The organism is Dyella acidisoli (assembly GCF_030160295.1).
GTDB lineage: Bacteria > Pseudomonadota > Gammaproteobacteria > Xanthomonadales > Rhodanobacteraceae > Dyella_B > Dyella_B acidisoli.
The window spans coordinates 57,633-171,947 of the sequence record NZ_BSOB01000061.1; the positions used below are offsets into that span (position 1 = coordinate 57,633).

At 60.2% G+C, this 114,315-nt stretch carries 110 protein-coding genes, 3 tRNA genes and 1 other RNA gene (1 of these 114 cut by a window edge); 74 read left to right on the forward strand and 40 right to left on the reverse strand.

Annotated features, from left to right (window positions below):
• Positions 1-64 precede the first annotated feature (64 nt).
• Positions 65-919: a ParB/RepB/Spo0J family partition protein gene (locus tag QQJ86_RS20985; RefSeq protein WP_284322933.1), complete on the reverse strand. Its 855-nt coding sequence runs from the start codon at positions 917-919 to the stop codon at positions 65-67.
• Positions 919-1,125 carry a hypothetical protein gene (locus QQJ86_RS20990; RefSeq protein WP_284322934.1) on the reverse strand — a complete coding sequence of 69 codons (207 nt, stop codon included), beginning with the start codon at positions 1,123-1,125 and terminating at the stop codon, positions 919-921. Before QQJ86_RS20990 ends, QQJ86_RS20985 begins: the two co-directional genes overlap by 1 nt.
• Positions 1,126-1,828: 703 nt before the next feature.
• Here QQJ86_RS20990 and QQJ86_RS20995 point away from each other — a divergent pair.
• The 4 genes from QQJ86_RS20995 (at position 1,829) to QQJ86_RS21010 (ending at position 7,217) form a co-directional block, all read left to right on the forward strand.
• Positions 1,829-4,336, forward strand: coding sequence for a DUF6531 domain-containing protein (locus QQJ86_RS20995; RefSeq protein WP_284322935.1), 2,508 nt, complete (start codon positions 1,829-1,831; stop codon positions 4,334-4,336).
• A 97-nt stretch (positions 4,337-4,433) separates the two neighbouring features.
• Entirely contained in the window at positions 4,434-6,512 is a 2,079-nt protein-coding gene (locus QQJ86_RS21000; RefSeq protein ID WP_284322936.1) for an RHS repeat-associated core domain-containing protein, read from the forward strand.
• A 17-nt stretch (positions 6,513-6,529) separates the two neighbouring features.
• Positions 6,530-6,850 (forward strand): DUF6968 family protein, encoded by a 321-nt coding sequence (locus QQJ86_RS21005; RefSeq protein ID WP_284322937.1) that lies wholly within the window; start codon positions 6,530-6,532, stop codon positions 6,848-6,850.
• 43 nt (positions 6,851-6,893) lie between these two features.
• Positions 6,894-7,217, forward strand: coding sequence for a hypothetical protein (locus QQJ86_RS21010; RefSeq protein WP_284322938.1), 324 nt, complete (start codon positions 6,894-6,896; stop codon positions 7,215-7,217).
• Positions 7,218-7,539: 322 nt separating this feature from the next.
• Here the strand turns inward: QQJ86_RS21010 and QQJ86_RS21015 are convergent, their stop codons facing one another.
• The 5 genes from QQJ86_RS21015 to QQJ86_RS21035 form a co-directional block, all read right to left on the reverse strand.
• Positions 7,540-7,971, reverse strand: coding sequence for a hypothetical protein (locus QQJ86_RS21015; protein ID WP_284322939.1), 432 nt, complete (start codon positions 7,969-7,971; stop codon positions 7,540-7,542).
• Between the two features lie 452 nt (positions 7,972-8,423).
• Positions 8,424-8,681 (reverse strand): hypothetical protein, encoded by a 258-nt coding sequence (locus QQJ86_RS21020; protein ID WP_284322940.1) that lies wholly within the window; start codon positions 8,679-8,681, stop codon positions 8,424-8,426.
• A gap of 98 nt (positions 8,682-8,779) precedes the next feature.
• Positions 8,780-10,009, reverse strand: coding sequence for a tyrosine-type recombinase/integrase (locus tag QQJ86_RS21025; protein ID WP_284322941.1), 1,230 nt, complete (start codon positions 10,007-10,009; stop codon positions 8,780-8,782).
• Between the two features lie 230 nt (positions 10,010-10,239).
• Positions 10,240-10,325: transfer RNA gene (locus tag QQJ86_RS21030), tRNA-Leu, on the reverse strand.
• A gap of 26 nt (positions 10,326-10,351) precedes the next feature.
• Positions 10,352-10,942: a cysteine dioxygenase family protein gene (locus tag QQJ86_RS21035; RefSeq protein ID WP_284322942.1), complete on the reverse strand. Its 591-nt coding sequence runs from the start codon at positions 10,940-10,942 to the stop codon at positions 10,352-10,354.
• A gap of 115 nt (positions 10,943-11,057) precedes the next feature.
• Between QQJ86_RS21035 and QQJ86_RS21040 the strand changes: the two genes are divergently transcribed.
• Positions 11,058-11,375, forward strand: a complete 318-nt coding sequence (locus QQJ86_RS21040; protein ID WP_284322943.1) for a hypothetical protein — start codon at positions 11,058-11,060, stop codon at positions 11,373-11,375.
• A 182-nt stretch (positions 11,376-11,557) separates the two neighbouring features.
• On the opposite strand, the gene metX is transcribed toward QQJ86_RS21040, so the two are convergent.
• From metX to QQJ86_RS21135, 19 genes are all read right to left on the reverse strand, one after another.
• Positions 11,558-12,658 carry a homoserine O-acetyltransferase MetX gene (gene metX, locus QQJ86_RS21045; RefSeq protein ID WP_284322944.1) on the reverse strand — a complete coding sequence of 367 codons (1,101 nt, stop codon included), beginning with the start codon at positions 12,656-12,658 and terminating at the stop codon, positions 11,558-11,560.
• Positions 12,659-12,793: 135 nt separating this feature from the next.
• Positions 12,794-13,852 carry a tetratricopeptide repeat protein gene (locus QQJ86_RS21050; protein WP_284322945.1) on the reverse strand — a complete coding sequence of 353 codons (1,059 nt, stop codon included), beginning with the start codon at positions 13,850-13,852 and terminating at the stop codon, positions 12,794-12,796.
• On the reverse strand, positions 13,849-14,289 hold the full coding sequence (locus QQJ86_RS21055) for a cytochrome c-type biogenesis protein (RefSeq protein ID WP_284323133.1): 441 nt from the start codon (positions 14,287-14,289) through the stop codon (positions 13,849-13,851). The genes QQJ86_RS21050 and QQJ86_RS21055 overlap by 4 nt, the downstream gene beginning before the upstream one ends.
• Before the next feature lie 209 nt (positions 14,290-14,498).
• Positions 14,499-15,041, reverse strand: a complete 543-nt coding sequence (locus tag QQJ86_RS21060; RefSeq protein ID WP_284322946.1) for a DsbE family thiol:disulfide interchange protein — start codon at positions 15,039-15,041, stop codon at positions 14,499-14,501.
• Positions 15,038-17,017, reverse strand: coding sequence for a heme lyase CcmF/NrfE family subunit (locus QQJ86_RS21065; protein WP_284322947.1), 1,980 nt, complete (start codon positions 17,015-17,017; stop codon positions 15,038-15,040). Before QQJ86_RS21065 ends, QQJ86_RS21060 begins: the two co-directional genes overlap by 4 nt.
• Entirely contained in the window at positions 17,014-17,484 is a 471-nt protein-coding gene (gene ccmE / locus QQJ86_RS21070; protein WP_284322948.1) for a cytochrome c maturation protein CcmE, read from the reverse strand. Before ccmE ends, QQJ86_RS21065 begins: the two co-directional genes overlap by 4 nt.
• A gap of 128 nt (positions 17,485-17,612) precedes the next feature.
• Complete coding sequence (gene ccmD / locus QQJ86_RS21075; protein ID WP_423372991.1) at positions 17,613-17,840, reverse strand: heme exporter protein CcmD; 228 nt, start codon at positions 17,838-17,840, stop codon at positions 17,613-17,615.
• An 11-nt stretch (positions 17,841-17,851) separates the two neighbouring features.
• A complete protein-coding gene (locus QQJ86_RS21080; protein ID WP_284322950.1) occupies positions 17,852-18,610 on the reverse strand; it encodes a heme ABC transporter permease in 759 nt (252 codons plus the stop codon).
• 2 nt (positions 18,611-18,612) lie between these two features.
• Positions 18,613-19,308 carry a heme exporter protein CcmB gene (gene ccmB, locus QQJ86_RS21085; protein ID WP_284322951.1) on the reverse strand — a complete coding sequence of 232 codons (696 nt, stop codon included), beginning with the start codon at positions 19,306-19,308 and terminating at the stop codon, positions 18,613-18,615.
• Positions 19,301-19,936, reverse strand: a complete 636-nt coding sequence (gene ccmA, locus QQJ86_RS21090) for a cytochrome c biogenesis heme-transporting ATPase CcmA (RefSeq protein WP_284323134.1) — start codon at positions 19,934-19,936, stop codon at positions 19,301-19,303. The genes ccmB and ccmA overlap by 8 nt, the downstream gene beginning before the upstream one ends.
• Before the next feature lie 21 nt (positions 19,937-19,957).
• Complete coding sequence (locus tag QQJ86_RS21095) at positions 19,958-20,392, reverse strand: DUF3293 domain-containing protein (RefSeq protein WP_284322952.1); 435 nt, start codon at positions 20,390-20,392, stop codon at positions 19,958-19,960.
• The gene (locus QQJ86_RS21100; protein ID WP_284322953.1) at positions 20,385-21,755 is read right to left on the reverse strand and encodes an FAD-dependent oxidoreductase; all 1,371 of its coding nucleotides are present in this window, start codon (positions 21,753-21,755) and stop codon (positions 20,385-20,387) included. Before QQJ86_RS21100 ends, QQJ86_RS21095 begins: the two co-directional genes overlap by 8 nt.
• A 228-nt stretch (positions 21,756-21,983) precedes the next feature.
• Entirely contained in the window at positions 21,984-22,745 is a 762-nt protein-coding gene (phbB, locus tag QQJ86_RS21105) for an acetoacetyl-CoA reductase (protein WP_284322954.1), read from the reverse strand.
• 73 nt (positions 22,746-22,818) lie between these two features.
• Positions 22,819-23,331, reverse strand: a complete 513-nt coding sequence (gene phaR, locus QQJ86_RS21110; RefSeq protein ID WP_284322955.1) for a polyhydroxyalkanoate synthesis repressor PhaR — start codon at positions 23,329-23,331, stop codon at positions 22,819-22,821.
• 77 nt (positions 23,332-23,408) lie between these two features.
• Positions 23,409-24,965: a DHA2 family efflux MFS transporter permease subunit gene (locus QQJ86_RS21115; RefSeq protein ID WP_284323135.1), complete on the reverse strand. Its 1,557-nt coding sequence runs from the start codon at positions 24,963-24,965 to the stop codon at positions 23,409-23,411.
• Positions 24,966-25,132: 167 nt separating this feature from the next.
• A complete protein-coding gene (locus QQJ86_RS21120) occupies positions 25,133-26,308 on the reverse strand; it encodes an HlyD/EmrA/EmrK family protein (RefSeq protein ID WP_284322956.1) in 1,176 nt (391 codons plus the stop codon).
• Between the two features lie 2 nt (positions 26,309-26,310).
• Positions 26,311-27,843: an efflux transporter outer membrane subunit gene (locus QQJ86_RS21125; protein WP_284322957.1), complete on the reverse strand. Its 1,533-nt coding sequence runs from the start codon at positions 27,841-27,843 to the stop codon at positions 26,311-26,313.
• The gene (locus tag QQJ86_RS21130) at positions 27,840-28,484 is read right to left on the reverse strand and encodes a MarR family winged helix-turn-helix transcriptional regulator (RefSeq protein ID WP_284322958.1); all 645 of its coding nucleotides are present in this window, start codon (positions 28,482-28,484) and stop codon (positions 27,840-27,842) included. Before QQJ86_RS21130 ends, QQJ86_RS21125 begins: the two co-directional genes overlap by 4 nt.
• Positions 28,485-28,535: 51 nt before the next feature.
• Complete coding sequence (locus QQJ86_RS21135; RefSeq protein ID WP_284323136.1) at positions 28,536-29,306, reverse strand: TatD family hydrolase; 771 nt, start codon at positions 29,304-29,306, stop codon at positions 28,536-28,538.
• Positions 29,307-29,448: 142 nt separating this feature from the next.
• Between QQJ86_RS21135 and QQJ86_RS21140 the strand changes: the two genes are divergently transcribed.
• A complete protein-coding gene (locus QQJ86_RS21140; RefSeq protein WP_284322959.1) occupies positions 29,449-29,919 on the forward strand; it encodes an outer membrane lipoprotein in 471 nt (156 codons plus the stop codon).
• A gap of 77 nt (positions 29,920-29,996) precedes the next feature.
• On the opposite strand, the gene QQJ86_RS21145 is transcribed toward QQJ86_RS21140, so the two are convergent.
• Together QQJ86_RS21145 and ygfZ are read right to left on the reverse strand one after the other, a co-directional pair.
• A complete protein-coding gene (locus QQJ86_RS21145) occupies positions 29,997-30,431 on the reverse strand; it encodes a cell wall hydrolase (RefSeq protein ID WP_284322960.1) in 435 nt (144 codons plus the stop codon).
• 443 nt (positions 30,432-30,874) lie between these two features.
• Entirely contained in the window at positions 30,875-31,678 is an 804-nt protein-coding gene (gene ygfZ / locus QQJ86_RS21150) for a CAF17-like 4Fe-4S cluster assembly/insertion protein YgfZ (protein ID WP_284322961.1), read from the reverse strand.
• A gap of 36 nt (positions 31,679-31,714) precedes the next feature.
• On the opposite strand from ygfZ, the gene QQJ86_RS21155 reads away from it, so the two are divergent.
• From QQJ86_RS21155 to QQJ86_RS21230, 16 genes are all read left to right on the forward strand, one after another.
• Positions 31,715-31,972 carry a DUF1674 domain-containing protein gene (locus QQJ86_RS21155; RefSeq protein WP_284322962.1) on the forward strand — a complete coding sequence of 86 codons (258 nt, stop codon included), beginning with the start codon at positions 31,715-31,717 and terminating at the stop codon, positions 31,970-31,972.
• 105 nt (positions 31,973-32,077) lie between these two features.
• A complete protein-coding gene (gene sdhC, locus QQJ86_RS21160) occupies positions 32,078-32,473 on the forward strand; it encodes a succinate dehydrogenase, cytochrome b556 subunit (RefSeq protein WP_284322963.1) in 396 nt (131 codons plus the stop codon).
• Positions 32,470-32,865: a succinate dehydrogenase, hydrophobic membrane anchor protein gene (gene sdhD, locus QQJ86_RS21165; RefSeq protein WP_284322964.1), complete on the forward strand. Its 396-nt coding sequence runs from the start codon at positions 32,470-32,472 to the stop codon at positions 32,863-32,865. Before sdhC ends, sdhD begins: the two co-directional genes overlap by 4 nt.
• Positions 32,866-32,870: 5 nt before the next feature.
• Entirely contained in the window at positions 32,871-34,658 is a 1,788-nt protein-coding gene (gene sdhA, locus QQJ86_RS21170; protein ID WP_284322965.1) for a succinate dehydrogenase flavoprotein subunit, read from the forward strand.
• A 21-nt stretch (positions 34,659-34,679) separates the two neighbouring features.
• Positions 34,680-35,462, forward strand: a complete 783-nt coding sequence (locus QQJ86_RS21175; RefSeq protein ID WP_284322966.1) for a succinate dehydrogenase iron-sulfur subunit — start codon at positions 34,680-34,682, stop codon at positions 35,460-35,462.
• Positions 35,463-35,628: 166 nt separating this feature from the next.
• The gene (locus QQJ86_RS21180; protein WP_284322967.1) at positions 35,629-35,877 is read left to right on the forward strand and encodes an FAD assembly factor SdhE; all 249 of its coding nucleotides are present in this window, start codon (positions 35,629-35,631) and stop codon (positions 35,875-35,877) included.
• Entirely contained in the window at positions 35,849-36,280 is a 432-nt protein-coding gene (locus QQJ86_RS21185) for a YgfX family protein (RefSeq protein WP_284322968.1), read from the forward strand. Before QQJ86_RS21180 ends, QQJ86_RS21185 begins: the two co-directional genes overlap by 29 nt.
• A gap of 182 nt (positions 36,281-36,462) precedes the next feature.
• Positions 36,463-37,707, forward strand: a complete 1,245-nt coding sequence (locus QQJ86_RS21190) for a lipoprotein-releasing ABC transporter permease subunit (RefSeq protein ID WP_284322969.1) — start codon at positions 36,463-36,465, stop codon at positions 37,705-37,707.
• 4 nt (positions 37,708-37,711) lie between these two features.
• Positions 37,712-38,407, forward strand: a complete 696-nt coding sequence (gene lolD, locus QQJ86_RS21195) for a lipoprotein-releasing ABC transporter ATP-binding protein LolD (RefSeq protein WP_284322970.1) — start codon at positions 37,712-37,714, stop codon at positions 38,405-38,407.
• 264 nt (positions 38,408-38,671) lie between these two features.
• On the forward strand, positions 38,672-41,002 hold the full coding sequence (locus QQJ86_RS21200; protein WP_284322971.1) for a DNA internalization-related competence protein ComEC/Rec2: 2,331 nt from the start codon (positions 38,672-38,674) through the stop codon (positions 41,000-41,002).
• A 252-nt stretch (positions 41,003-41,254) separates the two neighbouring features.
• Positions 41,255-41,917 (forward strand): MotA/TolQ/ExbB proton channel family protein, encoded by a 663-nt coding sequence (locus tag QQJ86_RS21205; protein ID WP_284323137.1) that lies wholly within the window; start codon positions 41,255-41,257, stop codon positions 41,915-41,917.
• A 3-nt stretch (positions 41,918-41,920) separates the two neighbouring features.
• Positions 41,921-42,352 (forward strand): ExbD/TolR family protein, encoded by a 432-nt coding sequence (locus QQJ86_RS21210; RefSeq protein ID WP_284322972.1) that lies wholly within the window; start codon positions 41,921-41,923, stop codon positions 42,350-42,352.
• Positions 42,349-44,139, forward strand: coding sequence for a lipid A export permease/ATP-binding protein MsbA (msbA, locus tag QQJ86_RS21215; RefSeq protein WP_284322973.1), 1,791 nt, complete (start codon positions 42,349-42,351; stop codon positions 44,137-44,139). The genes QQJ86_RS21210 and msbA overlap by 4 nt, the downstream gene beginning before the upstream one ends.
• A 2-nt stretch (positions 44,140-44,141) precedes the next feature.
• Positions 44,142-45,143 (forward strand): tetraacyldisaccharide 4'-kinase, encoded by a 1,002-nt coding sequence (lpxK, locus tag QQJ86_RS21220; RefSeq protein WP_284322974.1) that lies wholly within the window; start codon positions 44,142-44,144, stop codon positions 45,141-45,143.
• Between the two features lie 47 nt (positions 45,144-45,190).
• On the forward strand, positions 45,191-45,592 hold the full coding sequence (locus tag QQJ86_RS21225; protein ID WP_284322975.1) for a DUF6165 family protein: 402 nt from the start codon (positions 45,191-45,193) through the stop codon (positions 45,590-45,592).
• 153 nt (positions 45,593-45,745) lie between these two features.
• Complete coding sequence (locus tag QQJ86_RS21230) at positions 45,746-49,894, forward strand: hypothetical protein (protein ID WP_284322976.1); 4,149 nt, start codon at positions 45,746-45,748, stop codon at positions 49,892-49,894.
• Between the two features lie 56 nt (positions 49,895-49,950).
• Here QQJ86_RS21230 and QQJ86_RS21235 read toward each other — a convergent pair whose 3' ends face one another.
• Positions 49,951-50,988, reverse strand: a complete 1,038-nt coding sequence (locus tag QQJ86_RS21235; protein WP_284322977.1) for a glycosyltransferase family 9 protein — start codon at positions 50,986-50,988, stop codon at positions 49,951-49,953.
• Between the two features lie 41 nt (positions 50,989-51,029).
• Between QQJ86_RS21235 and QQJ86_RS21240 the strand changes: the two genes are divergently transcribed.
• From QQJ86_RS21240 to QQJ86_RS21275, 8 genes are all read left to right on the forward strand, one after another.
• A complete protein-coding gene (locus QQJ86_RS21240) occupies positions 51,030-51,755 on the forward strand; it encodes a 3-deoxy-D-manno-octulosonic acid kinase (RefSeq protein ID WP_284322978.1) in 726 nt (241 codons plus the stop codon).
• A complete protein-coding gene (locus QQJ86_RS21245) occupies positions 51,752-52,510 on the forward strand; it encodes an MBL fold metallo-hydrolase (RefSeq protein ID WP_284322979.1) in 759 nt (252 codons plus the stop codon). The genes QQJ86_RS21240 and QQJ86_RS21245 overlap by 4 nt, the downstream gene beginning before the upstream one ends.
• Before the next feature lie 244 nt (positions 52,511-52,754).
• Positions 52,755-52,847: transfer RNA gene (locus QQJ86_RS21250), tRNA-Ser, on the forward strand.
• Positions 52,848-53,126: 279 nt separating this feature from the next.
• Positions 53,127-53,223: signal recognition particle sRNA small type (ffs, locus tag QQJ86_RS21255), an RNA gene on the forward strand.
• 94 nt (positions 53,224-53,317) lie between these two features.
• On the forward strand, positions 53,318-54,994 hold the full coding sequence (gene dnaX / locus QQJ86_RS21260; protein ID WP_284322980.1) for a DNA polymerase III subunit gamma/tau: 1,677 nt from the start codon (positions 53,318-53,320) through the stop codon (positions 54,992-54,994).
• A 15-nt stretch (positions 54,995-55,009) separates the two neighbouring features.
• Positions 55,010-55,333 carry a YbaB/EbfC family nucleoid-associated protein gene (locus QQJ86_RS21265; RefSeq protein WP_284322981.1) on the forward strand — a complete coding sequence of 108 codons (324 nt, stop codon included), beginning with the start codon at positions 55,010-55,012 and terminating at the stop codon, positions 55,331-55,333.
• 41 nt (positions 55,334-55,374) lie between these two features.
• Entirely contained in the window at positions 55,375-55,974 is a 600-nt protein-coding gene (gene recR / locus QQJ86_RS21270) for a recombination mediator RecR (protein WP_284322982.1), read from the forward strand.
• A 15-nt stretch (positions 55,975-55,989) separates the two neighbouring features.
• Positions 55,990-56,334, forward strand: coding sequence for a histidine triad nucleotide-binding protein (locus tag QQJ86_RS21275; RefSeq protein WP_284322983.1), 345 nt, complete (start codon positions 55,990-55,992; stop codon positions 56,332-56,334).
• Between the two features lie 69 nt (positions 56,335-56,403).
• On the opposite strand, the gene QQJ86_RS21280 is transcribed toward QQJ86_RS21275, so the two are convergent.
• From QQJ86_RS21280 to QQJ86_RS21295, 4 genes are read right to left on the reverse strand one after another with little or no spacing between them, the layout of a single operon-like run.
• Positions 56,404-56,991 carry a Slp family lipoprotein gene (locus QQJ86_RS21280; protein ID WP_284322984.1) on the reverse strand — a complete coding sequence of 196 codons (588 nt, stop codon included), beginning with the start codon at positions 56,989-56,991 and terminating at the stop codon, positions 56,404-56,406.
• Positions 56,992-57,041: 50 nt separating this feature from the next.
• Positions 57,042-59,006, reverse strand: a complete 1,965-nt coding sequence (locus QQJ86_RS21285; RefSeq protein WP_284323138.1) for a transglutaminase TgpA family protein — start codon at positions 59,004-59,006, stop codon at positions 57,042-57,044.
• Positions 59,006-59,959 (reverse strand): DUF58 domain-containing protein, encoded by a 954-nt coding sequence (locus tag QQJ86_RS21290; protein ID WP_284322985.1) that lies wholly within the window; start codon positions 59,957-59,959, stop codon positions 59,006-59,008. The genes QQJ86_RS21285 and QQJ86_RS21290 overlap by 1 nt, the downstream gene beginning before the upstream one ends.
• Positions 59,960-59,966: 7 nt before the next feature.
• Positions 59,967-60,908: an AAA family ATPase gene (locus tag QQJ86_RS21295; RefSeq protein ID WP_284322986.1), complete on the reverse strand. Its 942-nt coding sequence runs from the start codon at positions 60,906-60,908 to the stop codon at positions 59,967-59,969.
• Here QQJ86_RS21295 and QQJ86_RS21300 point away from each other — a divergent pair.
• Positions 60,898-62,511 carry an ArnT family glycosyltransferase gene (locus QQJ86_RS21300; RefSeq protein ID WP_284322987.1) on the forward strand — a complete coding sequence of 538 codons (1,614 nt, stop codon included), beginning with the start codon at positions 60,898-60,900 and terminating at the stop codon, positions 62,509-62,511. The genes QQJ86_RS21295 and QQJ86_RS21300 overlap by 11 nt on opposite strands.
• Positions 62,512-62,524: 13 nt before the next feature.
• Here QQJ86_RS21300 and QQJ86_RS21305 read toward each other — a convergent pair whose 3' ends face one another.
• Together QQJ86_RS21305 and QQJ86_RS21310 are read right to left on the reverse strand one after the other, a co-directional pair.
• A complete protein-coding gene (locus QQJ86_RS21305) occupies positions 62,525-63,112 on the reverse strand; it encodes a Maf family protein (protein WP_284322988.1) in 588 nt (195 codons plus the stop codon).
• Positions 63,109-63,561 carry a hypothetical protein gene (locus tag QQJ86_RS21310; protein WP_284322989.1) on the reverse strand — a complete coding sequence of 151 codons (453 nt, stop codon included), beginning with the start codon at positions 63,559-63,561 and terminating at the stop codon, positions 63,109-63,111. Before QQJ86_RS21310 ends, QQJ86_RS21305 begins: the two co-directional genes overlap by 4 nt.
• A gap of 171 nt (positions 63,562-63,732) precedes the next feature.
• Between QQJ86_RS21310 and QQJ86_RS21315 the strand changes: the two genes are divergently transcribed.
• The 29 genes from QQJ86_RS21315 to QQJ86_RS21455 all read left to right on the forward strand — a co-directional run bounded on the left by QQJ86_RS21315 (position 63,733) and on the right by QQJ86_RS21455 (position 91,305).
• The gene (locus QQJ86_RS21315) at positions 63,733-64,212 is read left to right on the forward strand and encodes a YceD family protein (protein WP_284322990.1); all 480 of its coding nucleotides are present in this window, start codon (positions 63,733-63,735) and stop codon (positions 64,210-64,212) included.
• Between the two features lie 19 nt (positions 64,213-64,231).
• Positions 64,232-64,426, forward strand: coding sequence for a 50S ribosomal protein L32 (rpmF, locus tag QQJ86_RS21320; protein ID WP_284322991.1), 195 nt, complete (start codon positions 64,232-64,234; stop codon positions 64,424-64,426).
• A 354-nt stretch (positions 64,427-64,780) separates the two neighbouring features.
• Positions 64,781-65,758, forward strand: a complete 978-nt coding sequence (locus QQJ86_RS21325) for a beta-ketoacyl-ACP synthase III (protein ID WP_284322992.1) — start codon at positions 64,781-64,783, stop codon at positions 65,756-65,758.
• A gap of 181 nt (positions 65,759-65,939) precedes the next feature.
• Positions 65,940-66,887 carry an ACP S-malonyltransferase gene (gene fabD / locus QQJ86_RS21330; protein WP_284322993.1) on the forward strand — a complete coding sequence of 316 codons (948 nt, stop codon included), beginning with the start codon at positions 65,940-65,942 and terminating at the stop codon, positions 66,885-66,887.
• Positions 66,888-66,925: 38 nt separating this feature from the next.
• Positions 66,926-67,666, forward strand: coding sequence for a 3-oxoacyl-ACP reductase FabG (gene fabG, locus QQJ86_RS21335; RefSeq protein WP_284322994.1), 741 nt, complete (start codon positions 66,926-66,928; stop codon positions 67,664-67,666).
• Positions 67,667-67,958: 292 nt separating this feature from the next.
• Positions 67,959-68,198: an acyl carrier protein gene (gene acpP, locus QQJ86_RS21340; RefSeq protein ID WP_284322995.1), complete on the forward strand. Its 240-nt coding sequence runs from the start codon at positions 67,959-67,961 to the stop codon at positions 68,196-68,198.
• 197 nt (positions 68,199-68,395) lie between these two features.
• Positions 68,396-69,634, forward strand: a complete 1,239-nt coding sequence (gene fabF / locus QQJ86_RS21345) for a beta-ketoacyl-ACP synthase II (RefSeq protein ID WP_284322996.1) — start codon at positions 68,396-68,398, stop codon at positions 69,632-69,634.
• Between the two features lie 111 nt (positions 69,635-69,745).
• Entirely contained in the window at positions 69,746-71,095 is a 1,350-nt protein-coding gene (locus QQJ86_RS21350; protein ID WP_423372800.1) for an aminodeoxychorismate synthase component I, read from the forward strand.
• Positions 71,095-71,910: an aminodeoxychorismate lyase gene (pabC, locus tag QQJ86_RS21355; RefSeq protein ID WP_284322998.1), complete on the forward strand. Its 816-nt coding sequence runs from the start codon at positions 71,095-71,097 to the stop codon at positions 71,908-71,910. The genes QQJ86_RS21350 and pabC overlap by 1 nt, the downstream gene beginning before the upstream one ends.
• Positions 71,907-72,947 (forward strand): endolytic transglycosylase MltG, encoded by a 1,041-nt coding sequence (gene mltG, locus QQJ86_RS21360; protein ID WP_284322999.1) that lies wholly within the window; start codon positions 71,907-71,909, stop codon positions 72,945-72,947. The genes pabC and mltG overlap by 4 nt, the downstream gene beginning before the upstream one ends.
• Positions 72,944-73,576, forward strand: coding sequence for a dTMP kinase (gene tmk / locus QQJ86_RS21365; RefSeq protein WP_284323000.1), 633 nt, complete (start codon positions 72,944-72,946; stop codon positions 73,574-73,576). The genes mltG and tmk overlap by 4 nt, the downstream gene beginning before the upstream one ends.
• Positions 73,576-74,511: a DNA polymerase III subunit delta' gene (gene holB / locus QQJ86_RS21370; RefSeq protein ID WP_284323001.1), complete on the forward strand. Its 936-nt coding sequence runs from the start codon at positions 73,576-73,578 to the stop codon at positions 74,509-74,511. Before tmk ends, holB begins: the two co-directional genes overlap by 1 nt.
• A complete protein-coding gene (locus QQJ86_RS21375; protein WP_284323002.1) occupies positions 74,511-75,473 on the forward strand; it encodes a PIG-L deacetylase family protein in 963 nt (320 codons plus the stop codon). The genes holB and QQJ86_RS21375 overlap by 1 nt, the downstream gene beginning before the upstream one ends.
• Positions 75,474-75,558: 85 nt before the next feature.
• Positions 75,559-75,912 (forward strand): PilZ domain-containing protein, encoded by a 354-nt coding sequence (locus tag QQJ86_RS21380; RefSeq protein ID WP_284323003.1) that lies wholly within the window; start codon positions 75,559-75,561, stop codon positions 75,910-75,912.
• A gap of 327 nt (positions 75,913-76,239) precedes the next feature.
• Positions 76,240-76,596 carry an NADH-quinone oxidoreductase subunit A gene (locus QQJ86_RS21385; protein ID WP_284323004.1) on the forward strand — a complete coding sequence of 119 codons (357 nt, stop codon included), beginning with the start codon at positions 76,240-76,242 and terminating at the stop codon, positions 76,594-76,596.
• A complete protein-coding gene (locus QQJ86_RS21390; protein ID WP_284323005.1) occupies positions 76,587-77,144 on the forward strand; it encodes a NuoB/complex I 20 kDa subunit family protein in 558 nt (185 codons plus the stop codon). Before QQJ86_RS21385 ends, QQJ86_RS21390 begins: the two co-directional genes overlap by 10 nt.
• A 15-nt stretch (positions 77,145-77,159) precedes the next feature.
• Positions 77,160-77,888, forward strand: coding sequence for an NADH-quinone oxidoreductase subunit C (locus tag QQJ86_RS21395; protein ID WP_284323006.1), 729 nt, complete (start codon positions 77,160-77,162; stop codon positions 77,886-77,888).
• 2 nt (positions 77,889-77,890) lie between these two features.
• Complete coding sequence (locus tag QQJ86_RS21400) at positions 77,891-79,150, forward strand: NADH-quinone oxidoreductase subunit D (protein WP_284323007.1); 1,260 nt, start codon at positions 77,891-77,893, stop codon at positions 79,148-79,150.
• A gap of 19 nt (positions 79,151-79,169) precedes the next feature.
• Positions 79,170-79,697 (forward strand): NADH-quinone oxidoreductase subunit NuoE, encoded by a 528-nt coding sequence (gene nuoE, locus QQJ86_RS21405; RefSeq protein WP_284323008.1) that lies wholly within the window; start codon positions 79,170-79,172, stop codon positions 79,695-79,697.
• 10 nt (positions 79,698-79,707) lie between these two features.
• Positions 79,708-81,030, forward strand: coding sequence for an NADH-quinone oxidoreductase subunit NuoF (nuoF, locus tag QQJ86_RS21410; protein WP_284323009.1), 1,323 nt, complete (start codon positions 79,708-79,710; stop codon positions 81,028-81,030).
• The gene (gene nuoG / locus QQJ86_RS21415) at positions 81,027-83,354 is read left to right on the forward strand and encodes an NADH-quinone oxidoreductase subunit NuoG (RefSeq protein WP_284323010.1); all 2,328 of its coding nucleotides are present in this window, start codon (positions 81,027-81,029) and stop codon (positions 83,352-83,354) included. Before nuoF ends, nuoG begins: the two co-directional genes overlap by 4 nt.
• A gap of 3 nt (positions 83,355-83,357) precedes the next feature.
• Positions 83,358-84,383 carry an NADH-quinone oxidoreductase subunit NuoH gene (gene nuoH / locus QQJ86_RS21420; RefSeq protein WP_284323011.1) on the forward strand — a complete coding sequence of 342 codons (1,026 nt, stop codon included), beginning with the start codon at positions 83,358-83,360 and terminating at the stop codon, positions 84,381-84,383.
• 8 nt (positions 84,384-84,391) lie between these two features.
• Positions 84,392-84,883 carry an NADH-quinone oxidoreductase subunit NuoI gene (gene nuoI / locus QQJ86_RS21425; protein WP_284323012.1) on the forward strand — a complete coding sequence of 164 codons (492 nt, stop codon included), beginning with the start codon at positions 84,392-84,394 and terminating at the stop codon, positions 84,881-84,883.
• Between the two features lie 278 nt (positions 84,884-85,161).
• Positions 85,162-85,815, forward strand: coding sequence for an NADH-quinone oxidoreductase subunit J (locus tag QQJ86_RS21430; RefSeq protein ID WP_284323013.1), 654 nt, complete (start codon positions 85,162-85,164; stop codon positions 85,813-85,815).
• Positions 85,812-86,117, forward strand: coding sequence for an NADH-quinone oxidoreductase subunit NuoK (nuoK, locus tag QQJ86_RS21435; protein ID WP_284323014.1), 306 nt, complete (start codon positions 85,812-85,814; stop codon positions 86,115-86,117). The genes QQJ86_RS21430 and nuoK overlap by 4 nt, the downstream gene beginning before the upstream one ends.
• Positions 86,118-86,122: 5 nt before the next feature.
• Complete coding sequence (gene nuoL, locus QQJ86_RS21440; RefSeq protein ID WP_284323015.1) at positions 86,123-88,165, forward strand: NADH-quinone oxidoreductase subunit L; 2,043 nt, start codon at positions 86,123-86,125, stop codon at positions 88,163-88,165.
• 15 nt (positions 88,166-88,180) lie between these two features.
• Positions 88,181-89,689, forward strand: a complete 1,509-nt coding sequence (locus QQJ86_RS21445) for an NADH-quinone oxidoreductase subunit M (RefSeq protein ID WP_284323016.1) — start codon at positions 88,181-88,183, stop codon at positions 89,687-89,689.
• A gap of 12 nt (positions 89,690-89,701) precedes the next feature.
• The gene (nuoN, locus tag QQJ86_RS21450) at positions 89,702-91,141 is read left to right on the forward strand and encodes an NADH-quinone oxidoreductase subunit NuoN (protein WP_284323017.1); all 1,440 of its coding nucleotides are present in this window, start codon (positions 89,702-89,704) and stop codon (positions 91,139-91,141) included.
• A gap of 87 nt (positions 91,142-91,228) precedes the next feature.
• Positions 91,229-91,305 (forward strand) — tRNA-Met (locus QQJ86_RS21455).
• 59 nt (positions 91,306-91,364) lie between these two features.
• On the opposite strand, the gene QQJ86_RS21460 is transcribed toward QQJ86_RS21455, so the two are convergent.
• The gene (locus QQJ86_RS21460; RefSeq protein WP_284323018.1) at positions 91,365-94,016 is read right to left on the reverse strand and encodes an autotransporter outer membrane beta-barrel domain-containing protein; all 2,652 of its coding nucleotides are present in this window, start codon (positions 94,014-94,016) and stop codon (positions 91,365-91,367) included.
• A gap of 1,158 nt (positions 94,017-95,174) precedes the next feature.
• Here QQJ86_RS21460 and QQJ86_RS21465 point away from each other — a divergent pair.
• The 12 genes from QQJ86_RS21465 to gyrA all read left to right on the forward strand — a co-directional run bounded on the left by QQJ86_RS21465 (position 95,175) and on the right by gyrA (position 110,916).
• Positions 95,175-95,696 (forward strand): ribosome maturation factor RimP, encoded by a 522-nt coding sequence (locus QQJ86_RS21465; protein ID WP_284323139.1) that lies wholly within the window; start codon positions 95,175-95,177, stop codon positions 95,694-95,696.
• A 47-nt stretch (positions 95,697-95,743) separates the two neighbouring features.
• Positions 95,744-97,249, forward strand: coding sequence for a transcription termination factor NusA (gene nusA / locus QQJ86_RS21470; protein WP_284323019.1), 1,506 nt, complete (start codon positions 95,744-95,746; stop codon positions 97,247-97,249).
• A gap of 128 nt (positions 97,250-97,377) precedes the next feature.
• Positions 97,378-100,191, forward strand: a complete 2,814-nt coding sequence (infB, locus tag QQJ86_RS21475) for a translation initiation factor IF-2 (RefSeq protein ID WP_284323020.1) — start codon at positions 97,378-97,380, stop codon at positions 100,189-100,191.
• A gap of 164 nt (positions 100,192-100,355) precedes the next feature.
• On the forward strand, positions 100,356-100,727 hold the full coding sequence (gene rbfA / locus QQJ86_RS21480) for a 30S ribosome-binding factor RbfA (protein WP_284323021.1): 372 nt from the start codon (positions 100,356-100,358) through the stop codon (positions 100,725-100,727).
• Positions 100,728-100,796: 69 nt separating this feature from the next.
• Positions 100,797-101,729, forward strand: a complete 933-nt coding sequence (truB, locus tag QQJ86_RS21485) for a tRNA pseudouridine(55) synthase TruB (protein WP_284323022.1) — start codon at positions 100,797-100,799, stop codon at positions 101,727-101,729.
• Between the two features lie 151 nt (positions 101,730-101,880).
• Positions 101,881-102,150, forward strand: coding sequence for a 30S ribosomal protein S15 (gene rpsO / locus QQJ86_RS21490; RefSeq protein WP_192674877.1), 270 nt, complete (start codon positions 101,881-101,883; stop codon positions 102,148-102,150).
• 76 nt (positions 102,151-102,226) lie between these two features.
• Entirely contained in the window at positions 102,227-104,332 is a 2,106-nt protein-coding gene (gene pnp / locus QQJ86_RS21495; RefSeq protein WP_284323023.1) for a polyribonucleotide nucleotidyltransferase, read from the forward strand.
• Positions 104,333-104,443: 111 nt separating this feature from the next.
• A complete protein-coding gene (locus tag QQJ86_RS21500; RefSeq protein WP_284323024.1) occupies positions 104,444-105,496 on the forward strand; it encodes a poly(R)-hydroxyalkanoic acid synthase subunit PhaE in 1,053 nt (350 codons plus the stop codon).
• A gap of 9 nt (positions 105,497-105,505) precedes the next feature.
• The gene (gene phaC, locus QQJ86_RS21505) at positions 105,506-106,576 is read left to right on the forward strand and encodes a class III poly(R)-hydroxyalkanoic acid synthase subunit PhaC (RefSeq protein WP_284323025.1); all 1,071 of its coding nucleotides are present in this window, start codon (positions 105,506-105,508) and stop codon (positions 106,574-106,576) included.
• Between the two features lie 162 nt (positions 106,577-106,738).
• Positions 106,739-107,758 carry an S-methyl-5-thioribose-1-phosphate isomerase gene (mtnA, locus tag QQJ86_RS21510; protein ID WP_284323026.1) on the forward strand — a complete coding sequence of 340 codons (1,020 nt, stop codon included), beginning with the start codon at positions 106,739-106,741 and terminating at the stop codon, positions 107,756-107,758.
• The gene (locus tag QQJ86_RS21515; RefSeq protein ID WP_284323027.1) at positions 107,755-108,165 is read left to right on the forward strand and encodes a GtrA family protein; all 411 of its coding nucleotides are present in this window, start codon (positions 107,755-107,757) and stop codon (positions 108,163-108,165) included. Before mtnA ends, QQJ86_RS21515 begins: the two co-directional genes overlap by 4 nt.
• 138 nt (positions 108,166-108,303) lie before the next feature.
• Positions 108,304-110,916, forward strand: a complete 2,613-nt coding sequence (gene gyrA, locus QQJ86_RS21520; RefSeq protein ID WP_284323028.1) for a DNA gyrase subunit A — start codon at positions 108,304-108,306, stop codon at positions 110,914-110,916.
• Positions 110,917-111,003: 87 nt separating this feature from the next.
• On the opposite strand, the gene QQJ86_RS21525 is transcribed toward gyrA, so the two are convergent.
• Both QQJ86_RS21525 and QQJ86_RS21530 read right to left on the reverse strand, forming a co-directional pair.
• A complete protein-coding gene (locus tag QQJ86_RS21525) occupies positions 111,004-111,291 on the reverse strand; it encodes a hypothetical protein (RefSeq protein WP_284323029.1) in 288 nt (95 codons plus the stop codon).
• Between the two features lie 157 nt (positions 111,292-111,448).
• A complete protein-coding gene (locus QQJ86_RS21530) occupies positions 111,449-111,937 on the reverse strand; it encodes a peroxiredoxin (protein ID WP_284323030.1) in 489 nt (162 codons plus the stop codon).
• Between the two features lie 131 nt (positions 111,938-112,068).
• On the opposite strand from QQJ86_RS21530, the gene QQJ86_RS21535 reads away from it, so the two are divergent.
• Positions 112,069-112,521 (forward strand): Hsp20/alpha crystallin family protein, encoded by a 453-nt coding sequence (locus tag QQJ86_RS21535; protein ID WP_284323031.1) that lies wholly within the window; start codon positions 112,069-112,071, stop codon positions 112,519-112,521.
• Positions 112,522-112,628: 107 nt separating this feature from the next.
• The gene (locus tag QQJ86_RS21540) at positions 112,629-113,528 is read left to right on the forward strand and encodes a DnaJ C-terminal domain-containing protein (RefSeq protein WP_284323032.1); all 900 of its coding nucleotides are present in this window, start codon (positions 112,629-112,631) and stop codon (positions 113,526-113,528) included.
• Between the two features lie 87 nt (positions 113,529-113,615).
• Here the strand turns inward: QQJ86_RS21540 and pilH are convergent, their stop codons facing one another.
• Both pilH and QQJ86_RS21550 read right to left on the reverse strand, forming a co-directional pair.
• Positions 113,616-113,981 (reverse strand): twitching motility response regulator PilH, encoded by a 366-nt coding sequence (pilH, locus tag QQJ86_RS21545; protein WP_284323033.1) that lies wholly within the window; start codon positions 113,979-113,981, stop codon positions 113,616-113,618.
• Between the two features lie 72 nt (positions 113,982-114,053).
• Positions 114,054-114,315: the 3' portion of a YhdH/YhfP family quinone oxidoreductase gene (locus QQJ86_RS21550; RefSeq protein ID WP_284323034.1), read on the reverse strand. Its footprint extends 734 nt past the window's final position; the window shows 262 of its 996 coding nt (coding positions 735-996); its start codon lies beyond the right edge, outside the window; the stop codon is at positions 114,054-114,056.

Genomic DNA, 114,315 nt, shown 5'->3' on the forward strand with positions numbered 1-114,315 from the left:
CCTGTTCCAATGGAACACCTGAGACGAAACAGGAAGTGGCTACACAGAGCCGTTCCCTTGAGGATCAGAAGTCGTCGTTCTCGTAGGTCTCGGCGGTCTCTTCCACAAAGTCCCGCGTATCCTGATTGGCCGCTTCAAGCTTCCTTTCGACCTCCAAGATCGTCATGGCAAACCTAACGACCTCTTGGGACGACGCTTTATCCATCAGTGCGCCGATCTTTCTCGCCAACTTCTCGGCTTCGTGCTGTATGTGCTGTTCGGCTGTCATCTTCTCTCTCATATCCTGCCAGCCTGCGCCCGCGTCGCGGACATACCGCCAGCGTGGAAAGTTCGTGCCCGGATCGAGCGCGTCGGGATGCCAGTCCTTCGGGTTCACGTCAGGCAACTTGTGAAGCATGCGGTGGATGGTGCCAACGCTTACGCCGAAACGGCCGGAGACAGAGCGTCTGGATTCACCCTTCGGCAGCTTAGCTGTGCCAGGTTCGGTGATGGCTGCGAGGTACTGCCACGCTGCATCCCGTTGTTGCTCCGGGTGCATCTCTAGTGCTCTGCCGGAACAATTGACCAACTTGGAGATCAGCACGGCCCGTTGGTGGTCCATCGGCATCACTCGGACCGGAATGGTCTCGCGTTTTGCCCGCTGATATGCCACGAGCCGGTGGTGTCCATCGACGACCAACAATTGCCCATCGATATCTGCGGCGAGCAAGGGCTCCAGTTGGACATCTCTGGAAGCCTTCAGAGCTAGTAGTAGCCCTCCGATGCGTTCCTCGCTGCGGTTCTTTATCCGATCCTTCTCTCTATAAGGCACCATACGTGGATCGCGAGGCTGTAGGGCTTCATCGGTCTTCAACTCGGTCAATGGGACATGACGGACCTTGGCGACCTGAAGGCGCTGAAGGGCCTGCTCAATGGTCATCACACCTCTCGCAACTCGGGATGCGTATGGATCAGGTACTTCAACACCTCAGCGTTACTGGTATCGCGCCGAATGCGACTCTCCAGCTTCCGTTGGAAATGCTTGAGCAGGTCGAAGGTCGGCACATCGAAGGCAATGGTGCGGATGTTAAGCGGCTCGCACAGTGCGATAGCTGCTCCGAGATGCATAGGGTCGAAATCAATCATGCGTCTAAGGTCTCTCGTGGTGGTGGGTAGGGACGGATGTGCCCGAAGGACAGGCACGGCAAAGCGCCGGGAGGGTTTCAGCTTTCCTCTCGGTTCTTGGTCAGTCGTGAGTTGCTTTCAGCAGCCGGCTTGCTGGGGCTTTCTATCTAGGTTGGCGGTTATACCCCGTATCACTGGGCATCATTCGGAAGCACTGAGGGGCGGCAGGTCTCATTTCTCCTCTGCTTGTGGTTATACCCCTGGATGTCTTGCGGAACGACATGAAGCGCATGCCCCTCTTGGGGTACTGCAAGGGCCGAAGGTGGCCGCTTAGGACGACGCAAGGCACGTAGTCCATGATCTGACAGGTATGTAGGCATATTCCTACATGCGTTGTGGCGTCGATGCCTGTCACACATTTGCCCGAAGGTCATCACGGATCATTCACGCCCGACGCGGCTATGGTCCGACAATTGACAATGCACGGGTTACAGGGGACTACAGGGGCTTCATTTCGACGCGTCGCGCTGGTGCTTTGCACTGGCTTCCTGTGGGTTATGTTCGCTGCCTCCGCTGCGGTGGGGCGTCCGGTCGAATTGGCTCGGCAGACCCTCGACAACTACAGCGGCGCGAACTGCAGGCTCAGTCAATGACGTTTTCTTCGAGAGTTTCAAGTCAAACGGAATAAGTCGAATCGGTGCAGGTGTATTGCCAGGAGCAACAAATGAAATGGTCTATACGTAAGTGGCTGGTCGTTCTTGCTGGCCTGCTGCTGATAGGGATGTCGTTGGGGGTTTTCGCCAACCATGCGCCCATTTCCTATTTTTCCAGCAGCAATTACCTGCAGGACACGACGAAGGATCGCTATCCGACTGCGATGGCGGCCTTGCAGTCGGGGTGGTACGTAACAAATTACTGCCCGAATGGTGGGTATTACGACGTGCTGCTCGGTGCCGAGCCCGATCCCAATTCACCAGGCAATGGATATGCGGTTGGTGCGCTATGGACGCCGTATTCGAAGCGCCTTGGCTGTGATGGGCATCTGATCGCGAGCGCTCAGTACAATATGGATTCCTACATGGAGCAATGGACAGCTTGCTCTGCGACTACGGTCCAAAGTCGATATCCAGGTTTTCCGTGCACTTCGCCCACTGGAGTCGATCCTGACAAAAGTCGCGGCCGAGTCGTTTCACCCAATTGTGCTTGTGGTGACCCCATCGATCCCGCCACAGGCAACGCGTACCTCATCAAGACCGAATATCGCGGTGTTGGTCCATTTCCCTTGGAAGTCGCCTGGACTTACAACAGCTCCGGCGTCAGCGCCACGACCTCTCCCACAGAACAGATTCTAGGTGCCAACCGGACGCTCAACTACCTTCGTAGCGTGCGCGTCTATAGCCAGTCAGCCAATAACCTTGTGTCGGCATACCTAACCCGCGATGACGGCAAGACGTACATAGCTGACTTCGCCAATGGCGTCTGGACGCTGGATGCTGATGTTGATGGTGCGCTGACCTCAACGCAGGACGACAACGGCAACTTCACAGGCTTCAGCTATCTCAACAACCTCGGTCAGACGGAGGCGTATAGCAGCTCGGGTGATCTGGTGTCGATTACGGATCGAAACGGATTTCAGCAAACGCTGACGCGCAACAGCAAGAATCAAATCACCAGCGCGCAGGACAGTTTGGGGCGTACGTTGGCCTTCGCGTATGACAGTGCGGGCCGCCTGTCGCAGGTCACCCAGCCGGACGGTGGCTTGATCACGTTCGCTTACGACAGCAATAACAACCTCCAAAAGGTCACTTATCCCGACAATAAGTCCATTCAGTACAACTACGGCGAGTCCGCTTATACCTCCGGCGCGACGCTTCCGCACGCACTCACCAGCATTGTGGATGAGAACGGGGTGACCTACGACACCACCACGTATAACAACAATGGGTTGGCGACCGCTAATGCGTTGGTTGGAAACGTTGCTAACTATGCGCTCAGCTACCAGCTATCGCAGTCCGCCGTAACGACGGCAACCATCACCGATCCGCTTGGTGCGACGTCGACGGTCAATTTTCAACCTAGCTTGGGACTGAACCGACCGTTGAAGCAGTCGAGTTCCTGTTCGAACTGCGTCACGCTCACGGATAACTATACCTTTGGAAGTAACGGCCAAGTCGCAACCCATACCGACGGGCGCGGAAACATCGCTTCGTATGCCTACGACAATGCGGCATTGCTTACACAGCGTATTGATGCGCAGAGCAGCTCTGTCCAACGTACTACAGCGTTTACGTGGAACGACACACTTCGCTTACCTTTGACGCGTACTGTCAGCAATGCCAGTGGCGATGTCGTCAACAACTCCCAATGGGTCTACAACAGCATCGGCCAAACGTTGGCTCGCTGCGAGATTGATCCTGCCAACAGCGCTGCCGCCGGCTACGCCTGCTCCAACACTGGCACCGTACCGGCAGGAGTGCGCCGTTGGACTTACAGTTACTGCACGGCCGTTGATACCACGCAATGCCCCATCGTTGGGTTGACGCTAACGGTTACCGGCCCACGTACCGACATCACGCAGACCACCGCCTATAGCTACTACCTGACCAGTAGCGCGACGAACTGCGGTACGCCCGGCGCCGCGTGCCACCAAGCCGGTGATTTGCGTACGGTTACAGATGTCTCGGGCCATGTGACCACCGTCGCTTCCTATGATGCAGATGGTCGTGTTACACGCCTTACCGATCCCAATGGCGTCAACACCGATCTCACCTATACCCCGCGCGGTTGGCTGGCCTCACGTGCTGTGGGCGGTGCACAGACGACCTTGGGCTATACCGCTTACGGTGCTGTACAGACTGTCACTGATCCCGACGGCACCAAGACCACCTACGGTTACGACGCGGCGCATCGTCTGACGAAAATCACCGATGCCCAAGGCAACTATGTCCAATACACGCTCGATGCGGCAGGCAACAAGACCGCCGAACAGGTCTACGACTCCACCGGCACGCTGCATAAGAGCCTGAGCCGTACCTTCAACACGCTGGGTCAGCTCACCAAGGTCATGGACGGCCTCAGCCATACCGTGTTTGACGCCAGCGCCAGCGGAAGCTACGACGCCAACGGCAATCTGATTCAAAGCGCCGATGGCTTGGGCATCCAGCGCCAGATGGGCTATGACGCCCTGAACCGCCTCGTGCAGACCCTCGACAATTACAACGGCACGAACTGACAGGGGCTCGGCCATGGATTACGCAAGGATGTTTTCTGTGCCATCCCAGAACACGGATGGGCAACGTAGCAAACGGGCAGTGAAAGGAGCGGGAAGCATGAGGACGAATGCCAAGACGCGTCGTGGTGGCGTCCCTGAAGGTGCGCTCATTGGTTTGATCTTGGCATTGTCCCTAGTAGGCAACGCCTCGTCAGTGATGGCTCAGACCGCCAACACCAAGACGACCTACACATACGATGCCCTGGACCGCGTCACCCAGGTCACTGATCCCAGCGGTCTGAATACCACCTATCAATACGATGGATTGTCCGACCCGATCAGCATCACCAGCCCGGACAGTGGTGTCACTGCGCGCACCTATGATGCTGCCGGTAACGTGCTGACCGGCACCGATGCCAAGGGCAACACCGTCACCTACACCTATGACGTTCTGAATCGTCGCCTGAGCGCCAGCTACGCCGACAGTACCCAGAACATCACCTATACCTACGATGAGTCCAACAGCATCACGGGCTGTGCCGCGTCGTACCCCATCAATCATCTGACGCGTGTCGTGCAAAACGCCGTCACCACGATCTTCTGCTACAACGGCCAAGGCTTTGTGACCCAGGTCAGCCAGACGGTCAACGGCCACACGGATGTCACGAGCTACGCCCGCAGCCCCGCTGGCAGAATCCTCAACATCACACACCCGAGTGGCAATCAGGTGAACTACACCTATGACGCGAACGGTCGCGTCAGCGGTGTCACCGCCAGCACCGGCAGCGGCACCAGTACGCTGGTCAGCAACGTGACCTATTTGCCGTTTGGGCCAGTCAGCGGCTATACGCTAGGCAATGGTCAGGCGGTCACGCGGACGTACGATGCCAATTACCGCCTGACGGACCTCATCAGTCCGGCGTTTACGCTGCACGTGGCGCGCGACGCGATGGGTGACATCACCGCCATCGGCAACAGCGCGGGTGCCAATCCGGCGACGGAGACGTACAGCTACGACCCACTCTATCGTTTGACGGCGGTTACAGAGGCGGACGGCAGCACGCTTGAAAGCGTCACCTATAACCAAACGGGTGATCGTCTGAGCAAGGCCGGCAGCGGCTTGGCTACTGGTGCGTATAGCTACAACACCAATACCCATCAGCTCACTGCAACGGGCAATGCAGCACGTACGGTGGACGCCAACGGCAACACTACGGCGATATCGCAAGCCGGCAGCACGTATGGGTTCGGTTACAACGCGCAAAACAAGCTGATCTTGGCGCAGCTCAACCAGAGCACGACTGCGACCTACACATACAATGCAGATGACGAGCGCGTAGCGAAAACGGTCGCTGGAACGACAGAGCGCTACAACTATGGGGCAGATAGCCAGCTCTTGAGCGAGTACGGGGCGACCAACCGAGAATACGTCTATCTTGGTGATATCCCTGTAGCCAACCTGGATACGCAAGGCGCCACTACATCGGTCACCTATGTGACTGCTGATCACTTAGGGGCGCCGAGAGCTGTTTCGGATAGCAGCGGTAACACGGTGTGGGCGTGGGCGTATCAAGGCAACCCGTGGGGCGAGCAACAGCCAACCAGCAGCGGCTACACCTATAACCTGCGACTTCCGGGTCAGTATTTCGATTTAGAGACGGGATGGAATTACAACGGTGCACGCTACTACGACTCGGCAACTGGAAGATTTCCGCAACCTGATCCCATTGGTCAAGCAGGTGGTTTGGGGTTGTACGTTTACGGGCTAAACAACCCCTTTATTTACTCAGATCCTGATGGGTTGTCGCCGAATTCGATTTGGGGTGGGACGAATGGCAGCTCAGCAAATCGCACTTGTCCGGGTGTTGGCAAAGGTGGGAAAGATTGTGAAGAGCAGGCAGAAGAAGATGAGGCTATATGTCGAAGCTTGCCGAACACAAATCGCGAGGAAAGTGCGATTCGCCGCAGATGCTGGGCAAGCGTGCAAGAGAGGTTCGGTGCCTGCGAGGCTGGTCGACCACTACCTCCCTTGGTAACCTGGAGCGTGGCTGCACCGGATGCCCAGCCCTCGAATCAGAATCCGAACAATTCGAATCCAAATACGCATACGACACCGGTCTTGCCACTGTTTGAACCAACCCCAATTCCAACTCCGGCCCCAATGCCTATTTTTGAACCGGCTATTCCAATTCTTTGACCTCTGAGTACTGCCCGATGAAGCTCGAAAAAGTTAACAGTGTCATTGCTAAACGAACCCTTCAGGCGAAGGATGGTCGCGAAATTGAAATAATTTTTGGAACGCCCGAAGAATTTCCGGATGGCAAAGACTTCTATTGTCCTTTTCAAGTTATCGGTTTGGGTGATGAAAGGGTTAGATACGCCGGTGGAGTTGATTCCATGCAAGCACTTCTCCTTGCATTGAAAAAGCTCTCCTATTACATCACCTCGCGGGATGAGGTGATGAATGGGGAGGTTCAGTGGCTGGGCGAACCCGATCTTGGGTTATTGCCTGCGTATCAGGATGACCTGGACTGAAAGTAGCGCGGAAATTCAGGCTTTGGGAGATGCATAGAGGAAAATGAGTACATCATCAAATCGCGTCGTCGCTACCCGTAAGCTCGCTTATGCATATAAAGACGATCCAGAAAGAAGGGCCTTCACCGTTTGCATCAACGAACCATATCTTTTGACAGAGGGATCGGTTGACTTTGATTTCGCTGAGGGAACCGCAGGCTGTGCCATAAGCTTCGAAGGTCTCCCTGAAAGGGAGCTGACAGTACACGGAGCGGATTCGGTCCAGGCAATCGAACTTGCAGTAAGCGCGATGGAGGCTTATTTGCGCAGGTTAAGCAAGAAATATGATTTCTACTTCGAGGACGGTGAACCTTATTTTGAAGACTAACGGGCGATAACGATCCTTCATACGCCGGCATGGAAACTGCGTCGAGCAATTTTAGTCACGCTGCAAAGCACCGAATTGGGCGCACCGCGTTTTAAGCCCGCGATCAAAGTAAACACTGCCGCGATTGCTATGCCAATGCCCGTACAGACCAGACACCAGAACACGCCGAGATCAACATGGTCGTTGGAAAAGACTGCGGCGATTGCAGCTGGTGACGGGATCAAAGCCGATACACTAGAAGCGTTGGGCTTTTACACGATGCTGCCGTGAACAATGAAAGACCCGGCGCGGTGGCCGGGTTCGTCGGGTGTGCCTGAAAATGCTAATGAGCGATATCCACTACGCCACCTGACCAGTTGAGGGCAGGAAGCATTTTTCCATCCAGATCCCCCTGCATGTCCCCAATGAAGCAGAGCTTTGCTCCATCAGGTGCGCGCATAACAGCCTCTCGGACTTTATTTCGGAGAGGTGTTTGTCCAATTGCCACTTCTTGCAGTATCAGCGACTGCTGATCGCCCATGGGAAGATTTATCAGGGCTTCAAGCGCAGCGCGTCCGATAAGCGTGAGGTGTGGTTCGCCATCTTGTACGTAACCGCCGGATAGGCAGCAATAAATCTTCTTGGTTTTGAAAGTTACTTCTAAAACCATGAGAGCAATCGGTCTACCTTCCGGTACGCCCATTACAGACTGAATCTCTGCAATGGTCTCCGGTTCCGGTTTTGTACCCCCGATCAATTTGGATGATAGTGACACTGTGCATTCCTTTAGCGTTGCTTGAGGTTCTTAGTGTGCCATCACTACTTTGCTAGCTGCGATCACGACCATACCGCTGGGGCTTTCTATCGAGGTTGGCGGTTATATGCCCCCGAGGAAGCGTATGAGACAGAGTGAGCCGCCTTCGTCCTATGTCGATCTTTTTACCCAGCAGGCATCGTCAAGAGGCGGTGCTTTTCCTTTTCCTCTTATGTTGTGTGTTATATCCACTGACTAGGTATGAGACAGTCTGAGCCGCTTTGCTCCTATGTTTGCAGTTTTACCTGTGCCATCCATGCGAATTCAGTGACAGCCAAAGACCCGCACGAAAGCCACAGCGGCGATTGCGAACATACCGAGCACGGCGGTGGTGGCGATGGTGAATGTCCCAAGGACGACCAAAGGACGCAAGTACGGGTCGCGGAGGGTTCGTTTGACTCCGTTGAACAGGCTCATTCGGAAGTAACCGCATAGTTCAGCGTAGCCTCTCTGGCATGCATCAGATGCCGTACCAGCCACGACTTCCCAGGGCTCAATCCGTGCTCCTCGCCCTCGCAAAGCAATTCGTCTATGGCCGCTAGTGCGGTGAGGGTGAAATCGTTGGCTGCTGTCGTGGTTGCAGCTGCATTTATCACGAATAGGGGTGTGGGTTTCGTTGCAGGCATCTCCAAGAGGATGGGGTCAAGGTCTGTTGTTTGGATGATGGTCATACTTGGCCTCTTTGGGCAGTCGTTAGGTGCCCATGGGGTTCTGAGGGGGGATTGGGGAAAACTACAGATCAGAACAGGCAGACGCGAAAGCAGACGGGTTATCCGACTTTCCGGAAAGGAACGACGCTGGCGCCGTTCTTCAGTCCGTCAAGATAATCCGCCCATGCCTGCATCATGCGGGTGCGCTCCTCTAGGTATTGCGCAGCGTGCGTGTATGCGGCCCGGACCTTGTTCGATTCTGCATGGGCTAGTTGGCGTTCGATTGCGTCGGCGTTCCAGCCCATCTCGTTCAGCCGGGAAGCGGCCATGCTCCTGAAGCCATGGCCGGTCATTTCGTCCTTCGCATAACCTAAGCGCCGTAGGGCGGCATTGACCGTGTTTTCGGACATGGGGCGGCTGTGCGTGCGGATGCTTGGGAAGACATAGCGGCCAGCACCCGTGAGTCCGTGTAACTCTTTCAGCGCACTGATCGCCTGTTTAGACAGCGGCACGATGTGCGGGGCTTTCATCTTCATGCGTTCGCCAGGGATGCGCCAGATTGCACCATCCAGATCGATCTCGCGCCACTCTGCGCAGCGAAGCTCGCCAGGACGAACAAACACGAGCGGGGCCAGCTTCAGAGCACATAGCGTAACGAACTGACCACTGAAGCCATCGATGGCCCGCAGTAGTTCCCCTATGCGAGATGGTTCGGTAATCGTGGCCCGATGGGTGTGTGCTGGGTTGGAGAACAGGCCGCGCAGGCTGGCGGTGATATCGCTGTGTGTTCTCCCTTCAAGCACCGCCCAGCGGAATACTTGTCCGGCAGTGATCTTGGCTCGATGAGCGGTATGTTGCTTACCCGCCGCTTCAACTTTCCGCAGCGCATCCCGAAGCTCAAGGGCTGTAATCTGGGTTATAGGCTGCGAGCCGATTTCAGGAAACAGATAGGATTCAAGTCTCCAACGGTCTTTAGCTGCGGTCGTCTCTGCGGTCTTACCGCGAGCATCGCGCCACGCCATCCAGTCGCGGGCTACTACCTCGAACGTTTCTTCGGCACTGGTAGCGGTTTCAATCCGTTCTGCTTTAGAGGCTTGCTTGGCTGCGCCGGGATCAGTGCCGTTCGCTAGCAGTTTACGCGCGGCGTCACGCTGCTCTCGTGCTTCAGATAGAGAAACCCTTGGGTACACGCCGAACGAAAGGAGCTTCTCCTTTCCTGCGTAGCGATACTTCATCCTCCAATAGCGCGCGCCATCCGGCTTGATCAACAAGTACAGGCCGCCGCTGTCGGAGAGTTTGTAGGCTTTGTTAGAAGGCTTAGCTTTGCGTATCGCTGTATCAGTGAGCACGTGGGGTATCCGCAGTTCCTATTGCGTTGAAAGCCCCAAGACGTTTGGGGGTATCAGCAAATTCTTGCGGAGCCTAACTTGAGCAAGTACCCCCGTAAATACCCCCATGTGACCTGAGCTTGCTTGGTCACTGGTGATATTCGATGAGATAGTTAGATATGAAAAAACCCGCATTTCTGCGGGCTTTTCTGAGATTCAGAGCTGTGTTGATACTGCATGCAACACGCTACTGGTACCGGTGATAGGACTCGAACCTACACGACATCGCTGCCAGTGGATTTTGAGTCCACCGCGTCTACCATTCCGCCACACCGGCAAGTGCGAACGCCTATTATGCCGGTTTCAATTCACCGGGTCGAGACTTAACTTGCGATCCTGGCGCTGATAGCAGTGATCGCCGCCGGCGGGCTGGAACACGGCGCAATGCGTCATGTTGCCGGAGTAGATGTGCAGGCTCACGGCGATGGCGTCGTCGCTGGGGTTGCGGATGGTGTGGTACTCGTGGGGCGGGATCAGGCTGCCGGCGGAGCCGGGGCCAGCCTGGATCGAGCCCACCGGCTGAAAGCAGTACAGCCCATCCTGGCCGCTGGCGGCGGGCAGCTGCTCGTACTGAACCACTTCCAGCGCTCCACTCCAGACGCCTTCCACGCACCACATGCCGCAGTGATCGTGGATGGGTGTGCCTTGGCCGGGTCCCCAGGTCATGGCGACCACGCAGTAGCCGTATTCGTCGCTGTGGTACAGCTCGCGGCGGGCGTAGCGGTTCTCGGCAGTTTCGAACACGCAGGCCGGCAGCTTGATTTCCTGGCTCTGGATCAACTTGCACAGGCTGTTGCGCAGGCTATCGGTGATGGCGGGCGTGGAGCCCTTGGTGACCGCCGCGTCGATGGCCTGGATCAGTTTCTGACAGCCGGGGAATTCAGTGGTGAGCATCGGATATCTCTTCAGAATTACTGCACTCGTCGGAGGCCGGCCTGTTGACGCCGCGATGACGCTTCTCTGCTAGCCTTTCCCAAGCGGCGCCCGAACTGGCCCGCGGGGGGAATCCATGAGTGTGATGGTGATTGTAGCGTACCGCCCGAAGTCGGGGTGCGCGGAGGAGCTGGAGGCTCTGGTTCGCGAGCACGTGCCGTGTTTGCGCGCCCTGGGCTTGGTCACTGACAGGCCCGCGCAGGCCATGCGAGGCCTGGACGGCATCATCGTCGAGGTGTTCGAGTGGAAGGAAGGCGCCATTGAGGATGCCCACAAAAGCTCCCGCGTGGTGGAGCTGTGGGAGCGCTTCGCCAGCGCCTGCGACTATGTGCCGCTGCGTGAATTGCCGGAAGCAGGGAAGATGTTCGCGGAGTTCAGGCCATTGGCGTTGTAGGTTGCCATGAAAGCATGCGTTCCCTAACGGTCGTCATTCCCGCGAAAGCGGGAATCCATGTGCTCCGATACATCCCTGGAAATGGATTCCCGCTTTCGCGGGAATGACGGCTTCTCAGCGGTGACTTTCATTGTGGCCGACGCCCAGTGCTTCATGACTGTAGGGCGCAAATCTCGGCATTGTCAAAGACGTGAAAGAAAACCGCCGATCGCACGGCTGTAGTTCTCGATATCCACGAGAAATGCATCGTGGCCTTGCGGCGAATTCAGGGCCACGAATTCCACGTTCGCGCCAGCTGCCTGTAGCCCTTCGGCAATCTGTTCCTGCTGTTCCAGCGGAAACAGGATGTCGGTGCTGACGCCGATCACCAGCGCCTGTTCGACACGGATACGTTTGAGGCCTTCCATCATGTTGCCGTTGCCGTATTCGGCCATGTCGAACCAATCGCTGGCGCGCGATAAGTACAAATAACTGTTGGGATCGAAGCTGTGCACGAAACGGCGCGCATGCCCTTCGAGGTAGGACTCCACCTGGAATTCGAAACCGAACGGCTGCTCTTCACGTTGCTCGGCATCGAGCCGGATGCGTGCGAAGCGACCGTTCCATTCCATCGCGGAACGGTAAGTGATCACACCGAGCTTGCGCGCGATGCTCATGCCGATATCCGGATAGCGTTCGTGGTCGTAATGCCCGCCGTTCCAGTTGGGATCGAGCCGGATCGCCTCGCGTTGCAGCGAGCGGATCGCAATGGCGAACGGTTGCGCTTGCGGCGCGGTATCCACGCTGATGTGCGTACGCACGCTGTCGGGGTGCAGCACCATGTAGCCCAGCGCGCTCATGCCGCCCATGGAACAGCCGAGCAGGCAACCGAGTTGATCGATCCCCAAACTCTTGACCAGCGCATGCGCCGCGTTAGCGACGTCTTCCAGTGAGAGATCGGGGAAATTCAGGCGATAGGGTTCGCCAGTGGCCGGATCGATCGAAGCAGGGCAGGTGGAGCCCTTGTCGCTGCCCAGCGAATTCATGCAGATCACGAACCAGCGTGTGGTATCGATCGCCTTGCCAGGGCCAAGCATGCCTTCCCACCAGCCATGCGAGGGATCTTCCGTATTGGAGGCGGCGTGTGCGCTGGGCGACAGGCCGGTGAGGATCAGCATCGCGTTGCCGCGCGTGGCGTTCAAACTGCCCCAGGTTTCGTAGGCGACGCGTGCACCATGCAGCGTACCGCCGCGTTTCATCGCGAACGGAGAGGGGAGGTTGAAGTACTTGCGTGCATCGCTCATTACCGGTCCTTGCATGACATTCCGCCTGATGGGCTTCGCACGGGGTGTTTTACTGGATTCTGGTCTGCACCGGAACGAAGGCGAGGAAAATCAGGCATCGCCAACGCTCATATGGCTATGCCAAATGCGCGAACTTCAATTGTGTACTTTGTCGACAAGGATATGGATAGGCGTCTTGCTGTCGACATCGATCACACCGCTATCACCCTCCAAATCGCCGGCTTGCGCGACGGCATTGCCACTGTGGCTGATGCGTGCACCCACCACAACGCGAGGGACTGAGGAGAGTTTCATGGACGGCACCATGCTCATGGCATCGGTCAACGTCACCTTAGCCGGCACCTGCTTTAGCTGATCTGCATCGAGCCGGGTCACAGCGAGCGGCATGGGCGGGCCATCGACCGCGCGGGCATACACGAACAGCGTGTCGCCTTTGGTGAGCTTGAGTCCGAGCTTGGGCGACAGAGTCACCTGCACGTGAAGGGCAGGACCTTGATCGGTGTTGGACGTAGCAACCGCTGTGCTTGAAGCCGCAGCAGGCGCGCTGCCGGCGCGCGCATCGGCGAGGGCGATCTGCTCAGCGACGGCTTGTGCGACGTTGGTGCCGGGCTGCAGCATCGGCTGCAGTTTGCGCCAGGTGGCAGCCGCCTCGGCAAAACGAGCTTGCTGGAAATCACTGATGCCGAGCAGCCACAGTCCGCGCTGATTGTCGGGCTCCAGTTTTACCGCGCGTTCGAGCAAATCGCGCGCGCGATCGCTGATGTGGTGATCCTCGTGCGCCGTCGAATCGGCTTGGGCCCAGCCGACCAGTGCGGTGGTGTTGTCCGGGCTCTGCTTCAACACCTGCCCGTAGGCATCGCGAGCTTCTTCCGGTTGCTGCATTTCCATGTCGGCCTGCGCCAAAAGCATCCAGCCCTGCACATCGTTTGGCTGGGCGGCCAGATGCGCGCGCAATTCATCCAGTGCGTTTTTGACGTCGGTGACTGCCTGGACGCCGTCCAGTGCGGCGGGCGTGCCTACCTGCCGATACAACAGCACAGCACCCACCGGAACCACCAGCGCAATGCCCAGCATCAGCACGAACACGCTGCGTGGACGGCCGGATCGCCGGCCATGTCGCAACAGTGGCAGCAACAGCAGCGTCAGTGCCGCAGCAATCATCACTGCGGCGGCGATATAGAAAAACGGTTTCACCAATCGTCCCCATTCTCGGTCGGTGCGGTGGGCGTGCCGGCGTGGCTGCGTTTGCGGATGGTGTTGATGACGACGACACCTCCGGCAATCAGGATCAGCAACGGGCCGAACCATAGCAGCCACGTGCGATAGTTGACCGGCGGGTCGTAAAGCACGAAATCGGAGTAGCGCTCCACCAGGTATTGCTTGATTTCGGCGTCGCTCTTGCCCTGCTGCATCAGCTCGAACACCTTGTGGCGCAGATCGCGCGCGAAATCGGCGTTGGAGTCGGCGAGGTTTTCATCCTGGCAAACCAGGCAGCGTAATTCGCTGGTGAGGTGTTGGAAGCGTAGTTCTTCGGCGTGGTCGCGGAAGGGGAGTGGGTCGATGGCTTGGGCAGTGGCGTTGTTTGCGATGAATGCGAGCGCAAACAGCAAGATGGCGGCAATGCTGTGCAGCACCGTGCTCTTGCTCCCTCTCCCCTTCGGGGAGAGGGTTGGGGTGAGGGGCCACGACTTGCCGTGACCTGCATGAAATACCGAATTCTTCTGCGTTGATTTTGAGATAATGACGCGACTTTTTCGCAAGCTCATCCCCTCACCCCGACCCTCTCCACGGAGGGGAGAGGGAGAGGGAGAGGGAGCAGTTCTCGGCGAATTTGCGGGAATCACGGCGCCTCCTTCTGCAACGCCTCGATCGCCGGCTTCAGCTGCTGCGCAATCACATCCGGCGTCAGCGGGCCGATGTGCTTGTAGCGAATCACACCCTTGCCATCGATCAAGAAAGTTTCCGGCGCACCGTACACACCGAAATCAATCGCGGTATGGCCGCTCGTATCGGCGATCACCATGTCGTAGGGATTGCCGTGTTGCGTCAGCCACGCCTTGGCATCGTTGGGATCGTCTTTGTAGTCGTAGCCGATCACCGGTACGCCGAAGTCTTTCGATTCGGTCATCAGCACCGGATGTTCTTCGCCGCACGCAACGCACCAACTGGCGAATACGTTCACCAGATAAGCCTTGCCCAACATCGATGTCTTGCTCACGGTTTGAGCCGGCTCATCCAATTTCGGCAACGCATAAGCGGGTGCAGGCTTGTTGATCAGCGGCGAAGGTACGGCTGTTGGATCGTGTGCGCTGTTCCACCAGATGCCGAAGCCGAGCAATGCCGCCAGCAGCACGAAAGCAAAGAAGGGCAGCAGGCGGCTCATGCCTGCGACTCCTTCAGCGTGACGGTAACGGTCGATACTGCTTCCGACTCTGCTTCACGCTTCAAGCGGAAGCGACGGTCGGCAGCACTGACAAAGCCGCCCAGCATCATGAACAACCCGCCACCCCAGATCCAACGTATGAAAGGCTTGGTGTAAAGACGCAATGCCCATGCGCCTTCGACATGGTTCGGATCCATCGGCTCACCCAGCGCCACGTAGATATCGCGCGTGATACCTGGATCGATGGCCGAAGTGGTTTGCACCTGTTCGCGCGTATATGTGCGTTTCTGCGGATGCATCACGGCCACGGGTGAGCCGTTGCGTGTGACCGTCACTACACCCTGCTGTGCCGTCCAATTCGGGCCGGTGGTTTGTGCGACGCCATCGAATCGGAATTCGTAGCCGCCAATCGTCGCCACTTGTCCAGGTGACAGACGCACATCGCGCGTCACGCTGAGCGATTCGGAAAGCAGCACGCCGATCAGGAAAACCGCCACGCCAAAGTGCGCCAGCAGCATGCCGGCCATCTCGGCGGGATAACGGCGTCCCGCCGGCATTTCGCGCCAGCGCTTGAGCATGTAGAGCACGACACCGGCACCGACCCATACCGCACTCGCGACGCCGGCAATCGCCTTGAGCTGGCCTTGCACAAAAAACGCGGCGATCACTGCACACGCTGCTGCGGCGATGGTTGCACGCACCAAGACTTGCTTGAGTACAGGTAGATCGCTCTTGCCCCAGCGCAGATAAGGGCCGAACGGCAGCAACAGCACCACCGGCAGCATCAGCAGGGGAAACAGCAGGCCGAAATAGGGCGGCCCCACCGAGATCTTGCCCAGGTTCAACGCATCGCCCAGCAATGGGAACAGCGTGCCGAGCAGCACCATGGCTGCCGCGACGGTGAACATCAGGTTGCCGATCAGGATGACGCTTTCGCGTGAGATCAGTGCAAATGCCTTACCGCCAGCCACCTTCGGTGCGCGCAACGCGTACAGCAGCAACGATCCGCCGACCACCAGCGCCAGGAAGCCCAGGATAAACGTGCCGCGCCGTGGATCGGATGCGAACGCGTGCACAGAGGTGAGAATGCCCGAGCGCACCAGGAACGTACCAAGCAGCGACAGCGAGAAAGCGAACAGCGAAAGCAGAATTGTCCACGCGCGCAGCGAGCCGCGCTTCTCTGTCACGGCTTGCGCGTGAATCAATGCGACACCCACCAACCATGGCATGAAGCTGGCGTTCTCCACAGGATCCCAGAACCACCAGCCGCCCCAGCCCAGTTCCGCATACGCCCACCAACTGCCGGCGACGATACCGCAAGAGAGAAAGCCCCAAGCCGCATTCGTCCACGGCCGCGCCCAGCGCACCCACGCCTGCTCTAACGAGCCACCGAGCAAGGCGGCGATGGAAAACGCGAACGCCACCGAGAAGCCCACATAGCCCATGTACAACACAGGCGGATGGAAGGTCATGCCCGGGTCTTGCAGGATGGGATTGAGATCGCCGCCATCCGCCGGCATCGGCATCAGGCGTGCGAACGGATTGGAAGTGAACAAGATGAAGCAGAGAAAGCCGGTCGAGATGATGCCGAGCACGGCAAGCACGCGCGCCAGGAAGGCTTCTGGCAAGCGACGGCTGAACAACACCAGTGCGAGCGTCCATACGTTGAGGATCAACACCCACAACAGCATCGACCCTTCGTGCGCACCCCACACCGCGGCGATGCGGTAATACCACGGCAATTGCAGATTCGAATTGTCGGCGACGTAGAGCACCGAGAAGTCGAAATGCAGAAAGGCCCACACGAGAATCGCAAAAGCCAGCGCAACGAACACGGCTTGTCCGGTGGCTGCCGGCTTTGCGATCGCCATCAAGGCACGATTGCCGCGCCATGCGCCGATCAACGGCAGAACGCTTTGGGCAATCGCCAGGAACAAAGCAAGGATCAGCGCAAGTTGACCGAGTTCGGGCGTCATAACTGCTGCTTGTCCTGATTGGCGGCCTCATCGATGCGCTTGCCGGCATGCGCCTTGGCCATCGCATCCTTCAGCTCTTTCGGCATGTAGGTTTCATCGTGCTTGGCCAGCACTTCGGTGGCGACGAAGCGTGCGCCGTCCATGTGACCGGTGGCGATCACCGATTGGTTTTCGCGGAACAGGTCGGGCAGGATGCCGTTGTATTCCACGGGCATGGCTCCGGCTGCGTCGACCACGGTGAAAGTGACTTTCAGCGAATCGCCACCGCGTTGAATCGAACCTGCTTTCACCATGCCGCCGAGGCGGAACGTCTTGTAGCTGGCGGCATCACCTGCCTGCACCTGGCTAGGGGTGAACAGGTAATTCATGTTCTGCTGAAGTGCGTACACCACCAGCGCTGACGCCACGATCACGGCGACGAGAATGGCGATGACGATGGTGAGGCGGCGTTGACGCGTGGGGTTCATAATGACTCTGCTAACTCAAACCCCCTCTCCCCTCCGGGGAGAGGGCTGGGGTGAGGGGAGATTCTTGCGATGAAACTGATTCGTTAGCGTGCAAGCATCGCAAGGTAGCTCAGCGATAAATAAAAGCATCATGGCAAGCGCGGCCCCTCACCCCAACCCTCTCCCCGGAGGGGAGAGGGGGAAGAGGCGCGCTCTTTGCGCGCGCCCTGTCGCGCCATGCGTGCGCGCAACTCGCGCAACAGGCGACGACGACGGAACTGCGGAGCAAGCCAGTCGATCAACAGCACGATGAAGAAAACGCCGTAAGCCGGCCACACGTAGACCGCATAGCCGCCCATGGCAAGAAATGATTGCAGTGATGCGGCGTTCATCCGCGCACCTCGTTCTCGGCGATCTGCCGCACCCAGTCCTTGCCGCTTTCCAACGCGAGAAGATCCGCGCGCGCGCGGCTGCACAGACTGGCGACGTAATAGAGCTTGGTTGCGACCATCATTGTCAGCAGCGGCCACACCATCCCTGGCGCGATGGTGGAGGGGCCGAGCAACTTGATGGTGGAGCCCTGGTGCAAGGTGTTCCACCAGACCACCGAGAAATGCACGATCGGTACGTTGACGATGCCGATCAGCGCCAGAAAAGCTGCCGTGCGCGCACCTTGCCGGCGATCTTCGAACGAGTGGTATAGCGCAATCACGCCAAGGTACAAAAACAGCAGCACGAGTTCGGAAGTGAGCCGCGCATCCCACGTCCACCACGTGCCCCACATGCGCACGCCCCACAACGAACCGGTCACCAGCGTGATGAAGGTAAACGCGGCGCCGATCGGTGCAGAAGCCATTGCAACCACTTCGGCGAGCTTGATGCGCCACACCAGCGCAATGAATGCGGCAACGCCCATCACCCCATAGATGAACAGACTCATCCAGGCGCTGGGCACGTGGATAAAGATGATGCGGTAGTCATCACCTTGCTGGTAATCCGGTGGCGCCAGCACTAGGCCGCCATACAGCGCGACGAGGCCGAGCAACACTGCAAGCGCGATGGCCCACGGCCGCAACACACCGGCGAAGCGATAGAACACCGGCGGTGAACTCAGCTTGTGCAACCACAGGGGGATCCAGTTGGCCATGGCTACGAATCCAGCGCTATGCGAAGTGCGGCCGCGCAAGCCAGAGGGGCAAGCACCACGGCCAGGACGAGTGCTGCACCCAACCATGCGATGGGGGCGATCCATGGCAACCCTTCCTGGGCGGCTGCCAGTGCCCCGGCGGCGAAGATCACCACCGGCACGCATAGCGGCAGCAGCATCAAGGCAAGCAGCATACCAGAGCGCCGCGTGCCGGCCGTCAGCGCCACCAGAATGCCGCCGAGCAGGCTGAGCAGCGGCGTGGCCAGCAGCAACGCGGCCAGCAGCACGGGCATGACGGCACCCGGCAGGTGCAGCATGCCTGCAAGCAGCGGCGCGATCACGATCAGCGGTAAAGCAGTCGCCAGCCAGTGCGCCAGAATCTTCATACCCATCATCAACGCCAGCGGCTGCGGCGCGAGCATCAGCTGCTCCAGCGAGCCGTCTTCGATATCGCTGCGGAACATCGCATCTAGCGCAAGCAGCATCGCCAACAGCACCGTCACCAACACTGCGCCGCCGGCGATTCGCCGCAGCAGGGCACTCTCTGGGCCGAGCGCGAACGGGAACAGTGATGTGACGATCAAGGCGTACAGCACGGGGAGCATCATGTCGCCGCGCTGACGCCACGCCAGCGTGAGGTCGCGGCGCAGCACCGCCATGCATGCGTGGACGAGGCCAGGACGGCGCGTATCAAGCATGCAAGCGAATCCGCTGCGGTTCGCCGCCGTGGAATTGCACTGCGCCGTGGCTGGTCACCAGGGCTGCGCCGCCGTGCGCGATATGCGCCTCCAGCAAGGCATCGACCAGTTCGATGCCCGAGCGATCCAGGTTGGCGTAGGGTTCGTCCAGCAGCCATAGCGCGGCGGGAATCAGCAACAGCCGTGCGAGCGCCACGCGCTTTTTCTGGCCCGCGGAAAGTTTGCGTACTGGTTCATCTTCGTATCCGGTCAACCCAACCTGCCTGAGTGCACCATCGATGTCGCTTTGGTTGCGATGGCCGTGCAGGCCGATGGTGAACGCCAGGTTTTCGCGCGGACTCAGTTCTGCTTTCAGACCCAGTTGATGACCGAGGAACACGACCTCGCCGCTGCAGCGGTCCCAGGTGAGCGGCTCACCGCGCCATAGCAGTTCGCCTTCTTCCGGACGCAGCAGACCGGTGAGGATCCGCATCAGGGTGGTCTTGCCGCTGCCGTTGTCGCCTTCGATCAGCATGAGTTCGCCTGCAGCAAGGCGAAAATCCAGCGGGCCGAACACGGGTTCGTCCTGGCGGTGGAAACCCAGCGCACGGGCTTCAAGTAGCGGAGTTGTGGCGGGGGCGTCGGTCATCTCCGTCATTGTGGGTAATGCCTATCCGGCTTGTCCACGCGGCGGCTGGTCGCTGCTCAGGCGCAGGCGCGCGTAGCCATCAGCAAGCCCGTGCACATAGGCGTTCTGTTGGAATTGCTGCGCCAGCGCGTCGGTCTCCGCAAGGGAGGGCCCAATGACGAAGAAGCTGGGTTCTCGCCAACCTTTACCCACTCCGATGGCTGGGCGGACGGCGATAGTCGTCAGCAGTCGCCGCAAGGCTGCGAGCAAGGCTTGTTGCGCAGCATGGTTCTGCGCGCGCGATCGCATTTGCGAAAAGGGATTCCACGCCGTGATGAAGGCCCAGGTATGCACGCCGATCAAGTCGCGCAGCGACAAGGGCACCGGCGCATCGATGCCAATCGAAGCCCAGCCGCCCTGAGCCAATCGCACGCGGTAATCCGTGGTGCGATAAGCGGCGATCAGCGCGTTATCCATGACGCAGAGGTGGCAGCGGCGGAAGGGTGGCGTGCAGCGTGGCTACGGCGGCATCCAGCGGCACTTCTTCAACGTTGGTGGAGCCGCGCAGCAATTGCTCCAGCAGCACGTCCTGCGCACGCCCGCGCTCAAAAGCGTAGGCGTAGGGCAGGTGAGTGAAGGTGACCATGCGATAGCGAGCCATGAAATGCTGCGGTGCCCGTTCGGCCAGGCGCGCGCCCAGTTCGCGCTTGGCGAGGTAGCGTGGGTCGGCGACCGAATCGCGCATCTCGATGTAATTTTCCAGCGCCATGGCTGCGATAGCGTCGGCATTCGGCTTGCGGATGCGCTGGAATTCGGCGAACGCATCGGCGGTATCACTACCGGATTCGGCGAGCAGGTCAGCCAGCACCACGGTGTCTTCGAATCCGCAATTCATGCCTTGTCCGTGGAACGGCACGATGGCGTGGGCGGCATCACCAATCAGCAAGGCGCGGCCGTCAATGTGCCAGCGATCAAGGTAGAGCGTGGAGAGGCTGCCGACCGGATGGCCGTCGTAATCTGCGGCAAAGTCGGGGATCAGCGGCAGCAGGTCGGGAAAGTCCTGGCGGAAAAACGCGCTGGCCGCAGTTGCATCCGGCAAGGTATCAAAACTGGGATGCGGGCCATGCGCGGGCAGGAACAGCGTTACGGTGAAGCTGCCTTCGGTATTCGGTAGCGCGATGCACATGTAGCCACCGCGCGGCCAAATATGCAGCGCATGGGGTTCGATCGCGAAATGATCGGCACCGGTTGCCGGCGGAATTTCCAGTTCCTTGTAGCCATGACCGAGCGGTTCTACGCGTTGGCCGAGCGGCTGGTATTCGTTCATCGCTGCACGCAGGGCGGAACCTGCACCGTCGGCGCCGATCAGCACCGATGCATCGTGTTGACGTTGTGTGCCGTTGTCATCGATCAGCGTGATATTGCGCGCATCGAGATCGGCCGTGGCAAGACCCTGCCCGAAATGGAAGGTCACGCCCGCCGCTTCCGCAGCATCGAGCAGCAGCATGTTGAGACCGCCGCGAGATACCGACCAGATTACTTCACTATCGTCCACGCCGTAACGTTGCAAGCCAGAAGTACCGCTGACGGGATGTACCATGCGGCCACGCATCATCACCGCACGTTGCAGCACATCGCCCGCCAAGCCTGCCGTGCGCAGAGCCTGCAAGCCGCGCTCGGCGAGCGCGAGGTTGATGGAACGTCCACCGATGAAACCAGCGAGCCGCGGGTCGGCGCGCTTTTCGAACACTTCAACTTTGAACCCGCGCTTCGCCAAAAGCTGCGCGAGCAACGCGCCTACCAAACCGCCGCCGATCAGGGTGATTGTTTGCTGCGTCATGCTGCGTGCCGTGAGAGGGAGCGCATCACTGTTCCGCAAGTGGGCGTTTACTGCAAGGGTGGTTTGGCTTGCTCCCCTCTCCCGTCGGGAGAGGGGCAGGGGGTGAGGGTTCGGGCGAAGCGTAATGTGGATTTCTTGCGCAAGTGTTCCTCATCGCGCGCTGATCGCACCCTCACCCCAACCCCTCTCCCGAGGGGAGAGGGGCTTGTTCGCGGCTTCGTTCGAGTTTCAAAAACTCATGAAATACCCGCCATTCACCGGCAGATTTGCCCCGGTGATATAGCCGGCATCATCCGCCGTAAGAAACACCACCGCACGCGCGATATCGCCCGGCGTACCAAGCCGTCCCACCGGAATATCCGCCACGATCTGCGCGCGAATTTCCTGCGGCACTGCAGCCACCATCGGCGTATCGCAATAGCCGGGCGACACCGTATTCACCGTGACGCCCTTGCGCGCCGTTTCGCGCGCCAGCGCCATGCTGAAACCGTGCACGCCGGCTTTCGCAGCGGAGTAGTTGGTTTGGCCGAACTGGCCGGTTTGCCCGTTTACCGAACTCAAGTTGACGATGCGACCGAAACCACGTGCTGTCATGCCTTCGACTACATGCCGGCAGGTATTGAACACGCCATCAAGATTCACACGCATCAATTCGTGCCATTGCTGCGGATCCATTTTCCGCAGGCTGGTGTCGCGCGTGATGCCGGCAGCGTTCACCAGGATGTCGACGTGACCGATGTTGCGCTCGATGTGCTCAACGAGCGAGCCACAGGCTTTGAAATCGCTGACGTCGCAGGGTTCGAAACGGATGGTGCCGTTGTGTGCGGAAGTGCTTGCGCGGAAGGTTTCTATGCGGTCACTGCGAGTAGCCAGATCCACCGCAATCACGGCACGTCCTGCTTGGGCGAGTTGAAGGCAGATTTCAGTGCCGATGCCGCCGATGCCGCCGGTGACCAGCGCCACGCGCGAAGCGGACTTTGACAGGCTCATGACAAATTTCCTTCAGCGCATGCCGCGCGGCAGCACGTGTTGTGCTGCAGCGCTATGGGCATGCCCGAACAGGTCAGGGTTTCTTGGCGGGGCCGCGGTTCGCCGTACCTGGCGTGCCCGGCGGGGACGAGGGGGCCGCTTGCGAGGCGGCATCCATGAAGCCGCGTTGCATGTTCTTCCACGCATCCAGGTTACGTTCCGTCAGCTCGTTCAACAGCGCCCAGGGGGTTTGCCCCATCATGCTGTTGAGCTGGTTGCGGAACTGCTGCTGCTGGTCGAGGAACACCTGCAGGCTGCGCTCCAGATACGGCCCCATGAATCCCTGCAGGGAATCGCCATAGAAACGGATGATCTGGCTCAAGAGCTGGGGCGACAACATCGGCTGGCCCTTCTCTTCGTGCTCAGAAATGATCTGCAGCAGCACGGAGCGGGTCAGGTCCTCGCCACTCTTGGCGTCGAGTACCTGGAAGGTTTCGCCATCCAGAACCAGCTGACGGACTTCTTCCAGCGTGATGTAGCTGGAGATCTCCGTGTCGTAGAGCCGACGGTTCGGATACTTCTTGATGATGCGAGTTGTTTGTGCCATGCACACAAACTAGCAGAAGGTATTGCGACGCACCAGTCGGCGTTCAGCTTTTTATGCTGCACCAAAGGGTGCAGCAATCAATGCCCCATGGCGCCGCCGCCGGTACTGCCGAAGGGGGGGCGGGCGAACCAAAGCACCGGAAGCAGCACGATGAACAGAATCGCGCAGCCATAGAAAATGTCGTTAACTGCCAGCGTATAGCCTTCGCGATTGATGATTTGATCGATATAACCCAGCCGTTGTGTCGCACCGAATCCCATGTGCGAAAGCTGCTGGATGTACTGCGAAGCGCCCGGCTGGGCCGGGTTAACGTACTCGGTCAGGTTGGCGTGGTGGGCAATGCCCCGGTGCTGCCACAGCGTCACCATCACCGCGGTGGAAACGCTGGAACCCAGTGTGCGGAAGAAGTTGGACAGCCCCGATGCGCTGGCGATTTCCGCAGCCGGCAGGCCGGAAAGGTAAATCTGGTTCAACGGGATGAAGAAGCACGGGATGGCCAGCCCCATCACGAAGCGCGGCACCACCAGCGTGCCGAAGGACGCGGCACTGTCGAAGGTGGAAAACCAGTACGAGGTGAGGGCGAACACGATGAACGCCCAGCTCACCAGTAAACGCAGATCGACCTTGTGCATGTTGCGCCCGACGATGGGCGACAGCAGGAACGCCAGTACGCCCACCGGCGCAGCCGCGAGGCCGGCCCAGGTGGCGGTGTAGCCCAGCGTGGTCTGCAGCCACAGCGGAAACACCACGTTGATGCCGAAGAAGGCAAACATGCCCAGCGACAGGCTGATCACGCCGACGGTGAAATTGCGTTGCTTGAATAGCGCCAGATCAATCACCGGATGCTTGGCGTGAAGCTCCCATACCACCAGGAAGGTGAGGCACACCAGCGCGATCAGGCCGAGCGTGAGGATCAACGGCGATGCAAACCAGTCGTGATCGTTGCCGTTGTCCAACATGAATTGCAGGCAGCCTACGCCTGCCACGAGCAGCACCAAACCCACCACATCGATCGGAGCCTTCAACGTCTTGGTCTCGCGCTTGTGCAGCAAGGTCCAGGTGACGATGGCGGCCAGAATGCCCACTGGCATGTTGATGTAGAAAATCCACGGCCAGGAGAAATTGTCGGTAATCCAGCCACCCAGGATCGGACCGAAGATCGGCGCGATGACCACCGTCATCGCCCACATCGCCAGTGCAATGCCTTGCTTGTCTTTCGGGTAACTGGAGAGCAGCAAAGTCAGCGATAACGCCACCATCGGGCCGGAGCCTGCGCCTTGCATCAAGCGGCCGAACACCAGCATCGGCATGTTGGTAGCCAGGCCACAGAACATCGAGAACAGCACGAACAGCAGTACCGATGTGACGAAGGTACGCACTTCACCGAAACGGCGCGCTATCCAACCGGTGAGCGGCTGCATGATCGCGCTGGCCAGCGAGTAGGAGCTGATCGCCCAGGTGCCTTCATTCGGACTTACCGCCAGGCTACCGGCGATATGCGGCACGGAGACGTTGACGATGGTCATGTCCAGCACCTCCATGAAGGTGCTGAACGCAACGGCGACCGTCAGCAGGACCAGCGGCGTGCCGTGCAACGGCTTCAGTGGTGTGGCGTTATCGGGTGTGGCAGCCATGGCGGTCTCGCGATCTTGCTCGGTCGTCATTCCCGCGGAAGCGGAGGTGCTCTTCAACAGCGAAAGCTGGTCAATCCATCTTTGACTATCGCTTTAGAGCAAATGGACTCCCGCTTGCGCAGGAATGACGGTATGGAGGTTTCGGAAATGGTGAAGATGCCGGAGCATCACTCGCCAAGATTGGCTTGAATGATCTTCTCCGCTTCCGCATCAGCTTGCGCCGCCACCTCGTCGTACACCGACGTTTGCGCGGCCGGCTGCGCAGGGGCGGAAGCCAGCGCTGGCCCTTTGTCGTTGGTGATGTCGACAGTGACGTCAGTGGAAAGGCCTACGCGTAGCGGATGCTGATCCAGTTCGTTGTTGTCGAGCGCAATGCGCACCGGTACGCGTTGCACCACCTTGATCCAATTGCCGGTGGCGTTCTGCGCGGGCAGCAGCGAGAACACGCTGCCGGTGCCGGCACCCAACCCGATCACTTTGCCGTGATATTCCGCACTGCCGCCGTACAGATCGGTGCTGATCTTCACCGGCTGGCCGATGCGGATGTGGCGCAACTGGTTTTCCTTGAAATTCGCATCGATCCACAGATCATGCAGCGGCACGATCGTCATCAGCTGCTGGCCAGGCACGATGCTGGCGCCAAGCTGCACACTGCGTTGTGCGACGTAGCCGCTGACAGGCGCGACAATGGTATTGCGTTGTGCGGCAATCCACGCCGAGCGGAAGTTCGCGCGGGCCTGCATCACTGACGGGTTGTTGGCGATATCCGTGCCTTCCACTGCCGCACGCGCGGACTTGGCCTGCGCTTTCGCGGCATTCAGCGATGCTTGCGCTTGCGCCACGCTGTCGCGCATATGCTGCACTGTTTCCGGTGATTCGGCTTGCGCGGCTACTAGCGGAATGTGTCGTTTCAAATCGGCTTCAGCCTTGCGCAGATCGACCTCGCGCGCAGCTATCGTGGCGTCGGCTTCGTTCACTGAAGCGTTTTGCTGACGCACCTGACGTACAGCTTGCGCAAGTGCGCTGCTGGTTTGGCGTAGACGGACGTCGGCATCGGTCGGGTCCAGCTTTACCAGCACTTGTCCGGCAGTGACGTGCTGCGTGTCATCGGTAAGAATCGCCACCACCGTACCGGGTACTTGCGAGGAAAGCGCGACCTGATTGCCGCCGACGTAAGCATTGTCGGTCTTCTCGCGTGTGGAAAACACGAAGGTCCACAGCAGGAACCAGCTTACCCCGGCCAGTAAGAAAATCGTGGCCACGATCAGCAACGCTCGGCTGCGCTTGGCAGGGTCCTTTGCGGCAAGTCCGCTGTCGTTGGCGTCCTTGGGAGTGGTGCTCATGGTCAGGGGGCTCCGGCGGGATTTGAAGTGGGAGTAGGGGCGTTAGCGGACTGCACAGTGCGTGCGGCATCCGATCGATAGCCGCCACCCAGCGCCTTGATCAGCGCCAGATCGGTGCTGATGGCCTGGGCTTGCAAGGTGATCGCCTGGTCGCGCTGCTGCAAAACTTGTGCTTGGGCGTTGAGGCTTTCGCGCGCGTCCCTGGTGCCGTGCGCAGCACGTGCTTGTGCTGAGGTGAACAGCGCTTCGTTGGCTTTTACTTGCGCATCCTGCTTTTCGCGGCGTGCAGCGATTTGTTGCGCAGTAACCGTCTGCGTGGCCACATCGCGCGCGGCATTCGTCACGGTGACGTTGTAATCCGCAATGGCAGCATCAAGCTGCGCGCGGCTGGCACCGTAATTCGCCTTCAAGCGACCACCCTCAAAGATCGGCAGGTGCACGGCAGGCGTGATGCCGAACACGCGGCTGCCTGCAGTGAAAAGGTTGCCGAGGTCGCCCTTGCTGCCCGAGGAACCTGCAAAGTGCGGCGCACCCTGATCGGTGCTGGAAAGGCCGGCCATTGCGTTGATGCTGAAATCAGGAAAGTAATCGGCACGAGCCACGTCGGTTTGCTTCAGCGCGGCTTCCACCTGCCAGCGGCTGGCGGCGATATCCGGGCGGCGCGCGATCAGATCCAAGCGTGCATCGTCGGGGAGGCCACCTTCCAGCTCGGGCAATGGATGTGGTGGCAGTGGCGGTAATTCTGCGGGCGATACGTTCACCAGCGCCGCCAGCACGACTTTGCGAAGCTCGATCGAACCTTCCAACGTTGCTTGCATCTGTTGCACGCTGGCGAGCTGACTTTGCGCCTGTTGCACGGTGTCGGGCAGATCTACACCTTGTCGCACGCGCAACTCGGCAATATGCAGCAAGCGTTGTTGTACGGCGACAGCTTGTTCGGAGAGTTGTAGCCGGTTTTGATCGGCCAGCAAGCTGAAATACGCGTCGGCAACGGCGTTCTGGATGGCGAGCACGGCGGCGCTGCGTTCCGCTTCGGCGGCATGTGCCTGATCCAATGCGGCTTCGATTGATGAGCGTTTCTTGCCCCAGAAGTCGAAGTCGTATTCGAGCTGCACGCTCAGGTCGGCCTGGTTGTACCAGTTGAAACCGAGCAAGGACGAAGGGATCAGACTGTGGTCGCTCATGCGCTGACGCGTGAGCTGGCCATTGCCTTTGATGGTAAGGCCGGCCTGCGCAGCAGCAACGCGTACCGATTGCTCAGCCGTCTTCACGCGCGAGCGCGCCTGTTCCAGATCAGGCGACTGCTTCATGACCAGTGCCATCACCTGATCCAATTGTGGATCGTTGTACTTGCGCCACCAATCGGAGGCTGGCCACTCCGCTCCGGCCTGAGTTGGCAATCCGGCCAGCGGCACGTCATCGCGCAGTGCGGGATGCTGAACTTTGGCTGGAATCCAGCAGCCGGCAAGGCTCAGCGCGGCGAGCAATGCTAGGGGACGCAGCCGCGCAACAGTGGGAGACAAAACAGCATTCATGGCGGTTCACCCGCTGTGTGTTCGAGTTGACTAAGGTTATGGGCGAGCTTGCGCAGTAGCCGGTTCAAGCTGCTGCGGTCGGCTTTGCTAAAGCCTTCAAAGATGCATTTCAGGCGCGGAAACATCGTCGGCAGCATCTTCTGCACGAAGCGTTTGCCCGCGGGCGTGATTTGCATAACCACGCGGCGTCGATCCTCGGCACTGGGGCCACGCGTGATAAGCCCGCGCTTGACCAGCGCGTTGGCAATACGCGTCATGTTGGTCGTGCCCAGCGACGTGAACAGACATACCTCGCCCGGTGTGGACGTGCCGTCCGGCCGTGAAAAGAGCGTGATCAAGGTGCGGAATTCGCTGTCGTTGAGTTTGTGCGGGCGAAGCTTGTGTTCAAGCTCCGCCTGCAGGCTCTCACTGATCAGCACCAGCATCCGGCACATCTCGACACCCGTCGGCACGCTAGGAACGAGCTTGCGGACGCCCACAACCCCTTCATCGAGCATCTTGATACGGTCGATTAGAGACATTCCATCAATGCATATTTCACTGGTGAAATAAAATGATGCGCTGCATAGCGGCTGCTTTGCAAGTGTCAGTTGGGCTCGGTGACCTATATGGACCGTAGATTGGGGTGCAAACCCCAGCATCGCTATGTTTGTGGAGGTGGCAATGTTGAGGTTTTCACCCCAACCTACGGATCATTCGGGAATGGCAAACAGGCGCCGCACATTTGCTGTCGTCGAGCTTGCAACGGCTTCCAGCGGTTCTCCGCGAAGAGCGGCAACGTGCTGCAGAACCTCCGCCACATAGGCGGGCTCGTTACGTTCACCGCGATGGGTGGACAAGGGTTGATCGGGTGCGTCGCTTTCGAGCAGCAGGTAGTCGATCGGCATGTTCGCAACGATGCGGCGCAAGCGTTGCGCGCGTTCGTAAGTCACGGGTCCGCCAATGCCAAGATGAAAGCCGAGTTTCCATAGCTGCTCGGCCTGCTGCTGGCTGCCGGCAAAACTGTGCACCACGCCACGCAGGCCGCCAACGCGCCGCAAGGTAGCGATGACTTCGTCCAGGGCCGCGCGCGCGTGCAAGATCACTGGCAAATCGAATTCGCGCGCCAGCGCAAGTTGCTGTCGAAAATATTCACGCTGGTCTTCCACATCTAGGCCTTCGACATGGAAATCCAGGCCGATTTCACCCACGGCGACAGGTCGCCGTGTCGTCAGCCAATGCGACAGTTCGGCAAGATGTTCCGGGCGGTGCATGGGCAGGAACATCGGATGCATGCCATAGGCTGGATGGAGGCCACTGCCTGGTGCGCATAGCGCATGGATGTGCGGCCAGCTGGCGGCATCGACGCCGGGGATCACCTGCAGGCTTACACTTGCGGCACGGGCACGTTCGATCACTGCCTTGCGATCTACATCGAAAGCGGCGTCGTCCAGATGCACATGGCTGTCGGCAAGCGTAAGCATGGCTGTCATGATGCGGCATCCTGGGTCTGTTCTGATAGCTTCGATGCCGGTCTAGCGTCATTCAGCGTATGAGCGCTTCAATGCGCCACATCAAGGCTCGCCGGGCGGCGTTCGCTTGCATATCAAAACACAGGAGGTCGTCGTGAAAAGCAAATTGTTCAATTTCGGTGCGGTGGCGGCAGTGCTGATCGCTATTGCGGGTCTATCGGGTTGCCAGACCCAGCCGACGACTTATCAGACGAGCTATAGCAACCCGGGTTGCCAGAATTGCGGTGTGGTTCAGCAGGTGCAGCAGATCTATATCCAGCAGCAGGGCAGCAACAACAGTGGCCTGGGCACGGTGATCGGTGCGGTGGCTGGTGGTTTGCTCGGCAGCACGGTTGGTCACGGTCGTGGCAATACGGCCGCCATCGTGGGCGGTGCGGTGATTGGTGGCGTGGTAGGCAACAAGGTTGGCCAGGCCAACAGTCAGCCGGCCGGCACCACGCCTGCATGGCAGATCGTCGTGCGCATGGACAACGGTCAGTACGCTACGGTTACGCAGGGTCCCAATCCGGGCGTGCGTCCTGGTGATTACGTCGTGATCAGTAACAACCAGGTCTATCCGCGTTGATATTTAAATAGACGTCTGGACGTCCAAATGAAAAAGGCCCTCTTAAGAGGGCCTTTTTTATGTCACATACGTGCAGATCAGTTGATCGAATAGAACTTGTGATCACCGATGGTGACTGCTCGCTGATTGTGTGACCACGCTGGTGCCACGGTGGCTGTGGCGAAGTGATCCGCATGCGGCACAAAGAAGCGACGCTCATCGACGGGAAGCTGCCAATTGACCAGCGACTTGCCGGCGATATCCCAGGCCTTCTGGAATGCCACGAGGTTGTCGACTTCCTGATTCGGTGGAGTAGTAGAGAGCGCGAATTGATGCGGTGCTTTCACCACATCACACACGGTACCACCCCACTGACCGCGTTCGCGTCGACGCATGGCAACTTCCGCCACGGCCATCTGACCGACCGTGGACTGGCTACGAGCTTCCAGATACACGGTGGTTGCCAGACAAGTCTGGTCTGCGAGCGGTTGGGGCAGTACGGACATCAGCCACAACAACATGGAAAGTTTCATATCTGCCTCCAGTTTGCTGTACGTCCTGCACACATGCGTGCTGGAGCGCCATTGCGGTGGACGGGCGGGCAGGCCGTTCCACCAGGATCTTTTGCCGGCGTCGAAACTTGTGGCGCAGGCAGGTTTGGCCGCTGTAACACGGCAGAATCGATCGACATGTCCGATGCCGACCGGGAAAGCTCTTGGCTATTTACGCTGCGTGCATAAGGCACCTGATTGCAGCGTGTTCGCGCATACGGCGAGTTGTACTCCGGCATTCTTCTTGCCGGGTCGCGCCGATCCGGACCCCTCCGGTTCGTCGCGTATGTCGGCACCCTGTGGGCTGGTGGATGCCGGAAAAAGTTTGGCGGAATCTAGTGGGGCGAGCTGATCTTTGCAAGTGCCTGCCATGTTCGATTCACATTTTGCTCACCATCTTTAACATGGCAAGCATGATGCAAACGTCAAGCAGGCCAAGTGTTTAGCAGTTGTACGTCAATACCTTCATCACTGAGATTTTGTTTGTCGTTCTGTCCGAAACGACCTGCCACTTCGTCGCTTATGACAGCAAGGGCTTCGATACGTTCCGCGTCTGCAATGACATTGAGCAATCGCACGAATTCACTGTTCTCGCGTTGCAGCAATGCGCCATCATCAACAGGCTTCGACAACGCAACATGATGCAGATGACGTTTGTTGCCACCGCGATAATGCAGGCGTGCAACGATCTCTTGTCCCGGGTAGCACCCTTTGTCGATGGCGACAGCACCTAAGCGATGCAGCGACAATGCAGGAGGAAGCAATTCGTTCAATACAGCGCTGGGAAGCCATGGCCATCCTTCGCGCAGTTGTTCGAGTTGCCATGTGTTGTCGCTGTTGACGTTTGCACCAAACAACATCGAGTGCGATCCACAGCCGAATCGAATGACATCGTCTTGTACTTCAACATCGTGCAAGGACATCGCAACATCGCCTGCAAGCGAACCTTCAAGAATGCTCAGCTTGACGCGCGAACGAAAGACGAAGCGACGTAACGCATCGACAAAAATAGTTGCATCGCCACCGCGAAGAATCATCAGCAAACGTTCTTCGCTCAACTGGACAAGATGAAACACGTTGCGCACACGCCCTTGTGCGTCGAGCCAACTGCTGAATTGCCAGCGATGATTCGCGAGTGCAGTAACCTGGCTGGCAAATTGGCTTTGCGCGAACGCGATGGCGTCCGGGCCTTCCATTAAAACGACGTGGGCGGTATGAGATGTCGGCATGCGCGAAGGAGTGGGGGCGGCAGGGGCTAGCTGCAAGTGCTTCCTATCTTGCCTGCAACGCCCGGCGCCTGGCGTCAACTGGTTGTGCCGCTATGCCGCAAGTATTACGCTTTTGGCGATACGAACATGCCCGACACGTCCTCCAAGCCTGCAAGCCGTCCCGAACCCGCGAACACGGAACGCGGGGTAACGCCCGTTTCGCCCGTGCCGGGCAAGGAACAGAACGAGCGGCCGGTGCCGGATCCCACGCGCTACGGCGATTGGGAAAAAAACGGACGCTGCATCGACTTCTGAATCCGTTGCGTCATCCGCACCACGGATCAGTGGCGCGGGGTAGCCGATGTGCGGAAGGCGGTGGCGGTGCACGGGTATCAGCGATTCCACTCCAGGATAGCCGCCATGGCAGAGACGCAACGACCGCTTTCACCGCATCTACAGATATATAAGTGGCAAGTGCAGATGGTGACCTCCATCCTGCATCGTGCCACCGGCATTGCCCTGAGCGTGGGCACCCTGATCGTCGTGTGGGGCCTGGTTTCCCTGGCCGCCGGCGAAGATGCGTTCCATCAGTTCAAGATCTGCATGGGCAGCCCGCTCGGCATGATCCTAATGATCGGCTGGACCTGGTCGCTTTTCTACCACCTGTGCAACGGCATCCGTCACTTGGTGCAGGACGCAGGCGCGGGCTATGCCATCGCCCAATTCGTGCGTTCGAGCTGGCTGACGGTGATCGGCAGCCTCGTGCTGACCTTGATCGTCTGGGGCTACGTACTCTCTGCCGGAGGTGCCGCATGAGCGCTAACGCGAAAGATTTGCGGAATCCGCTGAAGCGGGCACGCGGCCTGGGTTCGGCCCAGTCCGGTGTAGGTCACTGGTGGACCCAGCGCACCACCGCCGTCGCCCTGATTGTGTTGGGCGTGTGGTTTGTAATCCTGGTGCTGGGCCTGCTGCACGGTGACTACGCCACCGCGCGCGCTGCGGTGGCCAAGCCGTGGAATGCAGTGCTGCTGATCGCGTTCCTGGTCAGCATGTTCTGGCATGCGGTGCTGGGCCTGCAGGTGGTCATCGAAGATTACGTCCACACCCGCTGGAAGGAAGTCACCCTTCTGGTAGTCATCAAGTTTATCGCCGTGCTGTGCGTGCTGGCCGGCACGCTGGCGGTGCTGCGCATCGCACTGGGAGCCTGAGGTCGATGGAAGCCTACAAAGTTCAGCAGCACAATTACGACGTGATCGTGGTGGGTGCCGGCGGCGCCGGCCTGCGCGCCACGTTCGGTCTGGCCGAAAAGGGCCTCAAGGCCGCGTGCATCACCAAGGTATTCCCGACCCGTTCGCACACGGTGGCGGCGCAGGGCGGTATCGCCGCCGCGCTTGGCAACATGGGCGAAGACGACTGGCGCTTCCACTTCTACGACACCATCAAAGGTTCGGACTGGCTGGGCGACCAGGACGCGATCGAATACATGTGCCGCGAGGCCATTCCTTCGATCCTTGAGCTGGAACACTACGGCGTGCCGTTCTCGCGCACCGACGACGGCCGCATCTATCAGCGTCCGTTCGGTGGCATGACCACGCACTACGGCAAGGGCACCGCACAGCGCACCTGCGCCGCGGCGGACCGCACTGGCCACGCGATCCTGCATACGCTTTATCAGCAGGCGCTGGCGCATGACGCCACGTTCTTCATCGAATACTTCGCGATCGATCTGATCTTCGACGACGAAGGTGTTTGCCGCGGCGTGCTGGCGCTCGACATGAACGAGGGCACCTTGCACCTGTTCCGTGGCCATTCCGTCGTGCTGGCCACGGGCGGTTATGGCCGCGCCTACTTCAGCGCCACCTCTGCGCATACCTGCACGGGCGACGGCGGCGGCATGGTGCTGCGTTCCGGCCTTGCGCTGCAGGATATGGAGTTCGTGCAGTTCCATCCCACCGGCATCTACGGCGCCGGCTGCCTGATTACCGAAGGCGTGCGTGGCGAAGGTGGTTACCTCACCAACGCCAAGGGCGAGCGTTTCATGGAACGCTATGCTCCGAGCGCCAAGGATCTTGCTTCGCGCGACGTGGTCAGCCGTGCAATGACCATGGAGATCCGCGAAGGCCGCGGCGTAGGCGAACACAAGGATCACGTGCATCTGAACCTGATGCACCTCGGTCCGGAAGTGATCCACGAGCGCCTGCCGGGCATCGCCGAATCCGCGCGCATTTTTGCGGGCGTGGATGTCACCAAGGAGCCGATTCCGGTGCTGCCGACTGTGCACTACAACATGGGCGGCATTCCGACCAACTATCACGGCGAAGTCGTACAGAAGAAGGGTGACGACGTCGACGCCGTGGTACCGGGCCTGTTCGCCATCGGCGAGGCTGCGTGCGTATCGGTGCATGGCGCCAATCGTCTCGGCTCCAACTCGCTGCTCGACCTGGTGGTGTTCGGCCGCGCCGTGTCGCATCGTTGCGCTGAAATCGTCAAGCCGGGTCAGGCTCACAAGGATCTGCCATCCAGCGCGTTGGACAAGGCACTGTCGCGCTTCGACGGTCTGCGCCACGCCAATGGCGGTACGCCAACTGCGAAGATTCGCGCCAACATGCAACGCACCATGCAGGATGACGCCGCTGTGTTCCGCACCAGCGAATCGCTGCAGGCGGGCTGCAAGAAAATTTCGCAGGTGTACGACTCTTTCAAGGACGTGCGCGTCAGCGATCGTTCGATGGTGTGGAACTCTGACCTGATCGAAACGCTGGAGTTGTCCAACCTGCTGGGCCAGGCGGTTGCCACGATGTATTCGGCCGAGCAGCGTCACGAAAGCCGCGGTGCGCATGCGCACGAGGACTTCCCTGACCGCGACGACCACAACTGGCAGAAGCACACCATGGCCAGCGTCGATGACGCCGGCAAGGTCAGCTTCGATTTCCGCCCGGTGCACATGTACACCTTGACCAACGAGGTCGAAGTGGTGCCGCCGAAGAAGCGCGTTTACTAAGTACCGACTGGAGAGGCCATCGTGGCAGAGTTCACGCTACCCAAGAATTCCAAGATCCAGCCGGGCAAGCATTATCCGGCGAAGGACGCAAAGAAGCCGCGCACGTTCCGCGTCTATCGCTGGTCGCCGGACGACGGCCAGAACCCGCGCATCGACACGTATGAAGTCGATCTGGCCGCGTGCGGCCCGATGGTTCTGGACGCACTGCTGAAGATCAAGAACGAGATCGATCCTACCCTCACGCTGCGCCGCTCGTGCCGCGAAGGCATTTGCGGTTCGTGCGCGATGAATATCGACGGCACCAATACGCTGGCCTGCACCAGGTCCATCGAGGAATGCGCGTCGGGTGACGTGAAGATCTATCCGCTGCCGCACATGCCGGTAGTGAAGGATCTGGTGCCGGATCTCACGCACTTCTACGCCCAGTTCGCCTCGATTCGTCCGTGGCTACGCACGCAGAGCGCGGCGCCTGATCGCGAGCGTCTGCAGTCGCCGGAAGATCGCAAGAAGCTCGACGGCTTGTACGAGTGCATCCTGTGTGCGTGCTGCTCCACGAGCTGTCCGAGCTACTGGTGGAACGGTGACCGTTACCTGGGCCCGGCGATCCTGCTGCAGGCTTATCGCTGGATCGTCGACTCACGCGACGAAGATACCGGTGCACGCCTGGATGATCTGGAAGATCCGTTCAAGCTGTATCGCTGCCACACCATCATGAACTGCGCACGCACTTGCCCGAAGGGTTTGAATCCGGCGAAGGCGATTGCGGAGATCAAGAAGCTGCTGGTGGCGCGGCGGTCGGCGTGATTGGTCCCTAAGTAAGGTTGGCGTAGCGCCATGTCTGGTTTTACCTCGCCGTCATTCCCGCGCAAGCGGGAATCCATTGCCCGTTTTCGCCAGGGAGCAATATGGATTCCCGCTTGCGCGGGAATGACGGCCTTTAGGTGTACGGGCTGCTCGAAGGGTTAGATAGATGGACGAAGCCCGCCTTAAACGCCTACGTTGGCGCACCCGCCGAGGCACGCGCGAACTCGATGCATTGTTCGGTGGCTGGCTGGAAACCTCGTTTCCCACTGCGGACGCAGCCCTGCAACAGGCCTTCGACGAACTACTCGACGTGCAAGACCCAGACCTGTGGGACTGGGTCATGGGCCACGCCAAGCCACCGCGCGCCGATTGGCAGGCCATCATCGATGACATCCGCACCCGCCATCGGCTTTGAATACCGGCCTTCGCGCTGGGTACCGTACTTGTTCATCGGTATTACGGCGCTTGCTGTGGCGGCTATTCTGGTGTCGGGTGCACCCTTGCCGGTACGCATCGCGCTGGCGTTGGTTTCAATCGTGCTGTGCGTCCACGCCGTTCGTCGCCTGAGGCTGCCGATTTATGCAGTGGGCTGGGCGGGCCGCAGCGGTTGGACGCTGCGTGGCCTGGATGGCGCGGATGATGCGGCAACGCTTGCCTCGTTCCGTGTCATGCGCCAAGTGGTCCTGCTGCGATTGGTCAGCGGGCGCTACGGCAAGCTCACGCTATGGCTGATGCCGGACAACAGCGATGCTGATATTCGCAGGCGTTTGCGTATGCGCCTGGCCGTTTTGGCCAATGACAGCGAGGAGCGTGCGTAGATTGGGGTGCAAACCCCAACATCCGGCATGTACATAGATGGCAATGTTGGGGTTTGCACCCCAACCTACGTCCATGATTTGGGTCAGGTTGCCCACCAAGCCCACTTCGGGCACTCTGCGCGCGCGGCGAGGTCATATGGATTCCGCCGGCCCGCCGCCCACATCCCATACGCGAAACCCCCATGTTCCGACCGCTCGAGCTTTTCATCGGCCTGCGCTACGTCCGTGCCAAACGGCGCAATCAGTTCATTTCCTTCATCTCCACCGTATCCATCGTATGCATCACTATCAGCGTGATGGCGTTGATCACAGTGATGTCGGTGATGAACGGCTTCGATTACCAGCTGCGTTCGCGCATCCTCGGTGCCATTTCCGATGCAACGGTTTCCGGCCTGCCGGGCGAGACGGTGCAGAACTGGCCGTACGCCGTGCAACAGGTGAAAGCCAATTCGCACGTGCGAGGTGCCGCACCTTATGTGGAAATCCAATCCTTCCTGCAGGCGCAGCGTTCTGGCGGCGCAATGGTGCGCGGCATTGATCCTGCGCAGGAACCGAACGTTTCGGACATCAACAAGCACATGGTGGATGGTTCGTTCGATTCGCTTACACCCGATAGCTGGAACATTGTGCTTGGCAAAGATCTCGCGCTGCAGCTTGGCGTGAATGTCGGCGACAAGGTCACCATGGTGGTGCCGGAGCTGCGCGCAACCCCGATGGGGGCGGTTCCGCGTATCCGTGGTTTCCGTGTCAGCGGCATTTTTGAAATGGGCATGGAGGAGTTCGATTCCGGCCTTGGCCTTATCAATATCAGTGATGCCGAAAAGCTGAAAAGCATCGACAGCCCCACCGGCATTCGCCTGAAGCTGGACGATCTGTACAACGCCGGTCCAGTCGCGCGCGAATTGGTCGATACGCTGGGGCAGGTCTACGTGGTGACCACCTGGATGGACAGCCACGCCAACTTCTTCTCTGCCATCTCGATGGAGAAGAACGTGATGTTCATCATCCTCTCGCTGATCATCCTGGTGGCCGTGATCAATTTGATTTCCATGCTGATGATGCTGGTCACCGACAAGCAAGCGGACATCGCCATTTTGCGCACACTTGGTTCGACGCCGCGCAGCATCATGGGCATGTTCATGGTGCAAGGCGTACTGGTGGGTTTTGTCGGCATCGGCTTTGGCGTGGGTTTGGGTTCGCTGCTGTCGTGGCGGTTGCCCGGCATCGTGAAATGGATCGAGCACGTCACGGGCGTCACCTTCCTTTCGCCGGATGTCTATTACATCAGCGAAGTGCCCAGCAGACTCGACTGGCATGACGTGTTGTCGGTATCGCTGGTCACTTTCCTGTTCTCCTTGTTAGCGACGCTCTATCCCGCATGGCGCGCCTCGCGTACGCAACCGGCCCAGGCGCTGCGCTATGAGTAATCCGATGACAAACGCATCCAATGACATCGTGCTGCGCGCCAGCCACGTTGCCAAAATCTACGAGGAAGGCGACCTGCGCACCACGGTGCTTACCAATGTGAATTTCACGCTCAAGCGTGGCGAAACGTTGGCCATCGTCGGTGCATCCGGCTCCGGCAAAAGCACGCTGCTGCACATCATCGGCGGCCTGGATACGCTTACTAACGGTGAAGTGGAAGTGGAGGGGAGCACTCTTTCCAAGCTGTCCGATGCTGAGCGTGGACGGGTTCGTAATCGCTCGCTTGGTTTCATTTACCAGTTCCATCATTTGCTGCCGGAATTCACTGCGCTGGAAAACGTGTGCATGCCGCTGCTTATCCGTGGCGTCGGCATTCCCGAGGCGCAGAAGCAGGCTACGACGCTGTTGGAGCGTGTGGGGCTTGGCAAGCGTCTCGAGCACAAGCCATCAGAGCTTTCCGGCGGCGAACGCCAGCGCTGTGCGGTGGCACGCGCGCTGGTGACGCGCCCCTCTTGCGTCCTGGGCGATGAGCCCACCGGCAATCTCGACGAAGACAACGCCGCGCACGTGTACGAGCTGATGCTGGAATTGAATCGCGAGATCGGCACCAGTTTTATTTTGGTGACGCATGACAGTCGCCTGGCCGCGCGCATGGATCGTACGCTCGAGCTGCATAACGGCGAGTTGCGCGAGAAAGTTTGATACGAAAAGCTCGTCGTCCCGGCGAAAGCCGGGACCTAGTGTCTTTCGCATGTTTGAAGAGCAAAGTCGCTGGGTCCCGGCTTTCGCCGGGACGACGGTAAAGCAAGATTCTTCATCTCGCTACGGGGTTATGTGGGTTGGGCTGAGCGAAAGCGAACTTCAACATCACTTCGTACATCGACACGTTGGGGTTCGGCCTTGCCTCACCCCAACCTACGTCAGCTCCCTACAAGCTCCACTTTTCGCCTGCGCTAGCTTCGCTCCATGGCGGATGGAGCGCGACAATCAAGGAATTGGCCAAGCGCCAAAACAACGGCATTGGCGCTGCTGATCGGCATATCCGCCGTGCAATGGCTTCCCACTCTGCCGCCTCGCTGGCTAATGGGCGTGATGGCGGTGGGTGCATTGATCCTGGCATGGCGCCTGCCGCGCATCCGCTGGTTCGCAATCCTGCTGCTCGGTTTCGCCTGGGCCGCATGGCGTGGCAGTGCCGCCATGGAATCGCGCTTGCCGAGAGCGTGGGAAGGGCAGGATTTTCAGGTCACCGGTCGCGTCGTTGGATTGGCGCAGACGAAGGCCGGGGCGACCAGCGTGCAGTTCCACATCGATCAAGTCACGCGCGACGGACAAGCCGTGCCGTGGCAGGGGCTTGCGCGTATCAGCTGGTACGACACGCCCTCGGCCGAGCCGGAACCATGCTCGCGCTGGCAACTGCTGTTGCGTCTGCGCCGCCCGCGCGGAACGATCAATCCCGGTGGCGCGGATGGCGAACGCAGCGCACTTGCGCGCGATATTGCCGCGGTTGGCTATGTGCGTGATGACCCGGCCAATCAACGCCTGAGCGTAGCGACGTGGTGTCTGGATCGTTTGCGTGGCTCGCTCGCCGAAGGCATCCAGTCACGCGTGAATGATCCGCACGATGCTGCCTTGTTGCGCGCCTTCACCGTAGGCGACACGCGCGGGCTCGAACAGCAGGATTGGGATGTGGCGCGTGCCAACGGGATTTCCCATCTGATCGCCATTTCAGGTTTCCACGTCGGTGTGGCTGCTGTTTTCGGAGCATGGCTTTGCAGTGCGCTTTACTGGCTATGGCCCTCGCTTGCCTTGCGTTATCCGCACGTGCAGACGCAAGCATTGTTCGCGCTGGCTACTGCGTCCGCTTATGGCGCGCTGGCTGGCCTCGGTATGCCCACCTTGCGCACCGTGGCAATGATTGCGGCTTTTGCACTGGCGCGTTGCAGTCGGCGCGCCAGTGGGCCGATGCATGCGCTGGCGCTTGCGTTGATCGCGATATTGCTGGTGAATCCCACGGCGGTGCTGGAAGCCGGATTCTGGCTGTCGTTCATTGGTGTGGCGTTTTTGATTCTTTGCATGGATGCCAAAGGGCGCGGCGTGCGCGCCTTTCTGCGTGAACTGACGCTCGGGCAGCTTGTAATGACCATCGCGCTGTTGCCGCTGACTTTGTGGTTTTTTGGCGAAGCATCGCTAGTTGGTGCCTTGTCCAATCTTGTGGCAGTGCCTTTCGTCAGCTTTGTGATCGTGCCCTGTGCTTTGCTCGGCATGCTCTTGCTGATGCTTTGCCCGCCGCTGGCGACACCCGTACTTTGGCTGGCCGGATGGCTGACGCATGCGCAATGGTGGCTGCTGGAACAAACTGCCACTTGGCCCGGCGCGCATTGGTATCTGCCGGCAGTAAAGCCCTGGGCGCTAGTGTTCGCCACGCTTGGTGCGATCTGGTTATTTGCGCCACGGGGTGTGCCGTTGCGTGCGCTGGGTGCGTTGTTGTTTCTGCCCTTGTTGTGGCCGACGAGGCATCCACCCGATAGCGGTGCATTCCAGGCCTGGGTGCTCGATGTGGGGCAGGGCTTGTCCGTGGTGGTGCGCACGCGAGAGCACGCATTGGTGTACGACACGGGCGCGCGCTATCCCTCGGAATACGACTTGGGTTCGGCGGTTGTCATTCCGTCGCTGTATGCCCTCGGTATCGATCGACTGGACGTGCTGATGGTTAGCCATGCCGACAACGATCATGCAGGCGGCGCCCCCGCAGTGGCAGCGGCTTTCCCGGGCGCGCTGCGCTATTCGGGTGAGCCCGAGCGCATGCACATACCGATGAATCCCTGCGTGGCGGGGCAGCAATGGGAGTGGGATGGCGTACGTTTCCGTGTATTGAATCCTGTCGCTTCCGCATCGAACGCCTCAGCGAACGATCATTCCTGCGTGCTGCTGGTCGAAGGCCATGCAGGGCGTCTGTTGCTTACGGGCGATATCGCCATGGACACCGAACCACACGTTGCCGCAGCGTTGGGACCAGGCCCTAAACCAGTGCTGCAGGTGCCCCACCACGGCAGCAACGGTTCTTCCAGTGCTGACTTTATTGCAGCCTCCAAACCTGAACTGGCGATCGTCTCGGCTGGCTGGCGCAACCGTTTCGGCCATCCGCGCCCAGAGGTCATGCAGCGCTATGCGGCAGCGGGCGTGCCAGTATTCAATACCGCGGTGGACGGCGCCGTTCAGATCGACTTTCCCGCTGCGGGGCCTGCTGAGGTGACCGCACGCTGGCGCTTGCTGCAGCGACGCTACTGGCGGGAGTGATGCTGAGAGCCTCTTTCAATGTTTCCCCGCGGTTCGCATAGCCCCTGAGTGGCCGCCATGCGGCTGCGCGCGGCTTGACCAGACCACCAGTCTGGCGCTGCGCCACGCGCGACCACCTGACGACCACTCAGGGACTATGCGAACCACGTTGAGACATCGAAAAGGCTCTAAGACCGCACGGTAGGCTTTGGCGACGCTGCTATGATGGCGGCTTCCGCAGACGGCAAAAGCCGGGAGTTTTTTGTGGGTGATTTGGGTCAGATTCTGATGGCAGGCGGCTGGGCGATGGCGCCCATCCTGATCTGTTCGGCGGTGGCGTTGGCGATCGTGCTGGAACGGTGCTGGACCTTGCGGCGCAGCTCAGTGCTGCCGCCCGGGTTGGCCCAGGAAGTGCGCGAATGGGCGCGGTCCGATCAGCTCGATCCGGCGCATCTGGAAAAGCTTGGCACCGGTTCGCCGTTGGGTGAATTGCTGGCCGCCGCGCTGGCCGTGCGTCAGCATTCGCGCGACTTGATCAAGGAGCGCATCGAGGATACCGGCCGCCATGTGGTGCATCGCATGGAGCGTTACCTCAACACGCTCGGCACGATCGCGTTGATCGGCCCGCTGCTGGGTCTGTTCGGCACCGTTATCGGCCTGATTCGCATGTTCATGCAGGTCATGGTGGGCGGCATGGCCGATCCCACCAAGATGGCGGGTGGCATCGGCGAGGCGCTGATCTGTACCGCGGCCGGCCTGACGGTGGCGATTCCCGCATACGTGCTGCATCGCTATTTCCGTTCGAAGGTGGCTGGCTACGTGGTGGAGATGGAAAAGCAGGCAACACTGCTGCTGGACGATCTCACGCTTTCCGCACAACCCGCCACGCGTGCTCGTCGTGCGCCACTCGCTGCTGGCGACAAGGCGCCGGTTTAAACCATGCGTATCGGTAACGACCGCCGCAACGATGATTTCGAGATCAACGTCGTATCGTTGATCGACGTGCTGCTCACGCTGCTGATGTTTTTCGTGCTCACCACCACGTTCGTGCAGCACTCGCGCCTGAAGGTGAATCTGCCGCAGGCCAGCGCAGAAGACCGCGACATGCAGCCACCGGCGATCACTGTGATGGTCGATCGCGAGGGGCATTTCTACGTGGGCAGCGATGAAGTGGTGGGCGGCAGCGTGGATACGCTGAAGCAAGCCATCGCGCACGTAGCCGGTGACGACCGCAACCAGACGGTCACTATCCGCGCCGATGCCATGACGGCTCATCAGAACGTGGTCATGGCCATGGACGCGCTGGGCCAGCTCGGCTTTACTCACCTTTCCATCGCCACGACGCCTACGCAGGCGGAAACGGGCAAATGAGCGAAGGCAAAAAGAAGGTTGCGCTGTGGGATGCGGAGAGCCGGCGTACATACAAGCGTCTGCTCGGCTATTCGGTACGCTTCTGGCCTGTAGTGCTGATCACCATCATCGGTTTTGCGGTGGACGGTGGCTGCCTTGCCTTCTTTACCAATAAGCTGCGGCCGATCATCGACGATCTGTTTGCCAAGAAAGATCCGTATCTGATCTTCTGGATGCCGATCTGGATCATTGCGATCTTCGTAGTGCGCGGTGTTGCCACCTTCGTCAGCAATTACGGTATCGGCTACGTTGGGCGCAATGTGGTGCAGTTGATGCAGCGCGATGTGTTCGCTGCCTATCTACGCTTGCCGACGACCTTCTTCGGCAACGAGCATTCCGGCCACCAGATCTCACGCATCACGTACACCAGCGAACAGATCGCTGGCGCTTCCACCGATGCGCTCAAGGTGGCGGTGACGGAGGGTGTGACCGTCATCGGCATGTTCTACGTGATGCTGAGCAATAGCGCGTACCTCACCATTGCGCTGCTGTTGCTCATTCCCGCCATCGTGCTGATCGCTACTGCAGTCAGTCGCCGCTATCGCATGATCAGCCGGCGCATACAAAGCATGATGGGTTCAGTCACGGGGACGGTGGAAGAATCCATCGAAGCGCATCGCGAAATCCGCATTTACGGCGGGCAGCAGCAGGCTGATGAGCGCTTCAAGCAGATTTCCGACCGTGCGCGTTATCTCAACCTCAAGATCATTGCCACAGCAGCCACATCCACTTCAGCCATCCAGACGGTGGGTGCGTTTGCACTGGCGGGCCTGGTGTTCCTGGGATCGCGCCCCTCGGTGATCGGCAGTATTTCACCGGGTGTCTTCATCACCGTGTTAACCGCGATGGGCGGCATGCTGCCGTCGCTGAAGCGTCTGGCTAACGTGCAATCCACCATGCAAACAGGTATCGCTGCGGCGGAAAACCTATTCGCCGTGATCGACCTGCCACCGGAAGTGGATCATGGCACCAAGGTGCTGGAACGCACCAAGGGCGATCTGCGTTTCGAAGACGTGCGCCTGGTCTATCCGCGCGGCGATTTCCAGGCGCTTGTCGGCGTGAATCTGCACTGCGCGCCCGGCACGGTAACCGCGTTGGTGGGGCGTTCTGGCAGCGGCAAGAGCAGCCTCGTAAGTTTACTGCCGCGTTTTAACGCACCGACCAACGGACGTATTCTGCTGGACGGCGAAAATTACGAGTCTTACACGTTGCCTTCGCTGCGCAGACAGATTGCCTGGGTGGGGCAGAGCGTGGTGTTGTCCGACGGCACGGTAGCGGAGAACATCGCCTACGGTGAATTGGCGGATGCCAGCGAACAGGACATCATGGCCGCCGCTGAGGCTGCCAATGCGATGGAATTCATCCAGCGCCTGCCGCAAGGTATTCACAGCCCCATTGGCGAGGGCGGCAACATGCTCTCCGGTGGCCAGCGCCAACGCATCGCGATTGCGCGCGCCATTCTCAAGAACGCGCCGATCCTGGTGCTGGATGAAGCGACCAGTGCGCTCGACACCGAATCCGAGCGTTTGATCCAGCAAGCACTGCAGCGCCTTATGCGCGATCGCACCACGCTGGTGATCGCGCACCGCCTGTCCACTATCGAACATGCTGACCAGATCGCGGTGATGGAGCAGGGACGGATCATCGAGCGCGGCACGCATGCCGAGTTGATGGCGCTGAGTGGTCACTACGCCGCGTTGCATCGCATGCAGTTCAACGAACGTCCCACAGTAGTTGCCGCCGACTGACGATGAGCCTGGCCGATACGCTCCAGGCAGGCTGGTATGAAGGAAAGCCACTGCCGTGGTGGTGCTATCCGTTGTCCAAGCTTTACGGTGCAGTGGTTGCGCTTCGCCAAACGCTGTATCGACACGGCTGGCTGCGAGCGGTACGGCTACCTTGTCCCGTTATCGTGGTCGGCAATCTCACCGCAGGCGGTACGGGGAAAACGCCGCTCACTTTGGCATTGGCCGAAGCATTGCGTGAGCGTGGCTATCATCCCGGCGTAGTGAGTCGTGGTTATGGCGGGACTGCCAGGGAACCGATGCTGCTGGGCGAATCGCCAGATCCGGTTGAAGCCGGTGATGAGCCCTGCGTGATACGCGCCAGCGGTGTCCCTGTGGCGATTGGCCAGGATCGTCCTGCCGCAGCGCAGTTGTTGCTCGATGCCGGTTGCAATGTCGTGATTGCGGACGATGGTCTGCAGCATTACCGATTGGCACGCGATATCGAGATTTGCGTGATCGATGGGGTGCGACGCTTAGGCAATGCGCAGTTGTTACCAGCTGGGCCGCTGCGTGAACCGTTAAGTCGCATGGAGCGCGTGGATTTTCGTATCTGCAACGGTGCTCATCCGCAGAATGGCGAAGTGCCCATGCGCCTCGAAGGTGGTTTGGTGCGTGCACTATCGGATGGACGTGAACAGTCCATCAAAAACTTCGCAGGCAGACGTGTGCACGCGGTGGCTGCCATCGGCAATCCGCAGCGCTTCTTTGCGAGTCTCGCTGAGCAAGGCATGGATGTGATTCCCCATCCCTTTCCCGATCACCATGCCTTTATGCCGGCGGATCTTACGTTTCGCGATGATCTGCCGGTGCTGATGACCGAAAAGGACGCTGTGAAATGCTGGGCATTCGCTCAGCCCCACTGGTGGAGTGTGCCGGTGAAGGCGGAATTACCAGCCAGTTTCTACGACGATTTCTACATACGGCTTGCAGCGAAAGCACGAATGTTGCCGATGGCGTTATCATAGGCGCCATTTCCCGGCGCCATGCCGGTCTTTTCCGCACGAGGTTTTGCATGAGCCTGATCCAGGTACCGGTCTCCTTTGGGGAACTGATCGACAAGATCACGATTCTCGAGATCAAGGCGCGGCAGATTTCCGATCCTGCCAAGCTCGCCAACGTGCACAACGAGCTCAACCTGCTCAATGCCACGTGGGCGAATGACCACGCCTCGCAGTCGGACATCAGCAAGGAACGCGCACGACTGCTTGCCGTGAACGAAGCGTTGTGGGATATCGAAGACCGCATCCGCTTGAAGGAAAAAGCGCAGGCGTTCGATGCCGAATTCATCGAGCTGGCGCGTTCGGTTTATTTCAAGAACGACGAGCGCGCTGCGGTGAAGCGTGAGATCAATCTCAAGCTCGGTTCGCAGCTGGTTGAAGAGAAGTCGTATCAGGATTACCGCGCGACGAAGTGATTTCGTTAGCGTTCCTCGATCACATTGCCTATTTGAAGTGATCGCCTCCGAAGTCGATTCGCGACCGGAGCCGTAGCCTTGCCTGCGTAGACCTTTCCAGAAGACCCGGGACTCCCACTAAACTGGGTGAAACGCCACAGGGGAGGTCGTCGTATGCGCCGATGGAAGGGGTTGTTGGGGCTGCTGTTCGTGGTTTCACCCTTGCTGGCCCAGGACGTCCCTCCTGCGCTGCGCGACTGGCAGGGATGGGTTCTGCACGACGTCCCTCAGCACGGCTGCCCATTTCTGGCCAATAGCCGCCCGGATGCCGGCAGTTACCAGTGCATCTGGCCAGGTCGCCTGAGCATCGACGCAGGCAAGAACGGTGGCCATTTCAGTCTTGACGTGCACGTGGATGCTGCGAGTTGGGTTGGCTTACCCGGGGACGAGCACAGCTGGCCGCAGCAGGTGGTGGTGAACAACAAAGCGTGGCCGGTGTTGAATCGTGATGGGCAGCCAGCGCTAAGGCTGGAACCGGGCGAATACACCATCCAGGGAAACCTGCCGTGGGATGCACGTCCGGCACGCTTACGTGTACCGCTCTCGATTGGATTGGTTTCGCTCAGCGTGGATGGTGGCGCCGTCGATCGCATCGAACGCAATGGTGATCAGCTCACGCTTGGCGAGGCCGCCGCGGCGCAGCGTCAGGCCGATGCACTTTCCGTGCGCGTTTATCGCCATCTGACCGATGGCATGCCCGCGCTGCTGGATACGCAGCTGCAATTGAACGTCACAGGCAGCGCGCGCGAACAAGTGTTGGGCCCAGCGTTACCCAAAGGCTTCATAGCGACTTCACTGGACAGCGATGTACCCGCGCAGTGGGAGCCCGATGGCCGGGTGCGGTTGCAGCTTCGCCCCGGGCAATGGACGGTGCATCTGTCCGCTCGCGCTATCGATACTTTGCGCGAAGTGAGCTTGGCTCCGACTGCTGACGGTATCTGGCCGAAGCAGGAGACTTGGAGCTATAGCGATGATCCGTCGCTGCGCAGCACGCGCGTCGAAGGGCGCGCCACTGATGCCGCGCAAGCGGATGTGCCGGGTGATTGGCGCGAACTTCCGGCCTATGTGCTCGACCAAAACAGTGGTCTGGCCATCGAACAGGGCACGCGCGGCGGTGAAGGCGAGGCAGGTGACCAGATTCATCTTGAGCGCCAAATCTGGCTTGATTTCGATGGCCGCGGTTTCAATGTCAGCGATCACCTTACGGGAACGCTGCCGCGTACGCAGCGTTTGGATGTCGGTGCACCATGGCAACTGCAGCGCGCCTCGCTGCACGATGCGCCCTTGCTGGTGACTGATGCTGGTCAGGGGCGGACGGGTGTCGAGTTGCGCAATACAAATTTGGATCTGCATGCGGGCCTGCGGGTGCCGGATCGCAGTGGATCGTTGCCTAGCGGCGGGTGGCTTGCTTCCCTGGAGAACATCGACGCGGTCTTGCATTTGCCCTATGGCTACCGGCTGATCGGTGCGGGCGGCGTGGATCGTTCGCCGGATTCGTGGATTGCGAAGTGGAGTCTGCTGGATCTGTTCGTCGTTGCCTTGATTGCGCTATTGGCGGGACGCTTGCTCGGTTGGCGGTGGGCGGCGGTTGCAGCGATCTTTCTGGTTCTGTCGCAGCACGAGACCGGTGCACCGCGCTGGACCTTGGGTGTAGCGCTGGCTTTCGCTTTACTCATGCGCGCGCTGCCGACGGGACGATTGCGGCAATGGGCGCAGATGGCCAGCTCGCTGGCGCTGGCATTGGCCATCATCTGGACATTGCCCTTTGCGAAGACGCAGTTGGAGGATGCCTTGCATCCGCAATTGGAGGGCAATGGCGCGTATTCCTCCTTGATTGAGCGCATGGCGGCTGTTGGTTATGGCAAAGAGGAGGAGGCAAAGCAGGAAGTAGTTCCTCAAGCGCAAGTGCAGCAATCTGAACCAAGCGCTGCGCCGGCACCGCCCCCACCTCTGCCTCCGCCACCAGTCACTCCTATGCCGGTCGTTCAATCGGCAGCGCCGGCCTCTGGAGCCAGTCGTAATCTGATGACTGTTGCGGTGACGGGTGCCGCGCTACCGGGCTCAACCACCATGCACGAGATGGATAGTCACAGCATTGTCCAAGCGGGTGCGGGTGAGCCGAGTTGGGATGTCGACAACAATTACCGACTGAGCTGGTCGGGACCTGTGACATCTGAGCAAAGCATGCGGCTGGTGATTGCGCCATCCTGGCTGGTTCGGCTGTTGCGTGTAGTGATGCTGGGCCTGTTGGTGGCATTGCTCGGCCGCGTCGCACGCAATTTCTTCATCAAACCATCTGATACGTCATGGCGTATTTGGCGTTTCGGCGGTACGGCGGCAACGTGCCTGTTGCTGGCGAGCTTGCCTCATGTCACGCATGCTCAAGCCATGCCCAGTCCGGATTTGTTGGGGCAACTGCATAGTCGTCTGCTGGAAGCACCCAAATGTGTGCCCGATTGCGCAGTGGTTGCCGCTGCCAATGTACAGGCGAAAGACGACCAAATCGCCATCGAGTTGGAAGTGCATGTCGGCGCGTCAGTGGCACTGCCTTTGCCGCAGATCGACGCAGGCTTGCAACTCCTCAGCGCCAATGTGGATGGTCATGCCAATGCAACGCTCGGCAAGCGCGATGATCAGCTGCTGGTGAGGTTGGAACCTGGCATACACAAGCTTGGTCTGAGCTATCGCGCGCAACCTGTCGACAGCACCACGGTGCATTTTGCATTGCGTCCGCAGTGGTTGGTGTTCAACGGACAGGGATGGTCGCTTGATGGCGTTGATGCAGGGCATTTGCTGGGTGACAGCGTGACACTCAATCGCATCCGCACGGTGGCCGACGGCAAGCCGGCGCCTGTTTCGCAACAGGCGTTTCCCCCGTATGTACGTATCACGCGGGATATCATGCTTGGCGTGGACTGGACTGTGGTCAACACTGTGGAACGGTTGGCACCGAGTGATGGCGGATTCAGTCTCGAATTGCCTTTGTTATCTGGCGAGCATCCGTTGGGTGAAGGTATGCGTGTGCACGACGGGCGCATCGTTGTCACATTCAATGCTGGTCAAAGCGAGGTTAGCTGGACCAGTCGTCTCGATCACGCCGATACCCTGAAAATCACGGCGCCGGCACTGGGCGATCATGCTGAGGCTTGGCAAGTGCACGCATCGCCGATCTGGCATGTGGAGACACAGGGTGTGCCGGTCAGCGATAACGCTGATGGCCTCAGTTTTGAACCGCTGCCGAATGAGACTTTGCAATTGCATGTGAGTCGACCCAAGGCCGTCGACGGTGACAGTCTTGCGTTCGATGCCGCGAATGCCAGCGTGAGCGTGGGTGACCGCGCAACCGAAACGGAACTTGGCCTGCTCACGCGCAGCACACGTGGCGGTGAGCACGCCATTGGTTTGCCGGCAGGTACGGAACTACTCGGCGCCACACGCGACGACGAACAGCTCAGCCTCGCCGTGAAGGATGGCAAGCTAAGCCTGCCGCTTCTGCCGGGCAAGCATCATTACGTCATACGTTTGCGTGAACCTCACGGCATCGGCATGCATGTCGCAACGCCGGCACTTGCCCTGGGTGCGCCATCGGCCAACATCGGACTGGACCTCAAGCTGCCGGAAGATCGCTGGGTGTTGTGGACATGGGGGCCGCGTGTGGGGCCTGCAGTGCTGTATTGGTCGCAACTGATCGTGTTGCTGGTGGCGGCATGGTTCCTGGGGCGTTATGCGCCGACACCGTTGCGCTTTTATCAGTGGCTGTTGCTGGGGCTTGGTTTTTCGGCGTTCGCGTGGAGTGCGTACACGTTCGTAGTGCTGTGGTTGATCATGCTTGGCCTGCGCGCGCGACATGATGCGGCCGTCACCAAGCTCGCGGACATGCGATTCAACCTGGTGCAGGTGTTGTTGGCCTTGGTAACGGTGCTGGCCTTGGCAACGTTGGTGTCTGCCGTACCAAAAGGCTTGCTTGGATTGCCCGACATGCACGTCGCCGGCAACGACTCAAGCGCATGGAATCTGAATTGGTTCGCTGATCAGACCAAGGATGTTTTGCCGCAGGGCGGGGTAGTCACCGTATCGCTGTGGTTCTACAAGGTTGCCATGCTCGCCTGGGCCTTGTGGTTGGCGAATGCGCTTATTGGATGGCTGCGGTGGGGCTTTGATGCCTGGACCAAAGGCGGTTATTGGAAGAAACGGGAGAGGAAGCCTGCCGCGCCGCCGCAGTTGCCGGATGCTCCGGTTACGGAGGCTCCGCGCGATAACTAACAAAAAACTCCGCATTGTCGTTCCGGTGTTTGCCGGGACGACAATGCCGTGCGTTATCAGCTCAGGCTGGATGCCGCCGCCTCAAAGCGCTCGATGACGTCATCGACTTCAATCAAATCCATCACGCCTGGCTTTTCTATCTTCGTTCCCCACGGAATCTCGCTCGCCGGCCTGCCGAAATAGTTGCGTGAAGCAACATCGTATTTGTCGACACACCAGCGGCGGTCGGAATAGGGGCCGGAGCGCGCGGGATTGCTGGCAGCGTGCAGGCCAAGCACTTTCAGTCCCACCGTATTGGCCATATGCATTGGCCCTGAGTCGGGCGTAAGCAGCAGTTGTGCGCGACAGAACATCGCCATCAGTTTCTTCAGCGTGTCTTTGCCGGTAAGGTCTAACGGAGCTTGTTTGCAGAGAGCCAGAATCGCATCGGCCATGCTGCGTTCCATAGGGGAGGGGCCGCCGATCAGCACGACGCGCCAACTGCGTGTGACGGCATAGTCCATGACGGCGGCGTAGCGCTCCGGACGCCAATTACGCAGCGCGTGGCTGGAGGTGGGGCTGACCAGCAACGTGGGTTGGTTGTCCGACCACTGCTGGGCCGCCCATGCGTGTGCTTCATCAGGAACAGGAATATCCCAGCGCACTTCGGTCTGTTTCAGACCAAGCGGCTCGCAAAAGCTTCCGATCGCTTGCAGCACGTGCTCGCCGGTGCGTGCAGGGATACGTTCGTTGATCACCAGACCATGCAAGTCTTTGGAGCGCGCATGGTCGTAACCGATGCGGCGATCGGCTTTGATCCCTAAGCTGAGCAGGTTCGAGCGCAGGGCCACTTGCATCTGCAGCAGTGCACCGAAACGCCGTCCGCGGAGCGCAGCATGGACTTCACGCATGCCGGCCCAACCGGCGCCTTTGTCGAAGGTGACGAACTCCACGCCGGGCAAGTCGCCGACCAGCTTGCGCTCCAGCTTGCCTACGATCCAGGTCAGCGCCGTCTGCGGCCAGGCACGCTGCAACGTGTGGATCAGCGGCACCACGTGGGTGACGTCGCCGATGGCCGAGGTACGCAGCAGGCAGATGGAGGCAGGAGAGGACATGTAGAATCGCCGGACAGTAATCGAGGAACGCCGCAGCACCGATGCACGAGCAACTGCGCCAAGACGCCAAGGGTGCGATTCTGTTCGACGCTACCATGTCGCCACAAGTCGATGGCGCATGGTTCGATGTCGACCATTGGCGGGGGCGGGGGGCGTACAGCACGCAATCCGGTGGACGTGGCGGCGTGGCGATCATCCGCACCCCGGCCGGCGAATGCGTGCTGCGCCATTACCGGCGCGGCGGTATGGTGGCGGCAATGATGGGCGATCGTTACCTGTGGACCGGTGCGAATCGTACGCGCAGTTTCCGTGAATTTCGTTTGATGCAGGCCATGGCGCAGTTGCACTTGCCGGTGCCGCGAGTGGTGGCGGCGCGTTATCGGCGGATAGGGCTTTATTACCAAGCGGATCTCATCACCCAGCGTCTGGCCGATACGCACACGCTGACAGAATGCGTGGCACAAGATCGACTGGATGCCGAGCTGGCCCAAGAAGTGGGTGCGCTGGTGGCGCGATTCCATCGCGCGGGTGTATGGCACGCCGATCTGAACGCGCACAATGTGCTGGTTGCGCCATCGGGACTTTATCTGGTGGATTTCGATCGTGGCCGCATGCGGCCCCTGGAGCCGAGTTGGCGCATGGCAAACCTGCAGCGATTGCGCAGGTCGCTGTTCAAAATTGGTGCGGCTGCGCAGGGTGAGGCGGTGTTCGATCAAACGATCTGGACGCCCCTTATGTACGGCTACGAGCGGACCTTGAGCGCATGAGCTGGCATTTGCATTTTCTTGGTACCGGCGCCGCGCATGCGGTCGAGTTAGGCTCTTCGTCCGCGGTATTGGAGCGCGACGGCAAACCGATGCTGCTGATCGATTGCGGCCCTGACACGCTCGACCGTTACTACGCGGCTTACGCCGAACCGCCGCGCAATGTTTACATCACTCATACGCATATGGACCACGTCGGCGGCTTGGAACGCTTGTTCACCCGTGTGTGGTTCGATGAGGCGCTGCGGGGGAAAACACGGGTGTTCGCGCATGCGGCGCTCGTGCCCTGGCTGCAAACGCGGGTGGCCGACTATCCCGGCGTGCTGGCCGAGGGTGGTGTGAATTATTGGGAGGCATTCCGGCTGGTGCCTTGCTCGCGCGGTTTCTGGTTGGACGGATTCTGGTTTGACGTGTTTGCCACGCGGCATCATCGTCCCGGTACGTCGTTCGGCTTGGCTTTGCATGGCAGCTTTGCGTTCACCGGTGACACGCGTCCCATTCCTGAAGTGTTGGCGCAGTACGCCGATGGAGAGGCGTTGATCGCGCACGATTGTGGGCTCGTCGGGAATCCTTCGCATACCGGTATCGACGATATCGAGCGTGAGTACGACGAAGGGATGCGTGCGCGGTTGGTGCTTTATCACTATGGCAGCAAAGCGGATGGAGAGGCTTTGTCTGCACGCGGGTATCGCATTGCGCGAGCCGGGCAGCGAGTAGCGTTGGTAGATCCATCACCTTTGCGTGCAGATGCTGGATGAGTGCTTGCGGGAGATCCTCTAAGTGAGCCCTCTCCCTTCGGGAGGGGCGAGAGGCGGGTGAGGGTTCGGGCGAAGCGTGATACCAACCTCTTGCCCAAGTCATAACAATCGCGCGTTGATCGCACCCGCACCCCACCCCTCTCCCGAAGGGACAGGGGCTCAAGCGCTCTTGTCCGTTAGACCGCTAACAGTTATTCTTCCGCTTCTTTGTTGGCGTCCAACCAGCAAAGCGGTTTTTGCGTGCGGAGAGGTGTCCGAGTGGTTGAAGGAGCACGCCTGGAAAGTGTGTATACGGCTTATCCCCGTATCGCGGGTTCGAATCCCGCCCTCTCCGCCAGATATTGAAAGATGCGACGGCTTGGAAGCTGGCGCAAAGTTGTAAGAGCACGGATGAGAGAGGGTGGGTGAGAACCCGCTTGGTTCGACAAATTCGTCTGGAACGAATTTGGACAGCCGAAGGCTGGCCCCGTAGCGCGTAGCGCGGAGGGGTGAGGCCCACGGACGGGCCGAACAATCCCGCCCTCTCCGCCAGTTATTTCAATGAACTGGCAGCAGCTTGAAACAATCAAGCTAAGCAGCCAGTTTCAGGGCTTCGATGCCCACCCTATGGTGGCCCCGTCGGTCCCCCCGCGACGATAGTTCGCAAACCCCGCCAGGTCCGGAAGGAAGCAACGGTAGCGGATGATTCGGGTGCCGGGGTGTGGCTGGCGGGGCCGCCGCCTTTTCAGGCAGGCGCTCGACGAGTTCGCATGACTTGCCAACGTGGACTTGGCACAATCGGTCTTTAGGCCCAGACAGCGTTAACGAATGTCCTATCAGGTACTCGCGCGCAAGTGGCGCCCTCGCAAGTTCGCTGAACTCGTTGGGCAGGAGCATGTCGTACGTGCACTCACCAACGCCCTCGACAGCGGGCGTATGCACCATGCCTATCTGTTTACCGGTACACGCGGCGTCGGCAAGACCACTATCGCGCGCATCTTCGCCAAGTCGCTGAACTGCGAGCGCGGCGAATCCGCTGATCCCTGCGGCGAGTGCGCGGTATGCACGGCGGTTGACGCCGGCCGCTTCGTGGATCTCCTGGAAATCGACGCAGCCAGCAACACCGGCGTGGACGATGTACGCGAGGTGATCGAGAACGCCCAGTACGCACCGGCGCGTGGGCGCTTCAAGGTGTATCTGGTGGACGAAGTGCACATGCTCTCCAAGCCAGCCTTCAACGCCTTGCTGAAGACGCTGGAAGAGCCACCGCCGCACGTGAAGTTCCTGCTGGCGACCACCGATCCGCAGAAGCTGCCGGTGACGGTGCTCTCTCGCTGCCTGCGTTTCAACTTGAAGCGCCTGTTGCCGGATCAGATCTCGGGACAGATGCGACACATCCTCGGCGCCGAGCATATCGAATACGAAGATCCGGCCATCGTGGAACTCGCGCGCGCGGCGGATGGTTCGTTGCGCGATGGCCTGTCGCTGTTGGATCAGGCGATCGCCTACGGTGGCGGTTCGCTGAAGGCGAACGAGGTGCGCGCCATGCTGGGCAGCGTCGAACGCGGCCAAGTGCTTGGCCTGCTCGATGCGCTGGCGGCAGGGGACGGACAAGCATTGATGACAGAGTGCGCGCGCATTGCGTCGTTCTCGCCGGATTTCGGCAGCGTGCTGGATGATCTCGCTGCGGCGCTGCATCGCATCCAGCTGATCCAGTTGGTACCTGGTTATCGTCTCGACCCGAATGATGGCGACGATTCGGCTCTGACCAGTCTGGCCGAGCGCATGGCCGCCGAGGACGTGCAGCTCTACTATCAGATCGCCACCACAGGCCGTCGCGACTTGGCACTGGCGCCCGATACGCGCACCGGCTTCGAAATGGCTTTGCTGCGCATGCTGGCGTTTCGTCCGTCTGATGATGCGACCCCTGCGGCAGCTTCGGGTGGTGGGCAGCGTCAGGTTGCACAACCACTGTCGCGTCCGCCGGCGGCCGCTGCTCCAGCAGCAGCGCCCGTGCAAAACGCACGTCCTGCGCCGGCTCCGTATTCGGCACCGCCTGCACCTCAACGGGAAAACATCGCTGCTGCGCCGCCGGTTCAGCGCGTGGCGGCTCCAGGCGGTCTACCTGATTGGGAAGTGTTGATCCAGCGTGCTGATTTGCGTGGCCCGCTTGGTCAGCTTGCGCAGAACTCGGCGTTGCGTGGCAGGGAAGGGCAGACGCTGGTGCTCGCGCTGCAACCGACCCATATGCATCTGGCGGTGGAGCCGATTGTCAGTCAGATCGCCGATCGCCTGAGCGAAGCGATGGGCGAGCCGATTCGCCTGCGTTTCGTCGAGGACAGCCATGGCGCCGCACATACACCTGCGGCTCGCGCGGCCGAGGCACGCAGCGCCGCGCAGTCGGCGGCCGAGGCGTCGATTGAAGGCGACCCGCTGGTGCAGGCACTGAAGCGCGAATTCGGCGCGCGTGTGGTGCCGCAATCCATCAAACCCTTTGAATCCTGATTCTGGAGACGTGTTATGAGAGGACAACTCGGCCAGCTGATGCAGCAGGCGCAGCGCATGCAGGAAGACATGAAGCGCGCACAGGAAGAAATCGCCAAGCTCGAAGTTACCGGCAGCTCCGGCGGTGGCCTGGTTAGTGTAGTGATGACTGGTGCGCACGAAGTGCGTCGCGTGCAGATCGATCGCAAGCTGTTTGCCGATGATCCGGAGATGGCCGAAGACCTTGTTGCCGCCGCGATCAACGATGCGGTGAACAAAGTGGCTGATGCGAGCAAGAACAAACTAGGCGGTTTGACCTCTGGTTTGAATTTGCCGCCTGGGTTCAAGATGCCGTTTTGATTTGTTCCCTCTCCTCCGTGGGGAGAGGGAGTGAAAACATCATGAGCTCATCGCCCTTACTCAACGAACTCATCGAAGCCTTGCGCTGCCTGCCCGGCGTAGGTGGTAAGAGTGCGCAACGCATGGCTTTCCATCTGCTGGAACGCGAGCGCGAACGCGGACTGAAGCTCGCCACCGTGTTGCAACAAGCGATGCAGAAGATCGGCCATTGCTCGCGCTGTCGCAATTTCAGCGAAACGCCGGTGTGTGCGACCTGCGCAAGCAGCAGCCGTGACCGGCACGTGCTGTGCGTGGTGGAATCACCTACCGATTTGGCGGCCATTGAGCAGGCCACCGGTTATCGTGGTCAATACTTCGTGCTGATGGGGCGTTTGTCGCCGTTGGATGGCCTTGGCCCTGAGGAGCTTGGTCTGGGTTTGCTCAGCGAGCGGCTGGCCGAGGGCGAAGTGGAAGAGCTGATCCTCGCCACCAATCCCACTGTGGAAGGTGAGGCGACTGCGCATTATCTTGCCCAGCTCGCGCGTGCCGCCGGCATTCGTCCTACGCGTCTCGCGCATGGCGTGCCGCTGGGTGGCGAGTTGGAATACGTGGATCGCGGCACGCTGGCGCATGCTTTTGGCAGCCGGCAATCCGTAGACTAAACAGGAGAAGCACGTATGGGTGACACCATCTTCGGCAAGATCGTCCGTCGCGAAATCCCCGCCGACATCGTCTATGAAACCGATGATGTACTGGCCTTCAGAGACCTCAACCCGCAGGCTCCAGTACATGTGCTGTTCGTACCCAAGCATGCGATTGCCACGTTGAACGAGGCCACGCCGGCCGATGCCGAATTGATCGGCAAGCTTGTGCTTGCCGCTGCCGACTATGCCAAGCGCGAAGGTTTCGACAAGGACGGCTATCGCACCGTCATCAACTGCAACGAGCATGGCGGCCAAACCGTGTTCCATTTGCATGTGCATCTGCTGGCGGGCCGGCGCATGCATTGGCCGCCGGGCTGATTCGCGACCAAACCGTGCACAAAAAAAGCGCCAGCGTATGCTGGCGCTTTTTTTGTTGAACAAAGATGATCAGCGATGACGTACCACGATCACCGGCGGCGGAGCGTACCAGCCACCCCAGTACGGGCCCCAATACGGACCCGGACCCCAGTAGGGCCCCCAGAACGGGTCGTACCAGCCCGGGCCGTACGGGTAGCCGACCACCATCGGGCGCTTCGGCCACAGGTAAACGACGTTGGCTTCCACGCGCGGGTACGCATAGTCGTAATCACCTACCTTGCGCGTGACGACACCTTGCACGGCGCCGGTAACGGTGATTTCGCGACCGGGCTTGAACACTTCTGGATCGTAGAAGCCGGCGCGGCAGGCGACAAAGCGTCCCTGGGTGTTGCCGTTGCTATTGTCGTGGATCGGGCGGGCTTCATTGTCCAGTGGATGAGCCATGACATAGAAGCAGGTGGATTGCTGACCCGGTTCGGTGCTGATGATGTCGCCACCCCAGCGCACCTGCGTGCCATTGGCGGTGGTGCCACCTTGCTGGACACTCGCCGTGCTGACTGGGGCGAAATTGCCCTGCAGCGGCTGCGGCACTGTGGCGCACGCAGCCAACAGGGCAGAGAGTGCTGCGAGGCTGAGAATTCGGTACAGGGGAGACATGATGTGTTTCTCCATTTGGGGCGGATGCATGCTACATCGTTGCGCCTTGCTTAGACCACGCGGCGCGGTTGGAAATTCCGTACTGCTTGCCTGAAAGTGCGCAAGGATTCATGGGTAGGTTCCAGGGTGGCGTAACGCAGTTCGATATAGCACCTCATCAAATGATCCAGTTCCGCACGTTGACCGGGCAGCGCACGGCAAGCTCGGCGAAGGAAATGCTGCGGCCCTTCGCTGCGTCTGCGTGCAACCCCTGCGTGCGCAAGTTTGCGTTCCAAGGAACGCATGGCCGCGAGAGCGGGGTCGCCTTCCGGTCGACGCCACAACGCCCAGAACAAGCCTGCTGCGCCGAACACGGCCACGCTGATCACCAGCAGTTTCACCAACATGCCGGTGTCCACGTCGCGAACGCCGAACGGCGTCAGCAATCCACGCTGACGTAGTGCGTCAAAACCGACAACGCTTTGGTTCCACCATCGGTTGACGATGTCCCATTGATTGCGGAGCGATTGAAGCGTGCCCGATTTGTACCACGGCAACTGGCCGGCAGCGGCACTGGCAGCACCCATTGAGATGCGTTGCGGACGCACCGCGGCGGTGGGGTCCACGCGTACCCAGCCGCGTCCTTCCAGCCACACCTCGCTCCAGGCATGCGCGTCGGCATTGCGTACCAGCAGGTACTCGCCCAGCTTGTTCCAGAACCCGCCCTGGAAGCCGGTGACCACGCGTGCGGGGACGCCGGCCGCACGCATCAACACGGTAAAAGCAGAGGCGTAGTGCTCGCAAAAACCTTCGCGCGTGTTGAACAGAAAGTCGTCGATAGCGTCGCGTCCCAGTGGCGCCGGCAGCAAGGTGTAGCTGAAGCCTTCGTTGTGGAACATGTTCAAGGCAGCCCGCACGATGGCAGCGTTGTCGCGGCCGTAAAGCTGCCGCCATTGGGCGGCGAGTGCATGGGTGCGTGGATCGAAGCCAGTGGGAAGCTGCAAAGCGTGGATGCGTGTGGTGATGTCGAGGTTCGCCTCGAATCGGTAGCGCACGGCAGAACTGAGTTCGTATTCCCGTACTTCGTCGACCGGCTTGTCCGCAAAGACTTCACCGTCCGCACGTGTTTGCGAATCGGCCGGTGCGCGCAGTGGTACGTCCAGCGTCGGCAGCACGTGCTGGTGCGTGGGCTCCAGACTGATGCGGTAGTTGATTGTGGCACCGGCTTCTACGGGGATGGTTGTCGTAGGCGGACGATCGATCCGCTTCCAGTCCTTGCCGTCGTAATCCCACATGACGAACGCGCGGAAATAGCGCTGCCCCTGGTCCGGTGGCGGGCCGTCGAAGCTTACGCGCATGGCAGCGCTGTCGTCGGTGAGCAGCTCGGTGAAGTCGCTCGGCGACATGTGATCGCTCAGCCCGGTTTTCGCCGTCTGCTCGTTCGATGTGCCCCACAGTGGCGTGCTCAATCGCGGCACGAGCACGAATGCGGTCAACGCCAACGGCAGCGATGCGGCAAGCAAGCCGAAAGCGGGCACCAATTGACGTGGCAGGGAAGGGGATGTTTGCGTGGGTTCAAGCGAACGCCACGTGGTCAAGGCCGGCAGCAAGCCAAGTGCCACCACAGCGGTGGCTACCATGCTTTGCCCGAACAGCAATGCAGCCATCAACAGGAAACAAGCGAAGGCTGCGGCAACGCGCGCATCGCGCGGCGCTTCACTTTCGGTGAGCTTCAACACCAAGAGGCCCGCCGCGAGTGCCGAACCCGGTTCGCGTCCGAACAGATTGCCGTATTCGAGCACGACCGCGCTGACCAGGAACACCAGCATCGGTACTTTCAACCATGCTGGTACACGGCCAGGACGATACCTTCGCTGCCACCAGCGCAGACCGAGCGCCACAAACAGCGAGCCGGTCAACCAGATCGGAAGATGATCCGCATGCACGGCCAGTACGAAGGCGGTGGTCAAGCAAAGCAGATCGAATGTGCGCTCGCTGATCCGCACGTGGGTTTGATGCTTTCGCCAGAAACGCATCATGGCAGCAGTGCCAGTGCGCTCATGCAGCGCGCGTAGTGCGATGGTCCGCCACCGATGCCGATGACTTCACTCGGCAACCACAGGCTCCATTGCCGCCCTTGCGCGAGCGCTTCGCCCGACCAGCGGGCAAGTCGCGCGATACGCGCTTCGTTGTCCAAGCCTCGCATATGTCGCCAATCCAGGCGCCATTCCTGTCGTGCCTCGGGTTGCTCGTAATCCTTCACTAGCAGGTTTTCATGGCGCGCGCTGGCCTTCCATGCCACGTGACGCATGGAATCGCCGCTGCGGTAATCACGCAGCGAAGCGAGGTCTTCGCCTAGATGCAGGCGTTGCCTGCGATGGTCTTCCAGTGGCAAGGTCGGGCCTGGGCCGGCGATTTCCGGTCGCGGCCATACCAGCACCGCGTAGTGCGGGTTCACCCAGCTCCATGCGCGAAACAAACCCATCGGCCAGGTTGTCCATATACGCAATCGCGGAATAGCCAGCCAGCCGCGCTGTTCGGTGGACATGCTGATGGTGACGTCGGTACGACCGTTGACATCGAAAGATTGGGTTGCATCAGCGATATCCAGCCGTACGGCCTGGCGCAAACGCCTGGCTTCGAAATCAAACGTGACGTCGATCGGTTGTCCCGCCATTGCGTGACCAGCGCGCACGCCGCGAATACGCAAACCATTCAAGGTGCGGAACGCCACCAGCATGCTGATCGATGTGGCCGCGCCGAGCAGACAGGTGAGCATCAATCCCGCGTTGTTCGAATAGTTCAAGCTGCCAACCATCATCACCAGCAGCAGCAGCGTGAATGCCACGCCGAAACCGGTGGGTACGATATAGATGCGCCGTCGATGCAACTCGATCGGCAGTTCTTCTTGGCGGCGATGACGGGTGAGCGCCGGCAAACGTTGCTCAGCCCATTGCTGTAGGCGCTGCCACTGCGTGAGTAGTGACACGTTGCCCTCAGTCGACCGCGACTTCGCTCAAGAGAGTGCGAGCCAAGGTATCGCCGTTGGCGCCACGTGATGCCACCAGGCGATGTGCTGCAAGCGGAACGAACAGCGCTTGCAGGTCTTCGGGCAACACGTGGCCACGATCGCTGAGCATGGCCCATGCGCGCGCCGCCGCCAGCAACGAAAGACCGGCGCGAGGTGATAAACCTACGCGGATTTCCGGATGTCGGCGGCTTGCTGCCAGCAAGGCTTGCAGATAATCGAGCAACGCCGGGCTGACCGTGATCGTCTTGGTTTGCCGGTTCAATGCTGTGAGGCTTGCTGCATCCAGTTGCGGCGTGAGGTGTGAGAGCAGGTCGCGTCGATCTGTGCCGATGAGCAGCTCGCGTTCGGCGCTGGCGTCGGGGTAATCCAGTGACACGCGCAGCATGAAGCGGTCGAGTTGCGAATCGGGTAGCGGGAACGTGCCGGCGAGATCCAGCGGATTCTGCGTGGCGACCACGAAGAACGGATCGGGCAGGGCATGCGTTTGTCCATCCACGGTGACTTGCCGCTCGGCCATCGCTTCCAGCAGCGCGCTTTGTGTTTTCGGCGTGGCGCGGTTGATTTCATCCGCCAGCAGCAAGCCGGCGAACACTGGGCCAGGATGAAAGCGGAACTGCCCCGTCTCGCGCTCGTACATGCTGACCCCGATAATGTCGGACGGCAGCAGGTCGCTGGTGAACTGCACGCGTTGGAAATCCAGTGCGAAACTTGCTGCCAGCGCATGCGCCAGCGTGGTCTTGCCGACACCGGGTACGTCTTCCAGCAACAGATGGCCGCCTGCGATCAGGCAGGTAAATGCCAGCTTGACCTGGCGTGCCTTGCCGAGCAGCACTTTGTTGACCTGGGCGATGGCGGCATGAAGACGCTTTTGCAGATTTTCATCACGAAGCGGGGTGATGGCTGACATGGGTTTGTGGAAGCCGAGGACAGATGGGGAAGTCGACGCCAGTGTAGTCGCCAGCCTTGCGCGCTGGCGAGCGGCATTCGTCACGGCATTCTTGTGTCTGCTGCTGGTCAAGCTGGCGCTTGTCTCGACGGTGCAGCCGTTTGGCGATGAAGCGTTCTATTGGCAGGAAAGCCGCCATCTCGCCTGGGGCTATAGCGACCTTCCGCCGCTTACTGCATGGTTGATCTGGCTGGGTGAACAGGTGGCCGGGCATGGCCTTCTAGGTATGCGTTGGCCGTTCCTCGCGCTGGGTAGCGCATTGCCGTGGCTGCTGGTGTGGTTCGGTCGGAGTGCCTTTGATGCGCGCACCGGCTGGCAGGCCGGGCTGCTTTGCCTCGTGCTGCCGCTGGCTGGCAGCTTGGGCGTGATGGCGATGCCGGATGTGCCGCTCACCGTGGCCGGTGCGGTTGCCATGATCGCGCTGCTGCGTGCGATGGATGAAGACCGTCTACGCGATTGGTTATGGCTGGGCATGTCGCTGGCGTGTTGTTGGATGAGCCATTACCGCGCAGCGATGTTTCTGCTGGCCGGACTGTTGCTGTTTTTGCTTACACCGCGAGGTCGTATGCAATGGCAGCGGCCCGGTTTCTGGCTCGCGATGGTGATTGCTGCGGTGGGGCTGGTGCCGCTGGTGATTTCCAATTTGCAGCAGCATGGCGCGGGCGTCATGTTTCAGTTAATCGAGCGCAATCCGTGGCGCTTCCACGCTGATGCGTTGGTGCAGCCACTGGAACAGGCAGTGACCTGCACGCCGCTGCTGTACGCTTGTCTGCTATGGGCAGCGTGGCAATGCTGGCGCCGACGTCAGGCTGGCGGTCCGTGGGATGTGCTTGCCTTGCTGTCGTTGACCTTTGTTGTCATCTATTTCGTTGCAGGGCTATTTGCCGACAACCAGCGTTTTCGGCTGCATTGGCCACTACCGGGCTATTTGCCTTTGCTTGCGGCCTTGCCTGCGTTACTGAGTCAAAAAGAGGGCGTTCGCGTATGGCGCGTGATGGCGGTGTGCGGAGCGGTGCTCGCGTTGGTCGTGCAGTTGGCAGGGTTGCTCTCGGTCTATCCAGGCGCAGCACAGTGGCCTGGCATAGCTCGTGTCGTGCCGATGGCCTTTGTCGGTTGGAAGGAAAGTGCCGACATGGCGAAAACGCAGCTCGCTAAGCAGCCAGCGTTGTTGGTTGCGGACAACTTCATGATGGCAGCGGAGCTCGATTTCCAATTCGATGGCCGGCGCGAGATCTATACGCTCGACAATCCGCTCAACGTGAAATACGGACGTGCACCGCAAGTGGCTTTATGGGGAATGGATGAGGCCGCGCTTCATCGCATACATCCTGGTGCATCTGTTCTGCTTGTGGTCGATGAGTATGCAGCGCGCGGACATGAGCGTGCAGTGTGGCTGGATTCGTTGTGCGAACGCATTCAACATCTTCAGCCGGTGCAGCGATTGCGTTTATTCGAAGGGCGCAAGAGCGTTGCGTTCTATCGTGGACAGGTTGCGAGCGTGATGCTGAAGGATGATGGGCATCTGGATGACTGCGTCGCGTTGCGGAATTACCTGACGCAGTAGGTCGGGGTGCATATCAAGGCACAGCCATGCCCGCATCGCGTAACAACTTGGCCAGCGCAATCAACGGCAATCCGATCAAGGCTGTTGGATCGCTGTTGTCGATGCGCTCGAACAGGCTGATGCCGAGTCCCTCGCATTTGAAACTGCCTGCGCAATCCAGCGGTTGCTCACGCTCGATGTAGCGGCTGATTTCTTCTGGCTGCAACTGACGGAATTGCACCAGGGTGAGATCAATATAGGGATACTGTTGCCCACTATCCGTATCGAACACGCACACGGCAGTGTGGAAAGTAACCGTTCGGCCGGAGCAGGCGCTGAGTTGTGCGTGGGCGCGCTCTACGGAACCTGGTTTTTCCAGCAGTACGCCATCAAGTTCGGCGACCTGGTCGGAACCAATGACCAACGCATCGGCCAGGCCTGCTCCGGCTGCCATGGCTTTGGCGGTAGCCAGCCGGATGGCGCGCACTGCGGGCATTTCGCTGGCCAGTTCGATTTCCTCGGTTCCGGGTGCCCGCTGCTCGAACGCCAAGCCCAGCCGGCGCAGCAGGTCGGCGCGGTAACGGGAGGTGGAGCCGAGCACCAGCCGTCGCTGATGCGTCATGGATGCGTATCCTGGCGAATGTGCTCGCGCATGGCAGCGTCCAGGTCATCCTGGGCTTCACCCAGCGCATCCAGCAGCGGACGCAGACGGTCGCGGGTCTGGCCCATGGCCTGGACGGCAGCGTCCAGCTCGCTCTGGCTGGCGGTGGGCGCACGGTCGCGGATCCAGATGCGCTGCTGCAGCAGGGCGCGCAGGCCGGCATCTACAGCATTGGCAGCTTCCTGCTCGCTGGCGGCGGGCAGATCCGGGTTTATGGACATCACGGCATGGGCCTGCTTGAGCTTGATCCGGCAGGACTTGAGGTCGGCTTCAACCCGGTCGGCCAGCTCCAGCAGGCGCTTGAGGCTTGCGGTGCGTCGATTCATACGGCGCAGCAGCAGGGCGCCCGCCAAGGCGACGACCAATAGAACGACTATGATGGCCAAGCCGATCGTAAGGTAGGTATCCAAGGGGTAGTCGGGCGAGGCTTAGGACGGGTGCAGTCTGCCGCATACGCCCGATTCAGGCAAAGCGACAGCCGAGGCTTTGTGATGGGTTGCGCGGTTGACTTAACCTCCCGGGAAACTTACTATTTCCCGGTTATGTCCGCGACACTGCCAGAGTCTGTGGACGCTTGGCGCATGGTTTCCGCGCGGCGTTCGTTCCAGGGGTCACTGCCCATCGCCGCAATGCCTCGCCTCTGCGAAGCACTGGCGGATGATGCAGGTTTGGCCCAGTACCAGCTCGACTTCGGTCGGGATGAGTTCGGCACTGCCTATGTCGATGTTCGCGTTCAGGCGCCTTTGTCGCTGGTCTGTCAGCGTACGCTCGATCCGTTCATCATGCCCGTCACGGTGGAAAGCCGTCTGGGCTTGATCCGTTCCGAACGCGAGGAAGCCTCGTTGCCGGCGGGATGCGAGCCGTTGCTGATCGCCGAGGACGACAAGCTGAACCCGATCGATGTGATCGAGGACGAACTGTTGTTGGCGCTGCCGCTGGTGCCGGTCAATCCGGACAGTGCGTTGCCCGAAGATGTCACACGCCCGCCGGCGGAACCGATTTCCGCCGAAGAGCGTCCCGATAACCCGTTCGCGGTGTTGCGCGAACTCAAGAAGAAATGATTTAGCTGGAGAAACCATCATGGCTGTTCAAAAGAGCCGCAAGACCCCGTCCACCCGCGGCATGCGTCGCTCGCACGACAAGCTGAGCACCGTGCAGCTGGCCACCGATCCGACCAGCGGCGAAGTGCATCGTCGTCACCACGTGACGGCCGATGGCTACTACCGCGGCAAGAAGGTGATCGACACCAACGTCGCAGCAGTGGAAGAAGACTGATCCATCGAAACCTTTCAGGTTTCGTCAGGCAAGCGGCGCGGCGACGCGCCGCTTTGCGTTCTTAGGAGCCTGTTCGATATCTCAGCGTGGTTCGCCTGGCCTGTGAGTGGCCGTTAGGTGGTCGCGCGTGGCGCGGCGCCATACTCGCTGTCTGATCAAGCTGCGTGCGGCCGCATAGCGGCTACATAATAGGCTAGGAGGGCTGCGGGGAGATATTGAGCAGGCTCTTTATGCGTTTGCGTGGCGCCTATTGAACGGCTCGTCACGGCAACGTAACGTTGCGGTCTTGGTGTTTGGATCACCCACCCGTCAGGCGGATGGCATCGAGCACCTTCGCCCGTTGATGGATATTCAATGACCCAGATCTACGCCCGCATCGTCGGCACCGGCAGCGCTCTGCCGGAGCGCATTCTCACCAACGCCGATCTCGAAAAGTTCGTCGACACCAGCGACGAATGGATTCGCGAACGCACCGGTATCCGCCAGCGCCATGTCGTTGCCGAAGGGGAAACCACGGGTGATCTGGCCACGTTGGCTGCTCAGCGCGCACTCGATGCCGCCGGCGTCAAAGCTTCGGAACTGGATCTGATTGTGCTGGGCACCACCACGCCCGACATCATTTTTCCGTCCACCGCCTGTCTCGTGCAGCACCGTCTCGGCGCGAACGGTTGCGCGGCGTTTGACGTGAATGCTGCGTGCTCCGGTTTCGTTTACGCGTTGGGCATAGCGGACAAATTCATCCGCAGCGGCCAATCGAAGAAGGTGCTGGTGATCGGCGCCGAAACGCTCACTCGCATGGTTCGTTGGGAAGAACGCGAAACCTGCGTACTGTTCGGCGATGGTGCCGGCGCCGTAGTGCTGGAAGCGTCCAGCGAACCGGGTATCTACGCCACCTGCCTGCACGCAGACGGTGGTTACAAAGAATTGCTCTGGAATCCGGTCGGTGTTTCAGTCGGTTTCAAGGATGACGAACCCAACCATGGTGTGCACATCCGCATGTCTGGCCGCGAAGTGTTCAAGGTGGCGGTGAAGACGCTCGACTCGCTGGTCGAGGAAACGCTCAAGGCAGGCGGTATGGATGCTGCGCAACTGGATTGGCTCATTCCGCACCAGGCCAATTTGCGCATCATCGAAGCCACGGCGAAACGTCTGAACATGCCGATGGATCAGGTGATCGTTACTGTCGACAAGCACGCCAATACCTCCGCCGGCTCCGTGCCGCTTGCGCTGGATTTCGCCGTGCGCTCGGGCAAAGTGAAGCGCGGCCAGAATTTGCTGCTGGAAGCCTTTGGCGGCGGCTTTACCTGGGCATCGGCGCTATTGCGCTACTGATCTGTTCGCTACTGTCTTGTCTGCGTCGAAATTGCCGGGACGTCCATACGTCCCGGCTTTTTTTGTCGATAAAAAATAGAATGCGTTCAAGCTTTTAGAGCAGCTGTCATGAATACGGCTGCGCACGGCGCACATTGCTGGCACCATTCACCGTTTCGTTCGTTCACAAGACCTCTCACGCATGAGCCAGAACGTTCCATCACTCGCTTTCGTCTTCCCTGGCCAGGGTTCGCAATCGGTCGGCATGCTCGCCGAACTCGCCGCCGTCCACACCGAGGTGAAATCCACATTCGACGAAGCCTCGCAAGGTGCGGGTATCGATCTGTGGGCGCTCAGTCAACAGGGACCCGAAGATCAGCTCAATCGCACCGAAAACACGCAGCCGGCACTGCTGGCGGCGAGTGTCGCGGTGTGGCGGGTATGGCAGACGCTAGGTGGTGCGCAGCCGGCGCAGTTGTCCGGACACAGCCTGGGTGAATACAGCGCACTGGTTTGCGCGGGAGCCTTGTCGCTGCATGATGCCGCGGCGCTGGTCGCCGAACGTGGTCGCCTGATGCAGGCCGCCGTGCCTGCCGGAGTGGGCGCAATGGCCGCGATTCTCGGTGGCGATGATGCATTGATCGCATCGGTGTGCGAGGACGTTGCGCAAGGGCAGGTCGTGGCACCGGCCAATTACAACTCGCCTGGCCAATTAGTCATTGCCGGTCATGCCGAAGCCGTGGATCGCGCATTGGCGAAACTGGCCGAACAAGGCGTCAAAAAAGCGGTGAAGCTGGCTGTCTCGGTGCCATCGCATACCGCGCTGATGCGCGACGCGGCTGACAAGCTCGGCGAGCGCATGGCATCCATCGCGTGGCAATTGCCTGGCATCCCAGTGGTGCAGAACGCGGAAGCACGCGCCTACAGCACGTTGGAAGACATCCGCGGCGCCCTGCAGCGCCAGTTGTACCTGCCGGTGCGCTGGACCGAATGCGTGCAAACGCTAATTGCTGGCGGTGCCACACGCTTGGTCGAATGTGGTCCGGGCAAGGTACTGGCAGGGTTGATCAAGCGCATCGACAAGAGCGTCGAAGCACGCGCGATCGGTACTTCTGCGGAGCTCGATGCCACGCGCGGCGAATGGGTCTGATTTTTTATCCTTGAACAGCTGCACTGAAGGAACACGAGATGAGCACATTGCAAGGTGAAATCGCATTGGTGACTGGCGCCAGCCGCGGCATCGGTGCCGCGATTGCAGATGAACTGGCGGCCATGGGCGCCACGGTCATCGGCACTGCTACTAGCGAAGCGGGCGCCGCAGCGATTGGTGAGCGTCTTGCGCCGCACGGTGGCCAAGGGCGCGTGCTCAACGTCACCGATGCAGCATCGGTGGATGCGCTGATCGATGACATCACCAAGCAGCGCGGCGCAGTGTCGATCCTGGTCAATAACGCCGGCATCACGCGCGATCAGTTGCTGATGCGCATGCGCGACGAAGACTGGCAGGCCATCCTCGACACCAACCTCACTTCGGTTTATCGCCTGTCCAAAGCAGTGATGCGCGGCATGATGAAGGCCCGCAAGGGCCGCATTATTTCGATTGCGTCGGTGATCGGCCTTACCGGCAATCCGGGCCAGTCCAATTACGCAGCGGCGAAGGCCGGCATCATCGCTTTCTCCAAATCGCTCGCGCGCGAGATCGGTTCGCGCAGCATCACCGTCAACGTGGTGGCGCCGGGCTTCATCGATACCGATATGACCCGTGGCTTGCCGGAAGAATCCAAGCAAGCGCTGCTGGGCCAGATCGCTCTGGGCCGATTCGGCGAAGCCAGCGACATTGCCAAGGCGGTGGGCTTCCTGGCGTCGCCCGCAGCCGCCTATATCACCGGCGAGACGCTGCACGTAAACGGCGGCATGTACATGCCTTGAGCGGGGCTCATACCTCGTCCAGGCTTGAAAAGGACGCAGTCAGCACAAGCTCCAGTCGGGCGACTGCTTGTCCTGTTTGAAATCCGTTAGCGCCACGGGAACCTGCTGCAACCCGAAAGTCGTCATGGAGCCCGTTTTGGGCGACAATCGACGCCTTCGTGCCAAGCGCAACCGTGGCCGACGTTCCTGGCATATAATTGGCGGCTTCGCGGCTTAGCCACTACAATGCCGCAGACTTTGCCGGTCCAAAGGCCGGCAGACAGACCATTTCCCCTTGGGAGGCAAAGGCAACATGAGCACCATCGAAGAACGCGTAAAGAAAATCGTCGTCGAGCAGCTTGGCGTGAAAGAAGATGAGGTCAACCCGAACTCTTCGTTCGTAGACGATCTGGGCGCGGATTCGCTGGACACGGTCGAGCTGGTGATGGCGCTCGAAGAGGAATTCGAAACCGAGATTCCCGACGAAGAAGCCGAGAAGATCACGACCGTGCAGCAGGCCGTCGATTACATCAAGGCCCACACCAAGGAGTGATCCGCGTGGCGGGGCGAAGCACACGCGTCCCATGCCTCCACGTAGTGATATCGGAAGCTGCGCCACCTGGGCGCAGTTTTCGTTTCTGCAATTTGCAACGTCCGATCCCGTATGGTGTGCAGGTCGGCGCGCATCGCGATACGTGGAAAGTGATGCTTGAGAGCTGACCTTTCCCGAACCAGCTAGGAATTCGATCCATGAGCAAACGACGTGTGGTAGTGACCGGCATGGGCATCATTTCGCCGGTCGGCAACGACATCGCCACCGCCTGGAACAACATCCTCAAGGGCGTCAGCGGCATCGGCCAGGTCACGCACTTCGACGCCACGACGTATGCCACGCGCATCGCCGGTCAGGTGCGCGACTTCGATCCGGCGCAATGGATCGCGCCGAAAGAGATCAAGAAGATGGACCCGTTCATCCACTACGGCATCGCTGCTGGCACACAGGCCTTGCGCGATTCCGGGCTGGAAGTGACGGAAGCAAACGCACCGCGCATCGGCGTAGCCGTAGCAGCGGGCATTGGTGGTCTGAACACCATCGAAGACACCTCGATCGAGCTGCATGAGAAGGGGCCGCGCCGCGTGTCGCCGTTCTTCGTGCCTAGTTCGATCATCAACATGGTGTCGGGTCACCTGTCGATCATGTACGGCCTGAAGGGCCCGAACATCGCCTGCGTGACTGCGTGCACCACGGGTACGCACAACATCGGCCTGGCCGCGCGCATGATCCAGTACGGCGATGCGGACGTGATGATCGCCGGCGGCGCCGAGTTCGCCACCACGGGTACAGCCATGGCTGGCTTCTGCTCGGCCAAGGCCATGTCCACGCGCAACGACGACCCGACCAAGGCGAGCCGTCCGTGGGACAAGGATCGTGACGGTTTCGTACTGTCCGACGGCGCTGGCGTGCTGGTGTTGGAGGAATACGAACACGCCAAGGCGCGCGGCGCGAAGATCTATGCCGAGCTGGTTGGCTTCGGCATGAGCGGCGATGCGTATCACATCACCGCACCCAGTGAGGGTGGTGAGGGTGCAGCGCGTTGCATGGATGCCACGCTGCGTGACGGCCAGATCAATCCCACTGATGTGCAGTACATCAATGCGCACGGCACCTCCACGCCGCTTGGCGACCTGGGCGAAGTGCTGGCAGCCAAGAAGGTATTTGGCGATCACGCCTACAAGCTTGCGATGAGTTCGACCAAGTCCACGACGGGCCATCTGCTTGGTGCCGCCGGTGGTGTGGAAGCGATCTTCACCATTCTCGCTATGCGCGATCAGGTATTGCCGCCCACCATCAACCTGGACGAGCCCGGCGAAGGCTGCGATCTGGATTTCGTGCCGCACACCGCGCGCGAGGCGAAGATCGATGTTGCGATTTCTAACTCGTTTGGTTTTGGCGGTACGAACGGTACGTTGGCATTCCGGCGTATCTGAGCAGGGTAGCTCCCTTCCTGGGAGCTGCACTTCTCCTCGCCGTCATTCCTGCTTTCGCGGGAATGACGGCGAGGAAACATCATCGATTCGCGGATACTGAGACCCGTTGCAGTGAACTGCGTGATTCGCACGTTTCCCGGCCGACGCGACCTCCTCGCGCCGGCCGCTGCATTTCCGGAGCGCTACCCCGCTTTGCTGGAAAGCGTGACACGCGGCAGTGCGCATGCGCGCTACGACATCCTGTTCGCCTTCCCGCAATCTACGCTGACGCTCACATCCGACGGCAAGGTGCATGAACCCGACGGGCGCGTGCATGCCGGTCTTTTCCTCGATGCACTCGACACGGCCTGGCGCGCGGAACGTTTACCGCAAGCCACCGATGATGGTCTGCCGTTTCACGGCGGCTGGGTGATGCTGCTTGCGTATGAACTCGCTGCTGAAATTGAGCCCAGGCTGCAGTTGCACCGTTCGGAAACGTTGCCAATAGCATTGGCAGTGCGCTGTCCGGCGGCAATCATCATCGATCATCTGCGCGAGCGCACCATTCTGGTCGCGGAAGCCGATCAAGCTGCCTTGCTCGATGCGATGGAAACCGATCTTGCTGCCACACCGATCATCGGCGAGCTCGCCGCTCCGGCGGCGATCGAAGAAGATGCGCCCTCGCAATTCCTGGATGGTGTCGCGCGCATCCACGAGCATCTGCACGCTGGCGATATATTCCAGGTCAATCTTTCACGCGCATGGCGCGCTCGCTTCGAACGAGCGCCTTCAGCAGGCAGCCTCTATGCCGCCTTGCGTCGCGCCAACCCCGCACCCTTCGCCGGGCTGCTGCAGCAGAAGGAGTGGGCGGTGGTCAGTTCATCGCCAGAGCGCCTGGTCGAAGTACGCAGAGGCATGGCGCAAACGCGCCCCATCGCTGGCACGCGACCGCGGGTAGAAGGCGACGACGATCTGGCGCGCATTCGCGAACTCACCGCGCATCCCAAGGAGCGCGCCGAGCACGTGATGCTGATCGACCTGGAGCGCAACGATCTCGGTCGCGTGTGCAAGCCCGGCACAGTGGAAGTCAACGAGCTGATGGTGGTGGAAAGCTACGCGCACGTGCATCACATCGTGTCGAATGTGCGTGGACGTTTGCGCGAAGGCGTCACGCCTGGGCAGGTGATCGCGGCCACGTTTCCTGGCGGCACCATCACCGGCTGTCCCAAGGTGCGTTGCATGGAAATCATCGCCGCGCTGGAAGACGCGCCACGTGGCGCCTACACCGGTGCGTTGGGCTATCTCGATCGCAACGGCGATCTGGATCTGAATATCCTTATTCGCACGCTCACCTTGCATGGAAATGAAGTGAGCATGCGCGCAGGTGCTGGCATCGTCGCCGATTCCGATGCGGCAAAGGAACTGGACGAAACCCGTGCCAAGGCACGTGGCATGTTGCGTGCGCTCGGAGTGGCCGGCTGATGATGCTGGTCAACGGCCAGCCAAGCGATAGCGTATCTGCGCTCGATCGCGGGCTGAGCTACGGCGATGGTTTGTTCGAAACGATTCGCTTCGAAAACAGCAAGGCGCCGTTGTGGGGCCGGCATATGCAGCGTCTGGCACTCGGTTGCGAGCGTTTGCGCATACCGATGCCGGATGGGGAGCTGCTTCGGCAGGAGGCGCAACAGGTCAGCGCCGGGCTGCGGGAGTTCGTCCTGCGCATTACGTTGACGCGAGGCTTGGGCGAGCGCGGCTATGCACCACCGGCCGTCGCTGCGCCGACGCGTATCGTCGCGGCATTTACGATGCCTACGATATCCAATGCTCTCTACATCCACGGCATTCGCCTGCATCGCTGCAAAACGATGTTGGCCGATCAGCCGCTACTGGCCGGCATCAAGCATCTCAATCGCCTGGAGCAGGTGCTGGCACGTGCCGAATGGAATGATCCCGCGATCGGCGAGGGTCTGGTCTGCGACTATCGCGGCAACGTCGTCTCAGCGACCGCCGCCAATCTGTTCGCCGTTGTCGACGGCAAAGTGGTCACGCCGGCGGTGAATCGTTGCGGCGTGGCCGGTGTGGCCCGCGGCGCCATGCTCGATGCGTTACCGGATTGCCAGGTACGGGATCTCCCGCTGGATGAGGCCCTGAGTGCATCGGAACTCTTCCTCAGTTCCAGCGTTCGCGGCATCCTGCCAGTTCAGGCCGTGGGCGATACCGTGTACGCTCCCGGTCCGGTCGTTCGCGCCATGCAGCAGCATTGGTGCGTGCTAGGTTTCCCGACGGAGCAGGCATGATTCGAGGCGTTACACAAACGGGGCGTGTGCGGTGGCGTCTGCTGCTGTTGATCCTGGTGCTGGCATTCATTGCCGCAGCCGGATGGTTCTGGCGCGACTTCACCCGCTTTGCCGTCACGCCGCTGCGCATCAGCGCCACGGGTGAGAGCGTCGATATCGAACGTGGCACCAGCTTCAAGGACATCGTGCATCAATTGCGCGGGCAGGGGCTGACCACGTCTGCCCCGTTTTATTGGCGACTGTTGGCCGAACGGATGCACGTTGCGGGGCGTCTGCATGCGGGCGAATACGCCCTCACGCCTGGCATCACGCCGGAGCAACTGCTTACGCAGATGGCACAAGGCAAGGTGATGCACCGCGACGTCACCATCGTCGACGGCTGGACGTTCCGCGATGTGCTGCAGGCGCTGGCCAAGGCCGACAAGCTGAAACACGAAACCACCGGTCTCGATGACGCCGCCATCATGCAGAAGATCGGTGCGCCGGGCGAGAAACCCGAAGGGCGCTTTTTGCCGGAAACTTACGCCTATGTAAAGGGCGATAGCGATCTGGATGTATTGCGCCGCGCGCACGACGCTATGGATAAAACGCTGGCGGCACTGTGGGCGCAGCGCGATCCGAAGCTGCCACTGAACTCGCCATACGATGTGCTGATTCTTGCTTCGATTGTCGAGAAGGAAACCGGTCGTGCCGACGAACGTCCACGCATTGCTGGTGTTTTCATCCGCCGCCTGCAGATGAATATGTTGCTGCAGACCGATCCCACTGTGATTTACGGCATGGGCTCCAGCTACACCGGCAACATCCATAAAAGCGATCTGACCACCGATACGCCTTACAACACCTATACGCGGCCCGGTTTGCCACCGACGCCGATTGCCATGCCCGGCAAGCCGGCGATCGAGGCAGCATTGCATCCGGCGTCAGGTGACGCGCTGTACTTCGTGGCGCGCGGCGACGGCACGCACGCGTTTGCCAGCACGCTGGACGAACAGAATCGCAACGTGGCCTGCTATCAATTGAAGCGCTGCCGATGAGCGAACGCGGACGTTTTATCTCACTCGAAGGCGGCGAAGGTGCGGGCAAGAGCACCCTGCTTGCAGGTCTGCATGCGCATCTATTGCAACGAGGTGTGCGCTTGTTGCAAGTGCGTGAACCTGGTGGCACATCGCTGGGCGAGGCGATCCGTTCGATTGTGCTCGATCCTGCGCATCCGGCGATTAGTGCTGAAAGCGAGTTGCTGCTGATGTTCGCCTCGCGCGCGCAATTGGTGCGCGAACGCATTCAGCCTGCACTGGAAGAAGGGCAGTGGGTGCTGTGCGATCGCTATGTGGATGCAAGCTATGCGTATCAAGGTGGCGGGCGCGGCCAGCCAGTAGAGCGTATCGCCGAGTTGGAGCGTTGGGCATGCGCGGGCGTGAAGCCGGATCTCACGCTGCTGCTGGATTTGCCCGTGTCGACGGGCCGCGCCCGTGCTGCAGGTCGAGGCGCCGCCGACCGCATCGAGATCGAAGCCGATGCGTTCTTCGAGCGGGTGCGCCATGCGTATCGCGAGCGTGCGCAGGCTGAACCAGAACGTTTTCGAGTGATCGATGCCAGCCTTTCGCCGGGGCAGGTGCTGCAGGCGGCGATCGCGGCCACGGACCCTTTGTTCGAGGCGAGCTGATGAGCATTCCATCCTGGCACATCGAGCTTTGGTCACGTTTGCAGGCGCGCCGTCAGCGCGATGCCTTGCCGCATGCCTTATTGCTGTGTGGTCCACAGGGACTAGGTAAGCGCGATTTTCTCCGCCGCTTCGTGCGCGGATTGCTATGTCAGCGTCCCGACAACGGCGATGCATGTGGCACGTGCCGTAGCTGCCTGCTATTCGCTGCCGGCACACATCCGGATTACGTAGCGTTGAGCTACGGCTTGCGCAAGGATGGCGTGCAGCGTTCGGAAATCGTGGTTGATCAGATTCGTGAGCTGTCTGCGCGGCTTGCTACAGCAAGCCAGTTTGGCGGTTGGCAGATCGCCAGCATCGATCCCGCGGATGCGATGAACGTTGCGGCGGCAAATGCCTTGCTGAAAACACTGGAAGAACCCGCTTCGCAGACCATGTTGATTCTGGTGGCGGATGCGCCGTGGCGCATGCCTGCCACCATCCGCAGCCGCTGCCAGCGCATCGATTTCCAGTTGCCCCAACAGGACGAATCGCTGGCTTGGTTGCAGGAAGCCGGCGTGCGCGACCCGCAAGCGGCGTTGGCCGCAGCGGGCGGCAATCCAGGGCTTGCACGCATCTGGTCGGAAGAGGGCTCGCTTGCGCAGCGGCAGGAAGTGCGCAAGGACCTTGCCGCGTTGGCCTCCGGCCGTGGCGACGCGATGGCCATGGGCAAGCGCTGGCTTGAGGATGTGCCCGAGCAGCGCCTGTGGTTTGCCGCGCAGGCTGTCGCCGATGAAATGCGCGCGCGCGCTACTGCGCAATCGACGCCGCTCGCCAGCACGCTGGATGGCGAAGACCTGATGGCCTGGTACCACGCTGCCAATCGCACGCGCGAGGCGTTACGCGGTCCATTGCGCGGCGATCTATTGCTGCTGGAGTTGCTGGGGCGCTGGCGCTGATGCCGGGATGGCCCGTTTCAGCGCAGACACGTCTGTTGGTGATCGCACCGCATCCGGATGACGAAACGCTGGGCTGTGGGTTACTGCTGCAGCAAGTGCTAGCAGCCGGAGGCGACGTTCGCATCATCTTGATGACGGACGGAGACAACAATCCCTGGCCGCAGCGTCATCTGGAACGACGCTTGATCATCAATGATGTTGCGCGCCGCCGCTGGGGTGCCAAGCGGCGTGATGAAGTGATGCATGCGCTGAAGCAATTGGGTGTGCCGGCTTCAGCGTTGCATCCTCTCGGTTGGCACGATATGGAAGTGACCCGTCGCCTGAGCGACGATCTAACCGGTTCGATTGCCGCGATTCGCGCAGTGCTGGAGGCGTTCCAGCCCAACCTCGTTTGTGGACCGGCGCTGCGGGACAGTCATCCCGATCATGGTGCAGCGCATGTGCTGGTTAGACTTGCGCTTGCAGGCATGGATCAGGCTCCCGCATTGCTTGCCTATCTGGTGCACGGCGCGGGCGATGCGCCCGATTGTCCGCTGTTGATCGAAGCCGTGGCGGAGCAGCAGCCACGCAAGCTGCAAGCACTGGCTGAACATCGCACCCAGATGACCTTGAGCGGCAAGCGCATGCGTCGCTTGGCGCTTAGTCCCGAGCGCTATATGCAGGTCGATACCCAGGTGGGGGATGGGCGGCTGCCGTGGCGCCCACCCGCGGTTTTGCACCGTTGGTTGCGTTTGCTGGTGGCTACGCCTGCCGGTGTCAGGGACTGGCCGTGGTTGGAGGCTCCGCTGGTGCGCGATGCGGATGGCTCGTTTCGACTGGAAGGGGCGGCGTGCAGGCCCGTTTTCGTGAAGCTGCACCTGGATTGGCCGTCCCCCTGGATCTTCGATCACTGGGGGTGGCGGGAGATAACGACCACTCTCCCTCTTCACGGAGAGGAAGAGATTGGTCCAAAGCTGGGCTGACAGCGCTCACTTTGCCAACTGCACCTTTGCACACCGTGGATGGCGTGGTTAGGATGTACCTCTGTCATTCGCTGATGCCGTCCACATGAACCCGGTCGCCGCCCGTCAGGGCATCATCTCGCTGAAATTCAAGGATACGGCTGCGCTGTACAACGCATACATGCCGTTCCTGAAGCATGGCGGCCTGTTTGCACCCACCGCGCAGCGCTATTCGCTGGGCGACGAAGTGGTTCTGCTGATCAGCCTGATCGACGAAAGCGAGCGCCTGTCCGTCGCCGGCAAGGTGGTGTGGATCACCCCTATCGGCGCACAGGGCAATCGCACGGCCGGCATCGGTGTGCAGTTCAATGATTCCTCCGACGGCGAGGCCGCACGCGGGCGCATCGAAGCATTGCTCGCCGGCGTGCTCAATTCCGAGCGCGCTACTCAAACGATGTAACAACCGTTTGGCGGAGTGGTTCCGCGATGCGCGGCAAGCTGATTGCGCGCAAAAGTAGTCGCGTGTCTTAGCAGAGTTATTGAACGATCCGGCCGCGACTTAGCATTTACTGCTCTTATTGCAAGAAATATCCCATGGTGCGCCACACAAGGCTTGTCGGCCCACCCATGCCCACTGATACAATGTCGCGATTCCCGGGCCTGTCCCGAGGATTCGAGCTCCTGCATCTGCATCCTACAGAGCGGGACAGCCCGCTGAATTGAACTTCCGGACCGTTTGCCCCGACGGCCGCTGATGCACTCATGTGGTGCGGAGGTAAGTTAAACCGTGCTTGCCGAATACTGGCCCGTTCTCCTGTTCCTCGGCGTAGCCGGTGGATTGGGTATCGTCCTCCTGATCATCGGCCTGCTGGCCGGTCCCCGTCGTCCGGAGTCGGAAAAGCTTTCGCCGTACGAGTGCGGCTTCGAAGCCTTCGAGGATGCGCGCATGCAGTTCGACGTGCGCTACTACCTCCTCGCCATCCTCTTCATCATTTTTGATCTGGAAATCGCCTTCCTCTTTCCGTGGGCGGTGGTGTTCCAGCACATCGGCATTGTGGCGCTGATTGAAATGGCGCTGTTCCTCTTGTTGCTGGTGGTCGGTTTTGCTTACGTGTGGAAGAAGGGAGCGCTGGAATGGGAGTGATCTCCTCCATTGATCGGGTGATGCACAACCCGCAGCCGTTGAACCTGGTGGACGATATTTTGCGTCCGGCCGGAGACAACCCCGTCATCCAACGCGGCGTCGTCACGACTTCGGTCGATGCCCTGATGAACTGGGCGCGTACTGGTTCGATGTGGCCGATGACCTTTGGTCTCGCCTGCTGCGCGGTGGAAATGATGCATGCCGGCGCCGCGCGCCTGGACCTGGACCGCTACGGCGTGGTGTTCCGCCCAAGTCCGCGCCAGTCCGACGTGATGATCGTGGCCGGCACGCTGGTCAACAAAATGGCGCCTGCACTGCGCAAGGTCTACGACCAGATGCCCGACCCGAAGTGGGTGATCTCCATGGGCAGCTGCGCGAACGGCGGTGGCTATTACCACTACTCATATTCAGTTGTGCGCGGCTGCGATCGCATCGTGCCGGTGGACATCTACGTGCCGGGCTGCCCGCCCACGGCCGAAGCCTTGATCCACGGCATCTTGCAGTTGCAGAAGAAGATTCGTCGTACCAGCACCATCGCGCGTTCCTAAAAGGCGCAGTCAGTCATGAGTGAAATGCAAACCAACTCGCTGGCCGAGCGGCTTGCCGCGCGATTCGGCGACAAGCTCACCATCTCCGTCAGCCATGGCGCTGTCACGGCGGTGGTTGAAGCAGCCAACTTGCTGGCCGTTGCCACTGCGCTGCGCGATGAAGCCGGCTTTCGCTTTAGCGAGGCGGTCGACCTGTGCGGCGTCGACTACCTCGGCTACGGCCAAACCGAATGGGATACCACCGACGTCTCCGGTAACGGTTTCTCGCGTGGTGTTGAAGGCGAGGCGATCGGCCGCTTCACATGGGCAGATCGTCCGCGCGATGTATCGATCCCCAAGCGCTATGCATCGGTGTTCCACCTGCTATCGATCGAACTTAATCAGCGCTTGCGCGTACGCGTGTTTTGCGATGACAACGATCTGCCCGTAGTGCCCTCGCTCACAGGCCTGTGGCCGGGGCTGGACTGGTTCGAGCGCGAATCGTTCGATCTGTTCGGAATCATCTACGAAGGCCATCCGGATCTGCGTCGAATTCTTACCGACTACGGTTTCGTCGGCCATCCGTTCCGCAAGGACTTCCCGCTGATCGGCAACGTGGAAGTGCGCTACGACCCCGAGCAGAAGCGCGTGATTTACGAACCCGTGTCGATCGAACCGCGTGTGCTGGTGCCGCGCGTGATCCGCGATGACGCCGACTTGATTCAAGCGAAGGCGGAAGCCGCCGACCATTGGCGGGAGAACTGAGCATGGCCGCGCAAGAAATTCGCAATTACACAATGAACTTCGGTCCGCAGCATCCAGCCGCGCACGGCGTGCTGCGTCTGGTGCTGGAAATGGATGGCGAAACCGTCGTTCGCGCCGATCCGCACATCGGTCTGCTTCACCGTGGTACCGAGAAGCTGGCGGAATCCAAGCCGTTCAATCAGTCGATCGGCTACATGGATCGTCTCGACTACGTGTCGATGATGTGCAACGAACACGCCTACGTGCGCGCCATTGAAACCCTGCTGGGTATCGAGGCGCCGGTTCGCGCGCAATACATCCGCACGATGTTCGACGAGATCACCCGCATCCTCAATCACTTGATGTGGGTGGGTTCGAATGCGCTGGACCTTGGTGCGATGGCGGTGTTCCTGTACGCCTTCCGCGAGCGTGAAGAGCTGATGGACTGCTACGAAGCGGTCTCCGGCGCGCGCATGCACGCCACGTACTATCGCCCGGGCGGCGTCTATCGTGATCTGCCAGGCAAGATGTCGCAATACCGCGAATCGCCCTGGCACAAGGGCAATGATCTGAAGCGCTTGAACGCATGGCGCGAAGGTTCCATGCTCGATTACCTCGACGCCTTCACCGCTGACTTCTCGAAGAAGGTCGACGAGTACGAAGAACTGCTCACCGACAACCGCATCTGGAAGCAGCGCACCGTCGGCATCGGCGTGGTGTCGCCCGAAATGGCCCAGCAGTGGGGCATGACCGGCGCCATGCTGCGCGGCTCCGGTATTGCCTGGGATCTGCGCAAGAAGCAGCCCTATGCGAAGTATGCCGATGTGGACTTCGACATCCCGGTCGGTGTCAACGGCGACTGCTACGACCGTTACCTGGTGCGCGTGGAAGAAATGCGCCAGTCCAACCGCATCATCAAGCAATGTGCGGATTGGCTGCGCGCCAATCCGGGCCCGGTGATGGTGGAAAACTTCAAGGTCGCGCCACCCAAGCGCGAGGCCATGAAGGAAGACATGGAAGCGTTGATCCATCACTTCAAATTGTTCACCGAAGGCTACGGCGTGCCGGCGGGCGAAACCTATGCTGCGGTCGAAGCGCCCAAGGGCGAATTCGGTTGCTATCTGGTTTCCGACGGCGCCAACAAGCCATTCCGCGTGCACCTGCGCGCACCGGGCTTTGCCCACCTGTCGTCGATGGACGCCGTCGTACGCGGCCACATGCTGGCTGACGCGGTAGCAGTGATCGGCACCTATGACCTCGTGTTCGGCGAAGTCGATCGCTGAGCCCGGAGGATAAGCACACATGAAAGCCACCGGAAATTACGAGCAGGTCAAGCACATCGATCCGCTCGTCGTGCTCACCGAGCATACGCGTCATCACATCGATCACTGGCTGGGCAAATTCCCGCCGGATCGCAAGCGCTCCGCGCTGATCCAGGCGCTGTTCGCCGCGCAGGAACAAAACCACGGCTACCTCACCGACGAGTTGATCACCGCCGTCGCCAAGTACATCGACGTGCCGGCCGTGTGGGCCTACGAGGTCTCTAGCTTCTACTCGATGCTGGAAACCAAGCCGGTTGGACGCAACAACGTCGCCGTCTGCACCAATATCTCGTGCTGGCTCAACGGCGGTGAAGACCTGCTGCGCCATTGCGAGAAGAAGCTTGGCATCAAGGCAGGCGAAAGCACGTCGGACGGCCGCGTGTACCTGAAGAAAGAAGAAGAGTGCATCGCTGCCTGCGTGTATGCGCCGGCGATGACGGTCAATGGTCACTACCACGAGCGTCTCACGACCGAAAAGGTCGACGAGATTCTTGACGGTCTGAAATAAGGGCAGGGCAATGGCAGTCGGACCCGCACCCCAGGAACACCAGGTCGTCTACACCACGTTGCATTTCGACAAGCCGTGGGCGATGGACAGCTATACACAGGTGGATGGCTACAAGGCGTGGAAGAAAATTCTCGCCGAAAAGCCCGATCCTGCTTCGATCGTTGAGATCGTCAAAAACAGCAACCTGCGCGGCCGCGGCGGCGCGGGCTTCCCCACCGGTTTGAAGTGGTCCTTCATGCCGAAGGGCAACATGCAGAAGTACATCCTCTGCAATTCCGATGAATCGGAGCCTGGCACGGCGAAAGACCGCGACATCCTGCGTTACAACCCGCATTCGGTGATCGAAGGTTTGGCGATCGCGTGTTACGCGACCGGCTCCACCGTGGCGTACAACTACCTGCGCGGTGAATTCCATCACGAGCCCTTTGAGCACTTCGAAGAGGCACTGAAGGAAGCGTATGAAGCCGGCCTGCTCGGCAAGAACATCCAGGGCACCGGCATCGACGTAGACATTTACGGTGCATTGGGCGCCGGTGCTTACATCTGCGGCGAAGAAACTGCGCTGATGGAATCGCTGGAAGGCAAGAAAGGCCAGCCGCGCTTCAAGCCGCCGTTCCCGGCCAATTTCGGCCTGTACGGCAAACCCACCACGATCAACAACACCGAAACCTATGCCTCGGTGCCGGCGATCCTGCGTAACGGCGCCGACTGGTTCTTGAATCTCGGCAAGCCGAACAATGGCGGCCCGAAGATCTTCTCGGTGTCCGGCCACGTCAACAAGCCGGGCAACTTCGAGATTCGCCTCGGCACCTCCTTCAAGGATCTGCTTGAGATGGCCGGCGGTGTGCGCAACGGCAACAAGCTCAAGGCGGTCATTCCCGGCGGCTCCTCGATGAAGGTGCTCAATGCCGAGGAAATGATGTCCGCCACCATGGATTACGACTGCCTGCAGAAGTTGGGTTCAGGCCTCGGCTCCGGTGCCGTGATCGTGATGGACGAGACCACCTGCATGGTGAAGGCGTGCCATCGCATCTCGCAGTTCTATCACGCCGAATCCTGCGGCCAATGCACGCCGTGCCGTGAAGGCACCGGTTGGATGTTCCGCGTGCTGACCCGCATCGTGGAAGGCAAGGGCACGCACGATGACCTGCATCGCCTGAAGGCCATCGCCGGCCAGATCGAGGGCCACACCATCTGCGCATTCGGCGAAGCCGCCGCGTGGCCGGTGCAGGGCTTCCTCGCCAAGTTCTGGAATGAATTCGAATACTACGTGCAGCACGGCCGTTCGATGACCGAAGACCGTCTCGCCGAAACTCGTGGAGTTGCTGCATGAGTGCGCAGCCAGCCAATACCGCGCCCGACGTCGTCAACATCGAGATCGATGGCAAGCCGACGCAGATCCGTAAGGGCGCGATGATCATCGAAGCGGCCGACAACGTCGGTATCGCCATTCCGCGCTTCTGCTATCACCGCAAGCTTCCGATCGCCGCCAACTGCCGCATGTGCTTGGTGGATGTGGAAATGGGCGGTCGCATGATGCCCAAGCCACAGCCGGCCTGCGCCACGCCGGTGGCCGAGGGCATGAAGGTCATTACGCGTTCCGAAAAGGCGCTGAAGTTCCAGCGCGACGTGATGGAATTCCTGCTGATCAACCACCCGCTCGACTGCCCGATCTGCGATCAGGGCGGTGAGTGCGAACTGCAGGACGTCGCGCTCGGTTATGGCCGCAGTGTGTCGCGCTACACCGAGCGCAAGCGCACCATCGCCGATGAAAATCTCGGCTCGCTGGTCGCTACCGAAATGACCCGCTGCATCCAGTGCACGCGTTGCGTGCGCTTCACCAGCGAGATCGCCGGCACGTACGAACTCGGCGGCATGAGCCGTGGCGAGAACCTGCAGATCGGCACCTATATCGGCAAGGCGCTGGAGACCGAACTGTCCGGCAACGTCATCGACGTGTGCCCGGTCGGTGCGCTCACCAACAAACCGTTCCAGTTCAAGGCGCGTGCCTGGGAATTGATCGCCAAGCCGTCCATCAGCTATCACGATGCGCTCGGCTCCAACCTGTGGCTGCACACACGCCGAGGCGAAGTGCTGCGCACGGTGCCGCGCGACAACGAAGCGATCAACGAATGCTGGCTGTCTGATCGCGACCGTTACAGCTATGAAGGCCTGTATGCCGCCGATCGCGTGCATGCGCCGGAAGTGAAGCGCAACGGCCAATGGCAGAAAACTACTTGGGATGACGCACTCGCTGTCGCCGCTGAAGCGTTGAAGAGCGTGCCGGGCAGCGATCTGGGTGTACTGGTGCATCCGAGCACCACCAGCGAGGAAGGCGATCTGTTGGTTCGCTTGGCCCAAGGCTTGGGCAGTGCGCACATCGATCATCGTCTGCGTCAGCTCGACTTCGCTGACAACGCCGCAGCGCAAACCTTCGCCATACCGGTTGCGGACGTAGAGAAGGTGAAGGCGGCATTGCTGGTCGGTTCCGATCTGCGTTACGAAATGCCGCTGCTCAATCACCGCATCCATAAAGCCGTGAAGAAGGGCGCAAAGGTCTACGCCGTCAATCCAGCCGAGTTCAACTTCAATTACAACCTGGCTGGCGAAGCGGTCGTACCGCCGCATTACCTGGTCGATTCGCTGCTGGTGCTGGCCAAGGCTTCGATCGAAGCGGGTGCGTCGCAACCTGGCTTCATCTCCAATGAATCGCTGGCCCCGCTGCAGGTAACCGACAAGGCACGCGAGGCAATCGCTGCGCTCAAGTCCGGTCAGGCCGTGGTGATTCTTGGCGAAGCGGCCATTACGCATCCGCAGGCTTCGTGGTTGCGCGCCGTCGCGCGTTTCATCGCTGACGCCACTGGTGCTGCCTACAACGAATTGCCGGTGGGCGCCAATGCGGTCGGCCTCACAAAGGTCGGCGTGCTGCCGGGCAACGGCGGTTTGAACGTGCAAGCCATGCTGGCACAGCCGCGCAAGGGCTATTTGCTGTACGGCCTGGAATTCCCGCACGACTTTGCCGATGGTGCTGCGGTCAGTCATGCGCTGAGCGGTTCCCAACACGTAGTGGCTTTCAGCGCATTCGCCAACGCGGCGCTGCGCGACGTGGCCGATGTGATCCTGCCGATCGGCCTGCTGCCTGAAATCGAAGGCACGCTAGTGAACGTCGAAGGTCTCCAGCAGCGCGTGGAGGCGGGCTCCAAGGCGCCGGCTGATGCGCGCGCAGGCTGGAAAGTACTGCGTGCATTGGGCGGCCTGATGAAGTTGCCGGGCTTCGAATTCGACGACATTGCTGGTTTGCGCGATGGCATGGTCGAGCGCAAAGCCGCTGCTTCGCAGAACTTGGTGGAGCGCAAGCCGGTGCAGGGCCTGAGCCGCCTCGCCACCTGGCCGATCTATCGCAGCGATGCGGTGGTTCGCCGCGCGAGTTCGCTGCAAGCGCACCCGCTCAATCGCGAAGTGGCTGTGCATTTGAACGCGAACGAGGCACAGCGTCAGGGCTTCGCCGCGGGTGACAAGATCAAGCTTGCAAACGCTGTGCTGCCGCTGGTCATCGATGCGACGGTACCTGATGGTGCCGTGTGGATCGAGGCCGCCCACGATCAGACTGCGACGCTGCCGCCGTACGGCGCGGTCATCACCTTGAGCAAGGCGTAACCCATGGATCAACTTATTCATCAGCTTCTGCTGCCGCTGCTCTACACGCTTTGCGTGGTGCTGCCGCTGGTCATCGGGGTGGCGATGTACGTGTGGTGGGAACGCAAAGTCATCGGCTGGATGCACGTGCGCATGGGGCCCAACCAGGTGGGCCCGGCTGGCTTGCTGCAGGCCTTCGCCGACGTGGTAAAGCTGCTACTGAAAGAAGTGATCCTTCCCACCAATGCGAACAAGGTGCTGTATTACTTAGCGCCGCTGATCGCGCTGGTGCCGGCACTTGCTGCTTGGGCAGTGATTCCGTTCAGCGACAAGGTGGCGCTGTCCAATGCCAACGCCGGACTCCTGTATCTGCTGGCGATGACCTCGCTGGGCGTATACGGCATCATCCTCGCCGGGTGGTCCTCGAACTCGCGTTACGCGTTGCTCGGTGCGATGCGTTCGGCGGCGCAGGTGATCTCGTATGAACTGGCGATGGGTTTGTGCCTGGTCTGTGTGCTGGTGCTGGCTGGCAGTTTGAACCTCACCGACATCGTCAATGCGCAGGCCGGTCACAAAGGCATCTTCGACTGGTTCATGTGGCCGTTGCTGCCGGTGTTCGTCATCTACTTCATTTCCGGTGTGGCTGAAACGAATCGCGCACCGTTCGACGTGGCCGAAGGCGAATCGGAAATCGTGGCCGGTTTCCATGTGGAATATTCGGGTTCGGCGTTCGCGCTGTTCTTCCTGGCCGAATACGCCAACATGATCCTGGTCAGCTTCCTGGCCGCGATCTTGTTCTGCGGCGGCTGGCTGAGCCCGATTCCGGACGCCGTGCCGGTGTTGGGACATACCAGCATCCTGTGGCTGTTTGCCAAGGTGTTCGTGTTCGCCACCTTGTTCCTGTGGTTCCGTGCCACCTTCCCGCGCTATCGCTATGACCAAATCATGCGTCTGGGCTGGAAGGTGCTCATTCCCATCGCCATCGTCTGGGTACTCGTTGCCGGCTGCATGAAGTACTACGGCCTGGTTCACATCGGCACGGGGGGCTGAAAAAAGCCATGTCTCGCGTTACCAACTATTTCAAGAGCCTGCTGCTCATCGAGCTGCTCAAAGGCATGGCGCTGACGCTTCGGTACATGTTCATGCCGAAGTACACGATGCGCTATCCGATGGAGCACATTCCCAAGTCCAACCGCTTCCGCGGCCTGCATGCGCTGCGTCGCTATGCGAACGGTGAGGAACGCTGCATCGCGTGCAAGCTGTGCGAAGCGGTGTGCCCGGCGCTGGCGATCACCATCGATTCCGCGCCGCGTGCCAGCGATGGCCAGCGCCGCACCACGCGTTACGACATCGACCTGTTCAAGTGCATCTACTGTGGCTTCTGCGAAGAAAGCTGCCCGGTGGACTCGATCGTCGAAACGCACATCCACGAATATCACTTCGAACATCGCGGCGAGAACGTGGTGACCAAGCCGCAGTTGCTGGCCATCGGCGATCGCTTCGAGGCGGAGATCGCGGCGGCCCGCGCTCAAGACGCGGCCTATCGTTAGAGCCTATTTAGGATCTCGGCGTGGCCCGCGCCGGATCTGTTTGCTTGACGGGCAAGGAGGAACAAAGGCGTGTATGTCGATACACAACTGAGTGAGGACGCCGCCCGGCGAGCAAACAGCTCCGGCCCGAAGGGTTGCCACGGTGCGTCCGCCATGCGGCAGCGCGCGGCTTGGCTTGCCAGCCAGGCAAGCGCTGCGCCGCGCACCACCACCTGGCGAACGCACCGTGGCAACGCGGGCTACGCCGAGACCCTAAATAGGCTCTCAGGACACTACCGATGATCGATCCGTCCTTGTTCCAACTCGTCTGTTTCTACGCCTTCGCCGCGGTCACCGTGGTGGCGGCGCTTTCGGTGATCACGCTGCGCAATTCGGTGCATGCCGTGCTTGCGCTGGTGCTCACCTTCTTCAGCACGGCCTGCATCTGGATGCTGGCCGAGGCCGAATTCCTCGCCATTGCCTTGATCGTGGTGTACGTCGGCGCGGTGATGGTGTTGTTCTTGTTCGTGGTGATGATGCTCGACATCGACCAGGAAAAGATCCGCGAGGGCTTCGTGAAGTTCCTGCCGGTCGGCTTGATTGTCGCGGTGGTGATGCTGGTGGAAATGCTCGGTCTGATCGGCGTGCGCATGATGCACACGCAGACCATGGGCGAAAACCCAGCGACCGCCGCGGGCATGTCCAACACGCAGTGGCTGGGTATGGCGCTCTACACGCAATACCTGCTGCCGTTCGAAATCGCCGCGTTGATCCTTACGGTGGGCGTCATTGCCGCCGTGGCGCTGACGCTGCGCCATCGCGCCGGCACGCGCAAGCAGCATCCCAGCGAGCAGGTGGCCGTGAAGGCGACCGATCGCGTGCGCATCATCAAGATGGCGGCGGAGCGCCCGGCCGATAGCCAGCCCGCGCCGGCTCAGGAGTCCAAGCCATGATTACGCTTTCGCATTACATCGTGCTGGGTGCGATCCTGTTCTGCGTTTCGGTGGCTGGCCTGTTCATCAACCGCAAGAACGTGATCGTGTTGCTGATGGCGATCGAGCTGATGCTGCTCGCCGTCAACATCAACTTCGTGGCTTTTTCCCGCTTCAGCCACGACGTGGCGGGGCAGGTCTTCGTGTTCTTCATTCTCACCGTGGCCGCGGCGGAATCCGCGATCGGCCTGGCGATCCTGGTGCTGCTGTTCCGTAATCGCAGCACGGTCAACGTCGCCGAAATCGACAGCATGAAGGGTTGAGCATCATGGAACTTTCCTCCTCCATTCTGTTGACTATCGCACTGGCGCCGCTTGTCGGCTGCTTGCTGGCTGGGTTCTTCGGCAAGCAGATCGGCCGCGTCGGCGCGCATAGCGTCACCATCCTCGGCCTGCTGATCTCCTGCGGCCTGTCGTTCTACGTGCTGTACCAGATCACGATGGGTGGCGCGCCGGTCTACAACCACAACGTCTATACGTGGTTCGAGATCGGCAAGTACACCGCCAGCGTGGGTTTCCTTATTGATCGCCTCACCGCCATGATGATGGTGGTGGTCACCTTCGTATCGCTGCTGGTGCACGTGTACACCATCGGCTACATGGCGGATGACGACGGCTACCAGCGCTTCTTCAGCTACATCTCGCTGTTCACCTTCTCGATGTTGATGCTCGTGATGAGCAACAACTTCCTGCAGCTGTTCTTCGGCTGGGAAGCAGTGGGCTTGGTGTCGTATCTGCTGATCGGTTTCTGGTACAAGCGTCCGACGGCCATCTTTGCCAACCTCAAGGCGTTCATCGTCAACCGCGTGGGTGACTTCGGGTTCCTGCTCGGCATCTCGGCGATCCTGTACTTCCTGGGCACTCTGGACTACGCGACCGCATTTGCTTCGGCGCCGACGCTCGTGGGCAAGACATTGACGCTCACCCAGAACATTCACTGGGACGCGGCTACGGTGATCTGCATCCTGCTGTTCATTGGTGCCATGGGTAAGTCCGCGCAGGTGCCGCTGCACGTGTGGCTGCCCGATTCGATGGAAGGCCCGACGCCGATCTCCGCGCTGATCCACGCCGCGACGATGGTGACCGCCGGCATCTTCATGGTGGCGCGCATGTCGCCGCTGTACGAGCTGTCGGAAACCGCGCTGAGTGTGGTGCTGGTGATTGGTGCAACGGGCGCGCTGTTCACGGGTTTGATTGGCATCGTGCAGAACGACATCAAGCGCGTGGTGGCGTACTCCACCCTGTCTCAGCTCGGTTACATGACGGTGGCGCTAGGCGTGTCTGCCTATTCCGGTGCCGTGTATCACCTGATGACGCACGCGTTCTTTAAGGCGCTGCTGTTCCTCGGCGCTGGCTCGGTGATCATCGCCATGCACCATGAGCAGGACATGCGCTATATGGGTGGCCTGCGCAAATACATGCCGATTACCTGGATCACGATGTGGGTCGGCGCGCTGGCGCTGTGCGGGGTGCCGTTCTTCTCGGGTTTCTATTCGAAGGACTCGATCATCGATGCCGTGCACGAGTCGCATCGCTGGGGTTCGGGTTACGCATATATCTGCGTGATAGTTGGTGCCTTCGTGACTGCGACTTACACGTTTCGCCAGATGTACATGACTTTCCATGGCAAGGAACGTTTCAAGGTGGTCGAGCATCATGGCCATCACGATGCACATGGCCACGACGATCACCATGACGATCACGGTCATCACGAGCCGGGCGTGCTGCATCATCCGCCGAAGGAGTCGCCGTGGGTCGTGACGCTGCCGTTGATCCTGCTGGCCATTCCGTCGCTATTGGTGGGCCTCTTCACCGTGCAGCCGATGCTGTTCGGCAACTGGTTCGGCGGTGCCATCCATGTGGATGAAGCCAATAACGTGCTCGGCGAAGTCGGCAAAGAATTCCATGGCTCGCTAGCAATGGCGCTGCATGGGTTTACCCAGCTGCCGTTCTTCCTGGTGCTGGCGGCGTTCATCATTACCACTTACATCTATTTGTTTAACCCTTCGCTAGCCGACAAGATCAAGAGCGCACTTAAGCCGCTGTGGACGATCCTCGATCGCAAGTATTGGGTCGACGATATCTACTTTGCGATCTTCGCCCGCGGCGGTGTCGCGTTGGGTCGCATGTTCTGGAAGGGCGGTGATGCCGCCGTGATCGATGGCGTGCTGATCGACGGTTCGGCAAGCCTGGTACAGCGCATCGCCGCGAGCGTGCGCCGTGTCCAGTCCGGTTATCTGTACCACTACGCGTTTGCGATGATCCTCGGCCTGATCCTGCTCCTGGGCGGATATTGGTTCGTCGGGCACTAAAGGGAAGCGAGCTCCATGTTCAATCATTTGCTCAGCCTGCTGATCTGGCTGCCCATCGTCGGCGCAGTGCCCGTGTTGCTGGCCGGTTCCGGCCGTCCCAACGCGGCACGCTGGATCTCGCTGCTGATGGCCATCCTCACCTTCGCCATCAGCCTGTTCCTCATTCCGCAGTACCACCCCGACGTGGCCGGCATGCAGCTAGTCGAGAGCCATCTGTGGATCGAATCGCTCAACGTCCACTACAGCCTCGGTGTCGATGGCATTTCCGTCGCCCTGATCCTGCTGACCACCTTCGTGGGCATTCTGGTGATCGTGGGTGCGTGGGAAGTGATCCAGGACAAGCCGCATCAGTACATGGCTGCCATGCTGGTGCTTGAAGGTCTGATGATCGGCGTGTTCTGCGCCACCGACGCCTTGCTGTTCTACGTGTTCTTCGAGGCGATGCTGATCCCGATGTTCATCCTCATCGGGATCTGGGGTGGTCCACGTCGCGTCTATGCAACGTTGAAGTTCTTCATTTACACCTTCTTCGGCTCGATCTTCATGTTGGTGGGTCTGATCTACCTGTACTTGAAGGCGGGTACGTGGGATCTGCACACGCTGGCGGCCTTGCCGCTGTCGCTGACCGAGCAGAGCTGGCTATTTTTCGCCTTCCTGATCGCGTTCGCGGTGAAAGTGCCGATGGTACCGGTGCATACCTGGTTGCCGGATGCGCACGTGGAAGCACCCACTGGCGGTTCGGTGGTGCTGGCGGCGGTGATGCTGAAGATCGGCGGATACGGTTTCCTGCGTTTCAGCCTGCCGATCGTGCCGGATGCTTCGCATCATTTCGCATGGGTGGTAATCCTGCTCAGCCTGATCGCTGTGGTCTACATCGGCTACGTAGCGCTGGTGCAGGAAGACATGAAGAAGCTGGTGGCGTACTCGTCTGTCGCGCACATGGGCTTCGTAACGCTGGGCATCTTCATCGCCTTCATGCTGGTGCGCGAACAGGGCAATACCGATGCCGCGCGTCTGGGCATGCAGGGTGCGATGGTGCAGATGATCTCGCACGGCTTCGTCTCCGGCGCGATGTTCTCGTGCATCGGCGTGCTGTATGACCGCCTGCATACGCGCCTGATCAAGGACTACGGCGGCGTGATCAACGTGATGCCCTGGTTCGGCTTTTTCTACGTGCTGTTTGCAATGGCCAACTGCGGCCTGCCGGGCACCAGCGGTTTCGTGGGCGAGTTCATGGTGATCCTGTCGAGCTTCAGCGCCAATCCGTGGATCGCGCTGTTCGCTGCTTTCACCCTGATCATCGGTGCGGCTTACACGCTGTATCTGGTCAAGCGCGTGTTGTGGGGTGAAATCACCAATCCGCACGTGGCGGAGATGAAGGACATCAACGGTCGCGAGTGGATCGTGCTGGGCTCTTTCGCTGCGTTGACGCTGTTGATCGGCATTTGGCCCGAACCGCTCACGCACCTGATGGACAACTCGGTGAACCAGCTCGTGCAAGTGCTCGCCATTCACAAGGTTTGATCGAGAACGACCATGCCGACTATCAACGACATTTTGATCATGCTGCCGGAATTTTTTCTGGTAACGGCAGCGTGCGTTCTCCTGCTGGCCGACGCCTTCATGAAGCCGGCCGAGCGTATCTACCTGCACTGGATGTCCATCGGTGTGCTGATCGTGACCGGCTACCTGGTGCTTCGTTATCAGCCAGGCGTGCCGGTGACCGCGTTCAACGGTATGTTCATCCGCGATGGCCTGAGCACGATCCTCAAGCTGTTTGCCTTGCTGTCGACCATCCTGGTCTTCATCTACGGCCGTCCGTACATGGTCGACCGCAAGCTGTTCGTGGGCGAGTTCTACACGCTCATGCTGTTCGCGGTGATCGGCGTGATGCTGCTGGTATCGGCTGGCAACCTGGTGATGATCTACCTTGGCCTGGAACTGCTGACGCTGTCCTCGTATGCGCTGGTGGCGCTGAATCGCGATTCCAGCCTGTCTTCCGAAGCGGCCATCAAGTACTTCGTGTTGGGCGCGTTGTCTTCGGGCATGCTGCTATACGGTATGTCGATGGTGTATGGCGCCACTGGCACGCTGGATCTGGTGCAACTGCATACGGCGATTCCACATAGCGCCATGCCGCACTTGTTGGTGTTCGGCTTGGTGTTCATGGTGATCGGCATTTCGTTCAAGCTCGGCGTCGCACCGTTCCACATGTGGATTCCGGATGTGTATGAAGGTTCTCCTACGGCGGTAACCGCGTTCATCGGCTCGGCTTCCAAGCTGGCCGCGTTCGGCATGGCGTTTCGTCTGCTCGCCACCGGCATGGGCGATTTCTCGCAGCATTGGCAGTTGATGTTGGCTGCGCTCGCGGTGCTGTCGCTCGCGATCGGCAACGTGGTTGCGATCGTGCAGAGCAATCTCAAGCGCCTACTTGCCTACTCGACGATCTCGCACATGGGTTATCTGTTGCTGGGCTTGGTCAACGCAGGCCCTGAAGGTTATTCGGCAGCGATGTTCTACGCGGTGAGTTATGCGCTGATGTCCACCGCGGCTTTCGGTGTGATCCTCGCGCTCAGCCGCACCGGCTTCGAATGCGAAAACATCGACGACTTCAAGGGACTGAATCAGCGCGCGCCGTGGATGGCGTTCCTGATGATGCTTGCGCTGTTCTCGCTGGCAGGTGTGCCGCCGATGTTCGGTTTCTTTGCCAAACTGCTGGTGCTACAGGCTGCCATCCATGCCGGCATGATGTGGCTGGCGATCGTCGGCGCGGTATTCGCCATCATCGGCCTGTACTACTACCTGCGCGTGGTGAAGGTGATGTACTTCGACAAACCGGTGGAAGGTACTGAAGTACGTCTTCAGCCCGATTTCACTTTGCGCCTGACGCTTTCCTTGAACGCGTTGGTGTTGCTTGGTTTGGGCTTGTACTGGGGGCCGTTGCTGAACTGGTGCAGGCAGGCGTTTGTTGGCTGAAGACTGTTCGCTTGCGCGAAGAGCGGAAAAAAAGCGGTAATGGGCTTGCAAGAATTCGGCCATATCGCTAGAATTCTCGGACTCTGATGCGGGGTGGAGCAGTCTGGCAGCTCGTCGGGCTCATAACCCGAAGGTCGCAGGTTCGAATCCTGCCCCCGCTACCATGTTTCGAAGAGCCGGTACTGAAAAGTGCCGGCTTTTTTCGTTTTGCTGAAAGCGTGTTTCACCATCGCGCCCGTAGCGCGAGATTCGCCCCGTAACCGCGAAACACGTTGTTGCCGCCTGTGTCGTAATGAATCGAGCCGAACATTTCGAAATGGCGCCACAGCCATCCTTGCGCACCCAGTTTCACTTCCGCCCAATTACCTCTTTGATTGGAGTGGAACGTCACGTCACCGTCGTCAGTGGGATAGGTGACGCGAGAGTCGGCGATGAATTCGCGCCAGCCATTCACCGTTAGCGAAAAGCCGAGCCGTTGCCACATGTCATCTGCTTGAGCATCCGATGCCGAAGCAAGTCGTAGTCCGATGCGGCCGGCAAGCGAGCGTGCGGGAGCGAACTGCACGGATTCATCCGCATTGCTTGCGCCGTCGATGCTGATGTACTGATAGATCAATTGAGCTTGCGGTTGCCAGGTGATGGTTGGCGACAAAGCATGAGTGCGCCATCCTCCTTCGAGAGATGCCGTGAGTCCGGACGCGCGAGTCGTCAAATCCGGAACATGTTCGCTTGAGGTCGCCCTCACGGCGCTATACCAGGTTCCCTGCAGCACGCCATCGACATAAGCACCCTCGCGGCCGTAATGCGTCCAGAAACCCGCAATGGATCCGCTGTCGAAATGATCCTTGCCGGCGTAGATGCCGTTCGATAGCACGTTGCGATGCGTGACGAAGGCATTGGCGTGACCGAAAGCGCCATAAATGCCTGCATCGTCCCCCACATCGTCGGCGCTGCTGTTCTTGTAGAGATGCGCACCGAGTTGGATGGCCACAAAGTTGTTGTCGAAAGTGGGGCCGCTGCCGGTGACGCCACTGCCGGGCTGTTTGCCGTGCGTGCCGATAATCCGCGCCCATACATCCGGGTCTGCTTGATTCGTAACACCGGTCGACGCAGCGGGCTCAGAGTCGTCGGCCACGCGATCATGCAAGGTACCGACAAGCTCGCGTCCGGCCAACAGCATTGCGGAAGGCAGGGCGACGTTGAGTGAGACTTCCCGATTGTAGATGGGCGTTTCTGGCGGTGTTGGTGTTGGCGCCGGAGTTGGAGTTGGAGTTGGAGTTGGAGTTGGAGTTGGAGTTGGAGTTGGAGTTGGAGTCGGAGTCGGAGTCGGAGTCGGAGTCGGAGTCGGAGTTGGAGTCGGAGTTGGAGTTGGAGTTGGAGTTGGAGTTGGAGTTGGAGTTGGAGTTGGAGTTGGAGTCGGAGTTGGAGTTGGAGTTGGAGTTGGAGTTGGAGTTGGAGTCGGAGTTGGAGTTGGAGTTGGAGTCGGAGTCGGAGTCGGAGTCGGAGTCGGAGTCGGAGCGGGTGTAGGCACCGGCACCGCATCGCGCAGATACCAACTATCCGCTGAACTTCCATCTACAGCACCGCGTAACAAATCGTATTCATAAGGGCCGCTGACAACCGGTGCAGCGAGCGCGAACGCCGCAGGCGTCGTAGTGGCACCATTGATGGCCTGCACGACCAAAATGCCATTCCCCATGACAAGGTCGGGTTGACCGGAGGTGTTGACCTGGAAATAGGTCACGCCATTGGCCGCTCGAGCATTGGCGCCGTCGAGCAGAATCTTGTCCGAAGTGGTTTCCGTATCGCTCAGTTCGGTGTTGATCGCGATGGTGCCTGCGTTGCTGATCAGTGGGCCGGTAATGGCCAGCGTTAAAAACGAAGGTGCCGCAGATTCAAAGGAAATGGTGCCGGCGTTCGATAAAGTGCCATTGATGCGCGAATCGGCCGGCATGAACCAGCGACTGGTGGCGTCGATGCTTAGCTGGTTGACGCCGCGAACCCATCCGGAAAGCGTTGTTTGGTTCGTCAGTGCAACGTTCACCGAAGTGCCGCTGGTGCTAGCGGAATAGAGATTGTTCTGGACGTTGATGTTCCCATAGAGATGGGAGCCGTCCGTGGCATCAAGCACAGCATCGCCCGGCGATCCATTTACATCTTCAACATCCATCACCGTGCCTGTTGCGCCGTAGACCGAAGTGGCGGTGAGTTGGATGTTTGTTGTTCCACCGAAAATATCGATCGCGTTGCCTTGTTGGGTGGACGTCAACGTGCTGTTGCTGATGATTGCGGAATTGATGATGCCAAGGCCTTGCGAATAGGATGAAAGCGCAGTAGCCCTGGCGCCCGTTCCCATCGCAGTGGTGTTGTTCGCGATGATTTCGCCACCGTTGCGCAAAGCCATGGCATTGCCGGTAACGCCATTGGCGGTGATCTCGCTGCCGTTGATGGTCGCCAAGGTGCCGGCATCTTCGGAGTCGACACCCGAGCCCGCGTTCACCACGATCTTGGAATTGACCACATTCACATGCGCGCCGGTGAACACATCGAAGCCGCGCGAATTGAGGCTGGATGTGGCGAATGAAATGTAGTCCGCTTCGACCAAAGTGCCAGCGCCTTTGGCAACAATGCCGGATGCATTGTTGCCACTGGTGCTGATGGTGAAGATGCCCGTGGTGCTGCTGCCGGCCAGATCGATATAGGCACCGTTTTCCGCATCGACGCCGTAGGCTTGATCGCCAAGCGTAAAAATGTTCAACGAATTACCTATGATTGTGCTGGGTGCTCCGGTGGCAGGGTTCGTGCCGGTGGCGTAGAGCACGGTGCCCGCAGGACCAGGAACGGTGGTACTAAAAGCCTGGGGTGAAAGCGTCACACTCTGACCATCGGTAGCGACAACCTCTTGCGCATGGCTGCACGGAAAAAGTTGTGCGATAGCCAAACTCAGCAAACAAGGTGCGGTAATACGGCAGCTGCCAGATCGCTCTGCGCGAGACCGCGGAGTCTTTGGCGCTATAGGTCTATTTATTGCGAGCCCGAAAAGTGCCGTATGTGTGGCGCTATTCGCGCTAATCGAAAAACCATCATGTGACGCAAGCCATTTCCGACGCATAAGTCCCTCCTACCGTCATCATCTTTCGCGATGTTTCTGGTGGTACGGATGTGCCGAAGTTGCTGCAGAATCGACCGGTTCGATTTTGTTGCGCTACCAACTTCCCTTTGTGCGTATGTCGCCGTTGGCGACAACTCCCTTACTTCACATTTTGCGGTGTTGTGGAAGCGGCGTGAACGTTATCGTGCAACGTGAACCCTGGATTTTCTTTCTAAGTCTTGCGCATTTCAGTCGCAAGACGGCGGGATGATACGCGAACGTTGTGCGTGTTTTGCTAGTGAGCGAGCTGACCTGTATACGACCCCATGACCGGCAAACCCGACCGGACGCCGATCTGGGAAATCGATGGGGACATCATCAAGGCTGATTTCAGCAAGGAAAATGCGGCCTTCAGGGACGCCAGGAATTATACCCACTGGGCATTTACGGTCTCTCCGCAGGCCCCTTTACTCTCGAATCCGAGACGGTGAAAAACCGTCACCTGGCGAGGCGCGTTTTTTAAAACAGCTAAGCTCATCAAGCCGGCGGCAGTGACTTTTCTGCTCCCGGCGTTCGCCGGGACGGTGAATCTGGAGTTGATGGGGGCTTGCGTGTAGACAAAACGTCGACATGTGGTTGTCAGCAGCGTTTCTTATTGCGTAGCACCGTCCGCCTCCGTATAATTCACGAACTCTGAAGCGGGTAGAGGCGTACGCGCAGCCTGTTGAGCAGCGCGAAGATGGCCCCGCTACCGGATCTTTCTTGGACAAGAAAGCCTCCTCGCGAGGCTTTTTTGTTGGGCGCAAGGATGCGTACGCGCTTTATCGGGCCATAATTGGCCTGTTGGGCGCGCGGAAAGGTCCCGGATGGAGTCGGGACATCGGCAAGGTAAGGGAATGGGCCGTCGGAGCCCATTTTTTGTTTCTGGCGACGGTAGAGAGTGTGGACACGCAAGCGCTAGCACGACGCTTCACCGAGGTTCTGGCAGATCTGCAGCTGGAATGCATCGGTATTGAATTCAGCCCCTCGCAGGGGCAGAGCACTTTGCGCGTGTATCTCGATACGGAAGGGCGCGAGGTCAACCTCGACGACTGCGAAGCAGCCAGCCGCGAATTGTCGGCACTGCTCGATGTCGAGGATCCGATTCCGGGTCACTACGTACTGGAAGTGTCCTCGCCGGGTATCGATCGACCGCTGTTCACCTCCGAGCAGTTTGCGAAGGTGGTCGGGCAGGAAGTGAAGTTATTGCTGAAAGCACCGCTGGAAGGTCGTCGCCGTTTACGCGGCAAGGTTGTTTCAGTGGAAGGTAGCCGGATCGGTCTAGAGGCTGAAGGCAAGATGTTTGAATTCGAGCACGATGCGGTGGAAAGCGCGCGCATCGTGCCGGATTGGGCAGCGCTCGGTTACGTGCCGCAGCCCAAACCCGGCGGTCGCAAGCCGGGCAATAAGAAAGGTTCCAAATAGTCAATCTGTCGATGGGACGCGAGACGAGCGTCCACGGAGTGGTTGCAATGAGCAAAGAGCTTTTGCTGGTCGTTGATGCGGTTGCCAACGAAAAAGGCGTGTCGCGCGACGTGATCTTCCAGGCCATGGAAGCCGCGTTGGCGTCGGCCGCGAAAAAACGCTATCCGGATGAGGATCCGGATATCCGCGTCTCCATCGACCGCAACTCCGGCGACTATGAAACGTTCCGCCGTTGGGAAGTCATCGCCGACGACGGCGAGATGGAATCACCATTTCACCAGCTGCGTCTGATGGACGCCGAAGACGAACAGCCCGGTGCACAGGTCGGCGATTTCGTCGAGCAACAGATTGAAAACGCCGAATTCGGCCGCATTGCCGCGCAGGCGGCAAAGCAGGTGATCGTGCAGCGCGTGCGCGAAGCCGAGCGCCAGCAAGTGGTCGACGCGTTCAAGGATCGCGTGGGCGAGCTGGTCACCGGTATCGTCAAGCGCGTTGAGCGCGGCAACGTCTACCTTGATCTCGGCGGTAATGCTGAAGCTTTCATCCCGCGCGACAAGACCATTCCGCGTGAATCGCATCGCGTCGGTGACCGTGTGCGCGGCTATCTGCATGAAGTGAAATCCGAAGCGCGCGGTCCGCAGTTGTTCGTGTCACGCGCGGCGCCGGAATTCATGATCGAGCTGTTCAAGCTTGAAGTGCCGGAAGTCGGCCAGGGCCTGGTTGAGATCAAGGGCTGCGCGCGTGATCCGGGTGATCGCGCCAAGATCGCAGTGGTGGCGCACGACAGCCGCACCGACCCCATCGGCGCTTGCATCGGCATGCGCGGCTCGCGCGTGCAGGCGGTGTCGAACGAGCTCAACGGCGAGCGCGTGGACATCATCCTGTGGCACGAGAACCAGGCTCAGTACGTAATCAACGCGATGGCGCCGGCCGAAGTGCAGTCCATTATCATGGATGAAGACAAGCACTCGATGGACATCGCGGTGGCCGAGGACAAGCTCTCGCAGGCCATCGGTCGCGGCGGTCAGAACGTGCGCCTGGCCAGCAAGCTCACTGGCTGGCAGCTCAATGTGATGACCCAGGACCAGGTCGCCGCCAAGAGCGAAGCCGAACAGGAATCCGCTCGCCAGTTGTTCATGGACAAGCTGGAAGTGGACCAGGAAATCGCCAACATCCTCGTGCAGGAAGGTTTCTCCAGTGTCGAGGAAATTGCCTACGTACCGAGCGCGGAGCTTTTGGCCATCGAAGGTTTCGACGAGGACATCGTCGAAGAGCTTCGCGCCCGCGCCCGTGATTCGCTGCTTACGGAAGCGCTGGCAGTCGAAGAAAACCTCGACGAACACCAGCCTTCGCAGGAATTGCTGGATCTGGAAGGCATGGACGAAGTCACCGCATACGCTCTCGCCGAGCGTGGCGTAGGGACGGTGGACGATCTGGCTGACCTCGCGGTCGACGATCTGATCGACATCGACGGCATGGATGAAGATCGTGCTGCGGCACTCATCATGGCGGCGCGTGCGCCGATGATTGCGCGGCTGGAGAAGGGCGGCTAACCGCGGGCGGCAGCGTCCCGGATGGGCGCGCCGGAGGCCGCGAGGTCTCCACCAAGGACGGAGGTGGCCGTGCAAGAACTTGGTTTTGTACGGACGATAAGCGCGGGAACGGCGGAGAAAGAATCACGATGTCGGACGTCACAATCAAACAACTCGCTCAGGTTTTGGGCATGCCCGTTGACCGGCTGCTGACGCAGCTCGGCGAAGCGGGTATGAAATTCTCCAATCCGGAGCAGGTCATCAGCAGCACCGAGAAGGTGAAACTGCTGGGCTTTCTGCGCCGCACGCATGGCAAGGTCGATGCCGCGCCTGAAGCGGACGATTCCTCGCCACGGCAAATCACCCTCAAGCGCCGCAAGATCAGCGAGCTGAAAGTCTCCACGCCGGGCGGCCGCGGCACCTCCAGCAGCGCCAAGACGGTGAATGTGGAAGTGCGCGCCAAGCGCACCTACGTCAAGCGCAGCGTGATCGCCGAGGAAGCGAGCGCGGAGCCAGAGCGCGAAGAAGCCTTGCGCAGGCTGCAGGAGTCCCAGCACCAGCGCGAGCACGAAGAACAGGAGCGCGCCGACGCCGAGCATCGGCGCCAGGAAGAAGCGCGCCAGCGTGCTGAAGAGGAAGCCGCACGGCGCGAAGCCGAGGCGGTCGAGCGTGCACGTCAGGAAGCCGCAGCACGGGCTGCCGCCGAAGCGCAGCAGGCTGCGCAGGTCGAGCAGCAGCAACAGCAACAAACGAGAGTTGTGGAAGAAGAACCGGTGCGTACGCCGGAACCGGCTGAGCCGAAGGAAGAGAAAGTGCCCGAATCACCGGCCGCCGTGCAGCGTATCGATCCCAACTCGTTGGGCATGATCTTGCCGCGCATCCATGAGCCGCGTAAGCGCGAGAAGAAACCCGTTGCAGTGGCGCCCGCTCCGGCCCCTGCGCCCGCCCCGGCCCCCGCACCGAGCAGCGGCGCCGATCGCGGCAAAGTGCGCCACGGCGCCGGTGCCGGCGCCCGTGATCGCGACGATGCCGTGGGTGGCAAGCGTTTCGCCGCAGGCGAACTGCATCTGTCCGAAGCCGACCGCGCGCGCCGTTCCAGCAAGCGCGGCAAGCCCCACAAGGCAGCTTCGCGCGAAACCGGGCGTGGCGGCGCATCGGCGGCGGCCGGTGCGCATGGCTTCTCCAAGCCGACGGCACCGGTGGTGCGCGAGGTGGTGGTGGGCGACGCCAACGTCGTCGCCGAGCTCGCGCAGAAGATGGCGGTCAAGGGCTCCGAGGTGGTCAAGGCCCTGTTCAAGATGGGCGTGATGGCTACCATCAACCAGACCATCGACCGTGACACCGCCATGCTGGTGGTGGAAGAACTTGGCCATAAGGCGGTGGAAGCCAGCGAGCAGGGCGCCGAAGCCGCTTTGGCAGCGCACACGCAAAGCGCCGAATTGGAGGGCGAGCGCGTGTCGCGCCCGCCGGTGGTCACCATCATGGGCCACGTCGACCACGGCAAGACCTCCCTGCTCGACTACATCCGCCGCACCAAGGTGGCTTCGGGCGAAGCCGGTGGTATCACCCAGCACATCGGTGCCTACCATGTGGAAACGCCGAAGGGCGTTATCACGTTCCTGGATACGCCAGGCCACGCCGCTTTCACCTCGATGCGTGCACGCGGCGCACAGTCGACCGATATCGTCGTGCTGGTGGTCGCTGCTGATGACGGCGTGATGCCGCAAACGCAGGAAGCCGTGCAGCACGCACGCGCCGCCAAGGTGCCGTTGATCGTCGCGATCAACAAGATGGACAAATCCGACGCGAACCCGGACCACGTAAAGCAGGGCCTCGGCGTTCTCGAGGTGATCCCGGAAGAATGGGGTGGCGACACGCCATTCGTACCGGTGTCGGCCAAGACTGGTATGGGTATCGACAACCTGCTCGACGCCATTTCGGTGCAGGCCGAAGTGATGGAACTCACTGCGGTGGAAGATGGCCCGGCCTCCGGTGTGGTGATCGAATCCAGTCTGGACCGCGGGCGTGGTCCGGTCGCCACGGTGCTGGTGCAGCAGGGCACGCTCAAGCGCGGCGACTTTGTCGTCTGCGGTATCGAGTACGGCCGCATGCGCGCGCTGATCGATGAAACGGGCAAGACGGTGCAAGAAGCTGGTCCGTCGATTCCTGTTCAGGTGCTTGGCCTCTCCGGCGTGCCGGAAGCGGGCGACGACTTCGTGGTGGTGGCTGATGAGCGCCTGGCTCGCGAAGTGGCGGCCGAACGTCAGTTGAAGCGCCGCGAGACGCGCATGGTCAGCAAGGCCAATCGCCTCGAGGACATTATGGCGCAGATGGGCCAGACGTCCGAGCAGCAGACGCTCAACATCCTCGTCAAGGCCGACGTGCAGGGCTCGGTGCAGGCCTTGCGCGAATCGCTGAGCCAGATCGGCAACGAAAGCGTGAAGGTGAACGTGATCGCTGCCGGCGTTGGCGGCATCACCGAATCTGACGCCACGCTGGCAGCGGCTTCGAAGGCACTGATCATCGGCTTCAACGTGCGCGCCGACGCCTCGGCCCGCAAGGTGATCGATACGGCGGGTCTGGACGTTCGCTACTTCTCGATCATCTATGACGTGATCGATCAGGTGAAGCAGGCAGCTTCCGGTCTGCTCGGCGTGGAAGTGCGCGAGGAAATCATCGGCATCGCCCAGGTGCGCGACGTGTTCCGCAGCTCCAAGTTCGGCGCCGTGGCCGGCTGCATGGTGACGGAAGGCATGGTGAAACGCAGCAAGCCGATCCGCGTGCTGCGCAACAACACCGTGATTTTCCAAGGCGAACTGGAGTCGCTGCGCCGCTTCAAGGATCTGGTCGACGAAGTGCGCAACGGCATGGAATGCGGTATCGCCGTGAAGCAGTACAACGACGTGAAGGTGGGCGATCAGATCGAATGCTTCGAGCGTATCGAAGTCGCCCGCACGCTGTAATCCACGCGACAACTCCCTCTCCCCTTCGGGGAGAGGGTTGGGGTGAGGGGCCAATCTAGCCTCGAACTCGATGACCTCTCATCGTCATTCCGGCCTGCGCCGGAATGACGAACAAGCAATACCTTTCCAGCGAATATTTCTCTGTCACAACGATCATCCGACACATGCCATCCCGTGATTTCAAACGCACTGACCGTGTAGGCGCCGAACTCCGCCGTGAGTTGGGCACGCTGGTGCACGCTGCCGTGCGCGATCACGGTTTGCCGTCGTGCAGCGTGTCCGACGTGGAAGTGACGCGTGACCTGGATTGGGCGACGGTGTGGGTCACCGCACTGTTGCCGCACCAGTCGAAAGAAGCGGTGAAAGCGCTCAACGAACTGGCGATCGAGTTTCGCCGTTCTTTGTCGCGCAGCATGCGCCTGCGCCGCGTGCCGGAACTACGCTTCAAGTACGACGATTCGGTCGATAAGGGTGAGCGCATCGATCAGTTGCTGCGTGAGAGCCCGTTATCGGACTCAGACGGCAGCGACGACTAAATCGCAGCATCTATTTCTCGCCGCTAATCCCGCAACAGCGGGGTGACTTCAAACATTGCCGCGTACCTCATGAGCCGCCGCCGCAAACGTCCCGATACCCGCGATCTGCACGGCATTCTGCTGCTCGACAAACCGTTGGGACTGAGCTCGAACAAAGCCCTGCAGATGGCGATGGCCATTTTGCGAGCGGCCAAGGGGGGGCATACAGGTGCACTCGATCCCCTGGCTACGGGGTTGTTGCCGCTGTGCTTCGGCGAAGGCACCAAGCTGGCGGGCAGCTTGCTTGGTTCGCGCAAAGCCTATCTCGCCGAATGCCGCCTAGGTGTCACTACCACCACGGCGGACCTGGAAGGTGAGGTCGTTGACCAGCGTCCGGTCCCGGCCTTGGACGAAGCCGCCATCGAGGTTGCCCTGAACACATTGCGAGGGCGCATCGTGCAGATACCGCCGGTGTACTCCGCGCTGAAACAAGATGGTGAGCCGCTCTACCTCAAAGCTCGCCGTGGCGAGGCTGTGCAAGCACCGCCACGCGAGGTGGAGATCGACCGGCTGGAACTCGTTTCCCGTACCGAAGACAGCTTGACGCTGCACGTGGAATGCGGCTCGGGCACCTACATCCGCAGTTTGGCGGTGGATTTGGGTGAAAAGTTGGGCTGCGGCGCCCACCTCACAGCCCTGCGGCGCCTGTGGGTGGAGCCTTTCCGTACCCCGACCATGATCACTCTGGACCAACTGCGCGAGGCGGCCGGACAGGGCAATGACGTCGCCGACCGGCTGGTGCTCCCCCTTGCCGCCGGAGTGGCGGATTTGCCGGCACTGCACCTGGATGCCGATGCCGGCCACGCAGTCTCACGGGGGCGTCAGATTGATTGGCCCGCGACCCAGCCGGCTGTGCGTTCGGCGGCTTTCACCAGCGATGGGCGTCTGCTGGCTCTGGTCGATTGTGATGAACAAGGCCGAGTACGCATCCTTAGGGGCTTCAATCTGCCCGCAGTGACTTAACACGTTATGTGATGCTCTTGTTGCAATACACCGGCCCTCGGTACAATAACGCGCTTGATTCAACACTTTCACTCAACTGTCGGAGCTTGCGCAACGTCATCAGGCGGTGACGTTGCGCAAGTTCCGCATCTGTTTTTTTAAGGAAGACACCATGTCCCTCACTGCAGAACAGTCCAGCAAGATCATTGCTGATTTCGGCCACGCGCCGAACGACACCGGCTCCACGGAAGTGCAGGTTGCCCTGCTTTCCGCTCGCATCGAGCACCTCACCGATCATTTCAAGACGCATAAGCAGGATCATCACTCCCGTCGTGGTCTGCTGAAGCTGGTGAACCAGCGCAAGCGCCTGCTCGGCTACCTGAAGGATCGCGACCTGGGTCGCTATCAGAGCCTGATCGAGCGCCTCGGCCTGCGTCGTTGATTTTTGCGCTCATCCATGATCGCAAGATCAAAAAGCAGCCATCCATGGCCGCATTTTTTAAATCAGGACATCCAAAGTGGCGAAAGTAACCAAGTCATTCCAGTACGGTAATCACGAAGTCACACTGGAGACGGGCGAAATCGCCCGCCAGGCTTCAGGCGCCGTCATGGTCAGCATGGGCGGCACCGTGGTGCTGGTCACCGTGGTGGCCGCTGCCAAGGCGAAAGACGGGCAGGATTTCTTCCCGCTCACCGTCGATTACGTCGAGAAGTTCTACTCCGCCGGCCGCATTCCAGGCGGTTTCTTCAAGCGCGAAGGCCGCCCGACCGAGAAGGAGACGCTCACCTCGCGTCTGATCGATCGTCCGGTCCGCCCGCTGTTCCCGGAAGAGTTCAAGAACGAAGTGCAGGTCATCGCCCAGGTGATCTCGCTCAATCCGGAAATCGACGGTGATATTGCCTCCATGATCGGCGCCTCCGCTGCGTTGAGCCTGGCCGGCATTCCGTTCAAGGGCCCGATCGGTGCCGCCCGCGTGGGCTACGCCAACGGCCAGTATCTGCTGAACCCCACGGTCAGCGAGCTCAAGACCTCCGATCTGGACCTGGTCGTCGCAGGCACAGCCAACGCCGTGCTGATGGTGGAATCCGAAGCCAAGCTGCTCAGCGAAGAAGTGATGCTGGGCGCGGTGGTGTACGGCCACCAGCAAATGCAGGTGGTGGTCAATGCCATCAACGCATTTGTCGCCGAAGCTGGCCGCAAGGCGTTCAAGTGGGAAGTGCCCGCACGCAACGATGCGCTGTTCAACGACATCCAGGGCATCCTCGGCGATCGCCTGGAAAAAGCGTTTGCCATCCGTGACAAGCTGGAGCGTCGCGATGCCATTGCTGCGCTGAAGTCCGACATCAAGGCTGGCATCGCCGAAACCGCCGCTTCGCACGGCTGGAGCGACCTCGAAATCAGCAACGCGTTTGCGGAGATCGAATACCGCACCATGCGCGACGGCGTGCTGAAGACCAAGGTGCGCATCGACGGCCGCAAGCTGGACGATATCCGTCCGATCTCCGTGCGCGTGGGCGTGCTGCCGCGTACCCATGGCTCGGCGCTGTTCACTCGCGGCGAAACCCAGGCGCTGGTCGTGGCCACGCTGGGCACCGCACGCGACGCACAGATCATCGATGCGCCGGAAGGCGAGTCGAAGGATCCCTTCCTGTTCCATTACAACTTCCCCCCGTTCTCGGTGGGCGAAGCTGGCCGTTTCGGTGCGCCGAAGCGCCGCGAAATCGGCCACGGCCGTCTCGCTAAGCGTGGCGTGCAGGCGGTGAAGCCGGCGATGGAAGAATTCCCGTACGTCCTTCGCGTGGTCTCTGAGATCACCGAGTCGAACGGTTCGTCCTCCATGGCTTCGGTGTGCGGCTCTTCGCTCGCCCTGATGGACGCCGGCGTGCCGCTGAAAGCTCCGGTGGCGGGTATCGCCATGGGCCTGGTGAAGGAAGGTAGCGACTTCGTCGTGCTGTCCGACATCCTGGGTGACGAAGACCACCTCGGCGACATGGACTTCAAGGTGGCCGGTAGCGCCGAAGGCGTGTCCGCGCTGCAGATGGACATCAAGATCGAAGGTATCACCGAAGAGATCATGAAGTTGGCGTTGGAGCAGGCCAAGCGTGGCCGTCTGCACATCCTCGGCGAAATGGCCAAGGTGATCAGCCAGCCGCGTGCGGAGATGAGCGAATACGCTCCGCGCCTGCTTACCATCAAGATCCATCCGGACAAGATCCGCGAAGTGATCGGTAAGGGCGGTGCAACCATCCGCGCCATCACTGAAGAAACCGGCACGACCATCGACATCAGCGACGACGGCACCGTGGTGATCGCCTCGGTCAACCGCATGGCTGCAGAAGAGGCACGCAAGCGCATCGACCAGATCGTGTCGGACGTGGAACCCGGCCGCATCTACGAAGGCAAGGTCGCCAAGCTGATGGACTTCGGTGCGTTCGTGACGATCCTGCCGGGTAAGGATGGCCTGGTGCACGTTTCGCAGATTTCCAACGAGCGCGTGGAGAAGGTCTCCGACAAGCTCAAGGAAGGCGATATCGTCAAGGTGAAGGTGCTGGAAGTGGATAAGCAGGGCCGTATCCGCCTGTCCATGAAGGCGGTGACCGAAGACGAAGGCGCGAGCGTCTGAGCGCTTTTCTGACAAGCTGAAGATCGAAAACGCCCGCGCTTAGCAGCCGGGCGTTTTCATTTTTGCAAGCTCGTATTTGATAGCATTGCGTTTCACCTCGAGGATGCAGGCATGCCCGACCAGGCGAACGAGTTTATGAAGGACTACCAGGCCTTTGCGCAACAATCCTGGGAGACCTGGATGCGCTATCTGCAACAGCAATCGGGGCAGCCATCCAATCCCTTCGCCGCGGGTTTTGGCATGGGTGCCGCGGCAATGCCACAGGACGATCTGCTGACCCGCAGCTTGGCCAGCCTCAAGACTTACGGCAATTGGCTGCAGCAGGCCGCCGGCGCAGGCCTTGGCCAGACCACCAATCCCTGGCAGCAGCCGGCTGCGATGCAGTCATTCCTGGCCGCGTTCAACCAGCCTTTCACGCAGACGGTAGCGGGCATCGACAGCGCTTCCGCCTTTGGCCTGGATCACCAATGGCAGACTTGGCTGCAAGCCATGCAGCAGGCGGGCATGGCTGGTGGCATGCCAAATCAGATGGCCGCTTTCGGCATTACGCGCGAAATGCAGCTCGACCAGCAAGCGCTGGCCACTGCGATGCAGAACTATGCGCAGATCAACGCACGTTATCAGGGCCTTCTGCAGAAGGTGAACGCGGAAGGTATCGCGCGACTGCAGCAACTGCTGTCCCAGCATGGGGAACCCGGCAAGCAGGTCGAATCGCTGAAGGCGCTATACGACTTGTGGGTCGACGCCATGGAAGAGGCCTATGCCGAAATGGCGCTTTCGCAGGAATTCCGTGAAGTGTTCGGCGCACTGGTGAATGCGCAGATGCAGGTGCGCAAACTGCAACAGCAGCAGACCGAGCAGATGTGTCGCGAACTGGGCATTCCCACCCGCAGTGAAGTGGACAGCCTTGGCAAGCGCGTGCAGCAGTTACGGCGTGAACTCAAAGAAGCGCAAGCGCGCGGGCAGGGCGAAACTGCGGCGGATGATTCACTGGTCGACACCTTGCAGGCCGAAATCGCTACGCTCAAACGCGAGCTGGCGGCGAGCAAGACAACCGCGAAAGTGCGTCCGATCGAAAGCAAGGCCGGCAACGGAAACGGCAAGACGGTCACACCTTCTCAGCGCACAAAAGCCACGCGCTCTGCTGCCGGCAAGCGCAAGTAAGGAACGAGCATGCTGAATCCCTTGCCTATCGATCCGCAGCAAGCCTTCAACGAAATCGCCACTTTCCAGCGCAAACTGGCTGCTGGACTGCAGACCTTGCGTGGCCTCGGAGAGCAGGACTACGCCAATACGCCACGCGAAGCGATATACCGCGAGGACAAGCTCACCGTCTGGCACATGAAGGGCAACCACAAGCCCACCGCCAAGGTGCCGACCCTCATCGTGTACGCGCTGGTCAACACGGTGTGGATGACCGACCTGCAGGAAGACCGGTCGCTGGTGCGCAACCTGCTGGAGCAGGGCGAGGACGTCTACCTGATCGATTGGGGCTATCCCGACGGTGCAGATCGCTGGCTCACGCTCGACGATTACCTCAACGGTTATCTGGATCGTGCCATTGACGCGATCTGCAAACGTCATGACCTGGACGCCATCAACCTGCTTGGCATTTGCCAGGGCGGTACGTTCTCCTTGTGCTACACCGCCATGCACCCGGAGAAGGTGAAGAACCTCGTCACCATGGTGACGCCGGTGGATTTTCGCACCTCCGACAACATGCTTTCGCATTGGGTGCAAAACATGGACGTGGATCTGTTCGTCGATACGCTCGGCAACATTCCGGCGGAGCTGATGAACTGGGTGTACTTGATGCTGAAGCCGCTACGCTTGAATCAGCAGAAGTACGTCAGCATGGTCGATATTCTCGACAATCCGGCGGAACTGAAAAACTTTTTGCGCATGGAGCGCTGGATCTTCGATTCACCTGATCAGGCCGGCGAAGCGTTCCGCGAATTCATCAAAGAATTTTTCCAGCAGAACAAGTTGATCAAAGGCGATTTGCAAATCGGCAAGCAGCCGGTGGATTTGGGGATGATCACCCAGCCAGTGTTCAATATCTACGCCACGCAGGATCACTTGGTCCCGCCGGATGCGTCGCGTGCGCTGCAGAAGCACGTTGGCACTACCGATTACACCGAGCTTGCGTTCAAAGGCGGTCATATCGGCATCTATGTTTCCGGTCGCGCGCAGCGTGAAGTGGCGCCGGCGATTCATCAGTGGCTGCGCCAACGCGGCGCTTAGCTTTTCGCTCCCTTTCATTTTCCGAGAGAGTAGTGATTTACGTATGCCCGTCATTCCCGTTTTAGCGGGAATGACGGGCATTGGTGCACTTTCATGGCAAAACGGTCCTTTCGCGACAACCCCCTTGAAAGGCGCGAGAACCATTGCTGGTAAACTACCGCGATGACCAATCTCTCTTCCGCCCATGACACCATCCGCGCCGTGCAGTGGCGTGGCGATCATCTCCGCCTGCTCGACCAGCGTCTGCTGCCCGCGGAAGAACAATGGCTCGATTGCCGCGATTACGTAGCGGTCATTCATGCCATCAAGGATCTCGCGGTACGCGGCGCGCCGGCTATCGGCATCGCCGCAGCCTGGGGCGTCGTGCTTGCTGCGCAACAAAGCGCGCCGATGGATCAAGCGCTGGCGGAGCTGCGTGCGGCGCGACCGACGGCAGTGAATCTGATGTGGGCGCTAGATCGTATGAAGGCGCACATCGCCGCGGGCGCCGATGCTGCCGCGCTGGAACGTGAAGCGCAAATCATCCAGGACGAAGATCTTGCCGCGAACCGGCACATGGGCGAGCTGGGCGCGGCCCTGATCTTACCGGGCTCCGGCGTGATGACCCATTGCAACACCGGCTCTCTGGCCACCTCCGGCTACGGCACCGCGTTGGGCGTGATCCGTGCCGGTGTCGCAGCCGGGCGCATCGACCATGTCTATGCCGGAGAGACCCGCCCCTGGCAGCAGGGTGCACGACTCACCATGTGGGAACTGGTACGTGATGGCATTCCAGCCAAATTGATTGCCGATTCTGCCGCTTCGCACTTGATGAAGTCTGGCGCCGTGAAGTGGGTGATCGTTGGTGCCGATCGCATTGCCGCCAACGGCGATACCGCCAACAAGATTGGCACGTATCAGCTTGCGATTGCCGCGCGCCATCATGGCGTGAAGTTCATGGTGGTGGCGCCGTCGTCCACCGTGGACATGGCCACTGTGTCCGGTGACGACATCGACATCGAACTGCGCGATGCCGCCGAACTGCTCAGCGTGGCGGGCCGCCGCACTGTGGTCGAAGGCGCGCAAGCCTGGAATCCGGTGTTTGACGTTACGCCCGCTTCGTTGATCGACGCCATCGTCACCGAACGTGGCGTGATCGAACATCCCACCACTGAACGCATGAAGGCCGTGTTCGCCGCATGAGGTTGCGTCATGAAGTGATGTTGTTCGCGATCGGCGGAGCGCTTGGCTTCGTCGTCGACGCCGGCATCGTGCAGAGTCTGGTGACCTTTGCGCACTTCAATCCTTACCTTGGCCGAGTGATTTCCTTCCTCGTCGCAGCCACCGTCACCTGGTGGTGGAACCGCAGCCAGACCTTCGCCGCACGTCATAGCGGACGCTCGCTGATGGTGGAATGGCTGCACTGGATGGCCTTGATGAGCGGCGGCGCAGCGGTGAATTACATCGCCTATGTGGCCTGCCTGATCGCCTTTCCGAGCTGGCATCGATGGCCTGCGCTGGCGGTCGGCGTGGGCTCATTTTTCGCTGCTTTCGTCAATTTCGTGAGCGCTCGGACGCTCCTTTTTAGACGCGCCAAAACAGGCTCCTAACTCATTGATTGGAAAGGTGAAAATCGGGCCTTCCCAAGCGTCACTGTGGTACACTTACGAACTACCGCCTGACCCCCGCCGACAAGCGCCTGAAGCGCATGTCCCGAGGCTCTTATTCGTTACCAGGGAAGCCAATTGATGGCAGAGCTCGCCAAAGAAGTCATTCGCGTCAATATCGAAGACGAAATGCGCCAGAGCTACCTCGATTACGCCATGAGCGTGATCGTGGGACGCGCCCTTCCGGATGTCCGCGATGGTTTGAAGCCCGTGCATCGCCGTGTGCTGTTCGCCATGAACGAGCTCGGCAACGTTTGGAACAAGCCCTACAAGAAATCCGCACGCGTCGTCGGTGACGTGATCGGTAAATACCATCCGCACGGCGACGCCTCTGTTTACGACGCCATCGTGCGCATGGCCCAGCCGTTCTCGCTGCGCTATATGCTGGTGGACGGCCAGGGTAACTTCGGTTCAGTCGATGGCGACAACGCTGCAGCGATGCGTTACACCGAAGTGCGCATGGCGCGCCTTACGCACGAATTGCTGGCGGACATCGACAAGGAAACCGTCGATTTCGGCCCGAACTACGATGAAAGCGAGCAGGAGCCGCTGGTACTGCCCACGCGCGTACCGAACCTGCTGGTGAACGGTTCGGCCGGCATTGCGGTGGGCATGGCCACCAATGTGCCGCCGCACAATCTCACGGAAGTGATTTCCGCAACGATCGCGCTGATCGACAATCCGGAACTCAGCGTCGACGAGCTGATGCAGCATGTGCCGGGCCCGGATTTCCCCACTGCCGGCATCATCAACGGCGCGGCCGGCATCATCGAGGCGTATCGCACCGGCCGAGGCCGCATTCTGGTGCGTGCACGCACCGAGATCGAAACCGAATCCAACGGCCGCGAGACGATCCTCGTCCACGAACTGCCTTACCAGGTGAACAAGGCGCGTCTGATCGAAAAGATCGCTGAGCTGGTGAAGGAAAAGCGACTCGAAGGCATCTCCGAACTGCGCGACGAATCCGACAAGGACGGCATGCGCATCGTCATCGAGATTCGTCGCGATGCGATGGCCGATGTGGTGCTCAATAACCTGTTCCAGCAGACGCAGTTGCAGGTCACCTTCGGCATCAACATGGTGGCGCTGGTCGATGGTCAGCCGCGCACGCTCAACCTCAAGGAAATCCTTGAGGCGTTTATTCGCCATCGTCGCGAAGTCGTCACCCGCCGCACGATTTTCGAACTGCGCAAGGCACGTGCTCGCGCTCATATCTTGGAAGGCCTGACCGTCGCGCTCGCCAACATCGACGAGATGATCGAGCTGATCCGAACGTCCGCTTCGCCGCAGGAAGCGCGTGAGCGCATGGTGGCGCGCAAGTGGCAGCCCGGCATGGTCGCCGCGATGTTGGCGGCCGCCGGTGCGGAAGCCTCGCGTCCGGAAGATTTGGATCCGCGCGATGGTCTGAAGGCCGATGGCTATCAGCTTTCGGACACGCAGGCGCAAGAAATCCTCGCCATGCGCTTGCATCGCCTCACCGGTCTGGAGCAGGAAAAGCTCTCCGACGAATATCGCGAGATTCTCGAGACCATCCGTGGACTGATCCAGATTCTGGAAGATCCTACGCGTCTGCTCGCTGTGATCCGTGACGAGCTCGAAGTGATCAAGTCCGAATTCGGCGATGCGCGCCGCACCGAGATCCAGCCTTCGCAGGAAGATCTCAATGTGCTCGATCTGATTGCGCCGGAAGATGTGGTGGTTACCGTGTCTCACGCCGGTTATGTGAAGCGTCAGCCGGTTAGCATCTATCGCGCACAGCGTCGCGGCGGCAAGGGCCGCTCGGCATCGGCGTTGAAGGAAGAAGATTTCGTCGAACAGTTGTGGGTGGTGAACACGCACGACACGCTGCTCACCTTCACCAGCACCGGCCGCGTTTACTGGCTCAAGGTGTACCAGATGCCGGAAGCCGGCCCGAATGCGCGCGGCAAGCCGATGGTGAACCTGCTGCCGCTCGCCGAAGGCGAGAAGGTGCAGGCAGTGGTGCCCGTCCATGAGTACAGCGCGGATCGCCACGTATTCTTCGCTACCGCACAGGGCACGGTGAAGAAAACGCCACTTACCGAATTTGAGTATCAGCTGCAGAGAGGCAAGATCGCCATCAACCTGGAAGAGGGCGATGCGCTGATTGGCGTCATGCTCACTGACGGTAACAGCGACGTGCTGCTGTTTGCATCCAACGGCAAAGTCGTGCGCTTCGACGAAAGTGAAGTGCGTCCGATGGGTCGTACCGCCACCGGTGTGCGTGGCATGAAGCTCACGGACGAGGCGAAGGTTGTATCGCTGATCGTGGCTCAGGAGGGCGACATCCTCACCGCCACCGAACGCGGCTACGGCAAGCGTACCCAGCTCGAAGAGTTCCCCAAGAAGGGCCGCGGTACGCAGGGTGTCATCGGCATTCAGTGCTCCGAACGCAACGGTGCACTGGTCGCTGCGGCGCAAGTGGCCGACACGCACGAACTGATCCTGATCTCCAATCAGGGCACGCTGGTGCGTACGCGCGCGATGGAAGTGTCGCAGCTTGGCCGCAACACGCAGGGCGTTACGTTGATCCGCCTGCCGGCCGAGGAAGCGTTGGTCAGCGTGGTGCGCGTGGATGCGGATGAAAGCAATGGCGATGACGTCGAGGCGAGCGAAGGTGTTACACCCGCCCCGGATGCGCCGGATGCATCAAGCGATCCGCAGCCGAACGAATAAGTTCGGTATGGCGAAAAAGCCCCGGTTTGTCCGGGGCTTTTTCGTTTTCACTGACGATTGCGCTCAACGGCAATCGCATGCACGACATCACTGGTATACCACGCTGACGACTTTGCTGTCGGGCTTTGCATATTGAGCAAAATAATCCAGCAGATCGCTGGATAGTCGGGCGCGTGACTGGGCCAAGGATTCGATCGTCCTCGTTGTCGCCAAATCGATCGGCGAGAGAACTTCAGTTGCGACCGGTATGGATGTGGACCGCGAGACGGAACCATGGAAGCTGATCACACCACTCGCCGAGAACGTAGTGGCCTGTACCGCCGACGAAAGAGCGCATGCCACAAGCAATGGTACGCATAAGTTCCGAAGTTTCATGATGAATCTCCTGCACGCCCGGCAGACGTGTTGACGCCTCCGTGCGTGCACCGGCTGGGCATGGCCGAGCCGCCGGGTCGATTATGACGCCCTTGCGTCTAATCTGTAGGAGATTTCCTGTTTTGAGTGTGATCTAAATCTCGCCAATTTGTAGGATTCAGCGAGGTGCCACTTCAAGCATTGCTTCGGCTGTCGTCACGCGCAGTTCGCCGGGGCTTTCGATATGAAGCTCTTTCACGATGCCGTTTTCCGCATACAACGCGAAACGGCGCGAACGCATACCCATGCCGTACGCACTGCCGTCCATCTCCAATCCAAGCGATTTGGTGAACGCGCCGTTACCGTCCGCCAGCAACTTGAATCCAGCCGGTACGTGTTGCGAGATGCTCCAGGCTTTCATCACATAAGCATCGTTCACCGCCATGCAATACACCTCTACGCCGCGCGCTTTGAAAGCATCGAAATGTTTGACGTAACCCGGTAGGTGACGTTCCGAGCAAGTGGGTGTGAAGGCGCCGGGTACGCCGAACAGCACGACGTTCCGGCCGGTGAAAAGAGACGCTGTGCTGACGCGCTGGATGTTGGCTTCGCCGTCAATGACAGCGATCTCCAGGTCCGGCAGGGCTTGTCCAATCTGGATAGTCATACGGTCGTCCCTAAGCAACATCAGGCATGGTACCGCCGGGGCCAAGGGCTTGTCGCCTTGAAACTTTCATTCGAGCACTTATGTGGCTGTCAAGCGGCAAATACACCGCAACCCATTCGAGGAAAACAATCATGAATCACAGCCGCCATACCTTCTGGAACACCACGGGTGCATTTCCGGCCGATATTCGTCATGCACTCGAACGCTTCTTCCAAAACGAGGAAAGCGACGGTTCCAACGTAGTGACCAGCCAGTGGGCGCCGCGCGTGGACATCAAGGAAGAAGAGCAGCGTTTTGTGATCTATGCCGATGTGCCCGGCGTGGATCCGGCCAGCATCGAAGTGAACATGGAAAAAGGCATTCTCACCATCAAGGGTGAGCGCGCGATCGAGCAGAGCGAAGCGACCGGCCGCTTCACGCGCGTGGAGCGTGCGCATGGCAAATTCCATCGCCGCTTTGCGCTGCCCGATAGCGCCGATGCCGACAACATCAGTGCTAGCGGTAAGCATGGCGTGCTGGAAATCGTGATCCCGAAGAAGGCGGAAAAGGCGCCACGCCGCATCACCATCCATACGGCGCAGTAATCACCTCTCATTGCATGTTGCATAGACGGCTCGCCGCGGACAATGATCCGCGGCGAGCCGCTTGTGTTGGATCCGAGAGCGTGCTGAATTTGGATTGAGGAAGGGCAGTGGAATTCAAAGACTATTACGAAGTCCTGGGCGTGAAGCCCGATGCCAGCGAGGCCGATATCAAGGCGGCCTATCGCAAGCTTGCGCGCAAATATCATCCGGACAAGAACAAGGACGCCGGTGCGGAAGAAAAATTCAAGGCGGTCAACGAAGCTAACGAAGTATTGCGTGATCCGGAAAAGCGCCGCGCCTACGATCAGCTTCGCGCGGGTGGTTACCGTCCGGGCGAGCAGTTCCGTCCGCCACCCAATTGGGGCCAGGGCCAGGGATTCGATTTCGGCGATGCCGGCAACGGCGACTTCAGCGACTTCTTTGAGAGCCTGTTCGGCCGTGCGTCTGCAGGCGGTCGCCATGCGCCACACACGCGAAGGGGCCGCGACGTGCAAGCCCAGGTACAGATTGACCTGCAAACGGCCTTCAACGGTGGCCGCACTCGGCTGAGCCTGGACGATGGCAGCGGCCAGGATCGTGTGCTGGAAGTGAAGATCCCGGCCGGCATCCAGCCAGGGCGTGTGATTCGCCTGAGCGGCCAAGGCCACCCAGGCGCAGGAGGCGGTCCGAGCGGTGATCTTCTGCTGGAGGTGAGCATCCGTGACGATGCGCGCTTCAAGCTGGACGGCCGCAACGTCTTACACGTTCTGCCGGTCAGCCCCTGGGAGGCGGCGCTGGGGGCCACAGTGCCGGTGCCAACGCTAGCTGGCACAGTAGATTTGCGCATTCCCGCCGGTACGCAGTCAGGTCGCAAACTGCGCCTGAAGGGGCGTGGCATGCCAGGGCAGCCGCCGGGCGATCAGTTGGTGGAGGTGTCGATCAGGGTGCCGCTGCCGGAAAGTGATCCGCAGCGCCAAGCCTATGAGACGCTCCGGTTGCAATTCGCGCAGTACGATCCGCGGCAATGAGCGCGTTTATCAAGCAGGAATTGATCGGGTAGAAACGCAAACGGCGCCTAGAGGGCGCCGTTTGTCTGTATTCGTTTGGACGTGCCATCAGGCAGGCAGCAGTTCCTTCAACACCGCCACCAGTTCTTCTTCCTTGATCGGCTTGGTCACATAGGCTTTTGCACCCTGGCGCATGCCCCACACCTTGTCCGTTTCCTGGTCCTTGGTGGTGACCAATACGATCGGAATATGCGCGGTTTCCGGATCCTTGCTGATCGTGCGTGTGGCCTGGAAGCCATTGAGATTGGGCATGACCACGTCCATCAGGATCAACGCGGGTTTTTCCCGCCTTGCTGCCTCGACACCCGCGGCACCGTCTTCGGCGGTCAGCGTTTCATGGCCGAGCTTCTCGACGATGCGCTTGATACCGAGAAGCTGCGACGGAGAATCGTCGACGATCAGAATGCGTGCCATAAGCTTGGGAATCCCCTAAGTCGTTTCGTTAATTCTAAGTCGCAGCGACGACGCTTCCAAGCGTGACCCGCGTCAAACGTGACCTACGCGCACAATCGTGCGTCCGAAGGAATCGCCTGCCAGCATACGCTCGAACACGTCCGGTAGCTGCTCCAGCGTGATTTCCCGGGTGGCGATCCGGTCAAGATGGCGCGGCTTCCAGTCGCTGGCGAGATGGTGCCATACCTGGTCGCGAATATCGCGGGCGGTGCCGGCGGTAGCAATACCGAGCACGCTGGCGCCGCGAATAATGAATGGCATCACGGTGCTTTCAAAGTTGATGCCACCGGCGTTG

What these genes read in the sequence shown, in the direction of transcription:
- QQJ86_RS20985 (WP_284322933.1), bottom strand. Translation starts at nt 919, where the DNA reads ATGACCATTGAGCAGGCCCTTCAGCGCCTTCAGGTCGCCAAGGTCCGT.
- QQJ86_RS20990 (WP_284322934.1), bottom strand. Translation starts at nt 1,125, where the DNA reads ATGATTGATTTCGACCCTATGCATCTCGGAGCAGCTATCGCACTGTGC.
- QQJ86_RS20995 (WP_284322935.1), top strand. Translation starts at nt 1,829, where the DNA reads ATGAAATGGTCTATACGTAAGTGGCTGGTCGTTCTTGCTGGCCTGCTG.
- QQJ86_RS21000 (WP_284322936.1), top strand. Translation starts at nt 4,434, where the DNA reads ATGAGGACGAATGCCAAGACGCGTCGTGGTGGCGTCCCTGAAGGTGCG.
- QQJ86_RS21005 (WP_284322937.1), top strand. Translation starts at nt 6,530, where the DNA reads ATGAAGCTCGAAAAAGTTAACAGTGTCATTGCTAAACGAACCCTTCAG.
- QQJ86_RS21010 (WP_284322938.1), top strand. Translation starts at nt 6,894, where the DNA reads ATGAGTACATCATCAAATCGCGTCGTCGCTACCCGTAAGCTCGCTTAT.
- QQJ86_RS21020 (WP_284322940.1), bottom strand. Translation starts at nt 8,681, where the DNA reads ATGACCATCATCCAAACAACAGACCTTGACCCCATCCTCTTGGAGATG.
- QQJ86_RS21035 (WP_284322942.1), bottom strand. Translation starts at nt 10,942, where the DNA reads ATGCTCACCACTGAATTCCCCGGCTGTCAGAAACTGATCCAGGCCATC.
- QQJ86_RS21040 (WP_284322943.1), top strand. Translation starts at nt 11,058, where the DNA reads ATGAGTGTGATGGTGATTGTAGCGTACCGCCCGAAGTCGGGGTGCGCG.
- metX (WP_284322944.1), bottom strand. Translation starts at nt 12,658, where the DNA reads ATGAGCGATGCACGCAAGTACTTCAACCTCCCCTCTCCGTTCGCGATG.
- QQJ86_RS21060 (WP_284322946.1), bottom strand. Translation starts at nt 15,041, where the DNA reads ATGAGCCGCCTGCTGCCCTTCTTTGCTTTCGTGCTGCTGGCGGCATTG.
- QQJ86_RS21065 (WP_284322947.1), bottom strand. Translation starts at nt 17,017, where the DNA reads ATGACGCCCGAACTCGGTCAACTTGCGCTGATCCTTGCTTTGTTCCTG.
- ccmE (WP_284322948.1), bottom strand. Translation starts at nt 17,484, where the DNA reads ATGAACCCCACGCGTCAACGCCGCCTCACCATCGTCATCGCCATTCTC.
- QQJ86_RS21080 (WP_284322950.1), bottom strand. Translation starts at nt 18,610, where the DNA reads ATGGCCAACTGGATCCCCCTGTGGTTGCACAAGCTGAGTTCACCGCCG.
- ccmB (WP_284322951.1), bottom strand. Translation starts at nt 19,308, where the DNA reads ATGCTTGATACGCGCCGTCCTGGCCTCGTCCACGCATGCATGGCGGTG.
- ccmA (WP_284323134.1), bottom strand. Translation starts at nt 19,936, where the DNA reads ATGACCGACGCCCCCGCCACAACTCCGCTACTTGAAGCCCGTGCGCTG.
- QQJ86_RS21095 (WP_284322952.1), bottom strand. Translation starts at nt 20,392, where the DNA reads ATGGATAACGCGCTGATCGCCGCTTATCGCACCACGGATTACCGCGTG.
- QQJ86_RS21100 (WP_284322953.1), bottom strand. Translation starts at nt 21,755, where the DNA reads ATGACGCAGCAAACAATCACCCTGATCGGCGGCGGTTTGGTAGGCGCG.
- phbB (WP_284322954.1), bottom strand. Translation starts at nt 22,745, where the DNA reads ATGAGCCTGTCAAAGTCCGCTTCGCGCGTGGCGCTGGTCACCGGCGGC.
- phaR (WP_284322955.1), bottom strand. Translation starts at nt 23,331, where the DNA reads ATGGCACAAACAACTCGCATCATCAAGAAGTATCCGAACCGTCGGCTC.
- QQJ86_RS21115 (WP_284323135.1), bottom strand. Translation starts at nt 24,965, where the DNA reads ATGGCTGCCACACCCGATAACGCCACACCACTGAAGCCGTTGCACGGC.
- QQJ86_RS21120 (WP_284322956.1), bottom strand. Translation starts at nt 26,308, where the DNA reads ATGAGCACCACTCCCAAGGACGCCAACGACAGCGGACTTGCCGCAAAG.
- QQJ86_RS21125 (WP_284322957.1), bottom strand. Translation starts at nt 27,843, where the DNA reads ATGAATGCTGTTTTGTCTCCCACTGTTGCGCGGCTGCGTCCCCTAGCA.
- QQJ86_RS21130 (WP_284322958.1), bottom strand. Translation starts at nt 28,484, where the DNA reads ATGCTGGGGTTTGCACCCCAATCTACGGTCCATATAGGTCACCGAGCC.
- QQJ86_RS21135 (WP_284323136.1), bottom strand. Translation starts at nt 29,306, where the DNA reads ATGCTTACGCTTGCCGACAGCCATGTGCATCTGGACGACGCCGCTTTC.
- QQJ86_RS21145 (WP_284322960.1), bottom strand. Translation starts at nt 30,431, where the DNA reads ATGAAACTTTCCATGTTGTTGTGGCTGATGTCCGTACTGCCCCAACCG.
- ygfZ (WP_284322961.1), bottom strand. Translation starts at nt 31,678, where the DNA reads ATGCCGACATCTCATACCGCCCACGTCGTTTTAATGGAAGGCCCGGAC.
- sdhC (WP_284322963.1), top strand. Translation starts at nt 32,078, where the DNA reads ATGGCAGAGACGCAACGACCGCTTTCACCGCATCTACAGATATATAAG.
- sdhD (WP_284322964.1), top strand. Translation starts at nt 32,470, where the DNA reads ATGAGCGCTAACGCGAAAGATTTGCGGAATCCGCTGAAGCGGGCACGC.
- sdhA (WP_284322965.1), top strand. Translation starts at nt 32,871, where the DNA reads ATGGAAGCCTACAAAGTTCAGCAGCACAATTACGACGTGATCGTGGTG.
- QQJ86_RS21180 (WP_284322967.1), top strand. Translation starts at nt 35,629, where the DNA reads ATGGACGAAGCCCGCCTTAAACGCCTACGTTGGCGCACCCGCCGAGGC.
- QQJ86_RS21185 (WP_284322968.1), top strand. Translation starts at nt 35,849, where the DNA reads ATGACATCCGCACCCGCCATCGGCTTTGAATACCGGCCTTCGCGCTGG.
- QQJ86_RS21190 (WP_284322969.1), top strand. Translation starts at nt 36,463, where the DNA reads ATGTTCCGACCGCTCGAGCTTTTCATCGGCCTGCGCTACGTCCGTGCC.
- lolD (WP_284322970.1), top strand. Translation starts at nt 37,712, where the DNA reads ATGACAAACGCATCCAATGACATCGTGCTGCGCGCCAGCCACGTTGCC.
- QQJ86_RS21200 (WP_284322971.1), top strand. Translation starts at nt 38,672, where the DNA reads ATGGCGGATGGAGCGCGACAATCAAGGAATTGGCCAAGCGCCAAAACA.
- QQJ86_RS21210 (WP_284322972.1), top strand. Translation starts at nt 41,921, where the DNA reads ATGCGTATCGGTAACGACCGCCGCAACGATGATTTCGAGATCAACGTC.
- msbA (WP_284322973.1), top strand. Translation starts at nt 42,349, where the DNA reads ATGAGCGAAGGCAAAAAGAAGGTTGCGCTGTGGGATGCGGAGAGCCGG.
- lpxK (WP_284322974.1), top strand. Translation starts at nt 44,142, where the DNA reads ATGAGCCTGGCCGATACGCTCCAGGCAGGCTGGTATGAAGGAAAGCCA.
- QQJ86_RS21225 (WP_284322975.1), top strand. Translation starts at nt 45,191, where the DNA reads ATGAGCCTGATCCAGGTACCGGTCTCCTTTGGGGAACTGATCGACAAG.
- QQJ86_RS21230 (WP_284322976.1), top strand. Translation starts at nt 45,746, where the DNA reads ATGCGCCGATGGAAGGGGTTGTTGGGGCTGCTGTTCGTGGTTTCACCC.
- QQJ86_RS21235 (WP_284322977.1), bottom strand. Translation starts at nt 50,988, where the DNA reads ATGTCCTCTCCTGCCTCCATCTGCCTGCTGCGTACCTCGGCCATCGGC.
- QQJ86_RS21240 (WP_284322978.1), top strand. Translation starts at nt 51,030, where the DNA reads ATGCACGAGCAACTGCGCCAAGACGCCAAGGGTGCGATTCTGTTCGAC.
- QQJ86_RS21245 (WP_284322979.1), top strand. Translation starts at nt 51,752, where the DNA reads ATGAGCTGGCATTTGCATTTTCTTGGTACCGGCGCCGCGCATGCGGTC.
- dnaX (WP_284322980.1), top strand. Translation starts at nt 53,318, where the DNA reads ATGTCCTATCAGGTACTCGCGCGCAAGTGGCGCCCTCGCAAGTTCGCT.
- QQJ86_RS21265 (WP_284322981.1), top strand. Translation starts at nt 55,010, where the DNA reads ATGAGAGGACAACTCGGCCAGCTGATGCAGCAGGCGCAGCGCATGCAG.
- recR (WP_284322982.1), top strand. Translation starts at nt 55,375, where the DNA reads ATGAGCTCATCGCCCTTACTCAACGAACTCATCGAAGCCTTGCGCTGC.
- QQJ86_RS21275 (WP_284322983.1), top strand. Translation starts at nt 55,990, where the DNA reads ATGGGTGACACCATCTTCGGCAAGATCGTCCGTCGCGAAATCCCCGCC.
- QQJ86_RS21280 (WP_284322984.1), bottom strand. Translation starts at nt 56,991, where the DNA reads ATGTCTCCCCTGTACCGAATTCTCAGCCTCGCAGCACTCTCTGCCCTG.
- QQJ86_RS21285 (WP_284323138.1), bottom strand. Translation starts at nt 59,006, where the DNA reads ATGCGTTTCTGGCGAAAGCATCAAACCCACGTGCGGATCAGCGAGCGC.
- QQJ86_RS21300 (WP_284322987.1), top strand. Translation starts at nt 60,898, where the DNA reads ATGGCTGACATGGGTTTGTGGAAGCCGAGGACAGATGGGGAAGTCGAC.
- QQJ86_RS21295 (WP_284322986.1), bottom strand. Translation starts at nt 60,908, where the DNA reads ATGTCAGCCATCACCCCGCTTCGTGATGAAAATCTGCAAAAGCGTCTT.
- QQJ86_RS21305 (WP_284322988.1), bottom strand. Translation starts at nt 63,112, where the DNA reads ATGACGCATCAGCGACGGCTGGTGCTCGGCTCCACCTCCCGTTACCGC.
- QQJ86_RS21315 (WP_284322990.1), top strand. Translation starts at nt 63,733, where the DNA reads ATGGTTTCCGCGCGGCGTTCGTTCCAGGGGTCACTGCCCATCGCCGCA.
- rpmF (WP_284322991.1), top strand. Translation starts at nt 64,232, where the DNA reads ATGGCTGTTCAAAAGAGCCGCAAGACCCCGTCCACCCGCGGCATGCGT.
- QQJ86_RS21325 (WP_284322992.1), top strand. Translation starts at nt 64,781, where the DNA reads ATGACCCAGATCTACGCCCGCATCGTCGGCACCGGCAGCGCTCTGCCG.
- fabD (WP_284322993.1), top strand. Translation starts at nt 65,940, where the DNA reads ATGAGCCAGAACGTTCCATCACTCGCTTTCGTCTTCCCTGGCCAGGGT.
- fabG (WP_284322994.1), top strand. Translation starts at nt 66,926, where the DNA reads ATGAGCACATTGCAAGGTGAAATCGCATTGGTGACTGGCGCCAGCCGC.
- acpP (WP_284322995.1), top strand. Translation starts at nt 67,959, where the DNA reads ATGAGCACCATCGAAGAACGCGTAAAGAAAATCGTCGTCGAGCAGCTT.
- fabF (WP_284322996.1), top strand. Translation starts at nt 68,396, where the DNA reads ATGAGCAAACGACGTGTGGTAGTGACCGGCATGGGCATCATTTCGCCG.
- pabC (WP_284322998.1), top strand. Translation starts at nt 71,095, where the DNA reads ATGATGCTGGTCAACGGCCAGCCAAGCGATAGCGTATCTGCGCTCGAT.
- mltG (WP_284322999.1), top strand. Translation starts at nt 71,907, where the DNA reads ATGATTCGAGGCGTTACACAAACGGGGCGTGTGCGGTGGCGTCTGCTG.
- tmk (WP_284323000.1), top strand. Translation starts at nt 72,944, where the DNA reads ATGAGCGAACGCGGACGTTTTATCTCACTCGAAGGCGGCGAAGGTGCG.
- holB (WP_284323001.1), top strand. Translation starts at nt 73,576, where the DNA reads ATGAGCATTCCATCCTGGCACATCGAGCTTTGGTCACGTTTGCAGGCG.
- QQJ86_RS21375 (WP_284323002.1), top strand. Translation starts at nt 74,511, where the DNA reads ATGCCGGGATGGCCCGTTTCAGCGCAGACACGTCTGTTGGTGATCGCA.
- QQJ86_RS21380 (WP_284323003.1), top strand. Translation starts at nt 75,559, where the DNA reads ATGAACCCGGTCGCCGCCCGTCAGGGCATCATCTCGCTGAAATTCAAG.
- QQJ86_RS21390 (WP_284323005.1), top strand. Translation starts at nt 76,587, where the DNA reads ATGGGAGTGATCTCCTCCATTGATCGGGTGATGCACAACCCGCAGCCG.
- QQJ86_RS21395 (WP_284323006.1), top strand. Translation starts at nt 77,160, where the DNA reads ATGAGTGAAATGCAAACCAACTCGCTGGCCGAGCGGCTTGCCGCGCGA.
- QQJ86_RS21400 (WP_284323007.1), top strand. Translation starts at nt 77,891, where the DNA reads ATGGCCGCGCAAGAAATTCGCAATTACACAATGAACTTCGGTCCGCAG.
- nuoE (WP_284323008.1), top strand. Translation starts at nt 79,170, where the DNA reads ATGAAAGCCACCGGAAATTACGAGCAGGTCAAGCACATCGATCCGCTC.
- nuoF (WP_284323009.1), top strand. Translation starts at nt 79,708, where the DNA reads ATGGCAGTCGGACCCGCACCCCAGGAACACCAGGTCGTCTACACCACG.
- nuoG (WP_284323010.1), top strand. Translation starts at nt 81,027, where the DNA reads ATGAGTGCGCAGCCAGCCAATACCGCGCCCGACGTCGTCAACATCGAG.
- nuoH (WP_284323011.1), top strand. Translation starts at nt 83,358, where the DNA reads ATGGATCAACTTATTCATCAGCTTCTGCTGCCGCTGCTCTACACGCTT.
- nuoI (WP_284323012.1), top strand. Translation starts at nt 84,392, where the DNA reads ATGTCTCGCGTTACCAACTATTTCAAGAGCCTGCTGCTCATCGAGCTG.
- QQJ86_RS21430 (WP_284323013.1), top strand. Translation starts at nt 85,162, where the DNA reads ATGATCGATCCGTCCTTGTTCCAACTCGTCTGTTTCTACGCCTTCGCC.
- nuoK (WP_284323014.1), top strand. Translation starts at nt 85,812, where the DNA reads ATGATTACGCTTTCGCATTACATCGTGCTGGGTGCGATCCTGTTCTGC.
- nuoL (WP_284323015.1), top strand. Translation starts at nt 86,123, where the DNA reads ATGGAACTTTCCTCCTCCATTCTGTTGACTATCGCACTGGCGCCGCTT.
- QQJ86_RS21445 (WP_284323016.1), top strand. Translation starts at nt 88,181, where the DNA reads ATGTTCAATCATTTGCTCAGCCTGCTGATCTGGCTGCCCATCGTCGGC.
- nuoN (WP_284323017.1), top strand. Translation starts at nt 89,702, where the DNA reads ATGCCGACTATCAACGACATTTTGATCATGCTGCCGGAATTTTTTCTG.
- nusA (WP_284323019.1), top strand. Translation starts at nt 95,744, where the DNA reads ATGAGCAAAGAGCTTTTGCTGGTCGTTGATGCGGTTGCCAACGAAAAA.
- infB (WP_284323020.1), top strand. Translation starts at nt 97,378, where the DNA reads ATGTCGGACGTCACAATCAAACAACTCGCTCAGGTTTTGGGCATGCCC.
- rbfA (WP_284323021.1), top strand. Translation starts at nt 100,356, where the DNA reads ATGCCATCCCGTGATTTCAAACGCACTGACCGTGTAGGCGCCGAACTC.
- truB (WP_284323022.1), top strand. Translation starts at nt 100,797, where the DNA reads ATGAGCCGCCGCCGCAAACGTCCCGATACCCGCGATCTGCACGGCATT.
- rpsO (WP_192674877.1), top strand. Translation starts at nt 101,881, where the DNA reads ATGTCCCTCACTGCAGAACAGTCCAGCAAGATCATTGCTGATTTCGGC.
- QQJ86_RS21500 (WP_284323024.1), top strand. Translation starts at nt 104,444, where the DNA reads ATGCCCGACCAGGCGAACGAGTTTATGAAGGACTACCAGGCCTTTGCG.
- phaC (WP_284323025.1), top strand. Translation starts at nt 105,506, where the DNA reads ATGCTGAATCCCTTGCCTATCGATCCGCAGCAAGCCTTCAACGAAATC.
- mtnA (WP_284323026.1), top strand. Translation starts at nt 106,739, where the DNA reads ATGACCAATCTCTCTTCCGCCCATGACACCATCCGCGCCGTGCAGTGG.
- QQJ86_RS21515 (WP_284323027.1), top strand. Translation starts at nt 107,755, where the DNA reads ATGAGGTTGCGTCATGAAGTGATGTTGTTCGCGATCGGCGGAGCGCTT.
- gyrA (WP_284323028.1), top strand. Translation starts at nt 108,304, where the DNA reads ATGGCAGAGCTCGCCAAAGAAGTCATTCGCGTCAATATCGAAGACGAA.
- QQJ86_RS21525 (WP_284323029.1), bottom strand. Translation starts at nt 111,291, where the DNA reads ATGAAACTTCGGAACTTATGCGTACCATTGCTTGTGGCATGCGCTCTT.
- QQJ86_RS21530 (WP_284323030.1), bottom strand. Translation starts at nt 111,937, where the DNA reads ATGACTATCCAGATTGGACAAGCCCTGCCGGACCTGGAGATCGCTGTC.
- QQJ86_RS21535 (WP_284323031.1), top strand. Translation starts at nt 112,069, where the DNA reads ATGAATCACAGCCGCCATACCTTCTGGAACACCACGGGTGCATTTCCG.
- pilH (WP_284323033.1), bottom strand. Translation starts at nt 113,981, where the DNA reads ATGGCACGCATTCTGATCGTCGACGATTCTCCGTCGCAGCTTCTCGGT.